The sequence below is a fragment of the Desulfobulbaceae bacterium DB1 genome (genome assembly GCA_001914235.1).
Taxonomy (GTDB): Bacteria; Desulfobacterota; Desulfobulbia; order Desulfobulbales; family SURF-16; genus DB1.
Genome location: MQUF01000011.1, coordinates 1 through 115,343, shown reverse-complemented (window position 1 = coordinate 115,343; position 115,343 = coordinate 1). Strand labels below are relative to the sequence as shown.

Here is a 115,343-nt window from a genome sequence, read left to right as displayed (position 1 = left end):
CTTCCCACGTGGCCGTCGCCGAAATCCCATTCGTAGTCAATCAGCGAGCCGTCCCGGTCTGATGAGGCCGAGGCGTTAAGTGTTACCTGCAAGGGGGTTTGGCCTGTCGTGACATTTGTCTTGAATGAGGCCGTCGGGGTGCTGTTGCCGAATTCGTCGCGTGCGGGTGGCGCGAGAGTGAACGGGGCTGAATGCGGCGTTTCGCCGTAACGGCCCACGGCGGTCATGGTGAAGGTGGTGGGACCATCAGCGATGAACGCTTCGCAGTCCATGGCCAGGGTTTTTGTGTCACGGCTTTCGCAAAGGAGGGAGCCTTCCTGGTAGAGTCGGAATGAATCCGCCGTGCCGCCGTATTCCCATTCGACATGAATGGTTTTCGGAGCGGCTGCCGCAAGATGATTCGGTTGTGCAACGGTGAGCAGGGTTGCAAGGAAAAGGGGCAAATAGCGTTGTACGGGTTTCATTCAAATTGACTCTTTCTTGCCGCGAGCGGCTATGGGGATTGATCCGCTTTGCGGTGAAAGAAAAAGCAGATCGATCCGGTGTTCTCGATATTGTTTTTAATGAGTGCTTCTTGTCAAATTTCCATAGCCCTCCCTGGCCCTCTGTCAAAGGGAAAGGCGAGCGCTACACATGTTCGGCGGGGGCTCAATGTGTATCCTTTTTATGTTGCAAAAGGCGCATTGGGGTGTGCGTTGACAAAAGATGGAAGCGCTCGATGATCTAGCAAAATGCATGCCTTGCCGGGCGTTTTTTGTGGAAGAATGTATTGGTGCCGCAGGGGAGTTGCGCGTGTGCGTGGCGGAGTTAGTTTTGTTTGAATTTTCGGATTAAAGCGGGGATGAGGCCAAAGAGTCCGGTGCTGAACAAAGCAAGGGTTGAAGGAAGGGGGGTGGGGTGCGCGGTGATTTCGAATTTTAAATCCTGGTACGAGGAGGTCTGATCAAAAGAGCCGTTAAAGGCGAGATACATGTCTCCACCGCAGTAATGGTCGGTGGAATCCTTTATATGGCGGACGAGCCAGTCATTGGTGTCGTTGTAAATGGCAAAGGAATACATCATGCCGGAGGTGAAGGTGTATGCGCTGATGTCGATGGTGAGCCGCCCGTCCGGCGTCAGTGTGGAAAGGTCGATGTCCGTCCAGGTGGCGGGTGCTTGGGAGAATGTTGTTCCCGTGAAAAGGGAAAAGGACACCGTTGTGTCGGTATAGTTTGCGGTCGAGGGATAGAGAAAGACGCCGATGGAATCATAACTCGTTCCTGTTGCGGTAAATGTCTGGCCGATGCCGTTGATGGTGCGTCCGTAATTCCCATCCAGTTGGGAAATGGTGGTTGCGGAAGCAATTCCCGTCCAGGCAAGCAGGGAGAAGAGGGCTATAAAGAGGCTGTTCTTGCTCATTTTTATTTTTGTCAATCCATTGGAGTGAAAAAGCCAGTTGATTTTTGATAACTGATTACAGATTGGAAAGCAAGAAAAATGTCGGGCTGACGGGCGAGGGCACCGGCTCTGAATCCCCTCTCCCCAAGGGAGAGTGCCGGGCGGCTCCTCTGCGCTCAGCAAGGCGTTCTGAAGCTCCCTCTCCCTATGGGAGAGGGCCGGGTGGCTCCTCTGTGCCCATCAAGGCGTTCTGAATTCCCCTCTCTCCATGGGAGAGTGCCGGGTGACTCCTCTGCGCTCAGCAAGGCGTTCTGAAGCTCCCTCTCCCTATGGGAGAGGGCCGGGGTGAGGGTTCTACCGCTTCCGGGAGGGAATGTCGGTATCGATAGCCCAGGTGAGCCATTCGTACTGCTTTTCAGAAAAGCTTGATCTTTTTCTTTCTATAAAGGATTTGAGATCCTGGGTGTTGCTGAATGCCACTTTGTAAAAACCTTCGGCATAGGCGGCATGCCCCATGAGAGAAATGGATTTGTCCTCCACGCCAAGCATCAGATCATGGTTTTTGTAGGTGGTGACATTGGCGGAGGTGGTGATTGTCCCTTGTTTTTCAATCTTATAGGCGGTGTAGGAAATATAGCCGGTAGCGCAGATTCCGATGATCAGGGCAAAACCCACGATTCGTATCAGGGTCGGTGAAAGCGGAGAATTGATCAGATCCTTCACCCCGTAAGGGATGTGTTTCATGATCCCGATATTAATTTTTTCCTGATGGGCGAGAAACGGTTTCACCGCCTTGCCGATATACTGCTCAATATCGCGGATTGCTTCATCATCCGAAGGGTCCAGCATTGCCAGCTTGACCACATGGCTGTTCTCCAGGGCAAAAGGGATGACCGAATATCTGGAGCATAAATAACGCGGCAGAATCGACTTGGCTTCATTGCGAAATTCCTTATCGATATCGACAATCGGGATATTGATGTGCTCGGAGAGGACATCTTGGAGCTGGTCACTGGTCAGGACACCCATGAGAATGAGGATGTAGCCGAGACGCCGGTTGCCGCCTACCTGGATGCGCAGCGCTTCCCTGATTTGTTCCTCGGTTGCAAGCCCTTTCTCAATTAACACCTGTCCCAGTTGTTTTGTCGCGGCCATGGTGCAGACTCCCTTTCAATCTCTTCTGGCATGAAAAAAACGAAGATGGTGCGCATATGAATGATATATTTATATGCTATGGATATCTTGTGTAAATTGTCAAGCAAATCACAAAAAGGGGGATAAAAAAGTGACGGGTTTTTGTCGTAAAACGGCGACAACAGGCAGGAGGTGATGGGGCTACGAAGCGCAAAAAAATCCTGCACGGCTTTGCGATGTTTGTCGCTATCCGCAGACACATGACGGCGAGCCCTGCACCCTCTGCGCGGAGAAAGAAAGAAGCGGCGGGAAGAAGGGCCGGTTTTAGCGGCGAAGGGCAATTTGTTATTGATTATTACTTTGCAGTTTTCGGGCCAGCTCATAAGGCGGTTGCATCCGGTTATGTTCACGGGAAAGGCGGGATGTTTCAGGAAGGATGATTTGGGTGACGAAGCGTTGGAAATTGTCTTTTGAAAGGAATTGATGGGTTTTGTCTTTTTTCTGCGACAAATGCTGAGTTGCGCTTGGCCCCTCACCCCGGCCCTCTCCCCGGGGGAGAGGGTGCGCACGCCGGAGGGTGAGTCGGCGGGCTGAGGATTTTTTTTCTGTGGTGGATGGTGGTTTTAGGGTCTTTCTCCTTCTCCCCCGGGGAGAGAGTGCGTCCGTTGGAGGGTGAGGCTGCGTCCGCTAGAGATCCGGGAGGCCTTTCTCCCTCTCCCCCGTGGGGAGAGGGTCGGGGTGAGGGGCAGTGTTGAATCCACGAAAGCACAGAAACGAATCAATGAAAAGAATTGAAGATCTCTGTGCTCTCGTAGGGTGTGGGAAATTACAGTTCGACCAATGTGCGGATCTGTTCCAGCATCTTGTCGCCGATGCCTTTTACATTTTTCAGGTCGTCAATGGATTTGAAATTGCCATGCTCGGTGCGGTAATCAACGATGGCCTGTGCTTTTGCCGTGCCGATTCCGGGCAGGCCTTCAAGCGTCTTGACGTCGGCGGTATTGATGTTGACGGCAGCCAGAGAGGATGCTGCGAAGAAAAACAACATGAACAGGGTAAGCAGTAATTTTTTCATAGGTTCCTCCTTTTGGTTGAAGTGTGCCACTTGGTGGCGGTAGATATTAAAAAATATTCTGCGGGGAGGAAGTTTGATTTTCAATACGGCAAATTGTCGCATTTGTTTTTTGGGGGGAAATGGAGAGCCCCTCACCCCATCCCTCTCCCTGGGGGAGAGGGTGCGCATGCCGGCGGGTTAGTTAGGACTGGCCCCTCACCCCGGCCCTCTCCCCGGGGGAGAGGGAGCGTACGTCGTCGGGTTAGGGGTGGTTGCTGGCCCCTCACCCCGGCCCTCTCCCTGAGGGAGAGGGTGCGTCCGTTGGTGGTTTTAGGGTTTTTCTCCCTCTCCCCCGTGGGGAGAGGGTTGGGGTGAGGGGCGATCAGCCCCTTGCATTAATTCTTCGTAAATTCTTTGTAAAACAGCTGTCGGCTCCGTAAGCATTTCGTTGTTCCAGAAGCGAATAACCCTGTACCCTTGCGCCTCGAGGAATTTGGTTCTGGTCTCATCGTACGCAATGGCTTCCGAGTGTTGACCGCCGTCCAGCTCAATCAGCAGCTTGCGGGACAAGCAGGCGAAATCAACAATGTACGGTCCAATAGGCCACTGACGTCGGAATTTACAGCCCGCGATCTGACGGTTTCTCAGGGAGCTCCACAGCAATTTTTCTGCTTCTGTTTGGTTTTTTCGGAGATTTCGAGCGCGATTTTTCATTGACGCCCCTCACCCCAGCCCTCTCCCTGGGGGAGAGGGTGCATACGCCGGAGGGTGGTTTAGGGCTGTTCCCTCAGCCCGGCCCTCACCTTGGGGCAGAGGGGGTGACATGCCTGAGGCTGATGCAGATGGCTGCAACTTCATCTCCGCAGGGTGGTGAAGGCAAAATCAATACTCAACCGGAAGTTCCTTGACCAGCGAACGGGTGAAGACCGGGCCGTCCTTGCAGACAAGAGTCGGGCCGACGTTGCAGTGGCAGCAGACGCCGACGCCGCATTTCATCCGGTTTTCCAGGGAGAGGTAGACCTGGTCATCGGTCCAGCCGATTTTTTCCAGGGGCGGCATGGTAAACTTGATCATGATGGGCGGACCGCAGATCAGCGCCACGCTGTTTTCCGGCGACGGCGCAACCTGCCCGGCAATGGTGGGAACAAAACCGACCAGCCCCTCCCAGCCCGGCGCTTCGCGGTCAACCGTGACATGGAGGTCAATATCGCCCCGTTTGGCCCAGTCCGCCATTTCGTTGCGATAGAGCAGCATGCCCGGCGTCCGGGCGCCGTAAATAAAGGTGATCTTGCCGTAATCCTGCCGATGGGCCAGCAGGTAGAGAAGGGTGGCCCGCAGGGTGGTAACGGCAAATCCGCCGGCAATGATGACGATGTTTTTCCCCTTCATGTCGCTGTTCACCGGAAACCCGTTGCCGAGCGGGCCGCGAACCCCCATTCGTGCCCCTTTGTGCATCTGGTGCAGGGCGGTGGTCACCTTGCCGGCCCGGTTCACGGTAAAGAGCAGACGACCTTCCTCGGTGGGAGACGAGGCGATGCCGATGGGGATTTCGCCCTGACCGGCCAGGGAAAGCATGGCAAACTGGCCGGGGACATGTTGCCAGGCCTCTTGGTGCGCCTCGTTTTCCAGCACCAGCGTAAAGGTTTTCAGGTTGCCGTCTTCCGTTTCAACCACGATGTCGTCGATGCGGGCAGGGCAGGGTAAATAGGATATCATATCTTACTCCACCGTCAGGAGGTCGTTCATGACCTCGCGTATATCAATGTTAACCGGACAATCCTGGACGCATCTGCCGCAGCCGACGCAGGAAAAGGGGCCGAAGCGGTCCGGAAAATATTTCAGTTTGTGCAGAAAGCGGTTGCGGGTGCGCTGTATCTTTTTGCCGCGCGGATTATGGCCGGAGGTGTGCAGGCTGTAGAGCGGGAACATGCAGGAGTCCCAGTGTCTGATGCGGCGGCCGATCCCCCGCCCAACTTCATCCTGGATGTCGAAACAGTAACAGGTGGGGCAGATGAAGGTGCAGGCCCCGCAGTTGATGCATGATTCACCGAGCGCATGCCAGAAAGGGGCTTCGTACAGTTTGTGCAGATCCCGTGACCTGAGGGCGTCGAGTTGGGCGCCGTCTCCCCGCGGGCTGTCGGCTCTTTGGGTTGCAAGTGCTGCGATATCCTGTTCCGACGCCGGGGTGAGATTGCGGCCGTCGAGCAGTTTTTCTCCTGCCGGGGTCAGGGCCTCAACAAGAAATTCGCCGTCAATCGTGCTGACGGCGATGTCCAGCCCTTCGGTTCCCATGGGCGATCCCCCGACCTGATGACAGAAACAGGTGGAGCACATGACGTTGCAGGTAAAACCGACCAGCATGGTGCGCGCCATGTTGGCCTGGTAGAAGGGGTCTTCCCGGAAGGGCAGGTTGTTTAACTCGACGCTGCGGGCATCACAGGGGCGGATGCCGACGATGATCTGTTTTTCGCTGTGTTGCTCCGGCTCCTTCATCAGGGCTTTTTCCGGATCATCGTTTTTCAGGCTGTAGGTCTGCATGGTTTCCGGTTGGGGAAACAAAAATGTTTTTACCGACGTTTTGGCAGGCCCCACCGGCAGGGCAAAAGAAAATCGGCCGGAAAGACGTTCCCAGCCGGGGGCGCCATCCGTTGCCCTGGCCGCCGGTTTCCCGGCTGCTGGACAATAAACCTCTGTCTGTTGCGTCCATGACTGAATCAGTGCGTCAAGTTCAGCTTCTGCTAATCTGAAAACCTTCACGATTACTTCTCCTCCTTGCCGGCCGCGGATTCGGTGACAATGAATTTCTGCGGGTCATCGATCCTGTAGGTGGTCAGCGGCAGCGGCGAGTCGGGCGACATCCCCGCCTCAAATCCATACAGGTTCAAGACATCCTTGTTCAGCTTTTTGGTCAGCATCCGCATGTTGATACCCATGGGGCAGACGGTTTCGCAGGTGCCGCAGTCCGTGCAGCGACCGGCGCAGTGATAGGCGCGGAGAATATGAAAGAGGCCGGTATCCGTGGCATCAATGCTTTTCCCGACCCATTGCGGCTTGGCGTCATCGACAAAACAGGTGGGGCAATAGCAGAGGGGGCAGGCATTGCGGCAGGCATAGCAGCGGATGCAATCGGCGAATTCAGAGCTGAACCAGGCCCAGCGGTCGTCGCATGATTTCTCTTCAATGTCGTCAACCTGCTTGAACGGGTTGGGGTTTTTTCTTTCCGGGGCCGGTGCGCCGATGCGGATATCGACAATTATCGGGTCGGGATGGGTACAGGTCCGGCAGTTGTTCCGCACCACGCTCCAGCGATTGATTTTTTCTTCAAAATCAGACCCTTTGACGATCAGGTCATGGTCGCCTTCCGCAACGGCAAGAATATCCCTGCCGGGGAAAAGCGATTCAACCTTCCGTCTGCTCACCATGCCCCGGCTGCCGACGCCCATGACAACAACCCGATCGCGCTCTACCTGGTGTTCCCGGATCTGCACGGCAATGTTACGCGACCAGCAGCCGGTGGCAAGCACCGCCACCCTGGGCAGCGGTCCTTCCGGCTTCGGGTCGCGGGGGCCGCGCGGCGGCTCAACGGATTTGAGGGCTTCCGGCAGATAGGTGGCCAGGTTGAGCACGCAGAAGGTGTTCCAGACCAGTTTTCCGCAATCCTCCGGGCGGCGGATGACCGTGGGACGCACCGTCATCGGCAGGCTGCCCGACGTGAAACCGAGCACGGCGGCGACCGTCTTTTCTTCAAGCAGTTTTTTTGCCTGGGTTCTGATTTCTTCTGTCAGCTGTTCATTGATTGTCGGCATAAAACGAAGTTCCAAGTTCAGGGTTTCCCGTTTTCGGTGGAGCGGCGACCCGGTGCCGCCCTGTTTGTCGGCATACGAATGCCGACCTGCGCTGCTTTAGCGTTGCACCGCGCTTTCCGCGGCCTGGCGGCCGCCGATTTTTTTGACCAGCCGGTCGGCCGGACCCAATGCCTTGACCTTTTCCGTCACGGTTCTCACTATCTCGGCAAACTGCTCGCCTTCTGATGCCGATACCCAGGAAAAGTTCACCCGGCCCGCCTCGATGCCGACAAAGTCGAGCAGATTGTTCAACAGGGCAAAGCGGCGGCGGGCGAAGTAATTGCCGCTGATGTAATGGCAGTCGCCGGGATGGCAACCTGAGACCAGGATACCGTCCGCCCCTGATTTGATGGCGGAAAGGATCATGTTGGCGCTGACCCGGCCGGAACAGGGCACCCTGACGATTCTGATATTGGGCGGATACTGAAAACGGCTCACCCCGGCCAGATCCGCACCGGCATAACTGCACCAGTTACACAGGAAGGCGATGATTTTCGGTTCCCATTCTTTCGCGTGACTTGAGTTCATGAAAAATCCTTTACGGCAAAGAATTTCACCACAGAGGGCGCAGAGAGTTCATTATAAAAAAATCTCTTTGTTTTCTGTGATTCACATTTATCTACCAAGTGTCAAAAGCCGCATCCACCGCGGCCATGATCTGTTCATTGCCCACATTCTTCAGGGTCACCGCGTCGGAACGGCAGCCGGCGACACAGGCCCCGCAGCCCTTGCACATGCCGGTGGTGACCACGGAGATATTGTTGTCGTCGAGACTCACCGCATTGTAGGCGCAGACTTCGACACAAACTCCGCAGCCGGTGCACTTGGCGGGATTCACCACGGCGGTGACGCTTTCCGCCGGCACCGCGTCGTGGGCAAGGATAATGGATGCCCGTGATGCCGCGGCCTTGGCCTGGGACAGGGATTCTTCCATGGCTTTCGGGTAGTGGCAGAGTCCGGCGAGAAAGACGCCTTCGGTGGCAAAATCGACCGGCCGCAGTTTCATGTGCGCTTCCAGCAGGAAGCCCTGGCTGTCGACGGCGCATTTGAAGAATTTGGCAATATTGCCGGTCTGCCGGCGGGGCAGAATGGCGGTGGCCAGCACCAGCATGTCAGGCTGGATGGTGATGTCGGCGTCAATGATCGGATCGTGCCCCGTGATGAGGAGGCGACCGTCCGCTTCCGTCACCTGTGGGATATGATCCAGGTCATAGCGGATAAAGATAATGCCTTTTTCCCTGGCCTCCTGGTAGAGCCGTTCCCTGCAGCCATAGGTGCGGATATCCCGGTAGAACATGAAGATGTCCATCTCCGGGTTCAGTTCCTTGAGCTTCACCGCCGAATCGATGGCGTGGGTACAGCAGACCCGGCTGCAGTAAGGCCGTTCCGGGATGCGCGAGCCGACGCAGTGGAAAAAGACCGCCTGGCCCATATCTTTCAAGGAAGCGTCCTGGCCGATGAATTTCTTGTCCAGTTCGAGCAGGGTATGCACCCCGGGATTTTTGCCGTGCAGAAACCGCCATTCCCCTTCCGGTTTATAGGGCTCGCCGCCCACGGCCAGCACCGCCACGCCATGGTCGAAAGTGCGGCCGTCGGTGAAGGTAGTGGTGAATTTGCCGACTGAACCGACAACGTCCCGCACCTCGCAGTTGTACTTGACCTCGATTTTCGGGTGGTTGTTCACCTTGTCGGCAAGTTCGTTGATAAAGGGCGGAAACTCCTCGCCCTTCCAGTTGCGGAACACCTGGCGGCCGTTGCCGCCCAGCATGTCGCTTCGTTCAACCAGGGTGACGGGATAGTTCTGTTCGGCAAAGGAAAGGGCCGCCGTCATACCGCTGACCCCGCCGCCGATAACCAGCGCTGCCTTGGTGACCGGCACGGTGTTGTAGGGCAGGGCGCCTTCGCCGCGCACGCGGGACACGGCCATGCGCACCAGATCCTTGGCCTTGGCCGTGGCCTTGGCCGGGTCATTCCGGTGCACCCAGGAATCCTGGTCGCGAATGTTGGCCATTTCAAAAAGGAATTTGTTCAGCCCCGCGTCGCGCAGGGTTTCCTGGAACAGGGGTTCGTGGGTACGGGGCGAGCAGGAAGCGACCACCACCCGGTTCAGATCATGTTTTTTTATGATCGCCACCATCTGGGTGATGGTGTCCTGGGAGCAGGTGAACAGATTGGCTTGGGAAAAAACCACATCCGGCAGGGTCTGCGCGTAACTGGAAACCTGAGCGACATCGACGACGCTTGCGATGTTGACGCCGCAGTGGCAGACAAAGACGCCGATCCTGGGCGGTTGCGAATAGATGTTTTTTTCCGCCGGGTACTCTTTTTTCCTGGTTTCCGTCCAGCGATAGGGGGCCAGCATGAGACCGGCCTCCATGGCGGCGGCGCTGGCGTCCATCACCGACTGGGGAATGTCCTTGGGTTCCGCGACGGCGCCGCAGGCATAAACGCCGGGCTTGCTGGTGGCAACCGGATTGAAGCTGTCGGTTTTGATGAAGTTGTCGGCGTCAAGCTCGATCCCCAGTTTCCCGGCAAGCGCGATTGTGGCCGGGCTGGCCTCGAGACCGGTGGAAAGAACCACCAGGTCGAATTTTTCGAAGTTGACCCTGCCCTGTTCGTCGACGTAACGGATTTTCAGATTCCCCTCCTCGTCGGCGGGAATCACCGAATGGACCCTGGCCCGCAGAAAGCGGACGCCTTGCTCCCTGGCCCGGTTGTAATAGCTTTCAAAGCCCTTGCCGTGGGTGCGCATGTCCATGAAGAAGATGGAGGATTCGAAGTCTCCGTGGGCATGCTCCTTGGCCATCACCGCCTGTTTAATGGCAAACATGCAGCATACCGAGGAGCAGTATGGGTGGCAGGCGCGATTGATATCCCGGGAGCCGACGCATTGCAGCCAGGCGATTTTTTTCGGTTGCCTGCCGTCCGAGGGGCGTTCCATGTGGCCCATGCAGGGGCCGGAGGGACTGAGCAGCCGCTCGAATTCCATGGAGGTAACCACGTTCGGCAAGCGGCCGTAGCCGGTGAAGTCGAGTTTGTTCGGGAAGAAACGGGAAAAACCGAGGGCCAGCACCACGGAGCCCACTTCCAAGACGTGTTCCCTGGGCTGGTCGTCGAAATTAATCGCCCCGGCCGGACACTTCTTGGCGCAAATGCCGCAGCGTCCAGGTTTCTTGAGCCAGATGCAGTGGTCGGGGTCAATGGCGTATTTGAGCGGCACGGCCTGGGGATAGCTGAGAAAGGCGGCCTTACGGTTGCCGATGCCCATGTTGAATTCGTTGGGCACCTTTTTCGGGCATTTTTCCGCGCACAGGCCGCAGGCAATGCATTTGTCCGGATCAACGTAGCGGGGGCGCCGGTGGACAACAGCCGTGAAATTGCCGGGCTCGCCCTGGAGGGAAACCAGCTCGGCAAGGGTAAGCAGATTGATGTTGAGGTGTCTGCCGCATTCGACGAGCTTGGGTGAGAGAATGCAGGCGGAGCAGTCGTTGGTGGGGAACGTCTTGTCGAGCTGGGACATTCTGCCGCCGATTGCCGTGGTTTTTTCCACCAGATGGACGAGAAAGCCGCTGTCTGCCAGATCAAGCGCCGCCTGAACCCCGGCAATGCCGCCGCCGACAACTAAAACCGATCCTTTGGCCATTTTTCTTTCCTGTGTGTAATGTTCCAGCGTTTGAACGATCAAGCGATTAGAGCGTTCAAGCGTTCAAGTGTGTCAACGTTTAAGCGTTTCTTTATCTCACCAGCGCCTTGACAATCCAGTTCCACAGATGGGTGGTCTGCCATTTGCCGCCGTAATGGGCCGCCAGGTCTTTTACCTGGGTGTGGCAGTTGTGGCATGGGGTAATGACCACGTCCGCGTCGGTGGCATGGAGTTGCTCGAATTTCATTCTGCCGTGCTTGCGCCGGTTGTCGGTGAAACCGGCCTGGATGGCACCGCCGCCGCCGCCGCAGCAGTAATTGTTGGACTTGTTGGGCCAGACATCGACGAAGTTTTCCTCGCCGCAGACCTGCTTGACGACAAAGCGCAGATCATCGGCCACCGGATCGCCAAGTCCCTGGCGCACCAGTTTGCACGGATCCTGCACGGTGAATTTCAGGCCTTCGGTGTTCCAGGAGGAGTCAACCTTGAGACGGCCTTCCCGGATCCACTGGGCATAGAGACTGATGATGCTGACGACTTCGAAGTTGTGGGGAATTTTGAATCGTTTCAACCCTTCCAGGGTTGAGTAAAGCATGTGGCCTCACTCGGTGTTTATATATGTGGGACAGCCCAGCGCATCCACCGTTTCCGCCTGTTTGCGGGTGACGAATTCCCAGTCTTTCGGGTCGCCGCTGAACAGGCAGTAGTTGGCCCCGTCCCACCATTCCGATGAATAGGTCCAGTCAATACCCACGGCATGGAGGATCTTCCACAGGAAAACCATTTCCTCCGGTTCCACCGTGGGTTCCTTGGCATTCTGGTTCAGGTAGAACCGGGCACCGACCTTGTCCATGGGCGCCTGGAGATCGGCCCATTCCGGCTCGGTTGCATGCACCTCTTCCAGCATGTCGCCCACCACCCAGACAAAGTCGGCGTTGGGGATGCCGGTGGAGTTGCTTTGCTTCTGCAGATCGCATGACTTCTGCAGATTTTTCGGGCGCTCTTCAATCGGCCGCATTCCCTTCAGGGCATAGACAAAGCGTCCGACATGGATGCCCATGGGACAGGCGTATTCGCAGCGCTGGCAGATGGAGCAGGTGTAAAGCCAGTTCGTTTTTTTCAGGACATCATCCTGGCCGAGGATGAGATAACGGATGAATTTACGCGGGTCCATGCCTTCAATGTCGCTGGCCGGGCAGCCGCTGGCGCAGAGGCCGCAGGTGAGGCAGTAGTCGAGTTTTGCATCCGGCATTGATTGCCGGAACTGTTTTTTCAACTCCGCCCGCAGGGGGGAAAGGTCGATTTCTGTCATAGCACACCGCAGTTTGAGAATTTAAAATTGGCAGAATCAGGTGTGAGACTTATAAAATGCGACTTTTCTTATAACAGCTTCTCAAATAATTGCAAATAATTCGGCATAATTTTCTGTTTCCCGGATAGGTTTGTTCGTTTGCTGATATCGGCGTTTTCGGCGTGATGTGGATATTCGCATGTAGAAGAGGGATGTTTTTGCGCATCTCGCCGGAATAGCGAAATTATAATCAATGCGGGCAGCGAAAAAAATTGGTTGCGCTGTTGGTTTGCAGTATAGTAGCCTAGTTTTTCTTCGGCCTTGACAAACAAATACTTTCGAGGTATTCGCTGTAAGTTTTTTAATAAACTTGCTGGACGCTGGACTCGTGTTCCGCAGGCAGCAGGCCGACCAATCAGTTTTCATTCGAAGGAGTTACAGATGTGCCGGTTAGCGTTAAAAACCGCCAGTGAGCCGTTTTCTCCCTTTACCGTGCTTCAGGCCATGGAGGCCATGCAGGAAGGATATGACGGCAGCGGTTTGGGGCTCCTGTTGCGGGGGCTGCAATTTACTGATTACAGCTACAGGAAGGGCGATCCGGTTCTTTCCGGCATCGCGCACACGGAGAGCGCCCTGCACCGTCTTAATGTCTTCATGCAGGACCGCGGTTTCGCGCTCAAGTATGATCATGAGTTCGAGGCGGACCTCAGCAAGGTTGAATCAAAGGACAGATTCAAATATCTCCTGCGGGTGTACAAGAATCCGACGGCCTGGGAAACCTTGAGCGAGGAGCAGCTTGAGCACGAGATGATGATGGTCCGGCTGGCGCTGCGCAAGGACGGCGAGGACAACGGCGGCGATCTCACGATTTTTTCCTTCTGGCCGGATGTGGCCATGATCAAGGAAGTCGGCTGGCCGCTGGGCGTCGGCCAGGCTCTGGGACTGGACAGCCACCGCATCAAGTCGCGGATCTGCATGGCCCAGGGTCGGCAGAACACCAACTGGGGCATCAATCTCTACGCCTGCCATCCCTTTTTTATCCAGGGCATCGCCACCATGACCAATGGTGAGAACACGGCCTTTATCCCCATCAAGGACTGGTTGACCGGCAAGGGTTTCCCCGGCTATATGGGGTATCAGTCGGACAGCGAGGTGTTTGCCCATATCCTCCATTATGTGACCAAGCAGCTGAAGTTGCCGCTTGAGGCATATAAGCATATCATTACCCCGCTTAAAACCGAAGAGATGCTGGTTCATCCCCAGGGCGATTTTCTGCGCGGACTGCGCGACGCCTGCCGGCGGCTCATCATCGACGGCCCCAACGCGGTGATCGGCTCCCTGCCGGATGAAACCTGCCTGCTGGTGATGGATGCCAAGAAGATGCGTCCGGCCACCATCGGCGGCAAGCCCGGCGAATGGGCCATTGCCTCGGAGATGTGCGGCGTTGACGCCATGATTCCCGACCGCGATCAATCCCTTGATTTTCAACCCATGCGGCAACATACGATTATTGTTCCTCCAGATCGACAGGAGTTTAAGATATGGTCTCAATTCAGTCAATTCCCTCTACCCCAAGCAGCTTAACCACCGGGGATCTGCCCTGGGTCATTGAGCACAGGGAAGACAGATGCACCCTCTGCGGCCGCTGTACCGCGGTTTGTCCGGTTAATGCCATCAAGTTGACCTACATGCGGCAGCGCATGCCGAAGCTCGTCCTGACTTCCAGCGAGCGCGGCAGCTCCTACCGCACTTTTGTCGGTATCCGCCAGCGGACCGAGGTGGCAAACCGTTGTATCGGCTGCGGCACCTGCGCCATGGTCTGCCCGAATTCGGCCATCAAACCGTTGCCGAACAGCATGACCGACCGCTACCGTTTTCAGAACACCCAGGGCGGCGAACCGGTCAAGCGCGGCGGGCGGCGCAACGACCCCAATCCCGGCCTGCTCGACCAGCTTATTTTCACCCGCATTTCCATGCTCACCGATCCGGCCCTGGATGCCGGCCGCCATGAGTTTTATCTCAACACCCTGCTCGGCCGGGTGCTGCCGCCCGAGGAATATGTGCGCCGGAAACTGGCCGGCGAGTGGATTCCGCCGGTGCGGGAGATCTTCCCCTTTATCATCGGTTCCATGAGCTTCGGCGCCCTGTCGCCCAATATGTGGCTCGGCCTGCTGCAGGGTGTCGCCTACTGCAACGAGGTGCTCGGCATCCCGGTGGTCATGGCCACCGGCGAGGGCGGCTGCCCTCCCTGGGTGCTGAAGAGCCCATTCCTCAAATATATCATTCTGCAGATCGCCTCCGGGTATTTCGGCTGGGATGAGATCATCCGCGCCATTCCCGACATGCAGTGCGACCCGGCCGCCATTGAGATCAAGTACGGCCAGGGGGCAAAACCGGGTGACGGCGGCCTGCTGATGTGGTTCAAGGTGAGCAAGCTCATCGCCCGCCTGCGCGGCGTGCCGGAAGGGGTTGACCTGCCTTCGCCGCCGGTGCATCAGACCCTTTACTCCATTGAGGAATCGGTGATGAAGATGATCCAGACCATGTCCATGGCCTGGAATTTCCGGGTACCGGTTTATCCGAAGATATCGGGTTCCAATTCGGCAAAATCGGTGCTGAACAACCTGGTGCGCAACCCGTATGCCGCGGGCCTGCTGATCGACGGCATCGACGGCGGCACCGGCGCGGCCTACAATGTCAGCATGGATCACATGGGGCACCCCATTGCCTCCAATGTGCGGGACTGTTATCTCGACCTGTGCGCCCAGGGCAAGCAGAACGAGATCCCGATTTTTGCCGCGGGCGGCGTCGGCAAGACCGGCAACGTCACCCAGAACGGCATGGGCCTCATCATGCTCGGCGCCAGCGGCGTGCACATGGGCAAATTCATCATGCAGTCAGCGGCGGGTTGCCTCGGCAGCGAGCAGAACCGCTGCAACGTCTGCAACATCGGACTTTGCCCCAAGGGCATCACCAGCCAGAATCCGAAGCTCTACCGTCGGCTTGACCCGGATCAGGTGGCCCAGCGCGTGGTCGATACCTTCATGTCGATCCGCACCGAGATGAAAAAGATCATGGCACCGCTCGGCCGCTCGCAGAGCCTGCCCATCGGCATGTCCGACGCCCTCGGCATCAGTGACGAGGCGGCGGCGAAAAGATTGAAGATTACTTATATCTGTTAAACAAAACAGGAATCAGGAGTCAGAAGACAGGAGTCGGGAACAGCATCTTTTCCGCAACCATGTCTGTTCACCTGAAAAGATAAGAACACGGGAACAGGGGAATTTTTCCCGTTCCTCCCGGAGGAAACGGCAGTGACAGAAGCAATTACCATCAAAGGGTTGGATGAGAACGGCAACCGCATCAGTTCCAAGGATTTTGAAGAACAGGTGCAGGCGGCTTTTCAAAAGTCGAAAAAGCTCATCCTGGAAACATATGGTCAGCATAATGTCGGCGGGCGGCTCAATCCGGCCGGCGCTTCCCTGGCGATTCAGGTCAAGGGCCCGGCCGGCCAGCGACTGGGGTGCATGGGCATGCCCGGCACCACCATTACCTGTCTGGGATCGGCCTCCGATGATGTGGGCTACCTGAACATCGGCGCGGACATTGTCGTGCACGGCGACGCCACCAACGGCGTTTGCAACGCCATGGCCCAGGGCCGGGTGATGATCGGCGGCTCCATCGGTTCCCGCGGCCTGACCATGACCAAGTGGAATCCGGAATACCAGCGTCCTGAACTTTGGGTGCTCGGTTCCGTGGGTGATACCTTTGCTGAATTCAACTGCGGGGGTATAGCCGTGGTTTGCGGGGTCAGCGCCAAGACGCCGGAAAACGTCCTCGGCTACCGGCCCTGCGTCGGCATGGTCGGCGGCTGGATATACTATCGCGGTCTGACCGATCAATCATATTCCCGATCCAATGTGCAGGCCCTGCTGCCGGATGATGCGCAGTGGCAGTGGCTGATGGAACGGATGCCCGGGTATCTGGCGGCAATCGGACGCAGTGATCTGCTCGCGTCCCTTTCCGTGCGGGAAGAATGGAAGATGCTGGTCACCATACCTCCCCAGGATCGGGCCTTGATGTTCTCCGGGCCCATGCCCATGCATGAGTTCCGCAAAAACATCTGGGACAGGGCATTCGGCGGTGATCCGATCCGTGATCTTGCTCCCGGACTTGATCGTTCTCCCATCGGACTTATTGAAACCGGAGATCTCCGGCGCCGCAAACCTTTCTGGGCCAACCAGGAATCAGCCGCGCCCTGTGCCTATTACTGTCCGGTGCATATCCCCACCATCGACCGTCTGCGTCTGATGCGGGAGGGCCGGGAGAAGGAAGCCTACGAACTGGTGCTGGAATATACTCCCTTCCCCGCCTCGGTTTGCGGGTCCATCTGCCCCAACCTCTGCATGCAGAGCTGTTCGCGGCAGATGGTGGATAAAAGTATTGATGTGGCCATGCTCGGCCGCGCCTGTCGCGACTTTCCCGCCCCACCGGTGGCTGATTCGCTCGGCAAGAAGGTTGCCATCATCGGCGGCGGCCCGGCAGGGATGAATGCCGCCTGGCAGCTCGCCCTGCGCGGCGTTGAGGCCCATATTTTCGAACGGGACGATAAGCTGGGCGGCAAACTGGCCCAGGTTATTCCCTGGGAGAGACTGCCCAAGGCGATCTGGGATTCGGAATTGAACCGCTTCATGAACACCCCGAATATCAATGTTCATTTCGGGGTCAACATGACCAAGGATAAATTTGCCGAACTGAAGAATGAATTTGACTACGTGATTGTCGCGGTCGGTACCCATGAACCGCGCCGCATCCCTTTTCCCGGCCATGAGCGGGTGCTGACGGCGCTTGATTTCCTCAAGGCCGGCAAAAGCGACAAGCCGCCCAAGGTGGGCAAGCAGGTGGTCATTATCGGTGCCGGCAACGTCGGTTGCGATGTGGCCTGTGAGTGTTACCGCCTCGGCGCGCAGGAGGTGACCCTGGTTGATATCCAGAAACCCCTGGCTTTCGGCAAGGAAAGAAAGGCGGCCGAGGCCTTGGGCGCCAAGTTCAAATGGCCGGTGACCACCAAGGAAGTGACGGCTGACGGACTGATCGATGCGGCGGATGAGCTGATTCCGGCCCAGACGGTCATTATCTCCATCGGCGACGTTCCTGCTCTTAATTTTCTGCCCGAGAGCGTGGAAGTGGTAACCGTGGGCGGAGCCGGCTGGATCAAGACCAACGAGGCGTGCCGCACCTCGGACCCGAAGATTTACGCGGTCGGCGACGTGGAAAGGCCCGGTCTTGCCACCAATGCCCTCGGGCACGGCAAGAATGCCGCCCATGCCATCATCGCGGAAATCAAAGGGGAGGAGTGGAAGCCATACACGAAACAGGTGGTCAATATCACCAACCTGACGCCGGCCCACTACGAGCCGGAAACTTGCCCGGGACAATATTCAGACATACACGAAGCGGACCGCTGCATGAGCTGCGGCAGCTGCCGTGATTGCCACATGTGTGAAACCATCTGTCCCACCGGCGCCATTTCCCGGGAGCAGCTTTCCGAGGATAAAAAAGATTTCCGCTATGTGTCGGATGATGACCGGTGCATCGCCTGCGGTTTTTGTGCCAACACCTGTCCCTGTGGTGTCTGGCTGATGCGGCCCCTGTAATATTCCGTCTCCGGGCCCCATTACCACGACACGCTGAACAGCATGTTGTGGTGGGGCTTTTCATCTTTGTGAACTCGTGCGCGGCCTTCGGGATCTTTCCGCCGAAGGCCGCGGATCTCCAGCCGTCCTTGCTTGCCTTGCCGGGTGTTTTTCCGGAACCGCCTCTTCTTTCATTTCCAGCCTTGACCTGCAAAAAAATATTCTGTTGCCGGCATGAACACCCTGCCGCGGCGGCGGATGTTTTGGCTGATCAGGAAATCATCGACCGAATAGGTAATCTGATCATGAATGAGGTTCCTTCTCCTTCCTTGCTTTCAACCGAGATGATACCCTTGTGGCTGCGCACCGTCTTCAGCGCAAAGGTGAGGCCAAAGCCGGGGCCGTAGGTTTTTGAAGTGAAAAAAGGGTCGTAGATGTTTTTTATCTTGTCCTTGCCGATGCCTTTGCCGGTGTCTGTTATCTGGATCTCAAAATAGCCTTCGTTGACCCCGGTGGTAAGGGTGAGAATGCGTTTTTTCGCGCCATCCATGGCTTCGATGGCATTTTCGATGATGTGGGCAATGGTCATGGTGATATTTTCCTGGTCGGCACAGATCAGGGGCGGATTTTCCATGAAATGGGTGTCAAGGGTGATTTCTTTCGTTTCCATTTCGTGCCGGTAGGTGCTGACGGCATTGCTCACTATTTCATTGATATTGGAAGATTCCCGGTAACAGAGGGTGGCGCTTTTCAGGGAAATCAGTTTGTGCACCATTTTTTCAAGCACTTCCACATTCTGCAGGATGACATCCATGTATTGGCGGTTTTTGCTGTCTTCCGGCAGATTTTTTCTCACCCGCCGCGCAAATCCTCCTATGGCGACCAAGGGGTTGCGTACTTCGTGGGAAACTTCATCAAGGAAGTGATCAAGGGCGGTGAATTTCTCCTGTTCCGCCATTTCATCGCTTTCAATTTTCTTGGCGAGCAATGACCGCACCCTTGCTTCCAGTTCCTTGAAATCAAAAGGCTTGGTGATGTAATCATCAGCGCCGATATCGAGACCTTTCACCTTGTCCGGCACATTGCTTTTGGCGGTAAGCATGATGATCGGGATGTGTTTGACGGATTCATCTTTGCTCAGGGCTTGGCAGACCTCATACCCGTCCATCTTCGGCATCATGACGTCGAGAATGATGATATCCGGGGTAAACGCATGTATTTTTTCCAGTCCCTGCATGCCGTCATATGCTTCATCGGTGTCATATCCCTGGGCGCGGAATCGTTTGCGCAGCAGTTCAACGGTGTCCAGGTTGTCGTCAATGATGAGTATTTTTTCCTTGGCGGTCATGGCTGATTTGGCGGAAAGTCCGTCAGGAGCCGTTTGATCAGTCCGGCAAATTCCCTGACATTGATCGGTTTGGTGATATAGTCGAGGCAGCCGAGGGAAAGCGCCCGCTCCCTGTCTTGCGGCAGGGCATGAGCGGTTAAGGCGACGATCTTGATGTCGCGCAGTTCTTCGTCTTTTTTTACCCGATGGGTCAGTTCCAGGCCGTCGATCTTGGGCATGGAAATGTCCATGAGCACGAGATCCGGTTTTTCCTTGATGATTTTATGGAGGGCATCTTCCCCGTCAACCGCTTCAAACAGGCGGTAGCCGTCTTTTGCCAGTATCTTTCGTACCAGTTCACGGCTGTCTTGATTGTCGTCAACGATCAGGATCTTTTTCCTGATCCCTGCATCTGATTCACCTGTTTTTTCCGACCCCGATTCACGGGGCAGGGTTTCCGGCACAGCCGGCGGCTTTTTCTTTACCGGGTAATGAATGTTGTATTTTTTCATTTTGCGCCAGAGGGTTGTCTTTTCAATGCCGAGATGCTCGGCTGTTTTCCCTCTGTTGCCGTTGAACATGCGCAGGGCGGCGGATATCGTTGCCGCTTCGGCGGTTGACAGCGGTTGGGCTGCCTCGGGTGGATGGCCGACGTCGGAGTCTGTCGGAATTGACTCCCTGATCCCTTCCGGCAGGCACTCGGGATCGATGGAGTTTCCCTGACAGAGAACAAAGCAGTATTCGATGATGTTTTCCAGTTCACGGATATTGCCCGGATAATCGTAGCTCATGAGAATATTGAGGACTTTGGGGGAAACGGATTCAATGTTCTTCTGCTGCAATGCATTGAATTTATCGATAAAATGCTGGGTCAAAAGAGGAATGTCCTCTTTTCGCTCGGAAAGAGGCGGAAGGGTGATTTTTATGACATTGAGTCGGAAAAACAGATCCTCGCGGAAAGCTCCTTTGTCAATCTGCTCTTTGATGTTTTTATTGGTGGCGGCAATAACCCGGACATCGGCTTTCAGGGTTTCGGTGCCTCCCAGCGGCTCGTACTCTTTTTCCTGCAGGACGCGCAACAGCTTCAACTGCAGCGCGGGCGAAATATCCCCTATTTCATCGAGAAAAATCGTTCCCTTTTCCGCCAGGGCAAAACGGCCGAGCTTGTCGCTGTTTGCGCCGGTAAATGCCCCTTTCTTGTAGCCGAATAATTCCGATTCAAGCAGGGTGTCGGGAAGGGCCGCACAGTTCAGGGCGACGAATTTGCCTTGCCGTTTTGCCAGGGTGTGTATTGCCTTGGCAAAGAGTTCCTTACCCGACCCGCTGGGGCCTTCAATCAAAACGGTGCTGTCGCTGGCCGCAATGCTGGGGAGCGTGGAGAAAATTTTCTGGATCTTCTCGTTTTTGCTGATGATATTATGAAAACAGTATTTTCCCGATATCGCCTGGCGCAATCGCACGATGGCAGAGATATCCCGGAATGTTTCCACTCCGCCGACGATTTCCAGTTTGTCGTTGTGCAGTACGGAGGTGCAAACGGTGATCTGGACATCGTCCCCGTCAATGTCCTTGATGGTAACCATCTGGTTGCAGACATCCCGGCCGGTCTCCATCGATTTTTTCAAGGCGCAGTGGTCTTTGCAGATGTCGGCGCGGAAGACATGATAGCATTTCATGCCGATCGCTTCGTTTCGTTTGAACCCGGTGATATTTTCGGCGGAGCGGTTAAAGGAGGTGATGTTGAAATGACGATCAACGGTAAAGGCGCCATGGACGATGGATTCGAGGATGGCTTCACTGAATGAAACACCTTTGTGCACCATCTTCTTGGGATCCGGGCAATATGTCGCCTTGATATCCTTGATGGGGCCGCGGTCTTTCTCCCGGCGCCTGGCGTGGCCGGCGTTTTGCGGCGCGGTGTTTTTTTCGTCCTTTTTCATGGGGTGACCGGCGGACGAATTTGGAAAATCCATTTCATGGTTTCTCTGTCCCTTTTTTTTCTGGGGGAAGGCAAATTGGGCCATGGAAAATACCTGTTATTCGCTCACGCTTCAGTTGAGAGGGAACGAAGCCGCCGGCAAGGGGGGAGCCGGCTGATCATGAATGGACGTTACCCGGTATCATGATGTCGAATCAACCATTATTTGAAATATTACCTTATGTGTAAAATTTGTGCAATATTCGCTGGATATGTTTGGGAAACAGTGTGGATTGGCGGGGAAGGAGGAAAATGCGGCAGAAAAAATTCGGGCAATGGCGGGCATCTGGTCATGGCGCGGTTTCACTCAACGCCGATGTGTGGTCGTGCAGGGAAACCGCCGTTCGGCTTGATGTTTTCAGGAACTGCCGGACGGCCTGTTTGCGCCGGGGATTGGGATGTTGTCCAGAATAAATTTTTCGAGCTTTTCCAGTTGCCGATCGGAAAGTTGCTCGAAGACGACGACCCGTTTTCTGATATGCAATTTATGGAAGGAGGATTGACGGAGGATTGTATCGTAAACGGTTCGGAAGGGAAGCTCCACCAGATAGTCATCCTCGCGCGAGAAAAGGGTCCCGTGCGCGGACCCGCCATTACGTGGACGATCCTTCTCGACATAAGTAAATGCGGCGCCTCCAATACCGATCTCAATGATCTTGCCGAAATCTTCATGGAGAACAAAGAGATCGTTTACGGCCTTGAAGCGGGGAAACTTTCTTCTGTTTTTTTGTCCGTTTATGTGCGTCATCAATTTTTCTCCGTGCATCGCGGCGTCTCCGGAGACGCCGCGATGCAAATCAGGGGAACAAACAAGCACATGCGCCATCGTGTGCCGGGGACTTAATGATGTTCCTCGTAACCGGTAAACATGGCCTTGAAATGAGCAAGCGGCGTATGTCCTAAAGTCGCGAGATAGCAATGCACCAGGATGAAGGAGCTGAAGATGAAAAACAGGGCCACGTGGATGGTGTCGATAACCTTGATCCCGCCCAGCATGTTGATGTAATTGGCATACCCCTTCACCTTCCAGAGAAACACGCCGGATATCATCTGCGCCGGCAGAAGAAGCAGCATGATGACAAGATAGGCATTCTGCTGGGGGGCATTGAATTTGTTTTGCGGGGTCATGGAATGCGGATTGGGGGCGCCCTTGAAGAAACCATACCCGTAGTAGGTCATCTGGGTTATGGACTTGGCGACAAAGGTCCGCAGATTCGGGATATAAATTTTAACCTTGCCGGAACCGACATAGTAGCCAAGCCAGAGGAAATAATTGATAATGACGGCGAACCCGACATAATTGTGGATGGTTATCGCATCCCGGAGGGGCATCCAGGTCAAGATATCGGCATAGCGGATTTGAAAACCGGTAATGATCAGGACGACAAAGCCGGCGGCATTAATCCAATGCCAGATGCGGACCGGTGCCGGATGGACATATATAAGTTTTTCGTTACTCATGAGTTGATCCTCCTCGTTTTTTTCAGCTTCTTCTCAGGGAGATATTTTTCGTCAATTTTGGCTGTTCAGTGATCATTTTTTCGACGGGCCGACATTGTTGCAATCCGCATGATAAAATGGAGCAGGACAACCCCGGCTCCGCCGGCAATCAGCAGAAATCCTATCATGTCAAGCATCTTCACCCTGGTGCCGGTCATCAGGTAAAAGTGGTTCAGGTTGTAACTGCCGAGAACCTGTCGGTCCACCTCATAGCGGTCCACCGAGCCGTCTTCCCGAATAAGCGGCAGAAAGACCGCATTGAAGTATGGTGAATCCTCGATATGGCACTTCTCACACGTTTTTTCCGCCATTCCCCTTTTTACCTGATGGGCTTCAGGTTTTAAATCAGCGACCAGTTCCGCATGAAAACTGGCATGGATGTTTTTTTGTCGGAGCATGAGAATCAGGGTGTCGAATTCATCCTGGTTGATGATGTTGTCCTTGTTTGTGTCGATCATGGGCATGAATTGGTCATACTCGATCCCGAGGATTTTGATGATTTCCGCACCCTTGGAAAGTTTGTTGGTGAGGAGATCGACAAAAGTGAGGTTGATCTGCTGGGACACGTCCGGGGCATGGCAGACGATGCATTCAACAAAGGCAAAGTGTGATTCCCGGGCAGGCAGCCATTCGTGGTATTGGTATGGGTTATGGCATTTCAGGCAGTAACTGTTTTCCCGTTCCGCCAGCAGCGCTGCCTCCATCGGCATGACATCATGATAGCCGTGACAGGCATAACAGGTCATGGTGATGCCTTTTTTCAGTATTTCCATGTGGACGCTGTTCTTGAAGGCGTTTCCCTCTTCCTCGTGACAGTTGGCGCAGCAGACGGGCTCCAGGTATGCCTTGTGGGGGAGTTCCTCGTCAAAGTTGAGTTCTTCAATGTCAGAGTGACAATCAACGCAGGTGATGCCGTTCTGATGATGAACGGAGCGGTTGAAGGCTTCTTCGTCAACGTACAGGCCGACCGTGATTTCGCTTCGTAAAATGTTGTCCGTGCTTTCCTTGGACAGTGATGAGTCGCTGTGGCATTCCATGCATTCGGAGTTTTCAATTGCAAGGGCGGCAGAGGAGCCGACACCGCAGGCGAAAACAACTGACAAGCCATAACGGAGGAATAATTTCGTCATTTTCTTCATGGTCTTTTCATCTCCAATTGACGTGGCCCGGTGAACAGATAACGCAAACATCAGCAGCGTGGTGGGCGTTTTGGTCACGGGTATCTGTTCCCTGGCCTTGGTAAAAAGTGTTCGATCTTTTTCAACAACAGTTCACGTGAGAAACATCGTATGCATTTGTTGAGAGTATTTGCATCTTATGTGCCATTTTCTTATTTTATGTTTTTTGATTCTTATCGGCGTGTTACGTGGCCGTTGCCGTCGGGCCGCCAAGGCAGGGTTGCATTTCTGCAACCATTCGGCAGATACAGAGGTGCAAGATTGCAACCCTGCGGCAACCTGTCCGGGCAAGAAAAAACAGTTTTTTTCATTGAACAGGGCGGATCAGGGGACGCACGGAAAGGCACATCAGTGCGCGGCCGGGGTTGAAAGATTGTCTTCGGGTGATGACGGGGCGGCAAAAGAAGCAGCGGGGGAGGTGGAATTTCATGGAGAATCGACAGGTGAAAAGCCGGATAAACCAGTGGTTGAGAGGCCCTTGCCAAGGCCCTTGAATATGGATTCATAGTGCTGTATGAACTCAGGCCACCCGACGGGGGGGGAGACAACTTTTCCGCCGAGACGTTTTCGTTGTCCGATTGCCTGGTGCCATTGCGGCTGTATCACCATTCTGAATATTTTTTGGCGACCGGAAATGACAACCGAGAGGTTGCCGGGATTTTGAGCAAATTTTTCCGGTATATCGATGAGTCCTATGCCGGAACGGGATATATTGCAGGCCAGTCCGGTGCATAAGTCAATGCCGTTTGAGGCATCAGCGGATATCCCGGCGATGCGGAATCGGGGGTGGAGTCTTTTGTCAATGGGGTCGCTTTCTTGTATTATCAACTCCCCTTCGCTTGCGTTACGATTTTCTTGTTTGGGTCGAATCGCTGCCGCCCTTGTTGCAAAGGTGATGAACATAGTGGACAGCATGAAGGCAAACGGCAGCAGGATGAAAAATGTAACCGGTAAAAACCACATATAAACGAAGAGTTGTGGTTGATAGAGCATGGGTGTGTCCTGAATGTGGCGGTTTGTCGGGAAGCAGCGGTTGTTTTATCTGCCGGTTATCGCGGAAAACCAGCTCGCGCCCAGTTCGGTGATTCCGCCGAGGTTGAGTATGCCGGCCATCATGCACAAGAGTGCCCAGATGCCGATGAGAGCCGCCATGCCCATGATGAGGGAAAGAACCAAACGATCACTGTCATATCTATCGGTTATGTCCGGGGTTGAACGGCTGAGAGAAGCGGTATCGTCCTGGGGGGAATATTGTGTCTTTGTCATAAATCGTCTCACGTTGTCAATTGTTGTGGTTTTTAGGGTTTGATTTGATCGGCAAAGCGATACCGCCATGTTTGAGATTGGCGGTATCGCGTCGAATCATGCCGTGATGTCATGGGAATCGGCTGTTGCTTAGAGAATTACCCGAACATGCTCTGTTTCGGTGCTTTCTTCTTCCAGTTTCCGATCAATGGCGTAGCCGATCATACCGTAACAGTATGAGAAAAGAACCGCGTTCACCAGATTGATCATAACAAGCTCGGTTGCCGTGATCAGTGCGGTCGGAGCAATGATTCCGCTCCCAACCAGGCAGAAGTAACCGATTGATCCATGGGTAAGATTGGCGATAAGTCCGATAAACCCGAGAACTTTCCCTATTACCGGAATATAGGTGAATTGCAGCAGGCCGAAGCTTACCGGAGCAATTACCAAGCCCGTTGCAATGCCGTTAATCAGCCATCTGTTCCGCATTCTGTAAATTTTTGTCAGTTGAAAACAGGCTAACGGTATGATCGCGAGAAGAATTAGATATTGACTCATGGCGTTCCTCCTCTATTTTTCAATTTAAAAAGTTCTGCTGTTTTTGGGGCCGCGGTCTTGCCGCGGGATCAGGCGTCCCTGATCCCGCCTTTGCCCGCCTCGATTCTCCTTTGTTGCAGGATCGAGGTCGTCTTTACTTCATAGTAAATGCATCTTGTGTGCCAGAAACGCGACTCGTTGGTTTAATGAGTGATATCAAGATATTGCGAGAAGCGGCGACTCATTATCGCGCTGTGTGTGCTTGCGAGTATGCAATGGTGCAACGCAAGAAAGTTTGCAATTTTGCAATGATCGATTTGATGGGCGCAATTCCAGGGTTTTGCCTGGCGATAAACGGCAAATTCCCCGTGGATTATTTGCAGCTGCCGGATGCGGACAGACGGAAACGGCCATCCGTTTGCGGCAGAATGATCCCAAGATGTTTAATCTTGCGAAAAAATGTACTTTTATGAATGCCGAGATCCCGCGCCGCGGCCTTGCGGTTATAATTGTTGCGCTTGAGGGCGGCAATAATTGTCTGCGCCTCTGTTGCCTGCACCGCCTTTTCAATGTCGAATGATTTGAGTGCCGTCACAGGATTTTTTTGTAATTCCGCAGGCAGATGCGCCGGGCAAATAAAGCCTTCGTCGCATTCATTGAACGAGTGAATGATAATGTTTTTCAGTTCGCTGATATTGCCGGGAAAGTCATAAGCCATCAGCAAGGCCATCGTTTCCGGGCTGACACCGTGAACGGATTTGTTTTGTAAAAGATTGGCCCGGCTGAGGATATGATCGGTCAACAGCGGAATATCCTCTTTCCGTTGTCGTAAAGGCGGCAGTTTCAAGGTGATGCAATGAATTTGGCGGGTACGGTCGTCGCGGCTGGTGGCGGCAATGAGGCGCACTCCTCCGATGCCTGATCCGCCGGCATCAGTGGGAATTTCCGTTTTTGCCTCGAGCATGTCCAGGAAACGGCTTTGCCCGGGGGGGGCGATTTCGCTGATATCGTCAAAAAAGAGCGTGCTTCCCGGGGGGAACCAGAGTCGGTTTGCCTGATTATTCCGGGGAGGAGAAATTTCCGGGAAATCGTTCGTGAGCTCTGCAAATGGGAAATCCCCGTGAAGAGCGCCGCATTTTATCGGGATAAAAGGTTTGTCCCGGCGCGGGCTGAAGGTGTGGATGGCGCGCGCTACCATTTCTTTGCCTGTGCCGTTTTCACCCTCAATAAGCACCGGTTTTCCGGCAGCGGCTATTTGCGGTAATATCTTGATTACCCGGCCCATGGCCGGGTTGCGGGTTATCATTTCGCTTACCTGGATCCGGCTTCCGGCATTTTCCGGCAGTTTGGCGATCAGGCTCAGATCTTGAAAGGTTTCCGCGCCGCCGACAATCTCGTTTTCTTTATCGCGTAAAAGCGTGGTGGAGACATTGACCGGAATCTGGTAGCCTTCGGCATTGGTGATGAAGGCATAAAGGTTAAGCGTGGGATTGCCGGTTGCCAGAGTTTTCAACATCGGGCAATCTGTGTCGCACAGACTGGAGCAGAATATTTTCGCGCAGGGCCGGCCAATGGCCTTGCGCCGCGATACGCCGGTGATCGCTTCGGCGGCTCGATTAAATGATGTGATCCGCAGTTGCGTGTCAACCGTGAAAACTCCGTCGGAAATGCTGTCCAGGATGGATTCCGGACGTATTTGCAGTTGTTCGAAGGAATTCGCTGATGGGGATGCATCATAGTCTGCTGCGCGGAAAGTGAGGGATTCGCATCCGTTACAATTCTTTGTTTTTTTAACGGTCACAATTTCGCCCATTTTTTTAAAAAAAGTATGTCGCGCCGGTAATGGCTGGAAAAACCGCAAGAAGGCGTGTAACGGGTGCCGGGCAGTCCTGTGCCGCTTTCTTTGGCTCTGTTCTCGGATATTTCCGGATGACCATGGACCACAATAAAACGAATTACTCTTCTGTGAGCCATGTCTCCATATTTCTAGGGAGCATTTAATGTGCCACCCCTGTCACCCTGCATTTGTTGCTGTTATATCAGTTTGTTAGCGAAGGAGAAGGCTGAGGAGGATGCGGGGATGATTGCGAAATTGCAATCGGTTTGCCGACGAATGGTTCCATTTCTGCAAGGAGAGCGGATTTCCGGAGGGCAGGATTTTTGCCGAAAAGATAGGCGGCGAGTTTGGGAATGCGATTGCCGGCCCTGCGGTGGGTGGTGGTAATTTGTCAGGCGGGTTTGGCGGATTCAGTCGGTTTGGTATTGACGGGGAGTCTGAGCAAAAATGTTGATCCCTGCTGTGCCTTGCTGCTGACGGTAATCTGGCCTTTGTGGTTCTGGATTGTTTTCAGGACAAAGGTCAAGCCCAGTCCCGGACCGTATGTCTTTGAGCTGAAAAAAGGATCGTAGATATTTTTTATCTTTTCTTTGTGGATACCTTTGCCGGTATCCGTAATCTCTATTTCGACATATCCTCCATCCATGCCGGTGGTGATTTCCAGGCGCCGATCTTCTCCTTCCATGGCTTCAATGGCATTTTGAATGACATGAGCGATCGCCTGGGTCATATTATCCCGATCAACCGCAATCTGCGGGATATTTTCCATGAATCGCGTGTTGATTTTGATTTGTTTTTTTTCTATTCGCGCGTGGTGCGTGCTCAAGGCTTTTGCTGTCAATTCGTTGATGTCCGTTGGTTCGATGAAGCTCAAGGTTGCGCTTTTCAGGGTCATCATCTGGTGAACCATTTTTTCCAGCACTTCGACGTTGCGCAAAATAATGTCCATGTACTGGCAGTTCGGACTGCCCTCGGGCAGGCTTTTCCGGACGCGCCGGGCAAAGCCGCCGATGGCCACCAGGGGGTTGCGCACCTCGTGGGAGATTTCATCCACCACATGATCGAGAGCGTGCAGTTTTTCCTGTTCCGCCTGTTGTTTATTCAGGGTTCTCTGGGTGAGAAGCGATCGGACCCGGGCGGCCAGTTCCTTGAAATCAAAGGGCTTTGTGATGTAATCATCCGCGCCGATATCAAAGCCTTTTATTTTATCCGGGATTTCGCTTTTGGCGGTGAGCATGAGTATCGGAATATGCGCCGCGGCACCATTGAGGTTGAGCCTTTTGCAGACTTCATAGCCATCCATATTCGGCATCATGACGTCCAAAATGACAAGGTCCGGTTCGGCAGTATGGAATTTCTCCAGTCCGGTCACTCCGTCGTACGCCTCCTCCGTCTCATAACCCTCGGCCAGGAATCGTTTGCGCAGGAGCTCAACCGTGTCGACATTGTCGTCAATGATTAAAATTTTGCCTTTTGGATTCATGGCATTCGTGCTCATGGTGACGAAGAAAACATGGTGAGTCGAAACAGCGGGGAAGAGATCTTTGCGAGAACTCGTACCCCTGTTCAGTGCAGATCGATTTCCGCATCGCTCAACGCCTGATTTGCGGTGGAAGCGTTGAGGTATTTTCTGATCTGATCGGCAAATTCCCGCACATTGATGGGTTTTGTGATGTAGCCGTTGCAGCCCGCGTCCATGGCGGTGGCTCTGTCGCCCTTCATGGCATGGGCGGTCAGGGCAATGATTGTGGTGTCCTTCTGGTCGCCGGACTTAATCATCCGCGTCAGATCGTAGCCGTTTATTTTCGGCATGGAGATATCCATCAGGACCAGATCAGGCTTTTCCTCGATGATTTTGTGCAGGGCGTCTTCCCCGTCAATTGCCTCAAGCAGCAGATAGTCGTCCTTGCGCAGAATTTTTCTCACCAGTTCACGGCTGTCCTGATTGTCATCAGCAATCAAAATCTTTTTTTTCTCGGCCATTGGTCACCTGCGATCCCCGGGGGGAGAATCATTTGAGCCGTCTTGGCTCACATTTTCTTGATTGTTTTCTTTAATTCTTCAAGCAGGTTTTGTTCCGAAAGGATTCCTTTGTTCAAGGTAACCTGGATTTGTCCGTTCAGGGCATTCATGTCTTCTTCGCTTAAATCCTGGTTGGTAATCAGAACAAGCGGGGTGCTTTTTATCTCCTTTCTGCTTTTGACGAATTCGATCAAGTCAAAACCATGGGCGTCCGGCATGATCAGGTTAAGAACGAGCAAATCCGGCGCAGAGGCCTTAATCGCCTGCATGGCATCGCCGCTGGTTGCCGCGGTTCGCACCTGGTACCCCTCGGCCAGCAGGACGCTTTCCAGGAGCTCACAGGTGTCATGCTCGCTGTCGACAATCAGGATATTTTTAATGTGAGTGAGTTTCTCGATATTTTTCAGTTTGTGCAGCAGGATTTTTTTGTTGATCGGTTTCACCAGATATTCCGCTGCTCCCAGGCTGAATCCTGTTTGTTTTTCGTCAACGATGGAAAGGATGATAACCGGGATATCCTGGGTATCCGGATTTCGTTTCAAATCCTGCAGAACCAGCCAGCCGTTTCTTTCCGGCATCATGATGTCAAGGGTAATGGCCAACGGTTTGATTTTCTTGGCGGTTTCAACGGCCCCCTGGCCGCTTAACAGGCCGACAACGGTGTACTCCGTGCCGATGTTTTTTCGGATCAGCTCTATCACCTCGGGATTGTCGTCAATGGCCATGATGGTTTTTTCCGTGACGGCCTCTTGCTCATGGGCGGCTTGACCGATGCCCTCCAGCAGTGTTTTCGGGTCCTGAAACTTGCATTCTTCAATAACAAGATTTTCGATGATGTCGCAGCCCTTGCAGAAGGCGGCCTTTTCCGGGAATTTGGCAACTTTTACCCCTTTGCAATGAATTCCGGCAATAAGCCAGCAACGGAGCTCCTTGTTGCCGTAAGCCGGGCAGCTTGACTGGCCGCAGTGCTGGAATTCCCAGCACTTGACCGGCTGGCCGCCGTAAATTGGATTTTTGAGAAATATGTCGACCGGTTTGTCAAAATATTCGGCCAGGGTTTCCGCCATCTCCTGTTCGATGATCGGTTCTTCGGTTCTTTCAAGAATTTTTTTCTGGGCCGGCAGGGTAAAATAAAATCTGCTGCCCTTGCCGAATTCACTTTCCGCCCAGATGACGCCGCGATGCAAGACAACCAGGCCCCGGGCTATGCTCAGCCCGAGGCCGGTTCCTTCATACTGCCTGCAGGCGGAAACATTGATCTGGGTAAATTTGTCGAAAAGCTTCTCCATATCCTCCGGCTGGATGCCGATGCCGGTGTCCTCGATGCAGATTTCAACAAAAAGCGGCGTTGTCTCGGCGGCGCCGACCAGGGTTGATGGTTTGACATGGACAATGATGCCGCCCAGGGTGGTGAATTTGATGGCGTTCGAGAGAAGATTGTTGAAGATCTGTCGTACTTTGTCCTTGTCGATATAAACAGGCGGGGTATCTTCGGCAAAATCAAATTTCAGATACAGGTTTTTCGCCTGGATGGCCGGTTGAAAAAAGACGGCCAGATATTCCATGAAGTCCTTGAGCTCCGTTTTGTTGATATCAAGCTCCATTTTGCCCGATTCTATCTTGGACATGTCCAGGATGTCGTTAATCAATTCCAGCAGGTGCTTGGCGTTGTTTTCCACCTTCAGCAGACTTTTTTCCTGCTCGTCGTTTATTTCTCCATCCACCCGGTCCAGCAGGAGATCCGTATAGCCCAGGATGGAGTTCATCGGTGTTCTCAGCTCATGGGACATGTTGGCCAGAAAGGATGATTTCAGGCGGTCGAGTTCCTGCAGTTCTTTGTTTGCCCGTTCAAGCAACAGGGTTTTTGAGCGCAGCATCATGGTGCGTCGCGCCACTTCAAGCTCCATTTCCTTGCTGAAGGAGGCGATTTTGTGATAGAGCTTTTCCAGGTTGTCGAGGGTTGAATTTATGTGCTGCGCTATTTTGTCCATGACGTCATGGCCGTTGGTGCCGGCGGCCCGGACTTTCAGGTTGCCGTTTGACACCTGGGACAGGATGCCGAGCAGGTTTTCCGCCAGGGACTCAAGGTGTTTCCGTTCTTCTTCTTCCTTTTCAGCGATTTTTTTGATGTATACCAGCCGTTCCGCCTCAAGAACAATGGAGATGTCCCTGAATATTTCCACCGCGCCGGTGATGTTGCCGTGCGCGTCCTTTTGGGCGCTGGCGCTGGTGATGATGGGGATTTCCCGTCCTTGCTTATTGAGGATGGTGGTCCTGATGCCGGCCACCCGTTCGCCTGAAACAAGGCATTTTTTCAAAGGGCAGGTGGTGTCGCATATGTCATTCCGGCATATCTCGCTGCGGAAAATGTCGCGGCAGGTCAGTTTGCCGACGGTTTCCTGCTTGCTGTAGCCGGTGATTGATGCACAGGCCTGGTTGATAAAGGTGACCACCATGTTGGTGTCCACGGTGATCAGCGGATCGGCGATGGCCTCCTTCAGGCTGTTGGCATATTCGATCTGATCTTTTATGCTGAGCACCATATAGTTGAAGGAGTTGCTGAGCACGCCGATGGAGTCATCCGAGGTGACCGGCACCGAAACGGACAGATCCCCCTGGGCCAGCTGTTTGGCCTTTGCCGCCAGTTCCGTAACCGGTTTGGTCACCATGCGCGCCAGGAGAAAAGAGATGAAGGCGATCAGCGCGGCGATTCCAATGAGACAGATAATCAGGGTCCGGTTCTGCAATGTTGCAATCGTTGCATAGGTCGCATTGGTGGACTGTCTGACCAGCAGGGCGCCAAGGACTTCTCTGGTTTCGCCGTGGCAGTGGTGGCATTCCGTGTCGTTGGTGATGATGTGCAGGGTGGTGAGGAAATTCTGGCCGTCGGCCTTTTCTTCGAAATATCCGGTTTTCGGCTGGATGGAATGCTCGAGCAGGGAGGAGAGCGCGTCTAGTGTTTCCTGGTTGTCGGTGACAAAGGAAACGTCCCGGCCGATGTAGTCGGCATGGGTGGCAAAGACGATGCGCTGATTGAAGTCACAGATGACGACCTCGGTATTTTCCAGCTCTCCCTCAATGTCGAAGAGCTGTTTTTCGATGGAAGGGCTGTCGCCCACCGCCATGGGATGTTTGATGCCGGCATAGGTCAGGGATTTCATGTCCTGTCCATAGGACATCATTCGTTCGCGACTGTGCTCCCGTTGGTTGACGATGCTGAAAAAAATAACCGTTCCCATGATGCAGGTGACACCGATGGTGATCAGTGTTTTCAGGTCAAGGTGTTTGCGGATGAATCCGGGAGATTTGCTCATATCAGTGCCCTCCCCCATGAATAAGCGGAGTGAACCTGAAAGCCCTCAACCTTTCAGATGTATGGCAGGAATAGCAGACGTTGAGTGTCGGCAGCCTGATAATGGAAGACGGGTCTTTTTTTTCTAAATGAAGCGACCCCGGACCATGGCAGACTTCACAACCGGCATTTTTCAGTTCCGGTGTTTGCTCAACACTGACAAATCCCCCGGGTTTGCCGTATCCTGTGGTATGGCAGGAATAACATTTCTTGAGGTCTTCTTCGCTCAACCCTTTTTTCAGCCGTTCGATACTGCGGTATGAGTTGCTTTTTTTTGCATGCTTGTCGAAATTGTCGTATTCCGTTTCATGGCAGGGTTGGCATTTGAGGGATCCGACATATGTTGCCGAGGGGGGCGGGGTTTGCTGTTCAGCGCCGATTGCCTGGCGGGGAAGGAGAAGCGAGCTGAGTCCAAGGAAAAGCAACAGAAATATCGGTTTGTCAATCTGCGCAAAAATGGAGCAATGCATGGCCAGACACCATTTCCAGGTCACACTTTTTTGCTTTTGCCTGTGGCGAAAAAGAGATGAAAACCAATCCTGCTTCATAAAGACCTTTTGCTAAAAATGGGCGTTAAGGAAGGATGTCGGGCTTGTCGGTGTTGCTGAAATGTTGTGTTTTGACCTCGCCTATGAATGAATAACCATTCATTTTCGTTTTATTCAATAAAAACCTGGAAGAATAGGTATAAATACCATATCGCCCGGCAGTCGTGAAGTAAATGCGGCTTTTTGCCGCATATGATAACGGCTCGTGTTTGTCGGCGGTTATGGACCTTGCTCTTCCATCTGGTTTTTTTGTGCCTTCATCGGGAAAAATTTGTCAAATTCTTCGGAGTTACCCGGATTCTCAAGTTCGCTCAGTTCGGCCAGCTGCTTGCTGATGACCGAAATATCCGCTTCGAGTTTTTCCAGGGAAGCCTGGGAGATCGTCCCGTGCTCCTCGGTTTCAAGTTTGAAAAGCAGCAACCTGTTCAAGAAATTATTGACGATATGATGGACCGTGTGCATGGTAATTTGCAGGGTTTTCAGTCTGGCCTCCCGTAGGGCCAATTCTCGTTTGCTTTTTTCGACCCGTTCAACCCAGTTGACCATGGAGATGGAGACGGTGGTGGCGATCAGCGAGGTGAAGAAAATGGTCATGATGTGTGACTGCCAAATGGTGTAATGGCCTTCAAAAAGGTAGAATTTGCCGATCTGGTAGACGGTCATTAAGGCGGCTGTGGCAAGAAAAGGGAGAAGCACCATCTTAATATATTTCATTGCGTCTCCTTTGGGTGGAAACCGGCCGTGCTGTCGGGTGCCGCCATGCCGACGCCGAACAAAGAAATTTGCCGACCGGGTTAAGTCCAGTATAGCAAAAAAAGGCGGCGGGGTGAAAAATAAAAAAAGGGGAGGCGGAATCTGCTAAAGTCGAACTGTTAGGGTTTTGTTCCGACCGCAAGCTGTTCAGGATGGAGCAGGACAACCGCGATCGACCATCGTTTCCTGCCGGAGTCCGCACCGGCGGTCTCGATGGAATAGTCGGAGAGACTTTTCTGCAGCGGCGCCAGATTTATGGAAGGATAAGAGATGCCCTTGGAAAAACCGCTCAGTCCGCAGACATGGGCCGCGCCGTCGATAATGGTAGGGACTCCATAGGTGCGGCAGTTGATTGGACGGGCATGATAGCAACTGCATTCTCCGCCGTCGTTTAAGAGTGGGCAGCGGATGCGGGCCAAGGAGGGATCGGCGTGATCGCGAAAAATCTTTTGCCATTGCCTTTCCGCCCGGCGGCACCTGTCAAGAATGACTTTCCGCGTTGCCGGCGGAACGGCCCGAAACATGTGCAGCAGGTAGGATGCCTCGATGAAGGAGAGATCAAAGACCGCGTTGCAGCAGTCGGCACATCCTTTGCGGCAGGTTACTTCCCTGGGAAATCCGGCGGTCAGCATGACCATTGTCTGGTCGATGAAGTTGTAGAGATGGAGAAGCTTGGCAAACATGTCGCGTATCATGCACGTGTGATTGAAAGGGGAAAAACGGTGGGAAAACGTTTTCCTTGTACCGTAAATCATGACGGAGCGCAAGCAAAGGCGAGGCAAACGGCTTGATTTCCCTGTTTGTCGACTTACTGTATTTTCATAAAATGCGTTTGCTGCGATGCTGATAAAAAAAACATAAGAAAAGTTGAGGGTGGAAAATGAGCATTCTTCACGTCGTGTGTCCTGTTTGCGGCAGCGTCAACCGGCTTGCCGTGGAAAAAGCGGCAGAGGGTCCGGTATGCGGCAAGTGTCGGAACAGGCTTTTTTCCGGGCAACCTGTTGCGCTGACCAATGATACCTTTGCAAAGCATATCGAACGAAATGATATCCCGGTTGTGGTCGACTTCTGGGCGCCGTGGTGCGGTCCCTGCAAGATGATGGGGCCGGTATTCGCCCAGGCGGCGGCGGAGCTTGAACCCCGGGTGCGCCTGGCCAAGGTTGACACGGAACAGGAGCAGGCCCTGGCCGCGCGGTTTGCCATTCGTTCCATCCCGACGATTGTGTTGTTCAAGAATGGTCGGGAAATCGTCCGGCAGGCCGGCGCCATGGACCAGGCAACTCTCCTGCGCTGGGTGCGGTCACATCTGTGAAGGTACGACAATGGCGATCTTGAGGGCGTCCTTGATGTCCCGCACATAGTGAAAGGTCATGCTGCTGCGCACCGACTCGCGTATTTCAGACACATCTTTCTTGTTCAGTTCGGGCAGGATGACTTCCTTGATGCCGGAACGGACGGCGGCCAGCACCTTTTCCTTGATGCCGCCCACCGGCAGCACGTCGCCGCGCAGGGTGATTTCCCCGGTCATGGCCACATCCTTGCGCACCGGCTGCTCGGTAAAAAGCGATGTCAGGGAAACCACCATGGCCACCCCGGCGGAAGGGCCGTCCTTGGGTGTTGCTCCCTCCGGGACATGGATGTGGATATCATTCTCGGCGAAAAGATCCTCCTCGATGTTGAAGTATCCGGCATGGGCACGGATATAGGTGAGAGCCGCGCTGGCTGATTCCTTCATGACCTCGCCCAGTTTTCCCGTCATTTTCAGGGCTCCCGTGCCCTTCATCTTGGCGGACTCGATAAAAAGCAGCTCTCCGCCCACCGGAGTCCAGGCCAGACCGGTGGCCAGTCCCGGTCCCCAGGAGTGGGCCAGTGTTTCAGGGAAAAATTTGATGGGTCCCAGAAAACGCTCCAGGTCGCCGGCATCTATGGTTGCCCGGCTTGTTTCCCCTTCCACGATGTTTTTGGCCACCCCGCGACAGACCGAGGCCAGCTCCCTTTCCAGGTTCCTGACCCCTGCTTCCCTGGTGTAGGAACGGATCACGGAACGGATGGCGTCATCGGTGAAGACAATGTCGTCGGCGCTCAAGGCATGGGCGTCCAGTTGCCGTTCGATCAGATGATTTTTGGCAATATGGAGTTTTTCATCCTCGGTATAGCCGGACAGGGTGATGACTTCCATCCTGTCGCGCAGTGGCCCTGGAATGGTATCAAGCATATTGGCGGTGGTGATGAACATGACCTTGGAAAGATCAAAGGTGATTTCCAGGTAATGATCGCTGAAGGTGAAGTTCTGCTCCGGATCAAGCACCTCAAGCAGGGCGGATGATGGGTCGCCGCGAAAGTCCATGCCCAGCTTGTCGATTTCATCCAGCATGAACAGTGGGTTCTTGGCGCCCGCTTTGCGCAGGCTCTGGATAATACGGCCGGGCAGGGCGCCGATATAGGTGCGCCGGTGGCCGCGGATTTCCGCTTCGTCCCTGACGCCGCCCAGGGAAAGACGGACGAATTTTCTGCCCATGGTGCGGGCAATGGACTGGCCCAGGGATGTTTTTCCCACCCCGGGCGGGCCGACAAAACAGAGGATGGGGCCGTGCATGTCCTGCTTGAGCTTGCGCACCGCCAGAAATTCGAGGATTCTTTTTTTGATCCGTTCCAGGCCGTAATGGTCTTGATCCAGATCCTGCTTGGCCTTTTTCAGGTCAAGGGTGTCAACGGTTGAGGTTTCCCAGGGGAGATCAAGGATCCAGTCGATATAGGTGCGGGACACCGTGTATTCCGGCGAGGAGGGCGAGATGCGCCCCAGCCGGTCCAGCTCTTTTTTTGCCACCTTGCGGGCTTCTTCGCTTAAGTTCGCCTTGTCAAACCTGGCTTTCAGTTCGTCCAGGTCCAGGTTTTCATTGTCTTCCCCCAGTTCCTTGCGGATGGCCTGCAGTTGCTGGCGGAGGAAAAATTCCCGTTGTTTCTTGTCAATATCCTCTTTGACCGATTTCTGGATTTCCTGGCTCATCTGCGCTGTTTCCAGCCGCTTGTTCAGGGCGGTGGTGACCTTTTTCAACAGTTCCCGCAGGCTTGAGAGTTCAAGAATCGCCTGTTCCTCCTCCTGGGAAATGTGCAGCTGGGAGGAGATAAGATAGGCGGCATGAAAGGGGTTGGTCAACGATTCCACCGTCATCACCAGTTCAGGGGGCAGCATCACCAGTTCCGCCAGTTTCTTGAACTGGGTTTTCAGATTCAGGTCCAGGGCCTCGATCTCCTGATCCAAGGTGTCGTCCATTTCCAGAACCTCGACTTTCGCGGCCAGATATGGCTCCTGCTGGACATATTCGAGAATTCTGATTTTTTTGAAACCGCTGGTCAGCACATGGTAGGCGCCTTCACTGCCCTTGACCAGTTTGTAGATGTAGCCGACGACACCGATGGAGTAAAGGTGTTCACCCTTGACCTCGTGCTGCTCTCCTTCCATGGGGTGATGGGTAATCAGGCCGAGCAGTCTGTCCTTGAGCAGGATATCGTCAATAAGCTGCTTGGATGAAGGGCTCTTTACCTGCAGAGGGAAACCCATGCCCGGGAAAAAAACAAACCCATGCAGGGGGAGAATCGGCAGCACGTCGGGTATGTCAAGTTGCATCGGGTCGACATTTGCGGCGTCGTGCTGTTCCTTTGTTTCTTTTTTTTCTTCAGTCATGTGAAAATTTCTCCCGTTATTCGCTCTTGATGGAAACCTTGATGTGGCCGGATGATTTTTTCTTCGGCAAACGGATCAGGAGAAATCCGTTTTTGCAGGTGGACGTGGCAGCTTCGGCGTCGATCGGGCTTTCGAGTTCAAGAGTGCGTTTGAACCTGCCGTATTCCACCTCCAGTTGGTGAATGCAGGTGGTGTGGTCGAAAACCGGTTGCGCGCGCTCGCCGCTTACGGTGACGCTGGAATGATTGACAATGACCGACAACCTGTCGGAATCGATGCCCGGCACCTCCATGTAGATGATAAACTCACCCTCCGTTTCATAGACGTCGCAGGAAGGAATCAGGTTTTCCGACCGGTAAGGGAACATGCGATGGGTGGACATGTTACGGAGCATGCGGCCGAATTCTCTCTCGATTTCATTGAAAGTGCTCATCCGGTGTTTCTTGAAGGGATCCATACTGTTGCCTCAGAGTTTATTTTTTTACGATGCCGTTCTTTTTATATTACACTGATGGAAAGTGATGTGAAGGGAAAATATCAGGTTGTGAGATGGAAAAAAGAAAAATGGATGACCGGGGAAATGATGGGAAAAGAAATTGAAACGGCGGCACGCATGCTGCGACGGAGCCGGAAAGCCATAGCCCTCACCGGTGCGGGTGCCGGCACCGAAAGCGGCATTCCCGATTTTCGCGGTAAAAACGGTTTGTGGTCCCGCTTCGATCCATTTGAATACGGAACGCTCGGTGCTTTCCGTCAAAATCCGGAAAAGGTATGGCACATGCTCCGAGAGCTTCTCCCCTTTGCCGACTGCGGGCCCAACAAGGGACACCTGGCCATGGCCGGACTGGAGGAGCTCGGGCTTCTCCGGGGGGTCATCACCCAGAATATCGACGGCCTGCATCAAAAGGCGGGCAGCCGGTGCGTGATTGAATTTCATGGTAATTTCTTTACCTTCACCTGCCCCAAGTGCGGCACCAGGGAGCCTCTTTCCCGGGTACGGCAGATGACAATGCCGCCCCGGTGCCTGGTGTGCGCTGATATTCTCAAGCCGGATGTGATTTTTTTTGACGAGCAGATAGCGCCTCGTGTATTACTGGAAACGGAAAGTTTGGTGCATGAGGCTGATCTCTTGCTGGTTGCCGGCACTTCCTGCGAGGTGGCGCCGGCTTCTTTCATCCCGGCGCAGGTGCTGCGTCAGGGAGGGGTGGTGGTTGAAATTAATCTTGCTCCGGTTCTGCGGGAGGTTGCCGCGGTTTCCATAGCCGGTGGTTTTTCCACGACCATGGAAAAATTGCTTCTGCGGGTCGCGAAGGAGCCGCTATGAACAAAAGGGAAAAAATGGAAATGAATAATGAACAGCAGGAAATGATGGAAAAGATGAACGCGCACGGGTTCCGGCGGCTGGTCAACGCGCTTCACTCCACATCCCTTGGGTTGAAGGCCGCTTTTCGGCATGAGGAGGCCTTCCGTCAGGAGGTCTTTCTTTGCATTATTCTGCTGCCGCTGGGGCTTTTCCTGGGCGCGACCGGTGCAGAGCGGGCTCTCTTGGTCGGCAGTCTGCTGCTTGTGCTGATCGTTGAGCTGCTGAACTCCGCCGTCGAGGCGGTGGTTGACCGGATAGGCATGGAATACCATGTCCTTTCCGGCCGTGCCAAAGACCTCGGTTCAGCCGCCGTTTTTGTCGTGCTTGTTCTGGCGGCGGCGGTGTGGCTCTTGGTGTTGCTTCCTTTTTGACGGGGGCTCCAGCCATGGCCGACGTGTCTTAATCAATCATGCCCCGCACCGCCGCAATTCCCACCGGTGTCTTGTCCGCCTCGTTGTAATATCCGACAAACCGACCCACTTCCATGATTGCTTCATCCCGGGCCAGATCGCGCATGAATGCATGGGAAACCGTCGCATAAAGCAGTTGTGCCGTCACCGTATAGGGGCCCTTGTGGCCGGACAGGGCAACTGAATAGGTCACCTGGTCCGCGCCGCCGATAAAATTCGGATCAGCCGCGGCCTTGCCCTGCACGGCGATGTCCTTGCCCGCCGTCTTTTTGTCAAAGCCGCGGGGCAGCAGCCGGTTGTCCTTGATATAGCCCGCCCCGCGCAGCAGGGTAAAGGTGACCTGGTTGTCGGTGTTGTGCATGACGGATTCATAAATCTGCACCTGATCCGGGGAGGTGATCAGGTCATAATGTGGTTCGTAAGCCATTTTTTCGTCACCGTCATCGCCGGTGACCGACCCGTCCGGTTGCGGCCGTCCGGATTCAAAGACAATTGCGCCCTCGGCGTCAGTGACCGTGAAATGGAGCCAGGTGCGGCGAGAGGGAAAGCCGGTGGGCAATTTGTGGCCCGCCTTGTTTTCGATGCCGACGGTAACGGCCAGCGTGTCTCCGGAAACTTTCCCGGCAAGCAAATAAAGGGAAGCGGTTTCTTTCTGCAGAAGATTCACGGTCCGCTCTTTTGTGTCGTCCATTTTCGCGGTTGAGGCGCTGATCCGGAGTGGTTCCAGGTTGTCCTGCATGATGTTGAGCAGCAGGACATTGCCGCCGACAAAATGATGCTGGGAAAAGTGGTCTTTTTCCGTGGACTCCTTGGGAGCCGGAGAGGCGATCATGACCCCGCCCGCGGTGGAATGGGGCATGTGGCATTCCTGGCAGAGACGGACCGTGCCCACGCTTTCGTCGATGGCGTGCCGGTTTCCGGCGGGTTCGGCGAATTCACTGTGCTGCCATTCGAGATAAGGGGTCTGCTCCGGAAATTCGCCGGCGATATTGCCGGCGTTGTCGAGAAAGGGAGTATACAGGGTGTGGCAGGTGGCGCAGAGGGATGAATCGTTGGTGTGGCTGCCGTAGAGCGGCGTAAAACCTATGCTGGTTTGCATTGGTTCGGCAACGGTTTCCTCGTAGGGGCCGAAAGCGGCGCGATGGGGCGGCGGGGTCTTGGTGTCAATGGTGTACTTGCCGCTGAAGCTTGTTTTGTTGCCCAGTTCATGGTCCTGGATCTGATGGCAGAGGCTGCAGGAAACACCATCCATGGCCGCACTGTGCAGACGGGTCTTGTCGGCGAGAAAGCCTTCATAGGGATTTTCCCCCACCTCCGGGCCGTAAACGGCAGGGTCGGCGTTTACTTGGGTCCAGGCCATGGGCATGTGGCAGGCAACGCATTTTTCTTCGATGACTTTACGGATGGCGGGATTGCGGGTCGTTTCCGAGGAAACTTTTGCCTGCCAGAGAGGGTCTTTTGCCGCATTTGCCATCATGGTTGAGCGCCAATGGTTGTTGATGGACATGTCCCGGCCGTCCCGGTCGACAAGATTGCCGTGACACAGGGAGCAGCGGTTTGAACCGACAAAATTTGTTTCAGTGAAATTGGTCAGCGCTATGCCGTGCCGGGCCGTGGGTTTGGTTTTTTCCGGCTTGCCGAGTTCCATGGCTGAGGTCGTCCCCTTGAAATTCGCGGCATTGGCAAATGAAGCCGCGCCGGGGGCAATACCGGTTGCATCGGGCGGAGACGGCATGCAGCCGCTTAAAAGTGAAAATGATGCAATGACACCTGCGGTACGGAGTATTTTCCGGCCCCGTAAAAAAAAATTCCCTGGTATTGCCATGGATGTTCCCCCCAATGCGAAGAGTCGAAAAGTTTTTCCGGCGACGACTATCGGGACATCATTGTCGCCGGAAGGTGTTAAAAATGAGAGAGCAAGCCTGAAAAAACTGGTATAGTTGCAAGGCCTTTACCGGTTTTGCTCGTAACGTGAATGTGGAACGTCTCTTTTTAGAATTATTATACTTTTATGGTTAATATTGCAAATATCCTGAGCCTCACCCGTGTGGTTATCGCTCCTTTTCTGCTTTATTTCGCCTGGTCCGATCGACGCGGATTGTTTCTTGTCTTCGGAGTGATCGCCCTGCTCACCGATTGCCTGGACGGTTATTTTGCCAGGAAGTTTCATCAGGCGTCGGAGCTGGGGGCGAAACTTGACAGTTGGGGCGACCTGGCAATTTACATGGCTGTGCCCCTGTCGGTTTGGTGGTTGTGGCCGGAAATCATACAAAGGGAGGCGGTTTTCGTCATCGCGGGGCTCAGCGGTTTCGCCCTGCCGGTTTTTTTCGGTTTTTTCAAGTTCGGGCGGCTCACCAGTTATCACACCTGGGGGGCGAAACTTTCCGCCGTGCTGCTCAGCGGCAGCATCCTGATTCTGATATTCAACGGACCGTCATGGCCGTTTCGCCTGGCCGTCATCATCTTTCTCTGCGCGGAACTGGAGGAGATCTTTATCACGGCCCTTTTGCCCAAATGGCGCGCCGATGTGCCCTCTGTTTTTGTCGTGTGGCGCGAGCGGAGAAGCGGCAAAATCCGGTGATCAATAAAAAATCAAAGGAAATCCCGCCAATGAATTGCCTGAAAATTGCGTGACAGCAGATGGTCGTCTGCAAGCAGGTGAACGTCGAGGCTGGAAAAGATCCGCCTGGCCGTTTTTTCCACAATGTCCGGCGGTGTCACGGTGTCATGGCACCCGATGAAAAGGGTGCACGGCACATCGCTTCTTTGGTTTTCCCAAGGGTGGAATTGGGGGAAATTGAGCGCCGGGGCGAGAAGGATCAGTTTCGCAACCCTGGTTGGATGTTGCAGGGCGTAAATGGTTGCCATCAGGCCCCCGAAGCTTGAACCGACGAGCACGATATCCTGTTGGGCCGCAAGTATCTGTTCAAGCTTCGTCATCCTCGCGTCGAGGCTGCCGGTAAAGTCGGGGGTCAGCATGGCGTTGAAGTTGGCCTTGAAGAACCCGGCCTTTGTTCCCCGGCTGCTGCTTTCCAGGCCATGCAGAAAAATTCGTGTTCCCGTCATCATGTCGTTTCCAACCGGAGGGCCGCGGAATCCTTGGATGCTCCGTGTCAAAGGCGAATCGTCGGCCATTCCGCATGTCTCTGAATCGCGACAGCCTGCTGTTCGCGACCAACGGCTGTTCGGCGTTGGTCGCGGATTTAAAAAATCGTGCCGAAAGCCTTCCGATCAGCGGATATACCCCTTTTCCTCCAGGTACAGCATGACCTCCTGGGCTGCCTCCGCCGGGGTCATTTCGCTGGTATCAATGGTGATCTCGGGATGCGTGGGCGGGGTGTAGGGATCGGAAACGCCGGTGAAGACCGGGATTTTCCCCGCCCGCGCCTTGGCGTAGAGTCCTTTTCTGTCGCGCTTTTCGCAGACCTGAAGAGGGGTGGCCATGTAAACTTCGATATACCCGCCGCATTTGCTGATCAGCGCCCGGTTGGCCTGGCGCGATTCTTCATAGGGAGCAATGGGGGCGCAGAGGGCGATGCCTCCGTTTTTGGTTATTTCGCTGGCAACGAAGCCGATCCGGGTGATATTGAGGTGACGGTGTTCCTTGGAAAAGTTCAGTTCGCTCGATAGATTCTTGCGGACAATATCTCCGTCAAGCAGGGTTACCGGTCGATCCCGCATTTCCAGGAATTTCACCATCAGAACCTTGGCCAGGGTTGATTTGCCGGAACCGGAGAGGCCGGTGATAAAGATGGTGAAACCTTGTTTGGAACGTGGCGGGAAGGCGCGTCGCAATTCGGCGACGATTTCCGGATACGAAAACCATTCCGGGATGTCCAGCCCGTTTTCCAGCCGACGCTGCAGTTCGCTGGATGAGATGGTTTTGACCGCCATGTCGTCACTAACCTGATGCAGGGGGACATACTGGGCCTTATCCTCCGCATACACCATCTTTTCTTCGGCAACCATCTTGATTCCGACCTCTTCTTCAAAGCTTTTCACCAGCTTTTGCGCTTCGTTGGCCGGATAGAAATTTTCTTTTTCAAGTCGGCTGGCAAAGGGGTCGCCGTGGTCGGCGGAAACGAGAAAGTGGGAGCAGCCGTAATTTTTTTTGATAACAGCCTGCCACAGCGCCTCGCGCGGCCCGGCCCAGCGGCTGGCCAGCGGCAGAAGGCCGAGGCTGATCATGTTTTTCGGGAATTTTTTGATAAATTCCTGGTAACAGCGAACATGGGTGTAGTGGTCAAGGTGGCCGGGATGGTCAAGTCCGGCGACGGCCTGCAGGAAGATGCTGGCCCCGGCTTCGCGGGCGGCCTTGAGAATCATCTCCTTGTGGGCGCAATGGAGATAGGCGTCGGTGTGAAAACCGATAACGTGGCGCCAGCCGTTAAGCGAAAAAAGACGGTGGCTTTCCGCCGGGGTCAGCCGTAGTTCCTTGAAGTCGTAATGCACGGGCAGGGTCAGGCCTTCCAGGGTGCCGCCCAGATACCAGTCACCGATATTGTCATAAAGATAGGCGACGCCGGGGTGACGCGTGGCGTCATCTGTGCCGAACACGGCGAGCGCCTCCTTTTTCTTGTCGGGCTGCCAGATGTCGGTCACGGTGAGAATGGCCAGCAGAAAACCTTCTTCGTCGTTTAAGGCGAGTTTGTCTCCGCTTTTGAGCAGTTGCGCCGTTTTTTGCGGAACATCAAGACAGATCGGCATGGGCCAGACGGTGCCGTCCGCAAGCCGCATCCGGTCGAGCACCGACAGGTAATCCTGGTGGGAAAGATAGCCGTCAAGGGGGTAGAAGGCACGGTTCAGGAGCAGTTCAAGATCGCAGAGCTGCCGCAGGTTGAGATCAAGGGAGGCAAGGTCGACCGCTTCTTTTTTTAATGTTTCGCTCCGCCTGAAGTGGACAAGAAGGCTTTCCGAATATTCGTTCATGATAAATGTTTGGGATGTTCCGGCTCGCACGCCTGATATGCGCACTTCACGTGTTTGCATCAGGTGTGTAATTTATGGTTTTCGCTGCTTGACGATACTGCCGTGAAGCAACATGCACACACTTTTATAACCAAGGAAAGTTGAGAAAGCAAAAGGAAAGAATTTCAGTCCTTAAAAAGGCTGGGAACGATGTGGTGGCGATTGAGGAGTTTGTAGAAGTCGGTTCTGTTGCGTTTGGCCTGGCGGGCTGCCTCGGTCACATTGCCTCGTGTCGCCTGGAGGAGGTGGACAAGATATTCCTGTTCGAACTGACGGCGCGCATCGGCAAAGGGAACGATTTTCATCGGTTTATCCTTGAGGGCGTCGGCAAGAAGGCTTTCAGAGATAAGCGGGGTGGGAGAAAGAGCGACGGTTTGTTCGATGACGTTCTGCAACTGCCGGACATTGCCGGGCCAGGGCGCTTCCATGAGCAGTTTCATGGCGGCCGGGGAAAATCCACTGATTTCCCTGTTGTTCTGGGTTGTCAGTTTTTTGATGAAATAGTGGGCAAGCAGCGGGATGTCTTCCCTCCGTGTATGCAGGGGGGGGATTTCCAGGCTGACGACATTGAGGCGGTAAAAGAGATCTTCCCGGAAGGTTTTTCCCCGCACTTCCTCTTCGATTTTGCGATGGGTGGCGGAAATGATGCGGACATCGACGTCGACGGCCGTGGGCGAACCGATGGAGCGGACCTGTTTTTCCTGCAGCACGCGCAGCAGTTTTACCTGGAGGGAAAGGGGCATGTCGCCAATTTCATCAAGGAAAAGGGTGCCGGTATCGGCGGTTTTGAAGAGGCCCGCATAGTTTGTCGCGGCACCGGTGAAGGAGCCCTTGGCGTGGCCGAAAAGTTCGGATTCCAGCAGTGCCTCCGGGATGGCTGCGCAGTTGACCGGGACAAAAGGGCCTGCCGCCCTGGCGCTGGCCCGGTGAATGGCATTGGCAAGCAGTTCCTTGCCCGTGCCGCTTTCGCCCAGAATCAGAACGCCCGCGTCGCTTTGGGCAACGAGTTTGGCCTTGTGCATGAGATTGGCCATGGCACTGCTTTTGTAAATAATTTCACGGCACCAGTCGTTGTTTTTTTCGTCCTCGTTTTCCTCGGTTGGGTTGCCGGCGATGGTCAGGGCGGCATTGATTTCCTGGAGAAGCTTGTGGCTGTCCACCGGTTTGGTGAGAAAGGAAAAGACTCCTTTTTGGGTTGCTTCAACCGCTTCCGGAATGGAGCCGTGGGCCGTGATGACAATGACCGGCAGGGAGCTGTTGATCTTGTGCACGGCTTCGAAAAGGGCCAGGCCGTCCATTTCGCCCATGCGCAGATCGGTGATGAGCAGGTGAGGGTTGAGGATTGGGATGCGGGACAGGGCCTGTTCGCCGCTTTCCGCGGTCATGACGTCAAATCCCTGACTCTGCAAGCGGATGCTGAAGAGGCTTAACAGATCGGTGTCATCGTCAACCAGCAGTATTCGAGGTTTAATTGACATTGGTGCGTTCGTTGATGATTTCTTCAATGTTTTTCAGATGTTCGACCTGTTTCTTTAATGCATTCACTTCATGTCGCGCTTTGTTTACCTCGGCGACCCTTTTTTTTTGCAGGTGCTCGAAGTAATTGAGTAATGCGGCAAGTCCCCTGATGTCGGGGTAGGCGGTTGCGTTGAACTGTTCCATGTCTTTCATCAGCTCCTGTGCGTATTCCAGGGAGTCCGGTTCGTCAAGGCGTGCCAGGCAGAGACAGATAAGCCTGATGCGTTTTTCATCGTTTCTGTCGGCAATAAAATCTTCTCTCGTCCTGGCGTATTCGTTGTTTAATTCGTCAGTCGACAAATTTGCACTGTTTTCCAGGCAGGTGAGAATCTGCTCTGTCGGCGGGTGCAGGTTGCTGACCCTGACTTTTTCTTTACGGCTTTCCGGAACAATGATCTCCACCGGTTGCTGAATACAGCATGCAATATTCATGCACAATATGGTGGATGACAGGGTAAAAAAGAGTATGGCGTGGATGATTTTTATCACGAAATTACCTCAAGCGGCAAAATAAGTCGAAAATGAGCGCCTTCAGGGATATCCGGCAGGGCGGCAATGGTCCCCTGGTGGTTGGTTATGTATTCACGGGCTATGGCCAGGCCGAGTCCGGTTCCCTTGACCCGGCCTTTTGTCCCGCTTTTTCCCTGATAAAAGGGGAGGAAGATTTTCGAGAGTTCTTCGGCGGGGATGCCCGGACCTGCATCGATAATGTCGATAACCGCCTTCCCGTTGTCGGCATTCAGGCTGATCGCAATGACGCTTTCGGTCGGCGAATGTTTTATGGCATTGGAAAGAACATTGTCAATGACGGTTCTGATCTGGTTGCGGTCGCCGTTGATGGAAACCGGCGCAAGGTTCTGTTGCAGGGAAAGCGAATTGGCCAGCAGGATCGGTTTCAGGTCCTCGGTAATCTCGAAAATCATACGGTCAAGGGCAAAAGGCTCCTTTCTCGGAGGGACGTGCCTGGCCTGGGCCATATTGAAATTGACAATGTTCTCGATGAGCGTCTGCAGCAGCCTGCTGTTGTTGGAGAGGATTCTGACCACCTCCTTTTGCTGGGTGGTGAGCGGTCCGGCAAGTTCTTCACCGAGCAGGCCGGCGCTTTCCCGGATGGAGGAAAGAGGCGTTTTTAATTCGTGGGAAATATGGGCGACGAATTTATTCCTTTCCTTTTCCAGCTCCGCCAGCCGGTCCCGAAGCCAATCAAGCTTGGTGCCGAGAAATTCCAGATCCTGAGGGCCGGAAACGGAAATGGGCGTGACGAAATCACCCTCGCCCAGCCGGAGGATTCCCTTGTCGATCTGGCGAATCGGCCGGATGAGCAGAGAGGCGAAAAAGGAAATGAGCAAAAGGCATGCAAAAAAGAGGATGCAGGTGAGCCAGAACATCATTTGCTGATACCGGAGGGCCTCTTTCTGGAGGGATTCGGTTTCCTGCATCATCAGTTTATGGCTTGCATTCTGAACCGCATGGGCCAGGTCGTTTATCTCCTGATAGCGCGCCAGGGCGATTTTTCTTTTGCGGGAAGCTTTTTCTGTCGCGAGCACGGTAAAAACTTCACTTTCCAGCATCTGCAGCTTGGCGATGCTGCTTTGGACTTCAGGGGAAAATGGAAAATTCACCAGTTGCTCCAGCAAGAGCTGGATGCTTTCGTGTTTTTCGCTGAAACCGACAAGATTTTCCGCTTCCGCCAGAATATCATAAAGCCGGGCCTGTCGCTCTTGAGCGACAAGCTGTTCCAGGAGCATGCGGCTGACCCGGGCCGAATCGGCTGATCGAAAAACGGCCTGGGTGCTTTTGGCCGCCATTTTGTCCATGAAGTAGGCGGAGCCGGCAAGCGCGGCCAGCAGCGGCAGGGCGACGAAAAGAAAAGACGCCAGCAGCAGGATGAGAAATGATTTCGGTCGAAAAAGCTGCACAATAATGGGGTCGCCTTGAGTTATAAGGTTGCCGTGACGTTTCCGTCTCATCCCGATAAAGAGACAATTGTCGGGAATCGCTGATGATTTCGGATTGTGCCCCGCAAGCACGGCGCAATGCATGCGAAAACAGCGTGACATGAAAAAGTAACTGAAGCCTACCGTTTCGTGTGCTTTTGTTCAAGTCTCTTGATGAGAAGTACACGAAAAACATCGTTTCTTTAAGGGGCAGGCAGGGTGATATGACTTTTGTCACGACGGAAGAAAGAGGCCATCCGCATTTTTCCGCTGCCGGGGAACGGTTACTCCTTTGCCAAACGTGACAAAATCAGTATTATACGGAAGAAGACAAGGAAGACGGCCGGTTATCACCTTGATTATGCGACGTGAAGGAGAGCGGATGGGAGAACATCAAAGAACGCCGAACGAATTTCTGGCGGTGCTGAAGCGCCGTAAGGTTTCCCTTGTTGTTCCCTTTCTTGTGGTCGTGCTGGTTGCAGCCGGAGTGGCTTTGACGCTGCCGCCGGTGTACAAATCCGTTTCCACCATTCTCATTGAAGAGCAGGAGATACCTGCCGATTTCGCCATGAGTACGGTGACCAGTTATGCGGAGAAGCGTCTTCAGTCAATCCATCAACGGATCATGAGTACAAACAGGCTGCTGGAAATCATCAAACATCAAAATCTTTACGCGGACCTGACGGCAAAAGTTTCCACGGAAGAAATTGTGGAAAAAATGCGGGAAGATATCAATCTCGAGTATATCAGCACGGAAATTGTCGACCGCCGTACCGGGCAGCAGGCAACGGCGACCATTGCTTTCACCTTGTCCTATGAAGCGCGGGAAAGGCCGGAAAAGGTGCAGAAGGTGGCCAATATTCTCGCCGCTCTTTTTCTTGAAGAAAATCTGCAGGTGCGTGAGCGGCAGGCGCTGGACGCCACTTCCTTTCTGGAGGAAGAGCAGCAGAAAATAAAGTTGCGTCTTGATGAGATCGCCCGCGACATTGCCGCTTTTAAAGAGAAGCATATTAATGAGCTGCCGGAGGTTCTGCCGGTTAATCTGCAAAGCCGTCATACGGCCGAGGCGGCCATTGAAAGGCTTAATGATCAGCTGCGGACATTGCGGGAGCGGGAAAACGGGCTGCTGGCGGGTCTTGCCAATATTGCGCCGCGGATGGAAATGGAAGAGATGAAAAGGCTGGCGGCGTTGAAAGCCGATTTGTCCAGCCTGGAAGCCCGTTACACCGACGAATACCCCGATGTCGTGAAAACCCGGCAGGAAATTGCCAAACTGACAAACAGTCTTGCCGGGCAAAAGGCGGCAAACCCCGATGCGCTGCCGGACAATCCCGCCTATATCGCCCTTTCGTCCCAGCTTTCCGGCATACGGGCTGAAATTAAGTCAGTGGAAAGGCAGTCGGCCGATCTGCGGGGAAAAATAGAAAAGCTGAATAAGTGGATTGAGGCAATCCCCCATGTGGAGCAGGCATATAACGACCTGCTTGCCGAAAGGCGGGATATGCAGGCGAAATTTGATGATTTGTCCCGTAAGTTGATGGAGGCGAATGTCGCTTATGGCCTGGAAAAAGATCAGAAGGCCGAGCGCTTCACCCTGATCGATCCGGCGCGCTTGCCGGAAAAACCCTATAAGCCGAACAGGTGGGCGCTCTTTATTGCTGGAATCGTCCTTGGTGTCGGGGCTGGAGGTGCCTGCGCCGCGGTATCGGAATTCCTGGACCTTTCCGTCCGGCGACCGGAAGTTCTGGAACGGGAAACGTCATTTCCGGTGCTGGCGGTGATCCCGGCAATCGTTACCGAGGACGACACGCGGCAGCGGACATGCCGCCGGCTGTGTTGGGTTGTCTCCGTTCTGGTCGTTGCGGCTGCCGCGGTTGTCGCCTTCCATTTTCTGGTGATGGATCTGAATGTTTTGTGGGCGGAACTGCTGCGAAAAGTCATGTGAAGCGCTGGTTGCCGGGAATCCTTTCCCGACAAGATCGCGTCGGCATAGCTGTGCCGGCCTGCGTGCGAGAAAGGCCCTGGCCGGTGCGGGACCCTGCGTCCTTCCCGATGGAGAAAGCGGATGAAATTACGAAAGGCATTGGATAAGGCGAATAAAGACCGGTTGGAAGGGTTCGATGAGCCGGGGGAGGAGAACGCGGACCGGGAACGGGATGCAGGAGAACGGCCCCCGTCAACGGGAGAAATTTTTTCCACCTGCTGGCAGTCTCCGGTTTATTCGGAGTCTATTTCGGTCAGACTCGATCCGAATAAACTGCGGCGCAACAGATGTGTCTGCATTTCGCCTGATGCGCCGCAACTTGATGCGTATAAGGTTTTGCGCACCCGCATTCGCCATTATGCCCGGGAAAAGGGAATGAACACCATCATGATTACCAGTGTTCGGCCGGGGGAGGGGAAGACGGTGACCTCCATCAATCTGGCCCTGACGTTTGCCCGTGAATATCAGCAGACCGTCCTGCTGGTTGACTGTGATTTGAAAAAACAGGATATCCGCAATTATCTTGGTTTTGCCAGTGACCGGGGGCTGATCGATTACCTGGAGGATAACCGGCCTTTAAAGGATTGCATTATCTGGCCGGGGGTGGAGAAGTTGACGGTTATTTCCGGGGGCCGCACTGTTTCCGACAGCACCGAGCTGCTTGGCTCGCCGAAGATGCAGGATCTGCTGGCCGAGATGAAGGGCAGGTATGATGACCGCTATGTGCTGCTTGATGTCCCGGCGGTGCTGGATGGGGCTGATGCCATGGTGTTTGCGCCGCTTGTCGATTGTATCATCATGGTGGTGGAAAAAGGGGTGACTTCCTTGAACGATGTCAAAAAAGCGGTTGAGCTTCTTCCCAAGGAAAAATTTCTCGGCTTCGTGTTCAATGATCGAAGCCGCGAGTAAGGGCTTTTCGTTTGAGGAAAGCCGGACCAGCCTATGTATGAAAAATTTTACGGATTGAGCGGCAAGCCGTTTCAGATCGTCCCCAATCCGAATTTCCTTTATCTGAGCCGCAAGCATCGGCACGCCCTTACCTATCTCGAATACGGCATTCGCGAAGGGATGGGGTTTATTCTGCTCACCGGGGAAATCGGCACCGGCAAAACAACCTTGATCCGTCATATTCTCAATCAGTTTGAGAAAGAAATTGAGGTGGCGGTGGTTTTCAACACCAATGTCACGGCGGATCAGCTTCTCCGTCTGCTTCTCCGGGAGTTTGAATTGCCGACCGAAAGCCATGACAAAACACATCATCTCGAACAGATTTATCATTTTTTGATTGAGAAATATGCGCGGCGCTGCAAGGTCTTGCTCGTCATTGACGAGGCGCAGAATCTTTCCGAAGAGGTGCTGGAAGAGGTTCGCATGCTCTCCAATCTCCAGGCGGACGACAATCTTCTGCTGCAGATCATGCTTGTCGGGCAACCCGAGCTCGCGGCCAAGCTGAAGCGTCCCGCCCTTGCCCAGCTCGCCCAGCGCATCGGGGTCAGCTATCATCTGACGCCCCTTGATCGAGAGGAAACCGGCGCCTATATCGCCTCCCGCCTGGAAAAAGTGGGAGGTGACGGCGGCTTGTTCAGTTCCGAGGCGGTGGATGAAGTTTATCGTGCTTCAGGCGGTACGCCGCGCACCATCAATCTTCTTTGCGATTCGTCCCTGGTGTATGGTTTTGCCGATGAATTAAGACGCATTGACAAGGAAACCGTTTCCCAGGTGTTGGCCGACAAGGGCGGCATGGCGTCGGTCGCGCCACCTGGCGCGCCTGTGCCGGCATCTTCCGCCCCGGACCGGTTCGTCGCAGCGGAAAACGGACCGGACTCTTTTGCCCGGCGGCTTTCCTCCCTTGAGCGTGCGCTTGATGCCTTACGCCTGCAGGTCGATCAGCAGCATGAAGCGTTTGCCGGGCATGCCTCGGCCGCAGGTGATGACCTGGCGCATCAGCTCGCCGCGCAACTGGAGCATGAGCGGGAAAAAAATGAAAAGCTGCTGCTGGAGTATGGGCGACTGGAGGAGAGACTGAAATTTTTTGAAGCAGCGGCGACCGGTAAAGAATGTCCCCGTGCCGCGGGTGATGGCGATGACGGCTCCTCGTTCTGCAAAAAAACAAAGAAGCCGTCCTGGCTTTCATTCCGTTTTTAGTTTGCCCTGATGAATTTTTCTTTTGTTCACGCTCCGCATTCGACTGCTTCTCCCGTGCTTTTTCTGCCCGGATGGGGTTTTGACGGCCGCATGGCCCCTCTTTTTCACCTTTTCCCCGGCCGGACAATCATTTTGCCTGATTCCTTTGTCAACCCGCCGGAGCTGGAAAAGGATCTTTCGGCTTTCGTGCGCAGGCATGGGGTCATGATTTCCATTGTCGGCTGGTCCATGGGGGCTCAGCTCGGCCTTGATTTCACCCGTTCCCATCCCGAATTGGTTGAGCGGCTGACTCTGGTGTCAATGCGTCGGCGCTGGCCGCCGGAGGAAATAGGGGCGATCAGAATGGGGCTGCAGGAAGGGCCGGGGGATTTCATGCGCGGCTTTTATCGAAAATGTTTTCTCGGCTATAAGCAGGAATACCGGCAGTTTGTCGCCCGGCTTGAGGATGATTACCTGCAACGCCTGGACCTGGGCATACTTGCGGCCGGGCTTGATTATCTTGCGCAATTTCGTTTTTCTTCCCCGGTAACGGTCGATGTGCCCATCTCTGTGCTGCACGGTCGCAAGGATGTGGTGGCGCCGTTTGCCGAAATGGTGCGCTTGCCGGCTATGGAATGCCATGTGGTTTCCCATGGGGGGCATATGGTGCTGCTTGATCGAATGCGATGAATAAAGAGAGGAAGGAAACAATCAGCCGTCGTTTTTCCAAGGCCGCGTCCACCTACGATGAATACGCCCTGGTGCAGAAAGAAAGCGGCGCCGGACTTCTCGCTATGCTGCCGGAGGATTTTATTCCCGGCCAGGTTCTGGAAATCGGCTGCGGCACCGGCGGTTTCACCGCGCGCCTGGCCGACAGGTTCCCCCTGGCCCGGATAACGGCCATTGATTTTGCCCGGGGCATGATCAGCCGGGCCGAAGCGATGCTTGCCGAACGATCCCGTGTTTCCTTCATCTGCCGGGACGGCGAATTGTTTCTCCGTGAAAACGAAAAAAGGTTTGATCTTGTGACAAGCAACGCCACCATGCAGTGGTTTGATGATATCGGCCTGGCCCTGGTCAACAGCGCCCGCGCCCTTGACGGAAACGGGGTTTTTCTCGCCTCTTTCTACGGTCCGGAGTCGCTGCGCGAGCTGGCAACCGGCCTTGCCGCCGTTTTCGGCAAACAGGTGACGGTGGCGGCCGGGCGGTTTGCCGGGAAAGAGGAGATCGGCCGAATGGCGCGCAACAGCTTCAGTGATGTCGTGGTTGTGGAAAAGATCTACAGGCGAAGTTACCCGTCCTTGCGCAGTTTGCTCAATCATATCAGCAAAACCGGCACCGGAGGCTATCATCCCGACCTGCCGGCCATTACCCGCGGGAAAATTGCCCGATTGGAAAGCTGGTTCAGCGGACAGGGCGGCTATGAAATCTCCTATCAGGTCTTTTTTCTGAGGGCCTCCGGGCAAAAGGCGGGAGCGCGGTGACGGGCTGAAAAATGGGAAAGAAAACAATGGATAAGGCCCTGCTCATAGCAGGAACCGGCACCGGGGTGGGCAAAACCGTGGTCAGCGCCTTGCTGCTTGGTTTTCTGCTGAAAAAAGGGATCAGGGTCTCCTATCAGAAATGGGTGAGCACCGGCGGAGAGATGCCGGAGGATCTGGTTTACTGCCTGGAAAAGAATAATCTGCCTTTTTGCGGGGAGAGGCTCGACAGCCAGGTGCTGTTTCGCTTCCGAATGCCGGCTTCTCCTCATTTGGCGGCGGAACGGGAAGGCCGGCGGGTTGATCCGGAGCGGATCAAAACCGCCTTTTGGCGGGCGGTTCTGGAAAACGATCTGCTGTTGGTTGAGGGGGTGGGCGGGGTGATGGTGCCTCTGCGGCGGGATCTGCTGCTTTGCGACTTCCTGCCGCAGTTTCAGATGCCTGTGCTGATCGTCGCCCGCAGCGGCCTGGGCACCATCAATCATACCCTGCTCACCATCGAGTCGTTGCGGCACCGCAATATCCCTTTGCTTGGGGTGGTCTTTTCCGATGAGGAGTGCGGCATGGCGGCGGATGATCCGCTGGTTGCCGATAATCTGCGGATCATCGGCGAGCTTGGCGGGCTTGAGGTTTTCGGCAGGCTGCCCCGTTTTGCGGATTATACTCGGCTGCAAGAGGCGTTTGTGCCTGTCGGTGAACGGATCGGGCAAAGAATTTTTTCCGGCCTGGCCGCAGAGCGATCACGCGGTGATCGGCAGGGCGATCCGGGATAAACGCGGAAAGCTGATGATGTCTTACCGTTTTTCCGGGACGCCGAGGGCCTTGAGGATGAAGGCAAGGGGGCAGAATTTGGAGAAGCCGAACTGGAAGAGATTGGCGCCGACAAAGGCTGTCAGCCACAGCCAGTAACTGCTCATGAAAACGGGGCTTGCTTCAGCACCCAATGCGAGGCCGAGCAGGATAAAAAAGCCGGCAAAAACATGAACCCAGTCTGTAATGATCATGTTGTTCTCCTTGTTGCAGATCTCGTCAAAACCTGATTCCGGATCCTTGTGCCGGTTTCCTTGCTCCAATGGCCGCCCGGGCCAAGCGACTCAAACCTTTTTGTCGGTACAGAAAAGCGACCGCATGGTCTGGATCAGTTGCAGGATGCGCGGGTCGTTGATGCGGTTAAAAATGAAGTTTGCGTCTTTGCGGAAAGAAATGATCCCTTGATTGCGCAATATGGACAGATGCTGGGAAACATTGGCATTTGTCGTCTTCACCTCTTCCCGCAGGTCGCCCACCGTCATTTCCCTGTCCTGGAGGAGGCAGAGGATTTTCAGCCTGATGGGATGGGACATGGTCTTCAGTAGCCCGGCAATGGATTCTATGTGTTCGTTGTGCATTTGTGAACCAAGAGTTTAAGTGTTTAGTTATATTCTTTAGCTTCCGATGGTTGTTTTGTAAAGGGTTTTGTTGCCGACATCGGTTTTTAGTAAATCATTATATGCTTAAACAGACGATGCTGTCCAGCGTTACCTGCAGTTCGTGCGCGCAATTGCCGTGGTTGATGCTGATTTCAAGGTAATCGCGGCTGTTGAAAAGGGCAACGGGCTGACCGGGAGGGACGGATCCATAGGAAGAAGATATGCCCGGCAGAAAGCGGCCGCCGATGGTGACGGTGATGTTCGGCAAATCAGCGGCAAGAAAGGTTTTTTCCACGGTTGGCCGGTCAATATTGGTCATGAGGTTGCCGAAGTGGTCGATATCAATCACCGCGCCGCGCAGGCGGTTTTTTCCCTTTTGCAACGGCGGCAAGGGCAAGCGGGCAAGCGACTCCGGATCGATGCGGCAACCGGTTTGTTCCGGCAACAGTCCGCGGGCAAGATGGGCCGCCACCGGGGCAAGGATATCGCGTCCGTGAAAAGTCCGGCTGACAGGGGAAAGAAAGAGCTGCTCCTGCGTCACCTCGTAAGCTCGCCGGAGAGGGGGAAGAAGAGTTGCCGCGCCGTTGTCCGGCAGGAGGAAAAGGTGATCGTCAGCCTGCAACAGGACGATCCGGCGCGATGTGCCGACGCCAGGGTCGACAACGACGACGTGGATCGATCCTTTCGGGAAAAAACGGTACGAGGAGGCAAGGATCAGGGCCGCCTGCCGGATATCCTGCGGTCTGACTCCATGGCACAGATCAACGATGACGGCGGCAGGACAGAGGCTGTAGATGACTCCCTTCATAACGCCGACAAATTCATCGCTTCCGCCAAAATCCGTGGTCAGGGTGATAAGCGGGTGCATGATGGTTTCTCCCTTATCTGACAAGCCGGCTGACGCCGACAAGTCTGACCCGATCCCGCAGACTTTCCGCATGCTGCCGCAACACGGAAAGCGTCTCCGGGTGCGGGTGGCCGATGCCGATGGCGGATCCGTTTTTTTCGGCGGTCTTGATGAGAAGGTCAAGTTGTCTTGCGATGGCCGCGGGGCTGGGGTCGTGGTCGAGAAAGACATCACGGCGGGCGGTGGGCAGTCCGGCGTCTTCCGCGGTGCGGTAAGCCACGGAGTCCGCGGCGGTAAGACTGTCCAGGAAGAAAAGGTTTCTTTTTTTGAGCAGCAGCAGGCAGGTCTTCATGGCGCGGGGGTCCGCGGTGAAGCGAGAGCCCATATGGTTATTGACGCCAAGGGCAAAGGGAACCGCCTGGATATCCTTTTCCAGGCTTGCGGTCATTTCCCGGTCGCTCATGGAGGTGAGCAGGGCGCCCGGTCCCGGTTGCCGGCTGCTGTCTCTGGCTTCCATGGGCAGGTGCAGAAGGATGTCGCGCCCCCGGTCATGGGCCAGGTGCGCCAGGTCCGGGGTGTGGGGCGCAAAGGGAAGAAAGGCAAAGGAAAGGTTGAGATCAAGCGAGATCAGCTCTCGCCCGATGCGGTCCTTGTAGCCCATGTCGTCGATAATCAGGGCAATGTCCGCCGGACCCGCCTTGTGCTCGGTTTTTTTATACGGCAAAGGGGCAAGGACCGACGGTGCCTGGGGTTCCTCGTGGACGGCAGGTGGTTTTGCCCCCCCGGCTTCCTCCCTGCTTTGCATGGTCCGGTCAAATGTTCCGGGTCGCAGGAAGACAAAATAAAAGGTGGCAATCAGGCTTGCGGACAGGAAAAAAAGCAAGCCCGTCCAATAAAAGCCATTTTTTCCTTTTTTTTTGCGAGAGGCCTTTTTGCGGGCCATTTATTTCTGCCGGTTCAGGACATAGTGAGCCAGGCCGACCAGGATTTGTCGCGCCCGGCAGTCAGGGAAAACGGCAAGGGACTCAACCGCCGCTTCAACAAGCGCTTCCGCCCCTTCACGGGCATAGGCGAAGCCGTTGAATTTCTCGATAAACCGGTGTGCGTCATCAACATGCAGGGCTCGTTGTTCAGGGGTGTCCCGCAGCAGGGCGAGCATGGCCGCGCCTGCTGATTCATCGCAGTTTTGCAGCCCATGCAGCAGGGGCAGGGTCAGCTTGCCTTCGATGAAGTCATTTCCCACCGCCTTGCCGGTTTTCTCCGGGTCGCCGAGATAATCGAGCAGGTCGTCCACCACTTGAAAGGCAAGGCCCAGGGCGTTGCCGTAATTGCCCAGGGCGGCTTGTCGCTCAGCATTGGCTTCGGCAAAATAGCCCCCCACCTGACAGGCGGCGCTGATCAATGCACCCGTCTTGCCGCGCAGCACGCCAAAATAATTTTCTTCTGCCGGGTTGCGATCCCCGACGGTCTGCATCTGCAGGAATTCCGCCTCGATCATGGCCGAGGTAGCGGCTCCGATCAAGGCAAGCACCTGTTCACCGCCGAGAGTCCCGGCCAGGGTCATTGCCCTGGTGTGGAGAAAATCCCCTGCCAGGATTACGTGGCTGTTGTCCCAGACGGCATTGGCCGATGGTTTGCCGCGTCTTTTATCGGCATGGTCGATGACATCGTCATGGAGGAGGCTTGCCCCATGCAGGAATTCAAAAACCATGGCCAGGCGGTACAGGTTGATGGGCGGCTGCAGTTCGTCTTCTGCGGCAAGCCCTTCCGGCATGCGGGCAAAGGTGCAGAGCCGGGCGGCTAAAATTGTCAGAAGGGGCCGGATTCTTTTTCCGCCGTTAAAAATCCCATATTCGAGAATTTCCCGGAGCATGGGATTGTTGACCGAACTGATTTCCCGGAGCATGACTTCATTGACCGCTTCAATGTCCGGTTGGAGCCGCAGCAGTAATTCCGATTTGTTCACCTTGTTTTTCTCCGATAGTTGTATGGTTTGCCTTGTTCATATAACAGATTCGGCCTTGATTGCCCAATTTTGCTGATCTGTGAAAATCAAAACAGCAAAAAAATCAGTTATCCCGTTCCCGTTATTTCATCAAAAAAAGAACGAACTTCGTTCATGCTGCGGATGATCTCGCTGTTTGGCAGGCTTTGCCGAAAGGCGCGGCCGTAATGTTTGCTGAACAGCCGAATGTCCATAATTGCCAGAAGCCCGCAGTCGGTCGAGGAGCGCATCAGGCGCCCGATTCCCTGGCGCAGCGTCAGGATGGCGCGGGGCACCTGGAAATCCATAAAAGGGTTGCCGCCGTTTTCCTTGATCTTGTCGATCCTGGCCATGATCACCGGGTCGTTGGGCACCTCGAAAGGAAGCTTGTCGATTATGACGCAGCTTAAGGCCGGACCCGGCACATCGACTCCCTCCCAGAAGCTTGCAACCGCCAGGAGAACGGAATGGGTTTCCCGGCTGAAACGGTCAAGCAGGGCCTGTTTTTGGGCACTCCCCTGGATGAAAAGGGGGAAGGGCAGGCGATCGGCAAGGAAACCGTGCAGGGCATGCATGGCTTTGAAGCTGGTGAAAAGAACAAGGGCCCGTCCCTGGGAAGCCAGCAGCAGATCAAGCACACGTTCCTGCAGTTCCGGCAGAAAGAGGGGCGATGCGGGCTCGGGAAAACGGTCCGGGATAAAAAGACGGGTGCGGTCTTTATAATCAAAGGGGGAGGCCAGCCTGAGGCTGTCGGTTGCATCCGGCAGACCGAGTCGTTCGAAAAAATAGCTGAAAGAACCACCGGCGGTCAGGGTGGCTGAGGTGAAGACCGCGCTTTTTACCTCATGATACAGTGCTTGCCGTAAATCACCGGCAATTTCGATGGGGGAAGCCGACAAGATGACCGTTTTTTCACGTCTTTCATACCAATAGACGTGGGAGCTGTCGTGCTTTTCCACCACGCTGTTAAGATTGGCCAGCAGTTCGCTGATGCGGCGGTGCATGGCGTTCCAGAGCTCATTTTGTTGGCCCAGCGGATCGATTGTCAGTAATAGTTTGCGAAGTGATTCGTTTAACAGAAACGATTCATCATCCCAGTTCGCTATTTTCGCCACTGCCTCATGCAGGGGGAAGCGGCCCTTGTCGTCCGGGAAAAGGGCAAGAAAGCGGTTGGCGGAGATCTCCATTCCGCGGGCCGCGGCAATGACTTTGTCGTATTTTCGTTGCGTACCGTCTTCGTGACACATGCGTTCAATGTCGTGGGCCAGGTCGAGCAATTGGAAATGGCTGACGCTGGTGCCGAAATAGCGGGTGGCGATATTCTCAATGTGATGGGCTTCGTCGAATATGACTGCTTCATAGCGGGGCAGTACCTCGGCAAAGCCGAAACGCCGCAAAGCCAGATCGGAAAAAAAGAGGTGATGATTGACGATGAGCAAACGGCAGCGCGCGGCTTTTTTGCGCAGTTGACTGATAAAGCATTCGCCGCTGTCCGGGCAGGCGGTTCCCGGGCATTGGCTGGAAGAGGCGCTTATCTGCCGCCAGAATCCGGAATTGTCGGGCAGCCATTCCAGTTCCGCCCTGTCGCCGGTGGTGGTTGAGGAAAGCCACTGGGCCACGGCGTCGATCTGCTCGTTTTCGAACAGGGAAAGCTGGTCGGAATGGTACATTTGTCGCCAGCGGTAGAGGCAGAGATAGTTTTGTCGGCCCTTGACGCAGATGGCCGCAAGGTCCGGGTCGACATGATCTTTGATGAAGGGGATTTCCTTGTGCAGGATCTGCTCCTGGAGATTCAGGGTGCCGGTGGAGATGATCACGCGGCGGCCGCTCAGGGCGGCGGGGATAAGGTAGGCAAGGGTTTTGCCGATTCCCGTCTCCGCTTCAACGGCGAGCAGACTGCTGTCCGGGCCGGAATGGTCACCGGTCGTTGCCGCGAGACAACGGGCCACGGCAAGGGCCATATCCAGTTGTCCGCTGCGGGCTTCGTATCCGGCAAGCCTGCGGCTGAGAACTCCTTGCGGGGAGAATATTTTTTCGGTTTGCGTAAGAAGATCATGCATCGTTATAGTAATCCCGCATTTTTCTTACCCCTAATATCTGAAGATACAAAGAAAAAAGTTTTGTTTCCGCGGTTGATAAAGCATAAAATGAAATAGCGGCATGAGCGAGAACGTCGAAACGGCTGCCCGTTGGACTGCGGGGAAATCACATGATCGTCGTCAAAAATGAAGAGGAGGGTGTCATGCAGGTAAAGAAAATTCTTGTTCCCATTGATTTTTCGGAAAACGCCAACCGCGTCATCGAGTACGGGGCATTTGCGGCAAAGACGTTTGGGGCGGAAATGGAGGCGATATTCGTAGCCCAGACCTTTCAGGATTATTCCGAATTTTTTGAGCCCCACATGCCCATTATTCAGTTTGAAGAGGATCTTGTTGCCGGCGCCAAGGAAAGAATGACGACGTTTTTAAAGGAAAACCTGGATGCCTCCGTCATCTGTAAAGGGGTGGTGCTTTCCGGCGATATCTCCGAAACCATTATTGAATATGTCAAGCAGCACCATGTCGATTTGGTTGTCATGGGAACGCACGGGTACAAGGGGTTGGAAAAAGTTTTGTTCGGCAGCATCGCGGAAAAGGTGGTGAAGATGTCGCCCTGTCCGGTCTTGACCATTAACCCTTACAGGTAGATTTCCTCAGCGATTTTACCGCGATAAGCGCATGGTTTTTTGCTTCTTCCGCTGCCCCTGTCCGGCGCAAAAATTGCTGCATCAGGGCGGAAGCGCTCTGGTTGCACAGGGAGATTTCCAGGTGCGGCTGCGGCCGGCACGGTTCCGGATTTCCCGGCACGTCGCTTGCGGGCTGGCCAAAGCGAAAGGTGGAGAGAGTTCTGGTCCAGTCAGCGGCAAGCCCGGCAAAATTTTGCAGGGTGTCGGATTCTATTCCCTTTGCCCCGGTTGCGGCAAGTAATGCATGCAACCCGTCGATGACCGACTGAGCTTCTCGCCGGAAGGCCCGGCGAACATCCTGATACTCATCAAGGGGCATTTCCTCCAGAAGGGGGAGCGGAATGCGCAGAAGCCTGACCGGTCGCTGCTTGTTGAACGACTCGTTGACATCAAAAAGAAGTTCAGCGGTTTCCTCCCGGCTGCAGGCAAGAATCGTGTGTTTTTCGCGGCGGCTGTCGGCAAGAAAAAGTTTCGCCCAGGCCTTCAGGATCAGCTCAGGTTTGATGGGAGAAGTTGCTGGGGGCAGGAGCGGGGTCAGCGCAAAGGGGATTTCCTCGTCCTCGCCCTTCAACGCCTCAAAAAGTTCTTTTTCGCGGCACGAGACGGCGGTGAGTGCCTGGGCCAGTTCTTGTTCCTCCTTGTATAAAATCTCCGAAAGTTTCAACAGCAGTCGTGCCTGCCACAACTCTTCCTTTTTTTTCCTGTCAGCCGCTGTTTCTTTTTTTTCGTCCCGGCCTGAAATGGCGGTAATGAGGCTGCGGACGCTGCCCTCGTCGCGATTTGCAGGAAACTGCGACGAGAGGGTGGAGATATGGCCGCTGTAAAATTCCCCTTCATTTCCTTTCAGCTCTCTGATAAGTTGTGTGAAGCGTTGCAGCTCGTCATGAAAGGGTACCGGCGCGTATCCCTCGCAGAGATCGTGCTGAACCTCGGCCGCGGCGGTTGCATCTTCTTCACATGGCTGGTAATGGTAGAGTTTGTCGAAAAAAAAGAGTTCCTGGAAAACCGTGTTCGGCACAAGGATTGTTTCGGGAAGAAAAAGGGCGCGCAAAGATGTCATATGTGTTTTTTGTCAAATTTGAAAGATTGCAGAGGGCTTTTGTTCAATGAGTACAAAAGAAAAGATTTCGTTGGGTTTGCTTATGGCGGTTTACCTGTTTGTCACGGTGAGGTATTTCCCCGGCCGTCCCGTCGATACAGTGACCGCCACGCTGCGTCACTGGTTGGAGTCCGTACCGTTTCTTATAGGTTTAACCATTCTCGCCGTTTCCATTCTCAAAAAAATGGCCGGGTCAAAATTGCCTGCAAACCGTATCATGCGAATTTACCTCACTTTCGGACTGATCGGTGAAGTTTTTTACGGCATATATCATTATGTCAATCAAGGGAATATATAAAGGAGGGAGGTCTTTTCGCCGCCGCTTCCTTTGATGATCCCGTATCGTCCTGTTTTTACCACAGAGAACACCGGGATGACAGAGAAATCTTTCTTGCGGCGGTTCTCTCGGAAGGCCGGGCGAGTCCTTTCCGTTTGCTGCCGGAAGGAGTTATTTGATTGTCACGGGATATTTTTCTTTGAGCGCTTCAACCAGATTCTGCAAGACTTTTTCATTTCGTTCCGCTTTCAGCTTGGCTTCAATTTGTTTGCTGACCTTTTCAAGGGGTAACTGTTCCGGTTCTTTTTTGCTGACAATATGGATCAGGTGCCAGCCGAAATTCGTCAGGACCGGTTCGCTTGTTTCGCCGGGCTTGGTGGCAAAGGCGGCATCTTCAAATTCCTTGACCATCTGGCCGCGACCGAAAAAACCAAGGTTGCCGCCTTTTGCGGCGGAACCGGGATCTTCGGAGTGCTTTTGGGCAAGTCGGGAAAACGATTCCCCTTTTTTGAGTTCTTGCCGGATCGTCTCAATGGTTTTCCTGGCTTTTTCCTGGTCTTCGGCGGGTGCGGTTGCGTCCACTCTGATGAGAATGTGCTGGGCTTCAACCTGCTCGCCCTGGATAAATTCCGCCTTGTTATCGGCATAATAGGAGGCGATTTGTTCCTGTTCGATTCCGGACCTGGTGTCCACTTTTCTGGCCACCAGGGCTTCCACCAGGATCCTGTTGCGCATTTCCTCTATTTTCAATGCCGAAAGAGGGTCCTTGTCAAGTCCCTCGGCAAGGGCTTCCTGGACCAGAAGATTGATTTCCACCCAGCGGTTGATAAGTTCTTTTTTCATCTCCTGATTGGACCGGAGCATGATTTGCACTTGCGGCGGCATCATGTCGATCATCATGTTGAAACGGCTGGTTGAAAGCGTTGTCTCGCCGACGGAGGCGAGAATGTCGGCCTCCGGCCCCTCGGCGGCAGGCAAAGGGGAAGTTGCAGCCAGAAAAAGGCAGGCCGTCACGAGTATTTTTTTGAGTTGCAGCATGAAAACACCTCAATGACCTTGTTGAAGATTCCCGTCTCCGGAATTTGGAGTCACCCCCGGTTTCGCCGGATAGCCCGCCCGGGGTTGGAACTTTTTCATTCGTCATTCCGTTTTGAATTTTTATGAAACCGCCGTTTCTTCATGGATGTTGGTGCGGGGTGTGTTCCTCGCCGGAAGGAAGCGGACGAGGCGATCACCTGATTAAACTGTGTTTTTCATGCAGTCCCGAAGGGGCGGTGGTGTTGGGCAGCACCATGCTTCTCGGCCCAAGAATCGTGCCCGGATTGGTGACGGAATTACAGCCCGTCTGGACATAATCAGCCAGAATGGCGCCGAACTTCCGCAGTCCGGTATCAATGGTTCCCTCAGGGGTGCGGACCTTGACGTTGCCGGGGGCGAAACGGAGATTGGCCAGTTTCGTGCCCGCGCCGAGGTTGACATCGCGTCCCAGAATGCTGTCGCCGAGGTAGGCAAAGTGGCCGGCTTTGGCCTCATCCATGAAAACCGTATGTTTGACTTCCGTCACGTGGCCGACAACGCATTTTCGACCGATGAGGCAATAGCCGCGCAAATAAGCTCCCTGGCGAATTTCCGTCATGTCGCCGATAATGGTCGGTGATCCGATGTAGGCTCCCGGTTCGATTTTTATCCCTTTGCCCAAAAGGATTTTCTCGCCGGCAAGCACCGCGCCGGCCATTATGACGCTTGCCCCGTCAAGCAGCCGGCCGTTTTCCCAGACCTTCATGCCGCCTTTGGTTGCGTCGCCGAATTCCATGGTGAGGTGAGACCCGTCCCGGAATGCATTATCATGATAGACAAGCGTCGTGCGCAAAGGTTCGTATTTTTTTGCCCAGTCCGGCAGTTGCCGATACGAAGCGCCGTCCATGAAGGATTTTAATTTTTTGAGACCATCCCAGACATAGTGGGCTTCCGAGAACAGTTCCCGGTGTTCAAAAGTGGAAAGGTCGAAAAAAAGATCGGGTTGCAACATGTTTTTTTCCCTGCTTTTGTTGATGATCGCGCCGCGAGAAAGCCATTGCCTCTCCGGGCGTGTCGTTACGGCCCCAAGCCGCGCACCCCGCTTGCGGTGTTGTTTTTTTACCACGGCTTTGCCGTTTTCATGTCCACTATGGAGCAAATTATCATGAACTTCAACAGATTTTATTTTGAAAAAGGACAAGGAGTTCGAGCCTGTACTTGACTTAAATTTCACCAATGTTTAGTTTACAGCAACTTAACTTGAATTCACCCAAAGGAAGCAGCGCCGTTCTTTCGAGCGGGTCTGCTTCCGGTATGCATACGACGGAGGTTTCCTGTGCAAAATGATGATCCCATCTATCCTGACAAGGATGAATTAGCCGATATTGAAGAGCCGGAAATACCGGAAATCCTGCCGATGATGGCCGTGCGGGATGTGGTCATCTTTAATTATATGATCATTCCCCTTTTCGTCGGCCGGCCGGCATCGGTAAACGCCATTCAGGAAGCCCTGTCCGGCGATAAGCTGCTGCTGCTGGTAACCCAGAAGGATTCGACAATCGACGAGCCCGGCGCAGACGACATCTTCAGCGTCGGTATGGTGTGCATGATCATGCGGACCTTGAAGCTGCCGGATGGCCGCCTGAAGGTGCTGGTTCAGGCGCTCCATAAAGCGCATGTGAAAGAGGTGGTGCAGGAGGTGCCTTATTTTTCCGCCCGGCTGGAGCTTTTCCCGGAGGAAAAAAATGCTGAGTTGTCGGTTGAAACCGAGGCGTTGATGCGCACGGTCCGCGAGCAGACGGAAAAGATTCTGTCGCTGAAAGGCGTGGTCTCCTCTGAACTGATGGTGATTTTAAATGAAATAGACGAGCCGGGCAGGTTGGCGGATCTCGTTGTCTCCAACCTGCGTCTGAAAACATCCGAATCCCAGCAGGTGCTCGAAACGATTGATTCCGTTCAGCGCCTCAAGAAGGTTGCCGAGTTTCTCCATAAGGAACTTGAGGTTTCCACCATGCAGGCCAAGATCCAATCCGAGGCCAAGGAGGAAATGGGCAAAACCCAGCGGGAATATTTCCTGCGGGAGCAGTTGCAGGCGTTGAAGAAGGAACTTGGCGACTATGACGACAAATCCGAGGAAATCGAGGAATTGCGGCTGAAAATAGAAAAGGCGCGCATGCCCCCCAACGTGAAGAAGGAGAGCCTGAAGCAGCTTAAGCGCCTTGATATGATGCATCCGGATGCCTCGGAGGCGACCATTGTCCGCACCTATCTCGACTGGATGCTTGATGTGCCCTGGCGCAAGAGCACCAAGGATGTGCTCGACCTGAAGGTTGCCCGGCAGGTGCTGGATGAGGACCATCACGGGTTGGAAAAGGTCAAGGAGCGTATTCTCGAGTATCTGGCGGTGCGCAAGCTGAACCGGTCAACCAAGGGACCCATTCTTTGTTTTGTCGGTCCTCCCGGTGTCGGCAAGACATCGCTGGGCAAATCCATCGCCCGGGCAATGGGCCGGAAATTTCATCGGTTATCCCTGGGCGGCATGCGGGATGAGGCCGAGATCCGCGGCCATCGCCGTACCTATATCGGGGCCATGCCGGGCCGGATCATTCAGGGGTTGAAAACCGTTGCCTCCAACAATCCGGTGTTTATGATGGATGAAATCGACAAGGTGGGTTCCGATTACCGGGGCGACCCATCTTCCGCGCTGCTCGAGGTGCTTGATCCGGAGCAGAATTTCGAGTTTTCCGATCATTATCTCAATCAGCCCTTTGATCTGTCCAAGGTGATGTTTATCACCACCGCCAACATGACGGACACCATCCCCGGCCCTCTGCTTGACCGCATGGAGGTGATACGTCTTTCCGGCTATACCCAGGAGGAGAAGCTGGCAATTACCAAGCGCTACCTGTTGCCGCGACAGATCAAGGAAAACGGCATCCAGGAAAAACATCTCATCCTGGATGATGAATCGCTGGTGCAGATCATTACCCATTATACCAAGGAAGCCGGTCTGCGCAATCTGGAGCGGGAGATCGGCAAGGTCTGCCGGAAAGTGGCGCATCGCATTGCCGAAGGCGGCAAAGGGCCCTATGCCATCACTCCGCGAACGATCAACAAGTATCTGGGGCCGCCTAAATTTCAGCCTGAGGCGGAAATTGACACCATTGACCAGCCCGGCCTGGCCACCGGCCTTGCCTGGACCGAGGTCGGCGGCGAAATTCTGTACATCGAGGTTTCTCTGCTCAAGGGCAAGGGCGGCCTGACCTTGACCGGTCAGCTTGGCGATGTCATGAAGGAATCGGCCCAGGCGGCCATGACCATCTGTCGTTCCCGGCTGGCATCGCTCGGCATGGCGGAGAACTATTTTGACGAAGTGGATGTCCATGTGCATGTGCCGGCCGGCGCCATTCCCAAGGACGGACCGTCAGCCGGCGTGACTATTGTCGCCGCCCTTTACTCGGCCATGGTCGGCAAAAAAGTGCGGCAGGATGTTGCCATGACCGGCGAGGTGACATTGCGTGGCCGGGTGCTGCCCATCGGCGGTCTGAAGGAAAAAGCCCTGGCTGCTCTGCGGGCCAAGATCACCACGGTGATCATTCCGGACCAGAACAAAACCGATCTCGTTGAGATCCCCAAGGATCTTCGGGATCAGATCAATTTTGTGCCGGTGAAAAATGTCAACCAGTTGCTCGGCAAGATTTTTTAAAGTTTTTTTGTCGAATTGATGCAGGAGCCGCAGCAAGAGACAGCCGGGGGCACACCCCCCTCGGGCGAGCCGGGAATGAGCGGATGGAGGAGGTTTTTCAGCCGCAAACGGCTTCTCGCCGTCCTGTCGGCCGCTCTTCTGGTGCCGCTGTTTTTTGTCTGGCTCTTTATTTATGCCGCTGCCCGGCCTCATTTGGCCGGGGAAGAGCCCCTTGTCGTCTTTATCCCCCCGGGCAGCGGCTTTTCCGGGGTGAAAAAGGCATTGGTCGCCAATCAGGTCATCCGCGACGACATCCGTTTCGATCTTTTGTCGCGCTGGATGGGTGCCGCAGGCAGGATGCAGGCGGGCGAATATGTTTTCCCCGCGGATTTGACCCATCGGCAGATCATTGAAAAACTTGCCAGGGGTGACGTGTATTACCGGACCCTTACCATCCCCGAGGGGTCCAATGTCAACCAGATAGCCGATCTTCTTGCCCGCGGTTTCGATTATGACCGCGACCTTGTTCTGCAGCGTGTCCGGGATCCCGAGCTGATTAAATCCTTCGGCCTTGCCGTCCCCACCCTTGAAGGATATCTTTTCCCCGATACCTATCATATCTCCCGCGGCCAGAGTCTGGATGCGGTCATTTCCATGATGGTGCAGCGCTTCAAGCTGGTGTTTTCCGAAATTTCCAAGCACGGACATGCCGCCGGTGTGACGAAGGACAAAGGGATGAACAGGCACGACGTAGTTATTCTGGCATCCATTGTCGAAAAAGAAACGGCATTGGCCGAGGAAAGGCCGCTTATTGCCGCGGTTTTTCTCAATCGACTGAAGGTGAACATGAAACTGCAGGCCGACCCGACGGTTATTTACGGTATAAACGATTTCAACGGCAATCTCACCAGGGAGGACCTGCAGACTCCCTCGCCCTACAATACGTATACCCTGCCGGGATTGCCGGCAGGACCCATTGCCAATCCCGGGAAGGAGTCGCTTGCCGCAGTGCTTCATCCGGCCGATACGGCCGATCTCTATTTCGTCGCCAAAAATGACGGCAGCGGCAGTCATTTTTTTTCCCGCAGCCTGGATGAGCACAACAAAGCGGTGCAGCGTTTTCAGTTACGATGAAGTTTTGACAACAAACAATCCGGACTGGCAAAAAAAGAGTCGGTCAGGTATGCTGACGAACATAGTGTGGGTAAAACGTTAATCAGGGAGGTCTTTATGGTGCAACATGCTGAGAATAAAAAGGAAATAAAGAAAGAGGTCGGGCTGTTACGTTGCCGGCGTGGTTTTTCCTTGATGGAATTGATGATTGTCATGGTCATTCTCGGACTTCTGGCCTCGCTGGTGGGGCCGGCTATGTTCAAGAAGCTCGGCACCGCCAAGCAGAAAACAGCCCAAACCCAGATCGGCATGCTGATGGCGGCGCTGGATGCCTACCGGCTCGATATCGGCCGTTATCCCTCGCAGGACGAAGGGCTTGAGGCCTTGGTGGTTAATCCCGGAGAGGATAAATGGGACGGCCCGTACCTGAAAAAAGGCGTTCCCGCTGACCCGTGGGATAATGACTACCAGTACCGCAACCCCGGAGAGCACAGCGAGATTGAAATTGCTTCGCTCGGAGCCGACAACCGGGAAGGCGGCGAAAAGGAAAACGCCGATGTCGGCAGCTGGGAATAAAAAAACGGTTCTGCCGTCATCCGTTGCACCGGTTTTTTTTGATCCGCGCCGGCATGCTGTCCGGCATGCCGCCTGCAACGTCTTAATCATCCTTTGTCGTATGACAGACAAAACAGCCGGTGCCTTCCGCGTCCCCGGCGTCAGCGGCAATCATCTTGCTGTAATCCCAGCGCAGAATGTCGGCATGTTCGGAGCCGTGCACCCGGTGGCAGGACAGGCACATGACAATCGCCTCCTGCCGCTGCGGGGTTGACGGGTCGATCCATGCCACCGGCGACTGGATTTCGTAGCTCGTCACCGGATTGTACTGGGCATATTCTCCTGTGGTGGGCAAGGCGATATCCGTGGGATGCCGCAGCCAGACGCTGGTTCCGGTGCCGTCGTTGTTGTGAAAGGCATTGTGGCAACCGGCGCAGTAGCTCGAGATGCTGTGGCTGGTTTTGAGCACGACCCCGTCCCCTCCCTGCCCCTTCCCTGGAACAGTGGTCTTGTCATATCCCTTGTAGAAATTATGCTCCGACACACTGGTTTGGTCCGGATGTTCCCAGGCTTCATGCTCGATGCCGGTGACATAGGCGCCTTGCGGCTCGTCGTGGGAGTTGAGGAAGCGGTAGTGATCGTTGTCCTCGTGGTGGTAAACATTGTAATGGCACCCCCGGCAGCCGCCCCGATAGTAATTTTCTCCGTTGGGGGCTGCGGCAAGTGTTTTGTGACAGGAGCTGGTAACGCCGCTGCAGCGGGTGTTGCCCGGCGCTTCCGTCAGTTTGATATCCTGCGTGGTGATTCCGTAAACATTGTGGCCGTAGCCGTGAAACTCCTGCCCCTTCGCTACCTTCTGAAAGTTGCCTCCGGCCAGGGCCTTGGTCGGGTAGTCCGCGGTTGTGTTGAAAACAATGGGGATTTTACTGCTGCCCAGATCAACGATGGTTTGATCGGTGGTGGATGAATGACAGCCGACGCAGTCGGCAATGAGCAGGCTCTGCACCGGGGCGGTCGACGTGCTGCCGCCGGCAAGCGTGCCGTCCGCAGTCCACCCGACCCCCGCCCCGCTGTGCACCAGCGGGCTGCCGTCCTGGGAATTGTGCATGGTGTGGCAGTTGGCGCATGCGCCGCTGACCTTGGCCGAGGCGACTGTGGAAAAAACAAGGGGTGAGGCTGCCAGGGCGAGAATCAGCGTGACGCTTTTTCGGCGCGAAATGGGGGGCTTCATATTTTGTCAGGCTCTCAGTTTGTCATTTTATTTGTAACATTTGTCAGCTTAATTAATAACGGAGCCGGAAAATTTTACAATGCGGCAAATTGCCGCATTGTCGCGGATGTTTGCCGGGAAACGAGAAGATTGGGAAAGATTTTTTCGGGAAAACGCGCAATGATTATTTGGACCGGGTCGGGTATGGCGCTGTTTGCAGAGAAGATGGGCTGAGAGGGTGCAGGGCGGAGAAAAAGGCGCAAAGCGTCCGATTGGGAAGCGTGCCTTTTCCCCGCCCTGGGTAAAACATTAAGCGGCCGGAGTGGTTTCTTCCGCTGTCCGGCGAAAATCTATTTCCGCCTGGGTCGGATTCATGTCCGGATCACCAATGATCTGAATGATCACATTGTAGGTTTTTTCAAGTTCGAGAATATCGGCACGTTTCTGATTCTGCAGATATTGAGCGATGTCCAGGGGAAAGCGGCAGGTGATCTTGTCGGTTGACTGCTTGATGGCGCCTGTATGGATACGGCGCAGCAGTGAAAGCGCCATGGTTTCCACTGAACGCACCATGCCCAGACCCTGGCAGTGGGAGCAGATAATATAGCTGCCTTTCTGCACCGGCGGACCCAGTCGCTGTCGGGAAATCTGCATGAGTCCGAATTTGGAGATGCGGCTGATGTCCACCTTGGCCTTGTCTCGTTTCATGCAGTTTTTGACCTGTTTTTCCACCTCGCGAATGTGCTTTTTGTCTCGCATGTCGATGAAGTCGACAACGATGAGGCCGCCAAGGTCGCGGAGACGAAGCTGTCGCGCCATTTCTTCCGCCGCTTCCATGTTGGCCAGGAAGATTGTTTCTTCAAAATTCTTGTCTTTTGATGTGCGCCCGGAGTTGACGTCGATGGCCACCAGGGCCTCGGTTGGGTTGATGACAATCGACCCGCCGGACGGCAGACTGACGGTTGGCTGGTAAATCTGTTCGATCTGCTCTTCAATCTGAAACAGGTTGAAAATGGGACGATTGCCCTTGTGCATTTTGACTTTCGCCGTTCTTTGTCGGGCCGGCAGCAGATTGAGGAAGTTGACAACCTGGTCATGGGTGTTCTGGTTGTCGACCAGTATTTCCTTAATGTCCGGGGTGAAATGATCGCGGAGAAAACGGGCGGTGACATCCTGCTCTTTGTAGACGAGTGCGGGGGCTGTCATGGTCTGGCCGCGTTTTTTGATCTCCTTCCACAGGCTCAACTGGTAACGGATGTCCTGGGCCAGAGCGGTTTTGGTCACATCCATGCTGGCGGTGCGAACAATATAGCCTATTTCTTCGGGAAGATTGGCGGAGGCGACAATTTCCCGCAGCTTGCGCCGCAGTTCTTCGTCCTCGATTTTTCTTGAGATGCCGTGGCTGTCGCTGCCCGGCATGAGCACCACATAACGACCGGGCATGGAGAGATAGGTGGTGAGTCCGGCCCCTTTGTTGCCGGTCGACTCTTTGACCACCTCCACCAGCACTTCCTGGCCTTTACGGATAACCTCCTGGATTTTCAGATCTTTCCAGTGGGTGGTGGGGGGGACATCCTTGCAGTAATATTCCGGATGGATGTCGCCGAAGGGCAGAAAGCCGTTGCGTTCAATGCCGAGATCGACAAAAACCGCCTGCAGGTTGGGCTCGATGGCGGTAATGATGCCTTTGTAGATATTGCCCTTGGTTTGTTCCTGGGAAACCGTCTCCAGGTGAAATGATTCCAGTTTGCCGTTTTCCAGTAAGGCAATGCGGGCCTCCTCCGGCTCCTCGGAATTGATCAGGAGTTTGAGGGAAACCGGGGCTTCCGGTTTTTCTTCTTCTTCCGCTGGTTTGGGTTTCGCTGTTTCGCCGGTTTTGCTTTTTGCCGCCGGTTTCTTGCGGCGCGGCTTGCTTTTTTTGGGGCTTGTTTTTTTCTCTGCCGCTTTTTCCAGCGTTTCGTCCGAGTTTGCTTCGGTTGTTTTTTCGTCGTTCATTGTATTCCTTCAATGGGCAGACAGTTTCAGCGAGGATCTGCGAGGGCTTCTGGTTCTTTCCTCGATTACGATGCCTGCGGTGTCTGGTAGTAAATTTTTCCCTGGTGTACCGTCTGGATGATTTCTCCGCTTTTTCTCATGAATTGAATGAGATCAGCGGTGGATTCGTCGTCGAGATTCAAGGCCTCGCAGATATCCGCTTCGGTGCAGGGTCTTCTTTTGAGCATTTCGAACAGCTCGTTTTTTTTGGCCGTCTGGACGCCGGTTCGTTGCCGTTTGTGGAAATCGGCAATGACTTCCACGGTGCCGGGCAATCGGCGTCCGATATCGTTCAGTTCTTTTTCCGTCAAGGCGCGGGCAAAAGATTCAAGTGGCGGGCGCACCACGGTGTTGAGCTGGATTCTGGCCGGTTTGATCCGGGCAAGAGCCTTTTGCAATGCCGTAATGTCGTCAGCCGAATCGTTGATGCCCTTGGCCAGCAGAATCTCAAGCCACAGTTCTCCTTTGAATTCTGAGCAAAAAAGCGAAAGTCCGTTGATGATCTCTTCCAGCCGGGAGCAGCTTGCCGGCCGGTTGATTTTACGGAAACTTTCCTCGCGCGCCGCATCAAGGGATGGGATAACGATGTCCGCATCCAGGAGTGCATCCCGTACCTCTGTAAGGTGAAACAGCGAACCGTTGGTGAGCACGGCCACCGGTTTGCCGCTTTTTGCTTTCAGATGGCGGATAATGTCGGCCAGTCCGGTGTGCAAGGTTGGTTCCCCGCTGCCGGTAATGGTGAAGACATCGACCGGCCGTGAGGGATTGACCGTCGCAAGAAAGTCGTCGATCTCGGCGATGATGTCGGCGGTCGGGGTATATTCCTTGCGGTCACAGGTAAATAGTGTGGTGGGGCCAACTTCACAATAAATACAGTTGAAGTTGCATATTTTAGCTGGAACAAGATCGATGCCGAGTGACAGGCCGAGGCGGCGTGAGTTGACGGGTCCGAACAGATATTTCATTAAAAAAATTTATAGATGATTTGAGTGCCTTGTAAAATAATTCCATCGGCCGGGTCCGCGGCATTCTCGCGGAGTCGGGCGTTTAAAGAATTTGCATGCCTGCGTGCCTCGGAGCGCTTTTGCTTCCAGGCACGGCAAGGATGAATTTTTACAAGCTTATCATAATTTGTCGTAATTTAAAAAATTAACTTATACACTTAAAAACAATCAGCTCAACTTGGCAAGAGAAAGTTTTGCCTTGACACGCTTTATTGGGAAACGGTAGGTTCTGTAACTTGAGCACATATGCCTTGTCTTGCGGCTCTATGAATTTATCAGGCGGGGCGCAGGAGAGTGGCTTCTTTGTTGCAACTGGTTGATATGCCGTGAAATAATGTAAAAGTCTCATTTTGATTTAATACATCTGAATAAGGAAATGCCATGCGAAGCGATGCGGTAAAAAAAGGCTTGGAAAGAGCTCCCCACAGGTCACTTTTTAAGGCCATGGGATATACCAATGAAGAAATAAGCCGGCCGCTGATCGGTATCGGCCACGCCCATAACGAGATCATCCCCGGCCATATTCATCTTGACAAGATCGTGGAAGCCGTCAAGGCCGGAGTGAGAATGGCCGGCGGCACCCCGATATCCTTTGCCACCATCGGCGTGTGCGACGGCATTGCCATGAACCATAAGGGGATGAAATATTCCCTGGCCAGTCGTGAGATCATCGCCGATTCGGTTGAAATTATGGGTCAGGCTCATCCCTTTGATGCCATGGTGCTTGTTCCCAATTGCGACAAGGTGGTGCCCGGCATGCTCATGGCCATGCTGCGGCTCAATATTCCGGCGGTCATGGTGAGCGGCGGACCCATGCTCACCGGTCGTTTCCAGGGGCGGGACGTTCACCTGGTCAGTGTTTTCGAGGGGGTGGGAAGGGTCAAGGCCAAGACCATGACCATGGAGGAGCTCGATGAACTGGAAGACGCCGCCTGCCCAAGCTGCGGCTCCTGTTCCGGAATGTTCACCGCCAATTCCATGAACTGCCTGACCGAGGCACTTGGACTCGGGCTGCCGGGCAACGGGACCATTCCCGCGGTGGCCTCGGCCCGTATCCGGCTGGCCAAACAGGCGGGCATGGCGGTGATGAATCTTTTTCATGAGGACATCAAGCCGCGGGACATCGCCACCCGTGAAGCCTTTGAAAATGCCATGGCGGTCGACATGGCCCTGGGGTGCTCCACCAATACCGTGCTGCATGTGCCGGCCATAGCCAGGGAAGCGGGAGTTGATCTGCCCCTTGCGACCTTTAATGAGGTCAGCATGCGGGTGCCGCATATCTGCAGTCTTATTCCGGGGGGGCCGCACAGCCTCCAGCAGCTCAACGAGGCGGGCGGCGTCCAGGCCGTCATGCGCGAACTGCTGAATACCGAATTTGGTTTACATCAGAATGTCAGGACGGTCACCGGATTTACCCTTGGCGAGAATCTTAACCGGGCCAAGGTTCGTGACAGCGAGATCATCCGCGGCGTTGACAACCCCTACCATAAACAGGGTGGCATTGCCGTGCTGTACGGCAATCTCGCCCCTGAAGGGGCAGTGGTGAAGCAATCCGCCGTGGCCCCGGAAATGATGTGCCATAGCGGCCCGGCCCGCATCTTTGATTCCGAGGAAGAGGCACAAACCGCCATTCTGGCCGGAGCGATCAAACCCGGAGACGTGGTGGTCATCCGTTACTGCGGCCCGAAAGGCGGCCCCGGCATGCCGGAAATGCTTTCGCCCACCTCGGCGATCATCGGCATGGGACTCGGGAAAAGCGTGGCGCTCATTACCGACGGCCGCTTCAGCGGCGGCACCCAGGGCGCCTGCGTCGGCCATGTATCGCCCGAGGCGGCCGAAGGCGGGCCCATCGGACTGATCAAGGAGGGTGATACCATTGTCGTCGACATCACCAACAAAAAACTGCATTGTGAAGTGGATGCGCCTGAGATGGCGCGACGCCGGGAGGCATGGCGCCCTCCGGCACCTAAAATTACCACGGGGTATATTGCCCGTTACGCGAAAATGGTCGGTTCCGGCAGTTCCGGCGCTATTCTCGCCTGATTCCAGAGGATGACGGGAAAATCGGCGTTTTGCTTATGAGAAAAAAAATCAGCTCCAAAAGAATTGCGGCTCTCACGGCGTTGTGCTGCAGCCTGTGGATCGTGCCGTGCGGAGCCAAGGATTTTGCCTCCGAGCCATGGGAGATCAGTGCCGACAAAATCAGCCGTTTCACCCAGCCGGAGGTGGTGGTTGCCGAAGGGAATGTCGTGCTCCGCCGGGTGGATGACAAAAGTGCTGATCCGGTGGTGATCAAGGCGGACTGGATGCGCTATAATCTTGTCGACGGCGAGGTACTGGCCAGGGGTGCTTTGTCCATGCATTCGCCCAATCAGGATGTGGTCGGGCAAGAGGCGCTGATTGATCTGCAGAAGGAAACAGCGGCCCTTGTCGACACCTCGCTTTTCGTGCCGGAAAATAATCTCCACTTTTCCGGCAGGGAAGTGGATAAAACGGATGCCATCACCTATCACTTCAAGGATGGCGATTTTACCACCTGCAAGGTGGAAGAGGGCAAAACCCTCCCCTGGCAGTTTCATTCCGCCGAGGCGACGGTGAAGCTGGAAAAGGTGGTGACGCTCAAGCATACGGTGCTTCGGGTTCGGGATATTCCTGTCCTCTATGTGCCCTATTTTGTTTTCCCCGCCAACACCAAAAGAAAAAGCGGTTTTCTGCTGCCGGAAATATCCCAGTCGACCCTGAGCGGCTCCGGCCTCATTACGCCCTTTTTTGTCGATCTCTCTCCCAGCAGCGATATCACCGTTTACCCGGGATATCTTTCGAAAAGAGGGGCTGTGGCCGGAGTTGAATTTCGTTACGCGGCGGATTACAATTCGAAAGGCACCATCGCCGGCACCTACATCTATGATAAAACCGCGGACACCGCGGAAGATGACTATAACTCCGACGATTATCTGCGAACCGAGCATAACAGATACTGGGTTCGCGGCAAGCTGGACCATGATTTCGGCAGCAACCTGTGGCTGCGGGCTGACCTCGATCGCGCCTCCGACCGCGACTATCTTCAGGAGATTGGCGGTTTTGCCAATGGCTTTGACGAAAGCGAGGATAATTTTCTGCTCAATTACCATCGGGGGCTGGAGGAGGAAACCCTGCCCTATCGGACCTCGCAGATGCAGTTGACCAAGTTCTGGTCCTCGTCATTCGTGGGGGGCCAGTTCGCCGGCGTTGATGATCTGGTGGGAGGCGATGACGACCCCAGCCAGGTGAACACCCTGCCCCGGCTTCTTTACAGTGGCGTTTTGGAGCTGACCGACATACCGTTTGGCCTGAGCTGGGATTCCAGCTATGTTCATTACTGGCGCGAGGACGGGATTGGCGAACAGCGTGTTGATCTGTATCCAGAGGTAATCGCCTCCCTTCCCCTCGGTCATTTTTTCGAGGGAACCGTCAGCAGCGGCGTGCGGGAAACCTTTTACTCCATTGAGTCCAACGGTTCGTCCGAGCCGGATTGGGAATATGACGACGAGCAGACCCGTTCCGCCTGGGACCTGAACGCCAATATCGCCACCACCCTGGAGCGCGATTTTGCCATGAATATCGGTTCGGCTTCCGGTTTAAACCATTCCTTCCGGCCCGAGATCGGCTACACCTATCTTACCGTGAATCCTGAGGATGAATTGCCGGAGATTGACGAAATAGATATACTTGAGCGAGGAAATTCACTTTCCTACAGCCTGAATAATTATTTCCGGGTCAGCGGCGGCACGGGCGATGATTTATATAACCGTTACGCCGGGTATGTGAAAATCGAACAGGCCTATAACATTGACGAGGCACGGCGCGACCTTGCCGGGCCTGATGATGAACGGCAGCCTTTTTCCGATATCTTGCTCAAGATAAATCTCTACCCCATGGCTCGCTGGCAAACGCGATACACAACGGCCATGAGTGTTTACGGGGAGGGGGTGACCCGCTACGATCTCTTTAGCGAATACACCTCGAAACGGGGCGACAGTGTGTCCCTTGACTACCGCTACACAAAAGGAACGGAAATCAACCAGCTCAACGCGGAATTGAAAACCCGGCTGACGGATACTTTTTATATCGAGGGCGATTTTAAACAGTCGCTGGATACCAACGAGATTGTCAGCTCTTCCCTCGGCCTTGTCTACCATCCCCAGTGCTGGGCCATTAAATTCCTGGCGGAGAAAAGTACCGATGATGAGCGGATTGCCGTCATGTTTTCCCTGGTCGGACTCGGGCAGTCCCTGGGTATTGGTTTTACCGGGGATCTGGTGGAAAAGGCGGTAGATCTCGACACCGGCAGCGGCGAGCTTGATCTTGATGATTTCGAATGAGGAGACGGCGGTGAAGTACTTTGATGTTTTTAACGGGGATGCCGACGGTATCTGCGCCCTGCATCAGCTTCGTCTGGCGGAGCCCCGCCGGTCGCAGCTTGTTTCCGGGGTAAAGCGTGATATCCGGCTGCTTGACGCCCTTGCGGCTGATCCGGGTATTTCCGGGGCGGTCATCACGGTGCTGGATATTTCGCTGGACAGCAACAGGGAAGCGCTTGCCGCTCTTCTGCGTCGCGGCAATGCCGTCACCTATCTTGATCATCATTTTGCCGGTGAGATCCCTGATTCCGCTTTGTTGCACGCCACCATCGACCCTGGACCGGATGTTTGCACCGGGCTGCTTGTCGACCGGCTGCTCGGCGGTCGATACCGACCCTGGGCGATTGTCGCCGCCTTCGGGGATAACCTGCATGCGGTTGCCGGTCGGGCCGCCCAGACGATGAATTTTTCTCCCGTGGAAGTGAAAATCCTACAGGAGTTAGGCGAATTGATGAATTATAACGGCTACGGACGGGACCCGGCGGACCTGCACTTTCGTCCGGAAGAGCTTTTTGCCGCGGTTCAACCCTATGAAAATCCGCTTCATTTCTATCGGGAATCCCCGGTGCTCGATAAGCTGCGACAGGGGTATGCGGACGACATGGAGCTGGCCCGCGCCTCTTCTCCCCTTGCGGAAAACGCGCACGGCCGCATCTTCAGCTTTCCTGACGCGCCATGGTGCCGTCGGGTGGCCGGCGTGTTCAGCAATGAAAAAGCCAGGGAGCTTGAAGGCAAGGCCCACGCTCTGCTGGTGGATAATGGCGACGGCACGTTACTGGTCAGTGTTCGGGCCCCCCTGGCGGATAAGCAGGGAGCGGCGGCCCTGTGCCGAAAATTTCCCACCGGCGGCGGGCGCGAGGCAGCGGCCGGTATCAATGCCCTGCCGTCCGCGTTGCTTCAGGATTTTGTTGCCGCTTTCTTCTTGAACTGGCAAGGGGAAGCTGCTTTTTGAACCGTATATGCCTTCCCTTTGATGTATGAACGGAAAAAGGAGACTTTTGTTGATGATCAGATATCTTTTTATCCTGCTTGTTGTCGTTTTTGCGGCGTTTTCATCCGGGGCTCGGGCGGAGGACGTAACGACGCCCAAGGCTGCCGACCTGGTAAAGGATGGGCAGTCGATAGATCTTGCGTCACCGCGTTACCAGGAGCTGTTCAAGGAACTGCGGGAGAAGCACGATTTCACCCAGTCGGAATTGGACCGCATATTTGCCGGGGTCGCCATCAAGCAAAGGGTGTTGGAGCTCATGGATACCCAATGGGAGGCCAAGCCTTATTATCAATACTTTCCGCGTTTCATTACACCGCAAGTGATAGCCGAGGGACGGGAAAAGTTGGCGGAGAATAAGGAACTGCTTGATAGAGTCGAGGCGGAATTGGGTGTGGCGCGCGAAGTTGTCGTGGCAATCTGGGGGATTGAAACCCGTTTCGGCCGGCACAAGGGCGCTTTCAACCTGTTTCAGACCCTGAACACCATGTTTGACGCCTACCCCCGCCGCAGTAATTTCTATCGAGGCCAGCTGGTCAGCTTTCTTGTCCTGTGCAAGGAAAATAATGTGGACCCTCTTTCCGTAACCGGTTCCTACGGCGGCGCCTTTGGCCAGACCCAATTCATTCCCTCGAGTTTTCGGGAATATGCGGTTGACTTTGACAAGGACGGCAACCGGGACGTGTGGAGTTCCACCCCTGATGTGCTGGCCAGTATTGCCAATTATCTGCAGAAGTTCGGCTGGGTATTCAAGGCGCCCATCTATCATGAAATCGGATCAGATCTGAAGAGCGAGGTGCTGAAGGCCGCTTTCGAAAAGGGCAGAAAGGGATTGGTGCCCGTCGCCGAGGTTGCCCGGATCCAAGGGGTTCATCTGCCCGCTGCGCCGGCAAACAAGGATGTGACCATTGTCGGTCTTGAGCTTGAAGGCGGAGGGATGCGTTACGTGGCGGGCTATCCGAATTTTCAGGCGATTACCGCCTGGAACAATTCAAACCGCTATGCCATGGCCGTAACCGAGCTGGCTGAAAAACTGAAGTAATGCGGTGCGTGCCGCGGGGCGGTCGTCCAGGTTAAAATATCAGCCAGGCGATTGCCGCGGAAAAGATCAGGCAGTAGACAAGTCCCATGAAGTATTGAAGCGGGTTGGAGAAAAGGGTCGGCAGGGTGCCGATTGACAGCATGGCAAAACAGCCGATTGCTGCATGCAGTCGACGGGGATCTCCTTTGACGGCTTTCTTGAACATGCTTTTGATGGAATGCCGTTCATTCATGGGGAGCGCGGGTGAATCGGCCGTCACGGCTGATTCTGCTGTTCGTGAAAGAGCTCGATAAAACGGCGCAGAATATTTTTCCCCTCTTTTTCAATTTCAAAAAATTCCACCCCGGTCCTGAAGGTTTCAGGACCATCCGCATGAGAGTGGATCACCGTGCCCTGAAAGCTGATCAGTTCTTCTTCCAGGGCAATCAGCATCATAAGGGTGCTGCCCGTGCCCATGGCAAAATTCGTCTCAAGAAGGATGCCGCCCTCCGAGACGTTCAGCGTCCTGCCCATGCCTTCATGGGTGACGGAACCTTCTTCATCCTCGCACAGATAGGCCAGATTCAGGGAATCATATCGTGCCTGTTTTCTTCTTTCGCTGGACATAGAGTTCTCTGTTTATAGTTAGGGGAAGGAAGTGAATCTGCCGCTGGTAAAAGCTGCAATGCGTCGTGACTTCTCCTTGTAAACTAGCCAAGGAAGGTTTCCTCTGTCAAGGATAAATCGTGTCCGCCCTTCCGTCGCCAAACAAAACGGGCGCCCTGTGGAGGGCGCCCGTTTCGGCAAAGAGTCTGTTGCGGCCGTTGAACCGGCCAACTTATTTGTTTACGATGATGTAACTATCCAGGTAGATAGGCTGAAGGCTGTAGACTGAAGGAAAAGCGCCTAAAATATGTAATACGACAGTACCGGCAGCCCTATAGCCTTCAGTCTACAGTCTAAACAGCTGGATAGTTACACGATGATTTATTTTTTACCCATGGTCTTGCTGCCGCTGACCAGGTCATCAACAACCGTGGGATCGGCCAAAGTGGAGGTATCTCCGAAGTCGTCCTGTCCGGCCGCAATTTTCCGCAGGATACGGCGCATGATTTTGCCGCTTCTGGTTTTGGGCAGCCCCTGGGAAAACTGAATGATCTCCGGGGTGGCAATCGGACCGATTTCCTTGCGGACATGGGTGCGCAGTGCCTGTCGCAACTCATCGGACGGCTCAAACCCCGACTTCAGGGAAACATAGGAGTAGATGGTCTGGCCCTTGATCGGATGGGGCGCGCCGACAACCGCGGCCTCGGCCACCGCTTCGTGGGCCACCAGGGCGGATTCGATCTCCGCGGTTCCCAGGCGGTGTCCGGAAACGTTGATAACGTCGTCGAGGCGGCCCATGATCCAGTAGTAGCCGTCGGCATCGCGGCGCACACCGTCTTCCGGGTCGTAGATGCCGGGGTAGCGATCAAAGTAGGTTTTCTTGAAGCGTTCCGGGTCGCCGAAGACGCCCCGCAGCATGCCGGGCCATGGCTTTTTCACCACCAGATGGCCGCCTTCATTGACGCCGGCCCGATTCCCTTTTTCATCGTAAATGTCAACATCGATACCCGGCAGGGGCAGGGTGGCGGAGCCGGGTTTCAGCGGCGTGGCGTAGGGCAGCGCCGAAATCATGATGCCGCCTGTTTCGGTCTGCCACCAGGTGTCGACAATGGGCAGCCTGGAGCCGCCGATATGGGCATGATACCACATCCAGGCTTCGGGGTTGATCGGCTCGCCGACGCTGCCCAGCAGACGCAGCGAGGAGAGATCGTATTTCTTGGTCCAGTCAACGCCTTCGCGCATCAGGGCCCGGATGACGGTGGGGGCGGTGTAAAAAATGTTCACCTTGAATTTTTCCACAATCTTCCAGAAACGATCCGGCCCGGGATAGGACGGCACGCCTTCAAACATGACCGAGGTTCCTCCCAGGGCAAGCGGGCCATAGAGGATGTAGCTGTGACCGGTGATCCAGCCGATGTCGGCGGTGCACCAGTAAACGTCGTCGTCCTTGAGGTCGAAAACCCACTGGCAGGTATGGGCTGCATAGGTGATGTAGCCGCCGGTGGTGTGAACCACCCCTTTGGGTTTGCCGGTGCTGCCGCTGGTGTAAAGGATGAAGAGGATGTCTTCGGCGTCCATGCTTTCGGCCGGGCAGTTGTCGGTGAGTTCCGGGGCGCTCATCTCCTCGTGCCACCAGACATCACGGCCCTCCTTCATGCTGACTTCATTCCCGGCCCGTTTGACGATGATGCTGGTTTTGATGCTGTCGCATTCGTCAAGGGCTTCATCGGCATTGGGTTTGAGGGGGATTGTTTTTCCGGCCCGCAGCACGGCGTCGGCCGTGATCAGCACCTTGGCCTCGCAGTCCTGAACGCGGCTGCGCAGGCTGTGGGCGGAAAATCCGGCAAAGACCACGGAATGGATGGCGCCGATCCTGGCGCAGGCCAGCAGGGAGATGGCGAGTTCGGGAATCATCGGCAGGTAAACCGCCACCCGATCACCTTTTTTCACCCCGAATTTCTTTAAGACATTGGCAAAGCGGCACACCTCGCGGTGCAGCATCTGGTAGGTGTAGACCTTGACGTCATTTTCCGGTTCTCCCTGGAAAATGAGCGCGGCCTTGTTGCGGCGGCCGTCAGTCAGGTGGCGGTCAAGGCAGTTGTAGGAAATGTTCAGCTTGCCGCCCTGAAACCATTGGATTTCCGGCTTGTGCAGATCCGCATCGAGCACTTTGTCCCATTTTTTGTCCCAGGTGATAAGCTCTTCGGCCCGGTCAGCCCAGAAGCCGTCCGGGTCTTCCATGGAGCGCTTGTAATGGGCTCGGTATTCATCCATGCTCTTAACGTGGGCGGCTGCCTGGCGGTCGGCCGGGGGGTTGAAGATCCGATCTTCGGTCATTAGGCTTTCAATTTTGCTTTCTTCAGTGCTCATTTTGCCTCCCTGAAAAATATGTTTTGAAATGGAAAAAAATCACCGGTAATCTTACCGAAGGTAAACATACCTAGAAAATGCTTTCCTTGATAACCAATGGACTTGTTCGCGGTCAAGATAAAAAGAAGGTGTTATGCTGTTTTTTCAATTTTTGCCGGTTTTGCGAATGATTTTTAATGTTGAATGACCTTTTGGAGCATGTCAAGCAGAAAATTTTTCGAAAAAAATAATGATTGAAAATAGCAAAAAGAAGGGTGTTTGTGATATATTTTTTTCGTTTATTTTTCACGGGCGGCAAAGGGGGCTGCACTGCACGAATGAGAAGGAAATTGACCACAAAGCCTTTCAGGCCGATAACGCAAGGCTTTTTCGTGCTGTTTCTGTCCGTGCTGTTTGCGGTAGCGCCGCCCAAGCCCGTTCATCCCTGCGATGGCCTGATCCGCATGGAGCGCGATGAGTGGCCCTTTTTGCTCGATGATACAGCCCCGGGCGATCTGCAACAAAGTGTTGACAGAAGCATCGCTTTTCTGAGTAAAATCAAAAAAGATGAACAATTTGTCCTGTGCGGCCGGACATATTCCGCTGCGTATCTTCGCCTCGGCCTTGAAGTCTTTGGGCGGGGACTGGCCCTTGCGGCCGATGAAAAGGAGTTTCAGCGTTTCCTGCTGAATAACTTTATTCTCTGTCGGGCAAAGGGGGGAGATGGGGCCGGCACGATGCTGGTCACCGGTTACTATGAGCCCCTGCTGGCCGGAAGCCTGGAGAAAAAAGCGCCGTATCTGTACCCGTTGTATCGTCGCCCCGCCGATCTTGTTGAAAGAACAAGGGATGACGGCGGAAAAGAAGTCGGTCGCCTTGCTTCCGGCGAATTTATCCCCTATTGGACGAGAAGGGAGATTGAGCAGGGAAATCTGCCGCCGGGCAATGAGATAGTGTATCTGGCTGATCCGGTCGATGTTTTTGTTCTCCAGGTGCAAGGCTCCGGCAAGGTCCGGCTGCCGGACGGCTCCGTCGGAAAAGTGCGGTATGCGGCCAATAACGGCAGGCAATATCGCAGCATCGGCCGCCTGCTGGTTGACAGGGGTGCCATGACCCTGGAAGAGGTCACCCTGCCGAAGATCATCGATTACCTGCATGCTCATCCGGATGAAGTGGAGGAGATTCTGCGCCACAATGACAGGTATATCTTTTTTTCATTGGTGGATGGTGAAAACGACCGCCCGCTGGAAGGGCCTTTGGGTAGCTTTGGGCAGCCGCTCACCGGCGGACGTTCCCTGGCGCTTGATAAAAAATGTTTCCCCGCCCCGCTGGTGGGCTTTTTGGAAACGGAGCTCCCCCGCTTTGATGCGGACGGCAATCTGACCGGATGGCGCGCGACGCATCGGTTTGTCGTCAACCAGGACACCGGCGCCGCCATTCAGGGGCCGGGTCGGGTGGATTTTTTTCTCGGCGGCGATAAATATGCAGAGCAGGCGGCCGGGGTCATGAAGCAGCCCGGCGCGCTCTATTTTTTTCTTTTGAACGACGAAAGAGACTACACGGGGCTCCTCGGAAACTGATACGGAGGTTTGCATGAAACAACCTGAAACGGATTACTGGATTGCCAGTATGCTGGAAACCTATACAAATGTCTCTGATCTCAATATTACGGTGGGAAAACCGTTGCAGGTGGAAACGTCCGGCGTGCTGAGCCCGGTGCGGGTTGCGCCGGATGTGCCGGAAATCACTCCTTTTCAGGCCGAAGTCTTCGCCCTGAATGTGATTGCCGGCAATAAACGTCTGCTCAAGGACCTGGCCACCACCGGCTCATGCGACCTTTCGTACTGGTTGGGAAGAAAGGCCCGTTTCAGGGTCAATGTCTTTTCCCAGAAAAATAATCTCTCCACCGTCCTGAGAAAGCTGCCCACCGAAATTCCAACCATCAAGAGCCTCAATCTGCCGCCGGTCATGAACAAGATGTCCGATGAGCTGAACGGGCTGATTCTGGTTACCGGCGCCACCGGTTCCGGTAAATCAACCACCCTTGCCGCCCTGCTCAACAAGATCAATCATGAACGGGCGGTCCATGTCGTTACCCTCGAAGACCCCATCGAGTTTGTTCATCCCCATCTGCAGGCCACCTTCAACCAGCGGGAACAGGGCAATGACTTTGATACCTTTGCCAATGGGCTTCGTGCCGCCCTGCGTCAGGCTCCCAAGGTTATTCTGGTGGGTGAGATGCGTGACCGGGAAACCATGGAGATCGGCCTGACCGCCTCGGAGACCGGACATCTGGTGCTCAGTACCCTGCATACGGTGGATGCCGGATCGACCATCAACCGCTGTCTCGGCATGTTTGAGCATGATGAACAGCCGCAGATCAGAAACAGGCTGGTGGACACCGTTCGCTGGATTATCTGCCAGCGGCTGCTGCCGAAAGTAGCCGGCGGCCGGGTGGCGGCCTTTGAGGTGATGGGCATGAATTTGCGCATCCGGGAGGTCGTTCTCAACGGCGAATCCGAAGGCAAAACCTTTTACGAGATCATCAGCGACGGCACCGCCATGGGCATGACCACCTTTGATCAGTATATCCTTCAGCTTTATGAAAAAGGCCTGGTCACCGAGGAAACGGCCATGGGGTACTGCTCACGCCGCAGCGCGATGGGTCGCGGTCTTGACCTGATCAAGGCCGCCAAGGGCGAAACAACCACGGGTATAACCGGTTTGTCCATGGAGGAGGAAAAGAAAGGAAAATATGATGCCTTTTCCCGATAATTACCCTGTTAACGGAAGCAGAAGCATACGGAGGAACCGATGATTTCCGCATGCGGTCATTGCGGCAGAGCGCTCAACCTGAACGAGGCGCAGCTGCAGAAAATTGAAAATGCCCTTGCTGCCTTGCCCCCCGGCAAGTCGCTCAAGTTTAATTGCCCTCACTGTCAGAAGCCGATTGAGATGCGGCGTGCCGAGAAGGCGGAACCTGTTGCCCCGGCCCCGGCTTCGACGGCGGCAAAGCCGGTTGCCGCTCAAGGCCGGACCCTTGATCCGCCGGATCCGCCTGATCTCGGCTGGCTGGAAAGGGGGGATCTGGGCAGCGGCGAGGTTATCGAGGACGTGCCGCAGGTGCTCATTCTGGTGCAGGATGAGCAGGTCAAGGCTGATATGGCCCAGTTTTTCGATGACATGGGGTATAAGCCGATTCTGCCGAAGACCGCGGAGGATGCCCTTGAGCGCATGCGCTTTACCAATGTCGCCGCAGTGGTGCTTCATTCGAATTTCGAAGGAACTCTCCAGGGGTCCTCTGTTCATGCCCATATGCAGGGCCTGTCCATGAACAGGCGGCGTTATATTTTTTATGTTCTGGTCGGGCCGGAATTTCATACCTTGTACAATCTTGAGGCCCTGGCAAACAGCGCCAATCTGGTGATTAATGAAAAGGACCTGTCCGCCTTTCCCCTGGTGTTGAAAAAGGGTTTGCGTGATTATGAGGAACTTTTCGGTCCCTATCTTGCCGCCTTGGAAGCAATGGGGAAGAAATAACAAAGGAACAGATGATGGAACTCATAAAATGGAATGCGAAATACAGTGTCGGGGTTGATGAAATAGATGCGCAGCACCAGCAGCTTTTCGCCTTGCTCAATCGGTTTATCGAAAATTTCGGCGGCGAGGAAAAAATGGGGCTGGAAGATGTGCTGGAGGAGATGGTGAACTACATCGACTATCATTTCACCTGCGAGGAGAAATATTTTCAAGCCCATCCCCAATTTGAAGCGCATCGCCGGGAGCATTACGAATTCGTCAGGAAGACCCTGCAGTTGCAGAAAGACTATCGTGAGAAGCGGGTCGACATTACCCGGGATGTCCTGCAATTTCTCGTCGCCTGGTTGAAGAATCATATCCTCGGCGTTGATAAAAAATATTTCGACGATATGAAAACGGTTTCCGCCTGATCACGGCGGATGGATCGGCAACAACTGAAAAACAAGCCCGGAAGGGCACGGAGTCATCCGGGCTTGTTTTGTTATTTTTCCCGCAGGACCCGGCTGACCATGCCGCTTAACTGCTCAATATCGTATGGCTTCGGCACAACGCCTCGAAAACCGTAATTCTTGTAGTCGGCCATGATGGGGTCATTGGCATAGCCGCTGGAAACAATGGCGCGGACCCCGGGGTCGATTTCCCGCAGTTTTGCAAGTGTCTCCTTGCCCCCCATTCCTCCCGGAATGGTCAAATCCATGAGAACGGCATCATAGGGACGTCCTTGGTCGGCCGCCTTTTTGTACCGCTCAATGGTTTCTTTTCCTTCCGCGCTTTCATCAACTTCATAGCCGAGCATCGCGAGCATTTGCACCGCCACGTCGCGAACCATGTCCTCGTCGTCCATCACGAGAATTCTGCCTTTCCCCGGCAGGTTTTTTTCGGTGCTGCTCCGGCTGACCGGCGCTGCCGAATCCGTGGCGGGCAGGTGGATGAAAAAGGTAGAGCCGCCTCCAGGGCAGGATGCAACGGTGATGTGGCCCAGGTGTTTTTTGACGATGGAATAGCAGATGGCGAGGCCCAAACCGTGTCCGGTTTCTTTGGTGGTGAAGTAGGGATCAAAGATTTTATCCAGATACCTGGAATCGATTCCCTCGCCCTCATCATGGATGGCGATCTTGATGTATTTTCCGTTTTTAAGGGGCAGGCCGGTGCCGGGACCAATGACGATATTCTCCGCGCTGATTGTGACGATCCCTCCTTCAGGCATGGCTTGGGCGGCATTGATGACCAGATTCTGAATGACCTGACCAATTTGTCCTTCGTCGATCTCCACATTCCAGAGATCCTCGGCCAGGGAGAACTCGCATTTTATTTTTGAGCCCATGGAGGCGAACCGGGCGCAATCAACCAGCAGCTTGCGGGTGGAGGTGAGCATTGTTACGGGAGAGCCGCCTTTGGCAAAGGTCAGCAGTTGCTGGGTAAGGCTTTTGGCCCTGGATGATGCTTTTTCGGAATCGGAAAGCAGCTGGTAGATTTTTTCATCCGGTGGCGCATATCGTTTCGCCAGGGCCACGTTGCCGAGGATCGAGGTGAGAAGATTGTTGAAATCGTGGGCGATTCCCCCGGCAAGAACACCCAGGGATTCGATCTTCGATGATCGGACAAGTTCCTCCTCCATTTTCTTTTCATGAGTGATGTCGCGGAAAATATAGATGACTCCGGTGGTTTCTTCCTTGTGGCGACGGCGAATGGGAGCGGCGCTGATGGTGATAATAAGTAAATTTCCTTGCCGGTCCTGCAGGACCGCGTTTGAAATTCTTTCCGTTTCGCCCTTTTCCTGAAACGCGGGGCTGAAAAGTTCAAGGCATGATTTCCCGCCCCTCTCGGCAAAGACGGTCAGAATATCGCAGACCTGTTTGCCGGCGGCTTCGCCAAGGCGCCAGCCGGAAAGCTTTTCCGCCACGCGGTTCATCAGGACAACGCGGCCCTCCGTGTCCGTGGCGATAACTCCTTCGGCAATGCTTTCCAGGGTAAGGGAAAGCCGTTCCTTTTCATCCGCCAGGTCGTCCTTGGCGGTCATCAGTTCGGAGATGTCGGTGTAAAGCAGCACCGCCCTGATGATCTCGCCGTTTTTGTCTTTCACCGGGGTGGCGGAGATGTTGTAATGGTGGTCGGAGAGGGTGCAGTGGCTGATGACCGCCGCTCGACCGGATTTTTTCATGGCGTCAAAAACGCAGTCTTTCGATTGGTTGCCTTTGCAGATCAGGTCTTTACATGTTTTTCCAAGCAAGCTCTCGCCGGGGCAGGCGAACATGTCCTGCAGCTTTCGATTGTATGCGAGGATCTGTTTGTTGTCGGCGAGGACCAGGATGCCGCCGCCGACGGATTCGAAGATCGCCCTGGTCTCGTCCATGGAAAGTTCAAGTTTTTCGTTGGTGCGCCGTAAATGGTCGAGAATCTGCGTGAAAGATTCGGCAATGATGCCGATGGGGTCAATGCCGAGCAGCGAATTGTCGTCGAGTTCTTCCGGACGAAGAGGAATGGTGCCGATGACGACAAGGAGCTGATCGATTTTTTTGCGCAGATAGTCGGTCGTCCTGGCATGGATGCCTTGAAGCGCCCGGTTTTCTCGGATAAGGTCGAAAACAAATGCGGCCAGGGGGGCAAGTTCTCCCTGGGCGTCGAACGGCGGCGGCTCGGCCGCATCCGGATTGTTCAGATATTGTCGGGCTGTTGTGAGCAGATCGTTTGTTTTCATTTGTGTGAGCCTGTCGGGGGTATAATGCCGACGCAGATTTCATAAAAATTATCTTTTTTCTCCACCTTGCTCGAATATCCCATGTTCCGGGCGGTGATGGGGATGGTATTGGTCGCTTCCCGGTTGTCGGTTTTAATGCAAAGCCTGGCTGCGCCGCTTTGCAGGGGGGCCCTGTTTTTGTTCATGTGATCCATGGCAACCAGCAGGCAGGCCGGGCACACCTGGCCCCGCATATCGATTTCGATTTTGTTTTGTTCGGTTTTTTCGATCATGGAACATTTCCTGAAGGTGAAACGGACTGGCGCAGGATGACCCGGGATATGATTTTGCCGCCGAACCAGCATCCGGGAACAAGCCCGGCGAGAAAAAGAATGCTTTGCAGGGCCAGAATCGGCAGCCCGCCCATGAGATGCCAGATATTGCATGCCGGCGCCATGCGGGACGCCATTCCCAGCATGATTCCTCCTCCCAGGGCCATGACGTATTGCGCAAACGGCACCTTGACGTGCAGCGAAAACTCATGCAGGAGGAAAGAGGAAAGCATGCTGCCGAATACTATTCCGGCAATGACCGGAAATTGAATGGCCCAGATGGCGTCAAATCGCGGCCCTGCACCGCCCTGGAGGATTGCCCCGGTTGCCGGGTGGGTGACATTGAGGGATAAAAGATGAAAAAAATCAAGCCGGCTGACATGCTCCGGCACAAAAATATTTTCGATCATGGCGGACATTTTGGCATAGGTCGTGGTAATGCCGAGCGGCATCCCCATCAGCAGATAGGACAGCAAACCGACGACAGCCATGACAAGCGCCGTTTTCCACGGCTCAATGTATCCGGCCACCGACCAGGGCCTGTGCCACGGGTTCTGCTTCCGGCTGCGGATCAGGCCGAGGATGGCCGGGACGCTGATTGCAATGATGAGGGGTGTCGGCGCAATTCCGGCAAGCTGGGGGAGGGTCTTGGCCGTGTGCGAAAGGGATGTGGCTTTGGCCAATGAAGACCACCAGGGATGAATTTCCGCGTAAATGCCGCTGCCGACCAGAAGACCGACAAAAGCCGTGAGGCTCAGCATGTTTCCCGCACCCATTTTGTAGAGTGTGCCGACCACGCAACCTCCGGCCAGCACCATGCCGATGCCGAAAAGAAATCCGCCGGCAATATTGGCGAGAGACGGAAAGCCGAGCAGGGGAAAGGGATACAGGGGCAGAAAACCCGAAAGGCGGGCAATCTCAAACATGACCATGGTGACGATGATCTGGAAAAAAAGAACCCGCAGCATGAAGGTGTTGCCGAAGAGCAAGGCGTCACGGAACATGCCGGCGACACAGTAATCGGAACGGTGCATGAAGAATCCGGCGATGAGGCCGAGGAAAAGGCCGGTCGCATGGAGAAGAAAAATATTGTCAGTAATCATGATGATAATCTGCCTGACATTTCCGGGCTTGTTTGTGGTTGGCCAATAAGCCGATTTCCTTATAAAATATCAGAAATATTTTATAAGACAAGAAGAACCGTGCCCTCTTTTTCCCGCTGATCAGCCACGCCGTTAAATAAATGAAGTTTTTGCGGTGTTTTGCCCGGCAGGAAGGGGGCAAGGTGGCGGGAACGGCAACAACGGCATGTGGTGATATTGTCGTGAAAACAACAAGTTATCCCTGCGGCGCGCGCTTTTCCCTTTCGTGGGGCTGTGTGGTCATGAGGCATGGTGGCGGCGAAAGAAATTTTATTTTTTTGTCACTATGACCGGATTGCGCCGCGCATTCCCGAACGCGGAAAATCCGGGGACCACCATGAAAAGTAATATCAGGGCGATAGTTTGACTTTTGCATCACCCCAAAAGCCAAGAGCAGATCCGACCCGAGAATTGTTGGGAATTGAGCGATTTTGCTCCTTGATCATATATCAATAGTGATATATGATTCAACCATTGGTGGATTCGTAAAAAGTTCTGCCTCCAGATTTTCGTGACGATAAATCAGCAACTTATCGTGCACTGTATGACTGGCGAGCGGTTTTTTTGCGAGACAGCCAATCATGAACGTGACAGCCAAAAAAAACGAGGTGGCCCCAATGAGCACATTTACCGCAGTTGTCCATAAGGAAGATGATTTTTATGTGGCAGAATGCCCCGAAGTGGGAACGGCCAGCCAGGGAGAGACCATCGAGGAAGCAGTGCAAAATCTCCAGGAAGCAACAGAGCTGTACCTTGAAGAGTTTCCCTTGAAGCAGGTCTATCGCCCCATTCTCACCACCTTTGATGTTCCCGCCCATGCCTGAGCTGCCAAGGATCTCAGGCGACGAAGCCATCAAGGTTTTCAAAAAGCTCGGATTTTATCAGGTACGCCAGAAAGGCAGCCACGTTGTGTTGCGTCGAGATGACAAGGGGGGCGCCATTCCCCGGCACAAAGAACTTGCTTTCGGCACTCTCAAGAGTGCCGTCAAACAAGCCGATATTTCGGTTGATGAATTTTATTGCCGCCTGCGCAGGAAAGTAGACAAGGCGGGTCTGACGTGTCGTCAGTAAATAAGTATGGTGTCCCTTGAATTTCTCAGGTGTTTCTGATACTGCTTGTTGAAGAGGGAATCTTGCGGCATGGTGGTGTTCATTGTAACCTCCTTGGTAATAGTTGATGCGGCGGCCTCGCCTTTGCTCCGCCACTCTCTTTCTATTACCGTATACCGTGAGATTACAACATGTTAATCATGGCCAAACAGTCACGTACGGGACTCGTCTGCCGCGTAGCGGCTTCGTCCAACAATCGGCTTAACCTGACTGCGAGAACGTCGGAGGCGCTGACGCGAAAACCCTTTGCTGCGCAGCAGGTTAGCCGTGGCGTTAGGTGCACGAGGAGCGATCAATGAGTATCAAGAGATTATTTGCAACACTATTAGCCTTCGTAGTGCTGGTTCCGGCTATTAGCCATGCCCGAGAAATTTCTTTGTACGATGATGCCGGTGAGGCAGTCGCGTACATTGATACAGACGACGAAATGAATATTTACCTATGGAAAGGTGAGCCGGTTGCATATCTGGATGGGCAATCAATCTATGGCTTTAATGGCAAACATCTTGGCTGGTTCAAGGAAGGGATTATTTTGGATCACGAGGGTTACGCTGTAGGGTTTATTGAAGGTGCTGTCAATAAACTTACAAAACTTGAGCGCCTGAAAGGTTTGCAGAAGTTAACACCGCTAAAATCCTTGCAGCAGCTTGAACCACTTGAACCATTGCATAAGGATCAGTGGGCAAGGCTTCCCCTGGAAATATTTCTCACCCTGGGGAAGAAGTAATGCACCTAACGAACAAGGTTAGATTGTGAGAGCGCAGCGAGCCACAATCTGAACCGGTGGTTGGACAAGCCCGGTGGACGTATATAGAAAAGAGCTTTTGGGTTCCGGAGGGATCGGATCAGGCGAAGGAAGACGGGAGTGGCCCCCGCAATGTTCTTTGAAAAGGATTTTGGTGCTGTATCATGCTGCTTTACGCTGATTTCCGGCGTTTTTCGGGCGCAGGAGTCCCGTCCCGGTGCAATCCGGCTTGTGTCCTCGGCAAGTTCACGGCTTTCGTTTACATACCCGATGCCTCCGGCTCGTCTATTGCCGTAACGGAGCGGCCATGGCCGGTGGCCGGGCGATCATTGTCGCGGCGATCACCATGGCGGCCCCGCAGGCCGGGCAGATGATAGCCGGCCGTTGCTTCAGGTTGCGGACAAGGGCGCGCCATGGCGCGACCCGCAGCACCAGCTGCAGGAAGCGGAGCAGCTTTTTGCTGCATGCATGGAGAAAACCATACGACCTTGCCCGTCGAAACCCTCGGGGCAGCACATGGAGCATAAGCAGGTAGAGGAAGTACTCGCCCTTGACGGTTCGGGTCCGGTCTTCTCCGCTTTTGGCATGGCGATACCGGAAGGTGACCATGCCGTCCCGGCAGTGCAGGATGTCTTTTTCCCGGATAACACCCCGGTACAGATAACGGCCAAGATAGATAAGGGCCTTCTCGCCGTTGCCCGCGTCCTTGCAGTCAACCACCCACTGATCGGGGCAATCATGGGGAACCGGCAGCTTGTTTTCGACCAGGGTCTGGAGCAGCTTCGCCCGAAAGACCTTGGCCATGGCCTTGTGGCTGAAGAGATATTTCCCGGATTTTTCCTTCCACAGCCCGGTTTGCGGGTTGATGCTTGCTCCGGGCATGACAACGTGGATGTGCGGATGATAGTCCAGGGTTCTGGAATGGGTGTGGAGGATGGCGGTGAATCCCGCTGATCCGCCGAGTTTTTTGTCGTTATTGGTGAAGGATTTCAGGAGGTCCTGTACTGCCCTGAACATCAGGGCGTAAACGGTTTTCTGGTGTTTCCACGCCAGATCCCGCATCTGCCCGGGCAGCGTGAAGGTGATCAGGTAGTATTGACACGGCAGTCGTTTGTCAAGCTGGCTTTCCAGCCACTGCCGGCTCTCATGGTTCTGGCAATGGGGGCAGTTTCTGTGGCCGCAGGAATGGGGAATATAGATCCGTTCGCCGCACCGGTGGTCCGAACAACGGGCCAGCATGTGCGGTCCATGCTCGTATCTGCATCGGGCCATGGACTCCAGAGCCTTGATGTGGCCTGACAGGAGATTTTTGTTGTAGGTGCGGAAGAAGCTGTCCCTGAACTTGTTGATGATCGTGGAGAGCAGCATTATTTACGCCCTCCCCATCTGATGTCCAGGGAGTTGACCAGGGAATTGACGGCCAGTCTCGCATTGTTGGCCGTGGTGGAGGTCAGGTGGGTGTATCTGGCGGTGGTCAGGATGCTGACATGGCCAAGGATCTGCTGCAGCTCAAGCAGATCAACCCCGGCCTCCAGCATGTGGGTGGCATAGCTGTGACGCAGGGAGTGGCATGAGATTTTTTTTTATGCCGAGTTGCCGGACAACGGTCTGCATGGTGGTTTGAATGCCGCCCCTGTCCAGGGGCAAATCAACCAGGTGGGCATTTTTCAGACCTCTTTTCCTGCTGGGGAAGAGGAACCGGGGATGCTTGTGCATGGCCCAGAACTCCCGCAGCACCCGCAAGGTCTTGTCTGGCAGCGGCACCAGCCGGTCCTTGTTACCCTTGGCATCACGAATATGGACCCGCATGTTGCCTGCGTCGATGTCGCCGACTGTGAGTCGAATGCCTTCGCCAAGGCGCAGGCCCATGCTGTAGCAGGTAAAAAAGAAGACCTTGTAGCTCAAGGTTTTGGTTGCGGCAAATAGTTGCCCCGTCTGCTCGACGGACAGGATGTCAGGGATTCTGGATGTCTTGGGAGGCTTGATCAGGGGGATATCTTCCCAGGGTTTGTTCAGTACCCCGGAATAGAAGAACTTCAGGCCGTAGAGGTCGAGCTTGACCGCGCTCCAGGAATGCGTGTCCAGGAGTTCCGTGAAATAGTCGAGCAACTGGCCGGAGTTGAGGTTGTCAATCCTGCAATCGAAATAGTTGCCGATACGCCGGATCGCCCTGGCGTAGGCGTCGATGGTCTTGGGCTGCAGACCGCCCAGTTTGAGGCATTTCAGGTGTTTCTGATACTGCTTGTTGAAGAGGGAATCTTGTGGCATGGTGGTGTTCATTGTAACCTCCTTGGTAATAGTTGATGCGGCGGCCTCGCCTTTGCTCCGCCACTCTCTACTTATTACCGTATGCCGTGAGATTACAACATGTTAATGATGGATAAACAAGCTCGCTCGTGACTCGTCTGCCGCGTAGCGGCTTCGTCCAACATCGCAATCCAGCAGAATCAAGGCATTAAGAATCTTCTGCGAGTTATGTCTCCCTTTCGATACGATGTTGCTGAGAATTTCACGTTCATCTCTCGTGAGTGTCACGATGTATTTCTTCATAGCCAAACCTCCTTGGGTTGATTATGAAGAAATAATAGCTTATTTATTACGACATTTCAACGTTGACATGACAGTAGCTTGAAAGAGCTTTTCGATTACAAAACTGCAAGAGAATACACACTCGCATCCACGGTTAAACATCCTGCCAAGTCACCAATAACGTATATGTTACCGTATGGATTCGTGCAATCACCTATTTTGGCATCACTGTCCCTTAGATTCAGTGCTCTTGGCAGAAAGCTCGAAAATTTATCAAGATCAGCTTCGATACGAGTCAGCGTTTATATGGATGACATTATTATTTCAGGAAATGACAATGGATCACTTGAAATCATTGTGGCCGAAGTAAAGTCTTCGGCCGACCGGGCTGGTTTTGTATTGAACAAAAAAAAAGAGGAAGGGCCTTCACCAAAGATCACAGCATTTAATATAGAGATAACAACCGGTATTCTTGAAATCAAGTTAGCAAGGTACAGAACCTTTCAAGAAAATTATCGATCTACAAGCAATCCAAGGGTAAAGAAAGGCATTGAGACTTACATCACCTCCGTAAATACTGATCAACTTGCGGGTCTTTAATCCCACGTGAATTCAACATCCAAGTGTCCAGGTGGGAATGGTGGGAATGGGGTCGGGCCACGCTAACTATTTAAAAGTAAAAGCAATAAGTATTTTGTGCCCATATTTCAGTTTATAATGGCGATTTTGATGTCAAAAATACAAATATAGATGATTCTATTGGCGTAATGGCAAGGGCAAAGCATGGGAACCTATATTGCCAATTTTGATGGTAAAAAAGACGATATAGGGGCTCAAAACGCCTATTATTGGGATCTTAATTATTGATTTCCAAATAGTTACCGTGGCCCGACCCCAACGGCCATCCATCCCCAACGGCCATGACCCAACGGCCCATGAGGTGGCCCGACCCCAACGGCAACGCAGGAATAGTCTCAACTTTTGTGTTTGTGCAAGAGGCAGATCTTGCCAGAAGCCACCTTAACCATGCCCGGATTTTGCCCAACAAACCAAGGCCACTTCCACATGGCGGTGAAAATTAAAACAATTAATCAGTGTCCCATGGATTGAGTATCGGGACGCCTGTCCTTTTGAAATCATCGACATTGCGAGTGACAACAGTCATGCCGTGGACCAGGGCCGTTGCCGCGATTAATCCATCCCGGACCGGATGAGGATCCGGGACGTGTAATCTCGCGCTCTGCAGAGCAACTGCTAAGTCGACCGACAAAATGCGGCCCTCGAAGGCCGGTAGGACATGGCTGTTGAGCCAAGTCCTGAAAATGGCCCCTTTTTCAGCATCGCGTCGTTCGGCAAGAAGCACCCCTATCTCTAATTCCTGAATCGTTACGACTGAAAGATAGAGGTCGGGCGTTGCGACGCTATCTGCCCACTTGGCAACATTTTCAGCGGCCTTGCCGAGACGGACTTTTCTCAGCTCGGAGACCACATTCGTGTCAAGAATAAACATTACGAAAGCTCAGCAGAACGTGGAAGATCACACATCTGGGGGATTTCCAATTCAAGGTCTTCGATGCCGGGCATAGCCAGAAGATCGGCAATCTTCTGCCTGCTACCAGAAAGCTGTTGATACTCTTTCATGCTCAAGAGAACATGAGCCGGGCGGCCTCTATCGGTGATAAACACCGGGCCTTTATTTGCGGCTCTTTTTGCCTCGCTGATATGTTGATTGAATTCACGGCTGGATATGGTTGTGACAGTCATAATGCACCTCCTTTTCAACTTATATGTAGTAACGTTACTACATGTGGTGCCATAATGCAAGAAAATATCACAAGTGCTCAGTTTTCGGCAGATTTTTGCCATTCTATTTAATCGTTGTATAAAACAACATCCTACAATATTGCCATTTCTAAGATCTGCTGCTTTGCTGTCTCTCCAAATTTATCTTCCTACTGTTTTTTTCACGTTCTCAAATTTGCTCGCGTATATCAGTAATTCCAGTTTCTTCAACAAAACGACACCTATGGCGGCTGCGCTTCTCCTCGCCTTACCCCATTTAAGGTCTCGCCTCGCTGCTCGCTTGTTTTCGCGTTCTCAAGCGAATTCTTCCAGAAATGCCTTCCTGTCAGACCGCACGACCTCAAAATGGTCTGTGCGGGCAAGGGGAAGAAATTCTTCCCTGCCAATCGCAATCACCCATCCCCCCTTCCCTGTTACCGGAGAATCAACACGGAAGAATGACTGTTGCTGACCAGTTTCCCCACCAGATCACGGGAAAAAATCTTGGCGAGCAATGATTTTCTCCCCATCCACAGGGCAATCATTCCTTCCCGGCTTGCCTGGGCGACGTACTGCTCCATATCCTTCGGCCAAATCAGTTTGATCCAGGCGCTGATCCGGCGTTCCGAATAGTATTTGAGGATCGCGGCTATTCTGTTTTTGATCCCCTCCTCTCCGGCCGAGCTTTCTCCCTCGGTAATGCCGACAATCTTCAGTTCCGCCTGATGCAGGGTGACAACCTGATTGATCATCTCCAGGGATGCCTGACTGACATGTTCCTGATCCAGAAAACAGATTATGGTGTCAGGCCGTTTCATCTCCTTGATGACCAGGACCGAGCAGCCGGCTTTAGCGGCAATCTTGCGCGGCAGATCAACCTCTCCCTGCCATTGACAGTCCAGCCCTTTTGTGCACCCAAGTATGATAAGATCACTTTTCTGCTCCCGGCTTTCCGCCAGAATTTCCTTCATCGGATCACCGGTCCGTATCCTGACCAGCAGTTTTTTGCGGACATCCCCTTCCCAGCCCTGGTTATTGATTTCCCAGCGACCCTTGCCGAGGGAATGATATTCCTCATAACCCGTGACGCCGCCGTAGGGCAGTTCACCGCCGGACACACGCCGGAGAAACTCTTCCCGATAATGGCGGAATGTCCCGGCAAAATAATCATCCGGACCGCCGCCCCCGTCAGCCTGCTGCACACCCAGTATGGTTATATCGGCCCAGGTGTTTGCCGCGATATCGGCCAGATCAGCGATGATCCGTTCGCTGTAGGAATGATGATCAAATGCCGCGATTATTCTCATTTCCACCTCCAAGGTTACTTGCAGAACAACACAGGTGAGGGACAGTGCGCCAGCAGTTCAAGTCGCGGACTTCTCCTCAACGGAAAAGACGACGCCACCACCATATATTTTTTCAGCATGTCCGCGACTCCTTCCGGCGTGCCGCAGACCACCTGACTGCTCATCGCCCGACGATTTTCCGCCCGCAGCAGCTCTTCCGCCGCGAACAGGACGCTGCCGGCCTCTTCTTTCCCCATGATGACGGGACCGCCGTTTTCCTGGTAGCGATAAAACAGCAGGTCAAAATCAAATCCGTTGCCGTTGAGCAGGGTGAGCGTCCTGGGGATCAGGGCCTCATGGTCAACCCCGTCGCCGCAGAGCAGGGCAACCCGTTTCCCGGCAACCAGATTTTTGACCACCATGACGGGACACGGCGATTTGGCATAAAGCGACGAGGAAACCAGTTTATAAAAATCATTGATATTCGAGGTATTGAGGTTGCCTTCCAGAAAAAGGTCATAGCCGCCGGTGCCGAGCTCCTCCAGCAATTCATCATCCCGATCACCGACAAAGACTTTCGGCACGCCGATAAAGGGGCAGCCCACCTTTTCCGTATTGAGCAACCTCTGAATGGCCTGCCGACCGGCATCCATCACCCCTTGTTCCCACGTGCGCCGCACCCAGCCCGTTCCTTTCACATACTGTTTTTCGTCAGGGATTTCCACATGTCCCGCCTGCAGCTGCAGGGGCAACATTGTCACCAGTCGCGCGGCATACCTGAGGGCAATACTTGAGGCCAGATTTTCATCAAGCGCAAGAAGACCCTTGATCATTTCAGTTCCCCTTTTTGGTTGACACCGCATGACGATCATGCGGCGTGATTTGAAAATGGACCTCTTTACCGCCCGGCCATTATTTTTTGCTCCGCCTTGCCGATAACCTCGCTGATTTCCCCCAGCTTGAACGGTTTGGCGAGAAAATCAAAAACGCCTTGCTGAAATGACTTCTTGGCGGTTTCCATGGTGGCAAATCCGGTGATGACGATAACCTCGGTATCCGGAGATTTTTTTTTGACCTCGCCGAGAAACTCCATGCCATCCAGTCCTTCCATTTTCAGATCCGTAATGACGATATCAAAGGTCCGCTGCCGGGTCCGCTTCAAGGCATCCATGCTGTTGGTAAACGTCTCCACCTCATATCCCTTTTTCTCCAAGGACGGCTTAAGACGCTTGCTGACAATAGGTTCATCATCCAGAATCAGAATGCTTGTCTGTTGCTGAGTATTCATATCTTCCCCTCAAGAAGCTGATTGAATTTATCGATATATACTTCAATATGTTGCTCGCTCACCATCCTGACATCAAGCTGCCGGGTAAAACCGACCAGCAGGCCGAGAACAAAGAGCCGCTGCAGCATGCCGGCCTCATCCAGCTTCTTGATTCTGGCCACCACCAAATCACCGCGCAACTCGACGCGAAAATCATGGCGCGACAGGACACCGCCGAGAAATTTCGCCCTCCGTGATCGGCGAGTCGGATCAGTCACCCCGCCGAAAAAACGAAAATAGGCATAATTGTCGTTCATGTTTTTCGATATATAACTGTCAATCATGGTGAAATGATACCCCAGCCGCAGACTGACATTGGCATATTCTTTCGAAATGACCGCCAGATTCCGCCCCACCTGCCTGGGTGACGACAGTTCAGGCGAAATCGTCCTGGTCAGACTGGACATGAAGCTTCCCAGATCAACCGACATGGGCTCATTGTTCCAGGCCCTGGGATGTGCGAGCCCCTTCAGCAGATAGCGCATCGGCAGGGAAACAATCGCTTCCGGCGGCACCTTCCCTTTCCTGAAACCGGGCGCCAGTCCGCCGTCGACATCGATCAGCATCAGATCAAGGGGAATATTCCATTGCAGTTTGCCGGCAGCGGTATCTGCCTGATGCGGCTGATAATAATTTCTGTCAATCAGTTCCTCAACCGCCTTTTCGTGCACGAAACGCGTAATATCATGCAGGGTGCGGCAGGCCTCCGGGCTGAAATTCTTTTCCGCCGGGTCCAGCAGATGAAGCGGCGCGATATTTTTCAGCACGCGACGCAACAGTCTGTATTCCGAAGTTTCTTCAATGTCTTCCCCGGTCAACCCGTAGAGACTGAGTTCGTGCACCAGCCCCTGATAGATGATATTGTCCTCGGCATCGACGGTGATCTCCTGCCCGGATTGCAAAAGGGATGAGCCGTTGCCGGTATTGACGATGCATGGAACGCGGAATTCCCTGGCAACCGTCGCCAGATGGCCGGTGGTCGCGCCGATGTCCGTGACAAGCGCACTTGCCCTTGTCATCACTTTTGCCAGCCGCGGCGATGCAAAACGTGCCACCAGAACCGCACCATCGGGAAAATCGTCAAGCTTTGTTTCGTCGTTGAGCAGAAAGACGCGGCCCGTCCCGATACCTTTCTGGGCAATCTCGCCCTGATCGCGGAAAATCACCGGATAGCGGCTGAGCAGCCGGGAAAGTTCACCCGCTTTTGCAGCCGCGGGCGGCCGTATCTGCAACGGCCTGGCCTGCAGGATTACCAGTTTCCCCTTCGCGTCAAAAGCGAATTCGATATCCTGTGGTTTCTTGAAATACTTCTCGATCAAGAGTCCCGTTTCCGCCACCTGGCGGATCTGATTCCTGTTCAGACACGGCATGGTCTGTCCCTTTTCCGCCACCGGCCGCGCCTCGGTCCCGCCGGCTGCCGAAAGATGAAGCGCCGTTTCCTTACGCACCAGATGCATCTCCCGTACCGAATGAGGCGCATGCCTGTCAACGACAAACCGGTCGGCACGGGCCCGACCCGAAACCACCGGAGCGCCAAGGCCCCAGGTGGCACTGAGCACCATCCCCGCTCCCAGCCCGGTGCCGGGATCAAGGGTATAGAGCACGCCGCTGGCGTCGGCATCGATCATTTTCTGGCAGGCCACGGCCATTGCCACCTCATTTTCGTCAAAGCCGATCTTCCGCCGGTACGCCAGGGCGTTTTCACTGAAGGCACCTGCCACCACCCGGCGGTAGGCATTGCCGATCTCCGTTGCCGGAACATTGAGAAAACTCTGATACTGGCCGGCAAAACTGCGTTCGCCATCTTCCCCCCAGGCACTGCTGCGAATTGCCAAGAAACATGGGGCGGCATGATTCCCCTCAAGCTTCGCCACGGCGCTGGAAAGTGCTTTTTCCACGCCGGGCGGCAAGGGACTCGCCATGATGAGTTTGCCGATATTGTCCGCGGCCCGGGCAAGCGGCGTCCGACCATCCCGCCATGACGCCAGTATCCGGTCAACCTTTTGCTGCAGCCCGTTTTTGTCCATGAAAGCGAAATAGGCGGCGGTGGTTACGGCAAAACCCGCCGGGACCGGCAGACCGAGGAATTTCCTCAGTTCCGCAAGGCTTGCATTCTTTCCGCCCACCGCCTCGGAAAAATCCCGTTCAATATCTTCGTACGGCAGGACAAAATCCGCAACCGGACAGTGACGCCTGCCCTGCAGATCCTTTTCGATCTCCCGCTCTATCCGGCGAAAAGCATCATGCAGGGACAGAAATTTCCGCGGCGCCATGGCGTCAAGATTGAGGACAAGGTTCCGCACCAGTCCGGATATGCCTTGACAGGCGGTTTCAATGTAATGCCGGTCAAAGATGTAATTGCCGCCGAGTTTGTCATTTGCCTCGGCAATCAACTCCAGCACCTCATTGTTCATCGCCAGAATTTCCTGAAATCTGCTGAACAGGACCGGAAACGGCACGGCGGCTGTTTCCGTCCCGCCCTGTGCCAGCAGACGTCTGATCTTCTCCATCGCCTTCTTCATCGGAAAAAAATCAGCTCCTTTTCCCGGTGGGAAGCGCTTGCCCCAAAAACCGTCTCCGGGAAATTCCGTTGCCCTGATCATCCGCTTTCTCCATGGCTCAGTGTGCTCCGCCCTTGCCCCTGAACAGGGTTCCCATCAGCAGTCCGGCCATGACCGCTATCATGACCGACATGACCCCGTACCATAGGGCGTGCCCGAAAGCCATTTTCGACAACCGGCTCGGCAGACTGACCAGTTCGAGCACCAAAGGTTCGGCCGCGGTAGCGACAATTGCGCCGTCACGCACCGCCGCAATCTCGACATTGTAGCTTCCCGGCTTCATTCCCGGAGGAATGGGCAGGGTTGCCTGATACGATTTCATGCCGCCCTCTTCCTTGCCGTAGCTGACACTGCCGGGCATTACGGCATAAAGCGACTCGTGTTCCTTGAGGCGAATGAATTCCTGCAGAAAAAAATCATTTTCCGCCGACGCCGGCGTTATTTTGATCCGGTTTTTCAGGGCGGCAAAACCGAAATCCCCGGCGCCGGAGGCCTCCAGATCATCGAAGCCCTTGGCGGTAAACAGTTTGTAGACCCTGGGGGCGTTATCAAATGTCAGATCGCCGGTATTCATCCACAACAGTCCGCCGACCTTGCCTTTTTTCTTCAAATGCAGCTCTTCCGGTTCGCCGCTGAGCCGCACCACCGCCTCGGCCCCGGCGGGAATCATCCCGCTGACCGAAACCGTGGTGCCGTTGTAAAACGTGCTCATTTCGACAACCCCCGGCTCAAGGTTCAAAAGCGGTTCGGCGGCAACGGCGTTTTCAGCCCGCTGCCCGACGATGCCGAACAGAAACAGCAAAAACAGAATGTGGAAATTCTTCATATTAATGTCCTCCTTTCATGGCTATCATAAAATCCGGGGGTAAAAGCAATCCGGCCAGCATTTTCACGCAAACCAGCAATACCAGACCGGCGAGCAGGATCTTCAACTGATCGCCTTTCAGTTTCTTACTGACCTTGGTGCCGACCTGGGCGCCGATGGTGGACCCGAGCAGCAGCAGAACAGCCAGAATGAAATCCACCGTATGGTTGCTCTTGGCCTGCATGATGGTGACGTTGACGCAGGTAAAAAGAATCTGAAAAAGGCTGGTGCCGACAACGACGTGCATCGGCATTCGCAGGAGATAAACCATCACCGGCACCATGATAAATCCGCCGCCGACGCCCATGATCGCCGCCAGAATACCGACCAGGACACCGAAAAAGAGCGGTATCAGCATTGACAGTTCCGCGCCTGATTTGTCAAACCGGCTCTGCAGAGGCAATTTTTTCAGCAGCAGCGCATAGCCGGACTGTTTTTTGGGTGCCGCCTCGACCTTTCCCGGGGCTTTCTCCTTTTTCATGGACTGCAAACTTTCAATGAACATATAGCCGCCGACACCGCCAAGCATCAGCACATAGGTGATGCTGATCAAAAAATCGGCATTGCCCATGGCGCGCAACACCTTGATGATCTGCACCCCGAAGGTCCCGCCGACAATGCCGCCGATCAGGAGCAGCAGGCCCATCTTCACGTCAACATTGCCGAGCCGCCAATGGGCAAGGGTGCCCGAGGTCGAAGCACCGACGATCTGATTTGAGTCCGAGGCCGCTGCCACGGTGGCCGGAATGCCGAACATCATGAGCAGCGGGGTCATAAGAAAACCGCCCCCGACACCGAATATCCCCGACAATAATCCGACAAAACCTCCAAGACCGAAAATGGTCAGGATGTTTACGCTGTTTCCCGCAATGGGAAGGTACATGTGCCACATTTTTTCTCTCTCCTTTTTCCTCTGTTGAACCTGATTGAATTTTCCTTTTGCATCCTTGCCGGTGTTCCAGCGCCTTTCGCCATGCCCTTTGAGCAAAGTCAATGCCACGGCGGAAAAATAAACAGCCGGCGCCGGGAACACGCAAAAAATATTTTTTGATTTCAAGCAGTTGAAGAAAACAGAAATTTAACCAACAGGATGTTTGAGAAACAGACGAGGGAAAGAAAATCAGACTGCGGACCACGCCGCAGGAAAGGCCGGAAAACTTATTTCGTTGTTATTACGTCATTTCTATGCAAAACGACACGAAAGCGCTTGCACAGGAAGCATTGCACGCTGTTTCAATCCGAAACAAGATCGCAAAAAACACGTTAAAATGCCGCTAACTATCTAAATTTACAGAAAAAAGAAAAAATGACCGCAAAAACAGTGATGTTTCAATATGAAATACCCTGGAGATACATTGCGCGACCGGCGCGACCGGGCGAACCGTAACCACGGCCCATTATGTTTCATATTGAAAAAGGCGAAAAGCGAATAAAGGATTATTCACCATCCTCGTCCCCCGGTTTCAGCAAATGGTATTTTTTCATCCGCCGCCAGAGGGTTGTCCGGGGCAGATGAAGGATCATGCTCGCCAGATTTTTATTGTAGTTGGTTTTATCCAGCACGGTCTCGATATGCCGCCTTTCCACATCCTCCAGGGAAAGCAGCGATTCGCCGTCATCCCCGCCCGCCGCGGATTGCCGCAGGCCGGCAGGAAGGTCACGCAGGCGGATCTCTTCGCTGTCCGTGAGCGCCACCGCGCGCTGGATAATATTTTCCAGTTCGCGGACATTGCCGGGATACCCATATGCGGATAAGGTTTCCATGACCTGGGGAGAAACGCGCTTCACCCGTTTATTGAAGGCCAGGTTGAATTTGTCGATAAAGTGCGAGACGAGAAGCGGGATATCATCACCGCGGTCGGCCAGGCGAGGCAGATGGAGGCCGACCACGTTAAGCCGAAAATAGAGATCCTCCCGGAATTTTCCCGCCTTGACGGCCTCCTCCAGGTTTTTATTGGTGGCGGCAATGATGCGGATATCAAGATCAATGGGACGTGTGCCGCCCACCCGCAGGATCTGACGCTCCTGCAAGACGTGGAGAAGCTTGACCTGCATGGAAGAGGGCATCTCGCCGATCTCATCAAGCAACACGGTGCCGCCGCTTGCCGTTTCAAACAGGCCGGCCTTGCTGGTCGCGGCACCGGTGAACGCCCCCTTTTCATGCCCGAACAGTTCGCTGCTGATCAATTCCTCGGTAAAGCCGCCGCAATTGAAATAAACAAAGGGCTGATCCCTGCGGGGACTCAGGGCGTGAATGGCCCTTGCCGCCATCTGTTTGCCGGTGCCGGTTTCGGCCTGCAGCAGGACATTGCAGTTCACCACCGCCAGTTTCCTGATCATGGCGAATATATTCTGCATGGGGGGGCTGACACCGATGAAACCAGGAATAACCCCCTCCTTGGTCATGGCTGTTTTCAGTTTTCGATTTTCCTCCAGCAGTTCGATCTTTTCCCGAACGCGCTGGGCGAGGAGGCGGATATCATGACGTTTGCAGGGTTTGTTGATATAGTGAAAGGCCCCTTTTTCAGTCGCCGCCAAAGCGGTTTCCACCGAGCCATGCCCGGTGATGATGATCGCCTCCGTATCCTCTCGGAATCTTTTCACCTTGTTGAGGATGGTCAGGCCGTCAACGTCGGGCAGCTGGAGATCAATAAAGACGATGTGAAAAGGATTCTGCTGCATGCGGGCCAGGAATGGCGTGCCGGCATGAAATATCTCCACCTCAAATCCTTCCTGGTCAAGCACCCGCTTGACCAGTTGGGCGCTTATTTTTTCATCATCGATAACAGCGACGCGCATCATGTTCGGTATCCCTTCTTTCAACGTTACGACAGGTTCGCGTTCTTTTGTTCCCTTGAACTGATTTGATCGCTTGCTTGAGCCGCGGAGGCCATGGGCAGATAAATCGAAAACATGGTGCCGACATTCATTTTACTTTTCACTTCAATGTAGCCCCCATGTTTTTTCACTATACCATAAACAATGGAGAGGCCAAGGCCGGTGCCCTTCCCCACCTCCTTGGTCGTAAAAAACGGATCAAAAATATGTTTTACCTTTTCCGGTTCAATGCCGGTGCCGGTGTCGCTGACGTTGACCCTGACATATCCGCTCTTTTCCTCCCTGGCATCAATAAAAATTAATCCGCCATCGGGCATGACATAAATCGAATTGACGAAAAGATTGAGAAAAACCTGTTGCAGCTTATGCATGTCCCCCATGACAAGAGGCAGGTCCTCCGGAATATAATCCTCCAGCCAGATGGCTTTCAATCGCAGTTCGTTGGCGATCAGTTTCTGGGTGGCGGCGACTATCTGCTTGATATGAAGCGGCTTGGTTGAAGGAGGCTGGTCCCGCGAGAAATCAAGCAGATTTTTTACCACCTCGGTGGCCCGGTCGGTCTGAGTGATGATGTCTGCGATGATTTCCCGAATCTCTTCCTCCGAGAGGGAGGAATACTCTTCCCGCAGCGTATCGGCCGACAGGGAAATATTGTTCAAGGGGTTGTTCAGTTCATGGGCGATCCCCGATGAAAACGTGCCGATGGATGCAAGTTTTCTTGACTGGATGAGCTGTTCCTGCCTGTTTTCCAGTTCGGAGGCCATTTTATTAAAGGCGTGAATGAGATCGGTTATTTCATCCTGGTTGACGTTCTCGCAGGAAATCGGCTCGAAATTACCCTTGAGAACATTGCTGGTTGCCTGCTGAACAAAGGCAATCCGATCGAGAACACTTCTTGCCTGGAAATATAAGCCGATGATGACAAAGAAAAAAAAGTCGCCGGTAAGAACAATGAAGCCGATGATCGTCAGTTTCAGGCTGGTGCGGATATTTTGCTGCTTTGCATCGAGAAGCTTCCTGGTGAAATCGACCATCTCCTTGCCTTTGTTGCGAACACCCACCGCATCGATCGCCGGCGTTTCGTCGTCTGTGGCATTGGCTGCGCCGACGGAATGCGGACTGGCGAATATCTCCCGGTACCCTTTCATGGTGTCACGAAATTGCTGGAACTTCTCCCATCCGGCAACACGGATAATATCCTCTTCCTGCCTGCCGATGTCCTTGTCGATTGTGTCAAGATATTCCAGAATCGTGTGGATATTTTCCGAACCGACCCCCAGCAGATAATTTTTTTCATAGCGGCGAACCTCCAGCACGTTATCAAAGAGATCATGAAAATCCTCGAGGATAAAAAGATTTTTTTCCATGGAAAAAAACTGGATGGTATAGGCCACCACCAAAAAAACGATAAAGACGGAAACCACGATATTAAGAAGTGTCATCTTTCGTCTGATTGTCGATGTCTGCCGTTGTTTGCCCATGGTATTGACCCCGCTGTTTTCCCGCCCCCAGTGCTCCCGGCAAGGAAGATATTTGTAATTCACGGTCCTGCCGCCTGCCGCGATTTTCAAATGCAACCATTACCAATGGCGACGGCAAGAAACAAGCACGATCTTGCATCGTCTCAACAACTCATTAAAATAATTCATCATTTTCTTTCACCCAGGGATATTCATCAAATGAAAATCCAGTCTGCCCGAGAAATCAGCGGTTGACTTTCCGCCCTTTCCTCCCCTACTATTTAACAATACAAAGTGACAGCGCTGCGTGCGAAAAGAAGCGGATTCGACTTCGGCAAATACAAAAATATTCAGGGAGGTGCTTGAATGAAGTGGCTTAAAAAACTCAAGGTCGGGACACAGCTCATCCTTGGATTTTCCGTGATGATTCTCTTCATGGCCGTAATCGGCCTGGCCGGCTATCTCAGCACCAACAACATCATGATTCAACTTAATAAAATCTTCACGATCAACCTGCCCGGCATCGACTATCTGATCGAGGCGGACCGGGACATGCAGCAGCTCCTGGTGGCGGAACGCACCATGATCCTTGCCGATACCCAGTCGGATGTTTTTCAAAACATGGTGAAGGAATACGAAACAAATCTGCAGCAGGCCGGTGAGCGCTGGGAGAAATACAAGGCGGTTGCGGCAACGGCCGAGGAAAAGGACATTTTTCCCAAATTTGAAAAGGCACGGGAAGAATGGCAGGCTGTTTCCCGCCGGGTGGTGGATGGCCGCATGGCCGATACGGAAGAAAGCCGCGCCGTCGCCCTTGCCCTGTCTTTAGGCGAGGCCAAGGAAAAATTTGAGGCGATGCGGGATTACCTTGATCAGCTCACCGGCATTAACCTGAAGATGTCCGAGGCCGCGCACCAGAGTTCGCTCACGATTCATCAAACAGCTGTCGCAGCCCTGTTGATTGCCGTTGGCCTTGGCCTTTTTTCCGGAATTTTTCTCATGTGGGCCCTTGGCCGGGGAGTAACCAGGCCATTGAAAGGAATCATTCACGGGCTGTCGGCGGCCGCCGACCAGGTTGCGGACGGTTCCGGCCATCTGGCATCAACCAGCCAGATCCTGGCGGAGGGTGCGTCGGAGCAGGCCGCTTCCATCGAGGAGACATCGGCTTCCATTGAAGAGCTGTCATCCATGACCCGCGCCAATGCCGACAATGCCGGCCAGGCCCGCGCCATGATGGCAACCGCCTCCGACATCGTCCAGAAGGTCAATACCCACATGGGCGACATGGCAACAGCCATTGCCGAGATCAACCGAACCAGTGAAGAAACCGGCAAGATCATCAAGACCATAGACGAGATCGCCTTTCAAACCAATCTGCTGGCTTTGAATGCCGCGGTTGAAGCGGCCCGGGCCGGTGAGGCGGGTGCCGGATTTGCCGTGGTGGCCGATGAGGTGCGGAACCTTGCCATGCGTGCGGCCGAGGCCGCCAAAAATACGGCGCGACTGATTGACGACACCATCAAGGCGGTTAAGAACGGCAATGAACTGACCAGGGCCACCCAGGAGGCCTTTGGCGAGAATATGGATATCTCCCAAAAGGTGGCGAAGCTGGTGGAGGAAATTGCCGGAGCATCCAGCGAGCAGGCCCAGGGCATTGAACAGATCAACAAGGCCATTTCCGAGATGGATACCGTGGTGCAGCGGGTAGCGGCCAATGCCGAGGAATCGGCCGCCACTTCGGAAGAAATGAATGCCCAGGCCGAACAGTTGAAGGTCATGGTGGAGGAATTGACCTCCATGGTCGGCCGTGATAGGGAAAAGGAAGAAACCGCTTACAAAAAAACGAAAAAGCGCATCAAAAAAAGCACCTCACCCTCTGGTGGGCAACAGGCGCTCGAAGCCCCTTCCGCAAAAGGAAAGCCAAAAAGCAAGGCCGCGCAATCGCAACAAACAAAGAAACCGGAAGAGGTGATTCCCTTTGATGATGAGTTCACCGATTTTTAATCCGCGGCGTGCCGTCATCAAAAACTCCTTGACCGATCCAGTAATATCGTGGGCATAATAAGCAGGGGAATTTCGCTTAGGAGCCGATATTTTGTTTTGCAAATTATTATGCACAAGGAGAGTTGAGATGAAAAAAGTTACTGTGGTTATCGGCATGGTCTGCTGCCTTGCTCTGCTGCTCACCGGCAACTGCCGGGCGGAGCAGAACTATGTCTTCGGTGTTCACCCATTCAAGAATCCGGCCGAGCTGAGCAAGATGTTCAAACCCTTGCGCGACTATCTCGGAGGTGCGCTGGGCGGGGAGGTTTCCTTCCGCAGCGCCAAGGACTATGAGGCGGCCAAGCAGGCACTGCTCAACGGTGAAATCGACATTTCCTACATGGGGCCGTCGTTGTTTGCCATGGTAAACAAGGAACATCCCGGCAAAATCCGCATCGCCGCCGCAGTGCTCAGCAACGGCAGCCCGACCTTCAAGGGGGTCATCGTCGCCCGCCAGGATTCGTCGATCACATCCCTGCAGGATCTGCAGGGCAAAAATTTCGCCTTCGGCGACCGGGAATCCACCCTGTCCTGCTATATGCCCGCCCACATGCTCATGCAGGCAGGCATCTTTGACGGCATGAAATACCAGTTCGTCGGCTCCCACGACAATGTCGCCCTGGGCGTGCTGAACAAGGCATTTGACGCCGGCGGCATGCAGCCCTCGGTGGCAAACAACTATCTGGACAAGGGGCTTAAAATCATCGCCGAGTCCGATCCGGTGTATGAGCACGTCATTGTCACCGGCCCCAAGGTCGATGATGCGGCTTTCCAGAAAATCCAGCAGGCATTGCTGAATGTGAAGGATCCCGCGGTTTACACATCAATCGGCAAGGGGCTTACCGGATTCGCCGTTGTGCAGCCGAGCGACTATGATGCATTGTATGTGATCATGAAGGCAGTGGATGCCAAAATCCCCCTGCACTGAGAGACCGAACGGATTTCCTCAGACAACGAAAGGCGCCGCGGCCCGGGGCCGCGGCGCCGCAACATCAATCGCCCTGCCCCTGAGGTTAGTCGCTGCATAACAGCAGGACTTCTGGGGCGATATGCGGCAGCGGCATAATCTTGTGCACCCCGCCATGCTTGACCGCCTCGTGCGGCATCCCATAGACCACACAGGTGGCCTCATCCTGGGCGATGTTGACGGCGCCTGCATCAAACATCTCCTTCATGCCGCGAGCCCCATCGTCCCCCATGCCGGTCATGATCACCCCCACCGCATTCCTGCCGGCGTATCGAGCCGCCGAGCGGAAGAGCACATCCACCGAGGGGCGATGCCGTGACACCAGCGGGCCGTCCTTGATTTCGACATAATAGCGCGCGCCGCTGCGCTTGAGCAGGGTATGATGATTACCGGGGGCGATGAGCGCCCGGCCGCGCACCACGGTATCATTGTTCTCCGCCTCCTTGACGGTCACCCGGCAGATGGAGTTGAGACGCCGGGCAAAGGCGGCGGTGAAATTTTCCGGCATATGCTGCACGATGACAATGCCGGGAGTATCTTCGGGCAGCATCTCCAGAAAAATCTTGAGCGCCTCGGTGCCGCCGGTTGAGGCGCCCACCACCACCACCTTTTCCGTGGTCTGAATCATGGCCTTGGAGGTCGGTTTGGCCATGATCACATCAGCGGTGTATTTCGGCGACACCTCCTTCAGCGAACTCCGTTCAGGCCGCCTGCTCAGACGCGCGGCCGCAGCTCCCTTGACGGCATCGCATATCATCATCCGTGATTCTTCGATGAACTGCTTGGTGCCCATCTTCGGCTTGGTGATGATATCAACCGCTCCGTATTCCATGGCCTTGAGCGCCGTTTCACTTCCGCTTTGCGCCAGGCTGGAACACATCACCACCGGAATGGGATGCTGACTCATTATTTTCTGCAGAAAGGTCAGGCCGTCCATGCGCGGCATTTCGACATCAAGGGTGATAACGTCCGGCACCACCGTTTTCAGCCGTTCCGCCGCCAGGAAGGGATCAGCCGCGGTGGCCACCACCTCGATGCCGGGATCGGAGTTGAGAATGTCGCACAGGGTTTGCCGCACCAGGGCCGAATCATCAACAACCAGCACCTTGATCTTCTTCATGCACTGACTCCGGATGCCAGGGAGGACTTGGGCCCCATCCGCCTGACATAGACGGAGCCGTCGATGGTTGAAAAAAACAGTTTCCTGCCGAACAAACCGCCGGTGTCGGTACTGGCAATCGTCAGGCCGAGCAGCGCGATGATCTCTCCGGCTCGGGCCACATTCTGCTCGCCGATGGTCTGCCTGGTTGCGGAATAGTTGCCGAGGGCCAGCACCTGCGCCCCGCCGAACAGCTTGATGACCAGATCATCCTTGGCCCCGTACTCGATGATTTTTCGGTAAATGTAACGGATCGCCTTGTCGACATAGCGCAGATCGTTGCTTTGTCCGGCGACGATGCCCGGCAGCATGGCATGACAGATGGCCCCGACCCCGGAGACTCGGGAAAACATGGTGACTGCCACGCAGGAGCCCAGCACGGTGCTGACCAGCGCCGGCCGGCGGGAGACAAACACCTCGCCCGGCTTCAGATAAACATGGCGGCTGTGAGAGGCGATAAGGCCTTTCATGTTTTCCGGTACACCGTGGAAGACACGGCGCGGAAGTCAACGTCCAGTCCGTTCAGGGTCTCGGAATGACCGAGAAAAAGGTAACCGTTGGGCCGTAATTGATGATGAAACTTGCGCATCAGGGCTTGTTGGGTGGGCTTGTCGAAATAAATGACAACATTACGGCAGAAGATAATATCCATTGGCTCGGCCAGGCCGAAATCCTCATCCATGAAATTGATTCTTTTGAAGACAACCCGGGAACGCAGCTCGGGACAGATGCGCACCACCGGATTGTTCCGGTCTTTATTGCGCATAAGATACTTTTTTTTGAGGTCCGGCGCAATAGGCTCAACGCAGTCTTCCGTGTAAACCGCCTTTTGGGCTCGCTCCAGGATACGGCTGCTGATATCCGAAGCGAGGATGGAAAAACGAAAATCTTGATGCGTTGCCGCGAATTCAGTCAGGACCATGGCCAGGGTGTAGGGCTCCTCCCCGCTGGAGCAACCGGCGCTCCAGATGCGCAATGGTTCCCGCAGACAGCCCCCGCGCCCCTGCATGATTGTCGGCAGGGCGGTTTTGGTCAGATAATCAAAATGGCCGGGTTCCCGGAAAAAATCCGTTTTGTTGGTGGTGACCACGTCAATAAAGTGAATCAACTCCGTGCGCTGCCCTTCGGCGCTGAAAACAAAGTCGCTGTAAGCCTCGAAACTGGTAATATGAAGAGCCTTGAGCCGTTTCTGCAAACGGGCCTCAAGCATGGTTTTCTTGGCGGGCGGCATTCTGATGCCGACGTGGTCGAAAATAAAGGTGCTGAACCGTTGAAACTCCTTCTCTTTCATCGTGGCCGGGGGGTGAGGCGTCATCATGGGCGTTTCGTTTTCGGGTTGAAGAAATCAGGTTTTCGGGGTTCAGATTGTCGCCTGCACCCCGAATCACTTTCCGTATTAATATTTTTCAAAATCGTCATCCAGCTGATCACTGATGGCCGGCCCCCCCATATTCAAGTGGATTGCCTCGCTTTTCTTTTCCGACCTGACCGGTTTGACGGGAAGGTGGCCGATGGCAAGAGGGCGCCCCGTGACGTGACGCGACGAATCGGCATCCTTCCCCCTTCGGCCGTCGGTTTCCAGGGTAAAGAAGGCAATGGTCGATTTGAGCTGTTCGGCCTGGCTGGACAGTTCTTCCGTGGTGGAGGCCATTTCCTCCGCCGCCCCGGCGTTCTGCTGGATGACCTGGTCGAGCTGCTGAATGGCCTGATTGATCTGCTCCGCCCCGGAGTCCTGTTCCTTGCTGGAGGCGCTGATTTCCTGCACCAGCTCGGCGGTACGCTGGATGTCGGGCAGCATCCTGTTCAGCATGTCGCCCGCCTGCTCGGCAATGGCCACGCTGCTGGTGGAAAGTTTGCTGATCTCGCCCGCCGCCGACTGGCTCCGTTCGGCGAGCTTGCGCACCTCGGAGGCCACCACCGCGAATCCCTTGCCGTGTTCCCCGGCCCGGGCCGCCTCGATGGCGGCGTTTAAGGCCAGCAGGTTGGTTTGCCGGGCGATTTCCTCGATGATGGAGATCTTGGTGGCGATCTGCTTCATGGCGGCCACGGTTTCGGTCACCGCCTTGCCCCCTTCCCGGGCGTCCGTGGCGCTTTTCACCGCGATCTTTTCCGTCTGCATGGCGTTGTCGGTGTTCTGGCGGATGTTGGAGGCCATCTGCTCCATGCTGGAAGAAATCTCTTCCGCGCTGGCCGCCTGCTCGGTGGCGCCCTGGGACATGTGCTGGGCCGTGGCGGAAAGCTCCTGGCCGCCTGCGGCGACATTGTCCGCCGCGCCCTGCACCTCCAGCACCACCTCCCGCAGCTTCTCCACCATGGCGGCCAGCGACTCCATCAGCTCGTCCTTGTCGCTGCGTTTTTTCACCTCCACCATCAGGTTGCCCCGGGCGACCAGTTTGGCGTTCTCGGTGATTTCCTTCAGCGCAACCACGTTGCGGGTAATGGCCCCACAAATCTTTTCAAAATTATCGGCAATGGCCAGGGTGTCCTCATCCGCCGCAGCTACGGTGGTGGTGACAGCCAGATCGCCGATGGCAAGCATTTCCAGATTGGCAAGCAGCTTGCTTACCTCACCGTTCTGGTAGGCCGCCTGCTTTTCCGCCACCCGGGCCGCCTTTTTCACCGCCGTCATGTCCGTCACCGCCTCGAAGACGGCAATGGTGTTCCCCTTGTCATCCTTTATCGGTACGCCGAAATAGCCGATGTCAAGATTAAGCCCGCCCGGATGGGCGTCGGTTTCACTGGCGGCCATCTGATTGGTGGACAGGGCACGGCCGCAGGCGCAGCGGTCGGTTTTGCAGTCGCTGGTTCGGAAGTGATCAAAACATTTGCCGCCGATAACCTGTTGCTGACTCCTGCCGCCGGCCTCGGCTCCGGCCTTGTTCATGTAGAGCACGTTGAAATCCCGGTCAATGATCATCACCGGGTTCGGCAGAATGTCCAGAAATCCCACCAGGCGGTCGACGATGGTGTTGACTCCCTCGATCAGCCTGCGATAATCACCCTGGTGCCGTGCCGCATCGGCCCGTATATTCAGCCGTCCTTCCATGGCGGCCTTGCCCAGCATATCCCCATCCGCCGCCAGGCCGCGGATGGTGTCCACCATCTTCTTCATGGCTGCCATGACGCTGTTCGTGTCGTCGGTTTTCAGTCTGATCTCACGGGAAAGGTCACCGACCGCCACCAAGGCGGCCACCTCGCCCAACTCACGCGGGTCGGCTCCCAGTTGGCGCAAAACAGCGCGAATGATGAGCAGGGCGACGATAACCCCCAAAAAAACGGCAACCATGCTGCTCAAGGAAAGCACCTGCCGCACCCGACCCAACGAGGCAAGGATATTGCCGGAATTTTCTTTTGCTTCGTCGACATGGAAAGTCTGCAGCTTTTCCACCGCATCAGAAAGTGACCTTCTGGCGCGGTCAAAATCACCCATCAGGGCATTGCCGGCCTCCAGCCCTTCCGTGACATAGACATTGGCCAGCTTCACCCCGCTTTCATAAAAAAGGGTGAACAGGACTTCGGTTTCCTCGGCCTCGTCCAGGGCTCGATTGTCGTTTTCCGCCCGGAACATTTCCTTAAAACGACCCAGCCCCTGGCGGAAAGTGCCGGCAACCTTCTCCGCCTCGGCAAGACCCGCGGTGTCATGGGTCGCAGCCACGTCGGTGAGGATCTCGCCGATCTGAACCACGGCCAAATCCAACTCATAGGCCAGCATGAGAAAGGGCAGGGTTTCCTTGTCCATCTGCCGGGTGTTGTGTTCCGTTCCCCGGAGCAGCAAGATCGTCGCGGTCACGGCCAGGACAAAAACAACTATCACCGCGGCAAATCCCAATCCCAGCCGCATTCCAATCTTCATGTTCTTCAGCATGGCACCTTCTCTCGTTGTCTCTGAATTTTGTGTTTCCGAAGTCTTTTGCGCGATTTCGATTTTCCGCGCGCGCAACTTGCAACTCCCTCCGGCACGAACCGTTACCCGCTTATCATGCCGCGCCGCCGCCCTGCACCGCCAGCAGATCCTCGGAGGAAAAAACCTTGTCAATGTCGAGAATCATGACGAAATCGTTATTGATCTTGCCCATGCCTTTGATGAATTCCGTGTTCAGCTTCGTGCCGATATGGGGGGCCGGTTCGATCTGTTCCGGCTCCATTTCCACCACCTCCTGCACCGAATCGGCCAGCACGCCCAGCACGATGACTTCGCCTTCCAGGCTCACCTCCACCACGATGATGCAGGTGTTCACCGTCTGCTCCGTGCAGGTCATGCCGAAATTAAGCCGCAGGTCGATGACCGGCACCACGCTGCCCCGCAGGTTGATGACGCCGCGCATGAACTCCGGTGTCTGCGGCACCTTGGTAATCGAGGTGAATTCCAATATCTCCCGCACCTTGGCCACATCAAGGGCAAAGACCTCCTCCGCCAGCTTGAAGGTCAGGTACTGCACGGTTTCCGTAATTGCCGCCACACTCATGGTATTTCCTCCTTATATGGTAGGCTGTCAGGCTGTAGACTGTTAGGTGTAAAAAACCGCAACCCACAACCTGATAGTCTGACAGCCTAATAGTCTAAGAGCCTCAACACTTTCAGCGCGGTTGATCAGTATTTTTCAAAATCATCATCGAGGTTGTCGGCGCCACCGAGCCCTCCCATGTCGAGGTTTATGGCGCCGCCTTTTTTACCCGCCTTGACGGATTTCGATGGGGCAGGGCGCTCCACGGCATGATGGCCCAAGGCAAGCTGGCGGGCCGGGCCGGGCCGGGAAGCGGCGGCATGCTGCCGGCTGCTGCCTGTGTCCAGGGTAAAGAAGGCGATGGTGGATTTGAGCTGCTCGGCCTGGCTGGACAGCTCTTCCGTGGTGGAGGCCATTTCCTCCGCCGCCCCGGCGTTCTGCTGGATGACCTGGTCGAGCTGCTGAATGGCCTTGTTGATCTGCTC

At 54.4% G+C, this 115,343-nt stretch carries 105 protein-coding genes and 3 pseudogenes (1 of these 108 running past the window's edge); 33 read left to right on the top strand and 75 right to left on the bottom strand.

The features are described from left to right. From BM485_11155 to BM485_11100, 12 genes are all read right to left on the bottom strand, one after another. Positions 1–464, bottom strand: partial view of a hypothetical protein gene (locus BM485_11155; GenBank protein OKY74980.1) — the 5' end (the start) only. The gene continues 694 nt to the left of window position 1, outside the view; only the first 464 of its 1,158 coding nucleotides appear in the window; it begins with the start codon at positions 462–464; its stop codon lies off the left edge, out of view. 343 nt (positions 465–807) lie between these two features. After that, positions 808–1,398 (bottom strand): hypothetical protein, encoded by a 591-nt coding sequence (locus BM485_11150; GenBank protein ID OKY74979.1) that lies wholly within the window; start codon positions 1,396–1,398, stop codon positions 808–810. A 333-nt stretch (positions 1,399–1,731) separates the two neighbouring features. Then, positions 1,732–2,532, bottom strand: coding sequence for a hypothetical protein (locus BM485_11145; protein ID OKY74978.1), 801 nt, complete (start codon positions 2,530–2,532; stop codon positions 1,732–1,734). A gap of 805 nt (positions 2,533–3,337) precedes the next feature. After that, entirely contained in the window at positions 3,338–3,586 is a 249-nt protein-coding gene (locus BM485_11140) for a competence protein ComE (GenBank protein OKY74977.1), read from the bottom strand. Positions 3,587–3,895: 309 nt separating this feature from the next. Continuing rightward, positions 3,896–4,279 (bottom strand): hypothetical protein, encoded by a 384-nt coding sequence (locus BM485_11135; protein OKY74976.1) that lies wholly within the window; start codon positions 4,277–4,279, stop codon positions 3,896–3,898. Between the two features lie 168 nt (positions 4,280–4,447). Further along, positions 4,448–5,281, bottom strand: a complete 834-nt coding sequence (locus BM485_11130; protein OKY74975.1) for a heterodisulfide reductase subunit F — start codon at positions 5,279–5,281, stop codon at positions 4,448–4,450. A 3-nt stretch (positions 5,282–5,284) separates the two neighbouring features. Next, the gene (locus BM485_11125; protein OKY74974.1) at positions 5,285–6,322 is read right to left on the bottom strand and encodes a hypothetical protein; all 1,038 of its coding nucleotides are present in this window, start codon (positions 6,320–6,322) and stop codon (positions 5,285–5,287) included. Positions 6,323–6,324: 2 nt separating this feature from the next. After that, positions 6,325–7,371 carry a hypothetical protein gene (locus BM485_11120; protein OKY75021.1) on the bottom strand — a complete coding sequence of 349 codons (1,047 nt, stop codon included), beginning with the start codon at positions 7,369–7,371 and terminating at the stop codon, positions 6,325–6,327. Positions 7,372–7,467: 96 nt separating this feature from the next. Continuing rightward, positions 7,468–7,938, bottom strand: a complete 471-nt coding sequence (locus BM485_11115; GenBank protein OKY74973.1) for a hypothetical protein — start codon at positions 7,936–7,938, stop codon at positions 7,468–7,470. A gap of 91 nt (positions 7,939–8,029) precedes the next feature. Further along, positions 8,030–11,053 carry a heterodisulfide reductase gene (locus BM485_11110; protein ID OKY74972.1) on the bottom strand — a complete coding sequence of 1,008 codons (3,024 nt, stop codon included), beginning with the start codon at positions 11,051–11,053 and terminating at the stop codon, positions 8,030–8,032. Between the two features lie 91 nt (positions 11,054–11,144). Continuing rightward, positions 11,145–11,648, bottom strand: a complete 504-nt coding sequence (locus BM485_11105) for a CoB--CoM heterodisulfide reductase (protein ID OKY74971.1) — start codon at positions 11,646–11,648, stop codon at positions 11,145–11,147. Between the two features lie 6 nt (positions 11,649–11,654). Further along, a complete protein-coding gene (locus tag BM485_11100) occupies positions 11,655–12,365 on the bottom strand; it encodes a hypothetical protein (protein OKY74970.1) in 711 nt (236 codons plus the stop codon). 420 nt (positions 12,366–12,785) lie between these two features. Between BM485_11100 and BM485_11095 the strand changes: the two genes are divergently transcribed. From BM485_11095 to BM485_11085, 3 genes are all read left to right on the top strand, one after another. After that, positions 12,786–13,928, top strand: a complete 1,143-nt coding sequence (locus BM485_11095; GenBank protein OKY74969.1) for a glutamate synthase — start codon at positions 12,786–12,788, stop codon at positions 13,926–13,928. Further along, positions 13,886–15,526, top strand: a complete 1,641-nt coding sequence (locus tag BM485_11090) for a glutamate synthase (GenBank protein OKY74968.1) — start codon at positions 13,886–13,888, stop codon at positions 15,524–15,526. Before BM485_11095 ends, BM485_11090 begins: the two co-directional genes overlap by 43 nt. Positions 15,527–15,658: 132 nt before the next feature. Continuing rightward, positions 15,659–18,001: a glutamate synthase gene (locus BM485_11085; GenBank protein ID OKY74967.1), complete on the top strand. Its 2,343-nt coding sequence runs from the start codon at positions 15,659–15,661 to the stop codon at positions 17,999–18,001. Between the two features lie 250 nt (positions 18,002–18,251). On the opposite strand, the gene BM485_11080 is transcribed toward BM485_11085, so the two are convergent. From BM485_11080 to BM485_11010, 15 genes are all read right to left on the bottom strand, one after another. After that, the gene (locus BM485_11080) at positions 18,252–19,328 is read right to left on the bottom strand and encodes a hypothetical protein (GenBank protein ID OKY74966.1); all 1,077 of its coding nucleotides are present in this window, start codon (positions 19,326–19,328) and stop codon (positions 18,252–18,254) included. Further along, a complete protein-coding gene (locus BM485_11075; protein OKY74965.1) occupies positions 19,325–21,331 on the bottom strand; it encodes a hypothetical protein in 2,007 nt (668 codons plus the stop codon). Before BM485_11075 ends, BM485_11080 begins: the two co-directional genes overlap by 4 nt. 312 nt (positions 21,332–21,643) lie before the next feature. Next, positions 21,644–22,111: a hypothetical protein gene (locus tag BM485_11070; GenBank protein ID OKY74964.1), complete on the bottom strand. Its 468-nt coding sequence runs from the start codon at positions 22,109–22,111 to the stop codon at positions 21,644–21,646. Positions 22,112–22,125: 14 nt separating this feature from the next. Further along, positions 22,126–22,746, bottom strand: coding sequence for a cytochrome B (locus BM485_11065; GenBank protein OKY74963.1), 621 nt, complete (start codon positions 22,744–22,746; stop codon positions 22,126–22,128). 65 nt (positions 22,747–22,811) lie between these two features. Continuing rightward, positions 22,812–24,002 (bottom strand): hypothetical protein, encoded by a 1,191-nt coding sequence (locus BM485_11060; GenBank protein ID OKY74962.1) that lies wholly within the window; start codon positions 24,000–24,002, stop codon positions 22,812–22,814. A gap of 387 nt (positions 24,003–24,389) precedes the next feature. Beyond that, entirely contained in the window at positions 24,390–24,956 is a 567-nt protein-coding gene (locus tag BM485_11055) for a hypothetical protein (GenBank protein OKY74961.1), read from the bottom strand. Positions 24,957–25,001: 45 nt separating this feature from the next. Continuing rightward, a complete protein-coding gene (locus BM485_11050) occupies positions 25,002–25,229 on the bottom strand; it encodes a hypothetical protein (protein OKY74960.1) in 228 nt (75 codons plus the stop codon). Between the two features lie 129 nt (positions 25,230–25,358). After that, the gene (locus BM485_11045; GenBank protein ID OKY74959.1) at positions 25,359–25,766 is read right to left on the bottom strand and encodes a hypothetical protein; all 408 of its coding nucleotides are present in this window, start codon (positions 25,764–25,766) and stop codon (positions 25,359–25,361) included. A gap of 352 nt (positions 25,767–26,118) precedes the next feature. Continuing rightward, positions 26,119–27,447: a hypothetical protein gene (locus BM485_11040; protein ID OKY75020.1), complete on the bottom strand. Its 1,329-nt coding sequence runs from the start codon at positions 27,445–27,447 to the stop codon at positions 26,119–26,121. A gap of 526 nt (positions 27,448–27,973) precedes the next feature. Then, positions 27,974–29,065 carry a hypothetical protein gene (locus BM485_11035; GenBank protein ID OKY74958.1) on the bottom strand — a complete coding sequence of 364 codons (1,092 nt, stop codon included), beginning with the start codon at positions 29,063–29,065 and terminating at the stop codon, positions 27,974–27,976. Positions 29,066–29,148: 83 nt separating this feature from the next. Then, entirely contained in the window at positions 29,149–29,565 is a 417-nt protein-coding gene (locus tag BM485_11030; GenBank protein ID OKY74957.1) for a two-component system response regulator, read from the bottom strand. A gap of 47 nt (positions 29,566–29,612) precedes the next feature. Continuing rightward, complete coding sequence (locus BM485_11025) at positions 29,613–32,918, bottom strand: hypothetical protein (GenBank protein OKY74956.1); 3,306 nt, start codon at positions 32,916–32,918, stop codon at positions 29,613–29,615. 1 nt (position 32,919) lies between these two features. Then, positions 32,920–33,426 (bottom strand): hypothetical protein, encoded by a 507-nt coding sequence (locus tag BM485_11020; protein OKY75019.1) that lies wholly within the window; start codon positions 33,424–33,426, stop codon positions 32,920–32,922. Between the two features lie 297 nt (positions 33,427–33,723). After that, positions 33,724–34,218 (bottom strand): hypothetical protein, encoded by a 495-nt coding sequence (locus BM485_11015; protein OKY74955.1) that lies wholly within the window; start codon positions 34,216–34,218, stop codon positions 33,724–33,726. Positions 34,219–34,376: 158 nt separating this feature from the next. Next, on the bottom strand, positions 34,377–34,940 hold the full coding sequence (locus tag BM485_11010; protein ID OKY74954.1) for a hypothetical protein: 564 nt from the start codon (positions 34,938–34,940) through the stop codon (positions 34,377–34,379). 197 nt (positions 34,941–35,137) lie between these two features. On the opposite strand from BM485_11010, the gene BM485_11005 reads away from it, so the two are divergent. Continuing rightward, positions 35,138–35,569, top strand: a complete 432-nt coding sequence (locus tag BM485_11005; GenBank protein OKY74953.1) for a thioredoxin — start codon at positions 35,138–35,140, stop codon at positions 35,567–35,569. Here the strand turns inward: BM485_11005 and BM485_11000 are convergent. Both BM485_11000 and BM485_10995 read right to left on the bottom strand, forming a co-directional pair. Next, the gene (locus tag BM485_11000; GenBank protein ID OKY75018.1) at positions 35,558–37,885 is read right to left on the bottom strand and encodes an endopeptidase La; all 2,328 of its coding nucleotides are present in this window, start codon (positions 37,883–37,885) and stop codon (positions 35,558–35,560) included. The two genes, BM485_11005 and BM485_11000, sit on opposite strands and share 12 nt — an antisense overlap. A gap of 73 nt (positions 37,886–37,958) precedes the next feature. Further along, positions 37,959–38,399, bottom strand: coding sequence for a hypothetical protein (locus tag BM485_10995; protein ID OKY74952.1), 441 nt, complete (start codon positions 38,397–38,399; stop codon positions 37,959–37,961). 111 nt (positions 38,400–38,510) lie between these two features. On the opposite strand from BM485_10995, the gene BM485_10990 reads away from it, so the two are divergent. Continuing rightward, positions 38,511–39,266: a hypothetical protein gene (locus BM485_10990; protein OKY75017.1), complete on the top strand. Its 756-nt coding sequence runs from the start codon at positions 38,511–38,513 to the stop codon at positions 39,264–39,266. A 44-nt stretch (positions 39,267–39,310) separates the two neighbouring features. Next, the gene (locus BM485_10985) at positions 39,311–39,676 is read left to right on the top strand and encodes a diacylglycerol kinase (protein OKY75016.1); all 366 of its coding nucleotides are present in this window, start codon (positions 39,311–39,313) and stop codon (positions 39,674–39,676) included. A gap of 28 nt (positions 39,677–39,704) precedes the next feature. Here BM485_10985 and BM485_10980 read toward each other — a convergent pair whose 3' ends face one another. After that, the gene (locus tag BM485_10980; GenBank protein OKY74951.1) at positions 39,705–41,450 is read right to left on the bottom strand and encodes a hypothetical protein; all 1,746 of its coding nucleotides are present in this window, start codon (positions 41,448–41,450) and stop codon (positions 39,705–39,707) included. On the opposite strand from BM485_10980, the gene BM485_10975 reads away from it, so the two are divergent. Together BM485_10975 and BM485_10970 are read left to right on the top strand one after the other, a co-directional pair. Beyond that, on the top strand, positions 41,449–41,655 hold the full coding sequence (locus tag BM485_10975; GenBank protein OKY74950.1) for a hypothetical protein: 207 nt from the start codon (positions 41,449–41,451) through the stop codon (positions 41,653–41,655). The two genes, BM485_10980 and BM485_10975, sit on opposite strands and share 2 nt — an antisense overlap. Positions 41,656–41,726: 71 nt before the next feature. After that, on the top strand, positions 41,727–42,296 hold the full coding sequence (locus BM485_10970; protein ID OKY74949.1) for a hypothetical protein: 570 nt from the start codon (positions 41,727–41,729) through the stop codon (positions 42,294–42,296). An 11-nt stretch (positions 42,297–42,307) separates the two neighbouring features. On the opposite strand, the gene BM485_10965 is transcribed toward BM485_10970, so the two are convergent. The 5 genes from BM485_10965 to BM485_10945 all read right to left on the bottom strand — a co-directional run bounded on the left by BM485_10965 (position 42,308) and on the right by BM485_10945 (position 48,144). Continuing rightward, positions 42,308–42,781, bottom strand: a complete 474-nt coding sequence (locus tag BM485_10965; GenBank protein ID OKY75015.1) for a hypothetical protein — start codon at positions 42,779–42,781, stop codon at positions 42,308–42,310. A 165-nt stretch (positions 42,782–42,946) separates the two neighbouring features. Next, the gene (locus BM485_10960) at positions 42,947–44,644 is read right to left on the bottom strand and encodes an adenylyl-sulfate kinase (protein OKY74948.1); all 1,698 of its coding nucleotides are present in this window, start codon (positions 44,642–44,644) and stop codon (positions 42,947–42,949) included. 164 nt (positions 44,645–44,808) lie between these two features. Continuing rightward, positions 44,809–46,161, bottom strand: a complete 1,353-nt coding sequence (locus tag BM485_10955; protein ID OKY74947.1) for a two-component system response regulator GlrR — start codon at positions 46,159–46,161, stop codon at positions 44,809–44,811. Beyond that, positions 46,151–46,690, bottom strand: coding sequence for a hypothetical protein (locus BM485_10950; protein ID OKY74946.1), 540 nt, complete (start codon positions 46,688–46,690; stop codon positions 46,151–46,153). Before BM485_10950 ends, BM485_10955 begins: the two co-directional genes overlap by 11 nt. Next, positions 46,687–48,144, bottom strand: a complete 1,458-nt coding sequence (locus tag BM485_10945; GenBank protein ID OKY75014.1) for a hypothetical protein — start codon at positions 48,142–48,144, stop codon at positions 46,687–46,689. Before BM485_10945 ends, BM485_10950 begins: the two co-directional genes overlap by 4 nt. A 376-nt stretch (positions 48,145–48,520) precedes the next feature. Here BM485_10945 and BM485_10940 point away from each other — a divergent pair, with 376 nt between their 5' ends. The 6 genes from BM485_10940 (at position 48,521) to BM485_10915 (ending at position 54,500) form a co-directional block, all read left to right on the top strand. Beyond that, positions 48,521–50,083, top strand: coding sequence for a hypothetical protein (locus tag BM485_10940; protein OKY74945.1), 1,563 nt, complete (start codon positions 48,521–48,523; stop codon positions 50,081–50,083). Positions 50,084–50,203: 120 nt separating this feature from the next. Then, positions 50,204–51,031, top strand: coding sequence for a hypothetical protein (locus tag BM485_10935; protein OKY74944.1), 828 nt, complete (start codon positions 50,204–50,206; stop codon positions 51,029–51,031). 33 nt (positions 51,032–51,064) lie between these two features. After that, complete coding sequence (locus BM485_10930; protein OKY74943.1) at positions 51,065–52,267, top strand: hypothetical protein; 1,203 nt, start codon at positions 51,065–51,067, stop codon at positions 52,265–52,267. Between the two features lie 9 nt (positions 52,268–52,276). Next, positions 52,277–52,936 carry a hypothetical protein gene (locus tag BM485_10925; protein OKY74942.1) on the top strand — a complete coding sequence of 220 codons (660 nt, stop codon included), beginning with the start codon at positions 52,277–52,279 and terminating at the stop codon, positions 52,934–52,936. After that, positions 52,933–53,730 (top strand): hypothetical protein, encoded by a 798-nt coding sequence (locus BM485_10920; GenBank protein ID OKY74941.1) that lies wholly within the window; start codon positions 52,933–52,935, stop codon positions 53,728–53,730. Before BM485_10925 ends, BM485_10920 begins: the two co-directional genes overlap by 4 nt. Before the next feature lie 11 nt (positions 53,731–53,741). Beyond that, a complete protein-coding gene (locus tag BM485_10915) occupies positions 53,742–54,500 on the top strand; it encodes a dethiobiotin synthase (GenBank protein ID OKY74940.1) in 759 nt (252 codons plus the stop codon). A 21-nt stretch (positions 54,501–54,521) separates the two neighbouring features. Here BM485_10915 and BM485_10910 read toward each other — a convergent pair whose 3' ends face one another. From BM485_10910 to BM485_10885, 6 genes are all read right to left on the bottom strand, one after another. Next, positions 54,522–54,731: a sulfurtransferase gene (locus BM485_10910; GenBank protein OKY75013.1), complete on the bottom strand. Its 210-nt coding sequence runs from the start codon at positions 54,729–54,731 to the stop codon at positions 54,522–54,524. Positions 54,732–54,821: 90 nt separating this feature from the next. After that, positions 54,822–55,115, bottom strand: a complete 294-nt coding sequence (locus BM485_10905; GenBank protein OKY74939.1) for a transcriptional regulator — start codon at positions 55,113–55,115, stop codon at positions 54,822–54,824. A 97-nt stretch (positions 55,116–55,212) separates the two neighbouring features. Further along, the gene (locus BM485_10900) at positions 55,213–56,004 is read right to left on the bottom strand and encodes a hypothetical protein (protein OKY74938.1); all 792 of its coding nucleotides are present in this window, start codon (positions 56,002–56,004) and stop codon (positions 55,213–55,215) included. A 13-nt stretch (positions 56,005–56,017) separates the two neighbouring features. Beyond that, positions 56,018–56,926 carry a hypothetical protein gene (locus tag BM485_10895; protein OKY74937.1) on the bottom strand — a complete coding sequence of 303 codons (909 nt, stop codon included), beginning with the start codon at positions 56,924–56,926 and terminating at the stop codon, positions 56,018–56,020. Then, a complete protein-coding gene (locus BM485_10890; GenBank protein ID OKY75012.1) occupies positions 56,927–57,889 on the bottom strand; it encodes a hypothetical protein in 963 nt (320 codons plus the stop codon). It abuts the gene before it with no gap. Positions 57,890–58,056: 167 nt separating this feature from the next. Further along, on the bottom strand, positions 58,057–60,039 hold the full coding sequence (locus tag BM485_10885; GenBank protein ID OKY74936.1) for a hypothetical protein: 1,983 nt from the start codon (positions 60,037–60,039) through the stop codon (positions 58,057–58,059). A gap of 137 nt (positions 60,040–60,176) precedes the next feature. Between BM485_10885 and BM485_10880 the strand changes: the two genes are divergently transcribed. Beyond that, complete coding sequence (locus BM485_10880) at positions 60,177–60,653, top strand: universal stress protein (protein OKY74935.1); 477 nt, start codon at positions 60,177–60,179, stop codon at positions 60,651–60,653. Here the strand turns inward: BM485_10880 and BM485_10875 are convergent. Next, on the bottom strand, positions 60,637–61,752 hold the full coding sequence (locus BM485_10875) for a hypothetical protein (protein OKY74934.1): 1,116 nt from the start codon (positions 61,750–61,752) through the stop codon (positions 60,637–60,639). The two genes, BM485_10880 and BM485_10875, sit on opposite strands and share 17 nt — an antisense overlap. 82 nt (positions 61,753–61,834) lie before the next feature. Here BM485_10875 and BM485_10870 point away from each other — a divergent pair, with 82 nt between their 5' ends. Next, positions 61,835–62,089: a hypothetical protein gene (locus tag BM485_10870; protein ID OKY74933.1), complete on the top strand. Its 255-nt coding sequence runs from the start codon at positions 61,835–61,837 to the stop codon at positions 62,087–62,089. A 150-nt stretch (positions 62,090–62,239) separates the two neighbouring features. On the opposite strand, the gene BM485_10865 is transcribed toward BM485_10870, so the two are convergent. Beyond that, a complete protein-coding gene (locus BM485_10865) occupies positions 62,240–63,106 on the bottom strand; it encodes a hypothetical protein (protein OKY74932.1) in 867 nt (288 codons plus the stop codon). 193 nt (positions 63,107–63,299) lie between these two features. After that, positions 63,300–64,097 carry a bifunctional GlmU protein gene (locus BM485_10860; GenBank protein OKY75011.1) on the bottom strand — a complete coding sequence of 266 codons (798 nt, stop codon included), beginning with the start codon at positions 64,095–64,097 and terminating at the stop codon, positions 63,300–63,302. Positions 64,098–64,421: 324 nt separating this feature from the next. On the opposite strand from BM485_10860, the gene BM485_10855 reads away from it, so the two are divergent. The 3 genes from BM485_10855 (at position 64,422) to BM485_10845 (ending at position 68,459) form a co-directional block, all read left to right on the top strand. Then, on the top strand, positions 64,422–66,791 hold the full coding sequence (locus BM485_10855) for an endopeptidase La (protein ID OKY74931.1): 2,370 nt from the start codon (positions 64,422–64,424) through the stop codon (positions 66,789–66,791). An 18-nt stretch (positions 66,792–66,809) separates the two neighbouring features. After that, positions 66,810–67,904: a hypothetical protein gene (locus BM485_10850; GenBank protein ID OKY74930.1), complete on the top strand. Its 1,095-nt coding sequence runs from the start codon at positions 66,810–66,812 to the stop codon at positions 67,902–67,904. A 96-nt stretch (positions 67,905–68,000) separates the two neighbouring features. Beyond that, on the top strand, positions 68,001–68,459 hold the full coding sequence (locus BM485_10845; GenBank protein OKY74929.1) for a type II secretion system protein GspG: 459 nt from the start codon (positions 68,001–68,003) through the stop codon (positions 68,457–68,459). Between the two features lie 82 nt (positions 68,460–68,541). Here BM485_10845 and BM485_10840 read toward each other — a convergent pair whose 3' ends face one another. The 3 genes from BM485_10840 to BM485_10830 all read right to left on the bottom strand — a co-directional run bounded on the left by BM485_10840 (position 68,542) and on the right by BM485_10830 (position 72,647). Further along, entirely contained in the window at positions 68,542–69,669 is a 1,128-nt protein-coding gene (locus BM485_10840; GenBank protein ID OKY74928.1) for a hypothetical protein, read from the bottom strand. Between the two features lie 288 nt (positions 69,670–69,957). Next, on the bottom strand, positions 69,958–71,451 hold the full coding sequence (locus BM485_10835) for a hypothetical protein (GenBank protein OKY75010.1): 1,494 nt from the start codon (positions 71,449–71,451) through the stop codon (positions 69,958–69,960). A 257-nt stretch (positions 71,452–71,708) separates the two neighbouring features. Then, the gene (locus tag BM485_10830) at positions 71,709–72,647 is read right to left on the bottom strand and encodes a hypothetical protein (GenBank protein ID OKY74927.1); all 939 of its coding nucleotides are present in this window, start codon (positions 72,645–72,647) and stop codon (positions 71,709–71,711) included. 420 nt (positions 72,648–73,067) lie between these two features. Between BM485_10830 and BM485_10825 the strand changes: the two genes are divergently transcribed. The 4 genes from BM485_10825 (at position 73,068) to BM485_10810 (ending at position 79,116) form a co-directional block, all read left to right on the top strand. After that, on the top strand, positions 73,068–74,729 hold the full coding sequence (locus BM485_10825) for a dihydroxy-acid dehydratase (protein OKY74926.1): 1,662 nt from the start codon (positions 73,068–73,070) through the stop codon (positions 74,727–74,729). Between the two features lie 35 nt (positions 74,730–74,764). Beyond that, positions 74,765–77,047, top strand: coding sequence for a hypothetical protein (locus BM485_10820; protein OKY74925.1), 2,283 nt, complete (start codon positions 74,765–74,767; stop codon positions 77,045–77,047). A gap of 10 nt (positions 77,048–77,057) precedes the next feature. Then, positions 77,058–78,038 carry an acetyltransferase gene (locus BM485_10815; protein OKY75009.1) on the top strand — a complete coding sequence of 327 codons (981 nt, stop codon included), beginning with the start codon at positions 77,058–77,060 and terminating at the stop codon, positions 78,036–78,038. A 70-nt stretch (positions 78,039–78,108) separates the two neighbouring features. Next, positions 78,109–79,116: a lytic transglycosylase gene (locus tag BM485_10810; GenBank protein OKY75008.1), complete on the top strand. Its 1,008-nt coding sequence runs from the start codon at positions 78,109–78,111 to the stop codon at positions 79,114–79,116. Between the two features lie 31 nt (positions 79,117–79,147). Here the strand turns inward: BM485_10810 and BM485_10805 are convergent, their stop codons facing one another. The 4 genes from BM485_10805 to BM485_10790 all read right to left on the bottom strand — a co-directional run bounded on the left by BM485_10805 (position 79,148) and on the right by BM485_10790 (position 82,483). Next, positions 79,148–79,375: a hypothetical protein gene (locus BM485_10805; GenBank protein OKY74924.1), complete on the bottom strand. Its 228-nt coding sequence runs from the start codon at positions 79,373–79,375 to the stop codon at positions 79,148–79,150. Beyond that, the gene (locus BM485_10800; protein OKY74923.1) at positions 79,372–79,722 is read right to left on the bottom strand and encodes a hypothetical protein; all 351 of its coding nucleotides are present in this window, start codon (positions 79,720–79,722) and stop codon (positions 79,372–79,374) included. Before BM485_10800 ends, BM485_10805 begins: the two co-directional genes overlap by 4 nt. A 360-nt stretch (positions 79,723–80,082) precedes the next feature. Next, positions 80,083–82,071, bottom strand: coding sequence for an acetate--CoA ligase (locus BM485_10795; GenBank protein OKY74922.1), 1,989 nt, complete (start codon positions 82,069–82,071; stop codon positions 80,083–80,085). 112 nt (positions 82,072–82,183) lie between these two features. Further along, a complete protein-coding gene (locus BM485_10790) occupies positions 82,184–82,483 on the bottom strand; it encodes a hypothetical protein (protein ID OKY74921.1) in 300 nt (99 codons plus the stop codon). Between the two features lie 31 nt (positions 82,484–82,514). Between BM485_10790 and BM485_10785 the strand changes: the two genes are divergently transcribed. Genes BM485_10785 through BM485_10770 form a run of 4 tightly spaced genes read left to right on the top strand, consistent with a single transcriptional unit; the run spans position 82,515 to position 86,000 of the window. Continuing rightward, positions 82,515–83,630 (top strand): hypothetical protein, encoded by a 1,116-nt coding sequence (locus tag BM485_10785; GenBank protein OKY74920.1) that lies wholly within the window; start codon positions 82,515–82,517, stop codon positions 83,628–83,630. A gap of 13 nt (positions 83,631–83,643) precedes the next feature. Next, entirely contained in the window at positions 83,644–84,825 is a 1,182-nt protein-coding gene (locus BM485_10780; protein ID OKY74919.1) for a twitching motility protein, read from the top strand. 39 nt (positions 84,826–84,864) lie between these two features. Further along, positions 84,865–85,590, top strand: a complete 726-nt coding sequence (locus BM485_10775) for a hypothetical protein (GenBank protein ID OKY74918.1) — start codon at positions 84,865–84,867, stop codon at positions 85,588–85,590. Between the two features lie 14 nt (positions 85,591–85,604). Then, positions 85,605–86,000, top strand: a complete 396-nt coding sequence (locus BM485_10770) for a hypothetical protein (GenBank protein OKY74917.1) — start codon at positions 85,605–85,607, stop codon at positions 85,998–86,000. Between the two features lie 71 nt (positions 86,001–86,071). Here BM485_10770 and BM485_10765 read toward each other — a convergent pair whose 3' ends face one another. Genes BM485_10765 through BM485_10755 form a run of 3 tightly spaced genes read right to left on the bottom strand, consistent with a single transcriptional unit; the run spans position 86,072 to position 89,702 of the window. Beyond that, on the bottom strand, positions 86,072–88,288 hold the full coding sequence (locus BM485_10765; GenBank protein ID OKY74916.1) for a hypothetical protein: 2,217 nt from the start codon (positions 88,286–88,288) through the stop codon (positions 86,072–86,074). Further along, entirely contained in the window at positions 88,285–88,560 is a 276-nt protein-coding gene (locus tag BM485_10760) for a hypothetical protein (GenBank protein ID OKY74915.1), read from the bottom strand. Before BM485_10760 ends, BM485_10765 begins: the two co-directional genes overlap by 4 nt. Next, complete coding sequence (locus BM485_10755; GenBank protein ID OKY74914.1) at positions 88,557–89,702, bottom strand: hypothetical protein; 1,146 nt, start codon at positions 89,700–89,702, stop codon at positions 88,557–88,559. The genes BM485_10760 and BM485_10755 overlap by 4 nt, the downstream gene beginning before the upstream one ends. A gap of 656 nt (positions 89,703–90,358) precedes the next feature. Between BM485_10755 and BM485_10750 the strand changes: the two genes are divergently transcribed. From BM485_10750 to BM485_10740, 3 genes are all read left to right on the top strand, one after another. Beyond that, on the top strand, positions 90,359–90,565 hold the full coding sequence (locus tag BM485_10750; protein OKY75007.1) for a HicB family protein: 207 nt from the start codon (positions 90,359–90,361) through the stop codon (positions 90,563–90,565). Next, positions 90,558–90,812 (top strand): hypothetical protein, encoded by a 255-nt coding sequence (locus BM485_10745; protein OKY75006.1) that lies wholly within the window; start codon positions 90,558–90,560, stop codon positions 90,810–90,812. The genes BM485_10750 and BM485_10745 overlap by 8 nt, the downstream gene beginning before the upstream one ends. Positions 90,813–91,146: 334 nt before the next feature. Then, entirely contained in the window at positions 91,147–91,578 is a 432-nt protein-coding gene (locus BM485_10740) for a hypothetical protein (GenBank protein OKY74913.1), read from the top strand. Between the two features lie 303 nt (positions 91,579–91,881). Here the strand turns inward: BM485_10740 and BM485_10735 are convergent, their stop codons facing one another. The 4 genes and pseudogenes from BM485_10735 to BM485_10720 all read right to left on the bottom strand — a co-directional run bounded on the left by BM485_10735 (position 91,882) and on the right by BM485_10720 (position 94,146). Continuing rightward, positions 91,882–92,964, bottom strand: a complete 1,083-nt coding sequence (locus BM485_10735) for an IS91 family transposase (GenBank protein ID OKY74912.1) — start codon at positions 92,962–92,964, stop codon at positions 91,882–91,884. Beyond that, positions 92,964–93,134: a hypothetical protein gene (locus BM485_10730; protein ID OKY74911.1), complete on the bottom strand. Its 171-nt coding sequence runs from the start codon at positions 93,132–93,134 to the stop codon at positions 92,964–92,966. The genes BM485_10735 and BM485_10730 overlap by 1 nt, the downstream gene beginning before the upstream one ends. Then, on the bottom strand, positions 93,115–93,876 hold the full coding sequence (locus BM485_10725) for a recombinase (protein OKY74910.1): 762 nt from the start codon (positions 93,874–93,876) through the stop codon (positions 93,115–93,117). The genes BM485_10730 and BM485_10725 overlap by 20 nt, the downstream gene beginning before the upstream one ends. Before the next feature lie 150 nt (positions 93,877–94,026). Next, positions 94,027–94,146: pseudogene (locus tag BM485_10720) on the bottom strand (IS630 family transposase). A 78-nt stretch (positions 94,147–94,224) separates the two neighbouring features. Between BM485_10720 and BM485_10715 the strand changes: the two are divergent. Beyond that, positions 94,225–94,725, top strand: coding sequence for a hypothetical protein (locus tag BM485_10715; GenBank protein ID OKY74909.1), 501 nt, complete (start codon positions 94,225–94,227; stop codon positions 94,723–94,725). 487 nt (positions 94,726–95,212) lie between these two features. Here the strand turns inward: BM485_10715 and BM485_10710 are convergent, their stop codons facing one another. The 10 genes from BM485_10710 to BM485_10665 form a co-directional block, all read right to left on the bottom strand. Then, positions 95,213–95,635: a VapC toxin family PIN domain ribonuclease gene (locus BM485_10710; protein ID OKY74908.1), complete on the bottom strand. Its 423-nt coding sequence runs from the start codon at positions 95,633–95,635 to the stop codon at positions 95,213–95,215. Next, positions 95,635–95,889 (bottom strand): prevent-host-death protein, encoded by a 255-nt coding sequence (locus BM485_10705; GenBank protein OKY74907.1) that lies wholly within the window; start codon positions 95,887–95,889, stop codon positions 95,635–95,637. The genes BM485_10710 and BM485_10705 overlap by 1 nt, the downstream gene beginning before the upstream one ends. Positions 95,890–96,341: 452 nt before the next feature. After that, on the bottom strand, positions 96,342–97,226 hold the full coding sequence (locus BM485_10700) for a hypothetical protein (protein OKY74906.1): 885 nt from the start codon (positions 97,224–97,226) through the stop codon (positions 96,342–96,344). A 2-nt stretch (positions 97,227–97,228) separates the two neighbouring features. After that, entirely contained in the window at positions 97,229–98,026 is a 798-nt protein-coding gene (locus tag BM485_10695; GenBank protein OKY74905.1) for a hypothetical protein, read from the bottom strand. A gap of 65 nt (positions 98,027–98,091) precedes the next feature. Beyond that, positions 98,092–98,481: a response regulator gene (locus tag BM485_10690; protein ID OKY74904.1), complete on the bottom strand. Its 390-nt coding sequence runs from the start codon at positions 98,479–98,481 to the stop codon at positions 98,092–98,094. Next, positions 98,478–101,042, bottom strand: coding sequence for a hypothetical protein (locus tag BM485_10685; GenBank protein ID OKY75005.1), 2,565 nt, complete (start codon positions 101,040–101,042; stop codon positions 98,478–98,480). Before BM485_10685 ends, BM485_10690 begins: the two co-directional genes overlap by 4 nt. A 97-nt stretch (positions 101,043–101,139) precedes the next feature. Further along, positions 101,140–101,907, bottom strand: a complete 768-nt coding sequence (locus BM485_10680; protein ID OKY74903.1) for a hypothetical protein — start codon at positions 101,905–101,907, stop codon at positions 101,140–101,142. Position 101,908: 1 nt separating this feature from the next. Beyond that, complete coding sequence (locus tag BM485_10675; protein ID OKY75004.1) at positions 101,909–102,838, bottom strand: permease; 930 nt, start codon at positions 102,836–102,838, stop codon at positions 101,909–101,911. Between the two features lie 545 nt (positions 102,839–103,383). After that, positions 103,384–104,748, bottom strand: a complete 1,365-nt coding sequence (locus tag BM485_10670) for a Fis family transcriptional regulator (GenBank protein OKY74902.1) — start codon at positions 104,746–104,748, stop codon at positions 103,384–103,386. Between the two features lie 23 nt (positions 104,749–104,771). Further along, a complete protein-coding gene (locus BM485_10665) occupies positions 104,772–106,265 on the bottom strand; it encodes a hypothetical protein (GenBank protein OKY75003.1) in 1,494 nt (497 codons plus the stop codon). A 345-nt stretch (positions 106,266–106,610) separates the two neighbouring features. Between BM485_10665 and BM485_10660 the strand changes: the two genes are divergently transcribed. Both BM485_10660 and BM485_10655 read left to right on the top strand, forming a co-directional pair. Next, entirely contained in the window at positions 106,611–108,248 is a 1,638-nt protein-coding gene (locus BM485_10660) for a hypothetical protein (GenBank protein ID OKY74901.1), read from the top strand. Positions 108,249–108,375: 127 nt separating this feature from the next. Beyond that, the gene (locus tag BM485_10655; GenBank protein ID OKY74900.1) at positions 108,376–109,215 is read left to right on the top strand and encodes a hypothetical protein; all 840 of its coding nucleotides are present in this window, start codon (positions 108,376–108,378) and stop codon (positions 109,213–109,215) included. Between the two features lie 85 nt (positions 109,216–109,300). Here the strand turns inward: BM485_10655 and BM485_10650 are convergent, their stop codons facing one another. From BM485_10650 to BM485_10620, 7 genes and pseudogenes are all read right to left on the bottom strand, one after another. Beyond that, complete coding sequence (locus tag BM485_10650; protein ID OKY74899.1) at positions 109,301–110,374, bottom strand: chemotaxis response regulator protein-glutamate methylesterase; 1,074 nt, start codon at positions 110,372–110,374, stop codon at positions 109,301–109,303. After that, positions 110,371–110,883 (bottom strand): hypothetical protein, encoded by a 513-nt coding sequence (locus BM485_10645; protein ID OKY74898.1) that lies wholly within the window; start codon positions 110,881–110,883, stop codon positions 110,371–110,373. Before BM485_10645 ends, BM485_10650 begins: the two co-directional genes overlap by 4 nt. Beyond that, positions 110,880–111,731, bottom strand: a complete 852-nt coding sequence (locus BM485_10640; GenBank protein OKY74897.1) for a chemotaxis protein CheR — start codon at positions 111,729–111,731, stop codon at positions 110,880–110,882. Before BM485_10640 ends, BM485_10645 begins: the two co-directional genes overlap by 4 nt. A gap of 78 nt (positions 111,732–111,809) precedes the next feature. Beyond that, a pseudogene (locus BM485_10635) lies at positions 111,810–112,841 on the bottom strand (chemotaxis protein). A 186-nt stretch (positions 112,842–113,027) separates the two neighbouring features. Continuing rightward, positions 113,028–113,330: pseudogene (locus tag BM485_10630) on the bottom strand (hypothetical protein). A 1,060-nt stretch (positions 113,331–114,390) separates the two neighbouring features. After that, the gene (locus BM485_10625; GenBank protein OKY74896.1) at positions 114,391–114,879 is read right to left on the bottom strand and encodes a chemotaxis protein CheW; all 489 of its coding nucleotides are present in this window, start codon (positions 114,877–114,879) and stop codon (positions 114,391–114,393) included. A gap of 125 nt (positions 114,880–115,004) precedes the next feature. After that, positions 115,005–115,343: hypothetical protein (locus tag BM485_10620; protein OKY74895.1), on the bottom strand; the 339-nt coding region annotated here is incomplete at its 5' end.

Coding starts and splice junctions, on each gene's coding strand:
- BM485_11150 (OKY74979.1), bottom strand. CDS start 1,398: ATGAGCAAGAACAGCCTCTTTATAGCCCTCTTCTCCCTGCTTGCCTGG.
- BM485_11145 (OKY74978.1), bottom strand. CDS start 2,532: ATGGCCGCGACAAAACAACTGGGACAGGTGTTAATTGAGAAAGGGCTT.
- BM485_11140 (OKY74977.1), bottom strand. CDS start 3,586: ATGAAAAAATTACTGCTTACCCTGTTCATGTTGTTTTTCTTCGCAGCA.
- BM485_11135 (OKY74976.1), bottom strand. CDS start 4,279: ATGAAAAATCGCGCTCGAAATCTCCGAAAAAACCAAACAGAAGCAGAA.
- BM485_11130 (OKY74975.1), bottom strand. CDS start 5,281: ATGATATCCTATTTACCCTGCCCTGCCCGCATCGACGACATCGTGGTT.
- BM485_11120 (OKY75021.1), bottom strand. CDS start 7,371: ATGCCGACAATCAATGAACAGCTGACAGAAGAAATCAGAACCCAGGCA.
- BM485_11115 (OKY74973.1), bottom strand. CDS start 7,938: ATGAACTCAAGTCACGCGAAAGAATGGGAACCGAAAATCATCGCCTTC.
- BM485_11110 (OKY74972.1), bottom strand. CDS start 11,053: ATGGCCAAAGGATCGGTTTTAGTTGTCGGCGGCGGCATTGCCGGGGTT.
- BM485_11105 (OKY74971.1), bottom strand. CDS start 11,648: ATGCTTTACTCAACCCTGGAAGGGTTGAAACGATTCAAAATTCCCCAC.
- BM485_11100 (OKY74970.1), bottom strand. CDS start 12,365: ATGACAGAAATCGACCTTTCCCCCCTGCGGGCGGAGTTGAAAAAACAG.
- BM485_11095 (OKY74969.1), top strand. CDS start 12,786: ATGTGCCGGTTAGCGTTAAAAACCGCCAGTGAGCCGTTTTCTCCCTTT.
- BM485_11090 (OKY74968.1), top strand. CDS start 13,886: ATGGTCTCAATTCAGTCAATTCCCTCTACCCCAAGCAGCTTAACCACC.
- BM485_11080 (OKY74966.1), bottom strand. CDS start 19,328: ATGACCGCCAAGGAAAAAATACTCATCATTGACGACAACCTGGACACC.
- BM485_11075 (OKY74965.1), bottom strand. CDS start 21,331: ATGGCCCAATTTGCCTTCCCCCAGAAAAAAAAGGGACAGAGAAACCAT.
- BM485_11070 (OKY74964.1), bottom strand. CDS start 22,111: ATGGCGCATGTGCTTGTTTGTTCCCCTGATTTGCATCGCGGCGTCTCC.
- BM485_11065 (OKY74963.1), bottom strand. CDS start 22,746: ATGAGTAACGAAAAACTTATATATGTCCATCCGGCACCGGTCCGCATC.
- BM485_11055 (OKY74961.1), bottom strand. CDS start 24,956: ATGCTCTATCAACCACAACTCTTCGTTTATATGTGGTTTTTACCGGTT.
- BM485_11050 (OKY74960.1), bottom strand. CDS start 25,229: ATGACAAAGACACAATATTCCCCCCAGGACGATACCGCTTCTCTCAGC.
- BM485_11045 (OKY74959.1), bottom strand. CDS start 25,766: ATGAGTCAATATCTAATTCTTCTCGCGATCATACCGTTAGCCTGTTTT.
- BM485_11035 (OKY74958.1), bottom strand. CDS start 29,065: ATGAATCCAAAAGGCAAAATTTTAATCATTGACGACAATGTCGACACG.
- BM485_11030 (OKY74957.1), bottom strand. CDS start 29,565: ATGGCCGAGAAAAAAAAGATTTTGATTGCTGATGACAATCAGGACAGC.
- BM485_11025 (OKY74956.1), bottom strand. CDS start 32,918: ATGAGCAAATCTCCCGGATTCATCCGCAAACACCTTGACCTGAAAACA.
- BM485_11020 (OKY75019.1), bottom strand. CDS start 33,426: ATGCATTGCTCCATTTTTGCGCAGATTGACAAACCGATATTTCTGTTG.
- BM485_11015 (OKY74955.1), bottom strand. CDS start 34,218: ATGAAATATATTAAGATGGTGCTTCTCCCTTTTCTTGCCACAGCCGCC.
- BM485_11010 (OKY74954.1), bottom strand. CDS start 34,940: ATGTTTGCCAAGCTTCTCCATCTCTACAACTTCATCGACCAGACAATG.
- BM485_11005 (OKY74953.1), top strand. CDS start 35,138: ATGAGCATTCTTCACGTCGTGTGTCCTGTTTGCGGCAGCGTCAACCGG.
- BM485_11000 (OKY75018.1), bottom strand. CDS start 37,885: ATGCAACTTGACATACCCGACGTGCTGCCGATTCTCCCCCTGCATGGG.
- BM485_10995 (OKY74952.1), bottom strand. CDS start 38,399: ATGGATCCCTTCAAGAAACACCGGATGAGCACTTTCAATGAAATCGAG.
- BM485_10990 (OKY75017.1), top strand. CDS start 38,511: ATGACCGGGGAAATGATGGGAAAAGAAATTGAAACGGCGGCACGCATG.
- BM485_10985 (OKY75016.1), top strand. CDS start 39,311: ATGGAAAAGATGAACGCGCACGGGTTCCGGCGGCTGGTCAACGCGCTT.
- BM485_10975 (OKY74950.1), top strand. CDS start 41,449: ATGCAGCCGCTTAAAAGTGAAAATGATGCAATGACACCTGCGGTACGG.
- BM485_10980 (OKY74951.1), bottom strand. CDS start 41,450: ATGCCGTCTCCGCCCGATGCAACCGGTATTGCCCCCGGCGCGGCTTCA.
- BM485_10970 (OKY74949.1), top strand. CDS start 41,727: ATGGTTAATATTGCAAATATCCTGAGCCTCACCCGTGTGGTTATCGCT.
- BM485_10965 (OKY75015.1), bottom strand. CDS start 42,781: ATGACGGGAACACGAATTTTTCTGCATGGCCTGGAAAGCAGCAGCCGG.
- BM485_10960 (OKY74948.1), bottom strand. CDS start 44,644: ATGAACGAATATTCGGAAAGCCTTCTTGTCCACTTCAGGCGGAGCGAA.
- BM485_10955 (OKY74947.1), bottom strand. CDS start 46,161: ATGTCAATTAAACCTCGAATACTGCTGGTTGACGATGACACCGATCTG.
- BM485_10940 (OKY74945.1), top strand. CDS start 48,521: ATGGGAGAACATCAAAGAACGCCGAACGAATTTCTGGCGGTGCTGAAG.
- BM485_10935 (OKY74944.1), top strand. CDS start 50,204: ATGAAATTACGAAAGGCATTGGATAAGGCGAATAAAGACCGGTTGGAA.
- BM485_10930 (OKY74943.1), top strand. CDS start 51,065: ATGTATGAAAAATTTTACGGATTGAGCGGCAAGCCGTTTCAGATCGTC.
- BM485_10925 (OKY74942.1), top strand. CDS start 52,277: ATGAATTTTTCTTTTGTTCACGCTCCGCATTCGACTGCTTCTCCCGTG.
- BM485_10920 (OKY74941.1), top strand. CDS start 52,933: ATGAATAAAGAGAGGAAGGAAACAATCAGCCGTCGTTTTTCCAAGGCC.
- BM485_10915 (OKY74940.1), top strand. CDS start 53,742: ATGGGAAAGAAAACAATGGATAAGGCCCTGCTCATAGCAGGAACCGGC.
- BM485_10910 (OKY75013.1), bottom strand. CDS start 54,731: ATGATCATTACAGACTGGGTTCATGTTTTTGCCGGCTTTTTTATCCTG.
- BM485_10905 (OKY74939.1), bottom strand. CDS start 55,115: ATGCACAACGAACACATAGAATCCATTGCCGGGCTACTGAAGACCATG.
- BM485_10900 (OKY74938.1), bottom strand. CDS start 56,004: ATGCACCCGCTTATCACCCTGACCACGGATTTTGGCGGAAGCGATGAA.
- BM485_10895 (OKY74937.1), bottom strand. CDS start 56,926: ATGGCCCGCAAAAAGGCCTCTCGCAAAAAAAAAGGAAAAAATGGCTTT.
- BM485_10890 (OKY75012.1), bottom strand. CDS start 57,889: ATGCTCCGGGAAATCAGTTCGGTCAACAATCCCATGCTCCGGGAAATT.
- BM485_10880 (OKY74935.1), top strand. CDS start 60,177: ATGATCGTCGTCAAAAATGAAGAGGAGGGTGTCATGCAGGTAAAGAAA.
- BM485_10875 (OKY74934.1), bottom strand. CDS start 61,752: ATGACATCTTTGCGCGCCCTTTTTCTTCCCGAAACAATCCTTGTGCCG.
- BM485_10870 (OKY74933.1), top strand. CDS start 61,835: ATGGCGGTTTACCTGTTTGTCACGGTGAGGTATTTCCCCGGCCGTCCC.
- BM485_10865 (OKY74932.1), bottom strand. CDS start 63,106: ATGCTGCAACTCAAAAAAATACTCGTGACGGCCTGCCTTTTTCTGGCT.
- BM485_10860 (OKY75011.1), bottom strand. CDS start 64,097: ATGTTGCAACCCGATCTTTTTTTCGACCTTTCCACTTTTGAACACCGG.
- BM485_10850 (OKY74930.1), top strand. CDS start 66,810: ATGCAGGAGCCGCAGCAAGAGACAGCCGGGGGCACACCCCCCTCGGGC.
- BM485_10845 (OKY74929.1), top strand. CDS start 68,001: ATGGTGCAACATGCTGAGAATAAAAAGGAAATAAAGAAAGAGGTCGGG.
- BM485_10840 (OKY74928.1), bottom strand. CDS start 69,669: ATGAAGCCCCCCATTTCGCGCCGAAAAAGCGTCACGCTGATTCTCGCC.
- BM485_10830 (OKY74927.1), bottom strand. CDS start 72,647: ATGAAATATCTGTTCGGACCCGTCAACTCACGCCGCCTCGGCCTGTCA.
- BM485_10825 (OKY74926.1), top strand. CDS start 73,068: ATGCGAAGCGATGCGGTAAAAAAAGGCTTGGAAAGAGCTCCCCACAGG.
- BM485_10820 (OKY74925.1), top strand. CDS start 74,765: ATGAGAAAAAAAATCAGCTCCAAAAGAATTGCGGCTCTCACGGCGTTG.
- BM485_10800 (OKY74923.1), bottom strand. CDS start 79,722: ATGTCCAGCGAAAGAAGAAAACAGGCACGATATGATTCCCTGAATCTG.
- BM485_10795 (OKY74922.1), bottom strand. CDS start 82,071: ATGAGCACTGAAGAAAGCAAAATTGAAAGCCTAATGACCGAAGATCGG.
- BM485_10785 (OKY74920.1), top strand. CDS start 82,515: ATGGAGCGCGATGAGTGGCCCTTTTTGCTCGATGATACAGCCCCGGGC.
- BM485_10780 (OKY74919.1), top strand. CDS start 83,644: ATGAAACAACCTGAAACGGATTACTGGATTGCCAGTATGCTGGAAACC.
- BM485_10775 (OKY74918.1), top strand. CDS start 84,865: ATGATTTCCGCATGCGGTCATTGCGGCAGAGCGCTCAACCTGAACGAG.
- BM485_10770 (OKY74917.1), top strand. CDS start 85,605: ATGGAACTCATAAAATGGAATGCGAAATACAGTGTCGGGGTTGATGAA.
- BM485_10765 (OKY74916.1), bottom strand. CDS start 88,288: ATGAAAACAAACGATCTGCTCACAACAGCCCGACAATATCTGAACAAT.
- BM485_10760 (OKY74915.1), bottom strand. CDS start 88,560: ATGATCGAAAAAACCGAACAAAACAAAATCGAAATCGATATGCGGGGC.
- BM485_10755 (OKY74914.1), bottom strand. CDS start 89,702: ATGATTACTGACAATATTTTTCTTCTCCATGCGACCGGCCTTTTCCTC.
- BM485_10750 (OKY75007.1), top strand. CDS start 90,359: ATGAGCACATTTACCGCAGTTGTCCATAAGGAAGATGATTTTTATGTG.
- BM485_10745 (OKY75006.1), top strand. CDS start 90,558: ATGCCTGAGCTGCCAAGGATCTCAGGCGACGAAGCCATCAAGGTTTTC.
- BM485_10740 (OKY74913.1), top strand. CDS start 91,147: ATGAGTATCAAGAGATTATTTGCAACACTATTAGCCTTCGTAGTGCTG.
- BM485_10735 (OKY74912.1), bottom strand. CDS start 92,964: ATGCTGCTCTCCACGATCATCAACAAGTTCAGGGACAGCTTCTTCCGC.
- BM485_10730 (OKY74911.1), bottom strand. CDS start 93,134: ATGCTGGAGGCCGGGGTTGATCTGCTTGAGCTGCAGCAGATCCTTGGC.
- BM485_10725 (OKY74910.1), bottom strand. CDS start 93,876: ATGAACACCACCATGCCACAAGATTCCCTCTTCAACAAGCAGTATCAG.
- BM485_10710 (OKY74908.1), bottom strand. CDS start 95,635: ATGTTTATTCTTGACACGAATGTGGTCTCCGAGCTGAGAAAAGTCCGT.
- BM485_10705 (OKY74907.1), bottom strand. CDS start 95,889: ATGACTGTCACAACCATATCCAGCCGTGAATTCAATCAACATATCAGC.
- BM485_10695 (OKY74905.1), bottom strand. CDS start 98,026: ATGATCAAGGGTCTTCTTGCGCTTGATGAAAATCTGGCCTCAAGTATT.
- BM485_10690 (OKY74904.1), bottom strand. CDS start 98,481: ATGAATACTCAGCAACAGACAAGCATTCTGATTCTGGATGATGAACCT.
- BM485_10685 (OKY75005.1), bottom strand. CDS start 101,042: ATGAAGAAGGCGATGGAGAAGATCAGACGTCTGCTGGCACAGGGCGGG.
- BM485_10680 (OKY74903.1), bottom strand. CDS start 101,907: ATGAAGAATTTCCACATTCTGTTTTTGCTGTTTCTGTTCGGCATCGTC.
- BM485_10675 (OKY75004.1), bottom strand. CDS start 102,838: ATGTGGCACATGTACCTTCCCATTGCGGGAAACAGCGTAAACATCCTG.
- BM485_10670 (OKY74902.1), bottom strand. CDS start 104,748: ATGATGCGCGTCGCTGTTATCGATGATGAAAAAATAAGCGCCCAACTG.
- BM485_10665 (OKY75003.1), bottom strand. CDS start 106,265: ATGGGCAAACAACGGCAGACATCGACAATCAGACGAAAGATGACACTT.
- BM485_10660 (OKY74901.1), top strand. CDS start 106,611: ATGAAGTGGCTTAAAAAACTCAAGGTCGGGACACAGCTCATCCTTGGA.
- BM485_10655 (OKY74900.1), top strand. CDS start 108,376: ATGAAAAAAGTTACTGTGGTTATCGGCATGGTCTGCTGCCTTGCTCTG.
- BM485_10650 (OKY74899.1), bottom strand. CDS start 110,374: ATGAAGAAGATCAAGGTGCTGGTTGTTGATGATTCGGCCCTGGTGCGG.
- BM485_10645 (OKY74898.1), bottom strand. CDS start 110,883: ATGAAAGGCCTTATCGCCTCTCACAGCCGCCATGTTTATCTGAAGCCG.
- BM485_10640 (OKY74897.1), bottom strand. CDS start 111,731: ATGATGACGCCTCACCCCCCGGCCACGATGAAAGAGAAGGAGTTTCAA.
- BM485_10625 (OKY74896.1), bottom strand. CDS start 114,879: ATGAGTGTGGCGGCAATTACGGAAACCGTGCAGTACCTGACCTTCAAG.